A 115,343-nucleotide genomic window follows, 5' to 3' on the forward strand; every position below is an offset into this window, starting at 1 on the left:
ATAATCCATCGTATCTGTCCAGCGTACGGGGCTTATCATTTGCTTGTACAGCAATTCATAAATCGAGAATTCATCATGTGGTAAGGCTGTTACATTGGAAACAACCGGCCACCTTCCCTTGCGTAGCGGGAATTTCTTTAGTTCTACGGCAAGCTTATCTGCTGCAGGCTTCATCAGAGTACTGTGAAAAGGCCCGCTTACTGTTAAATAGTTAACCTTACTTTGTTCTAGACGTTTGATTTGCTCCACTATTCGAGCCATAGGTTCTGTATGTCCCGATAGCACGTACTGATTGTTTGAATTGTGACATGCAATAGATATAACATCACGATCCGTAGATATCTCTTGACATAAGCTCTCCAGAATAGAAGCAGAAACATTCGCAACAGCAACCATAGTCCCTACCCCGTTAGCTGTAGCCTGCTGCATGAGCATTCCTCGTTTTCTCACGATTTGAAGTCCATCTTGAAAAGAGAAAAAACCGCTGCACACCAATGCTGAGTATTCTCCTAAACTATGCCCAGCTAACAGTTGAGGTTCCAGTTCCAGTATTTCTCTGCTAGCATAATATGCAGCAAGGCTGGCAGTAAGTAAGGCTGGCTGGGCATTCATGGTCTGAAGAAGCTCTTGGGAATCTCCCTCAAAACAAAGTTTTGAGAGTTTTACACCTAAGGTATCATCCGCTTCTTCGAATAAACGCTTTACCACATTAAAATTATCCCATAGTTCTTTACTCATTCCTACATATTGCGAACCCTGCCCAGGAAAAATAAAAGATACTTTATTCATCTGAAAACCATTCATCTGAAAACCATTCATCTGAAAACCATTCATCTGAAAACCTCTTCTCCAGTGAGCTTTCTGAATATGTGTACTTTTAAAATTTAACTTCTGTTGCAAGTTATAACCTTTGTAGTATTAAAGCAGAAATTTATGATCGACATAATTAATGAAAAAAGGAATCATTTAAAAACAAATTAATCATATGTAATCACCGTGTACTAGCATTTAATCAGCTTGTATTAATAATTTATAAATCGTTATTCCAACCCATGTTCTACTCCTTTTACGAATTAAAATAACGATTTATTTCAACAAAGTCAATGAATAAGTCAACCTCCAAATGTTACATTTTTGTAAATAAAAGGTCGCAAAATGTAGAAGTTTGTTGATTGTCATTAGATAAAGTCGTTTTCTTGAAAGAATAGCTTTTTTCATTATTTTCACTACATAAAAATAAATAAAATTAAATTATGCAATTGTTAAATATTTTTAAAAGATTGATATAAATACATTCTTATTGTATTTTCACATTTATCCAAATTATGATAATACAATCTTTTTTTGAACCTTGCTCTTAAGCTCAGATTACTCTACATTTGAAAAAATAAATTAAAGACACGACATGAGTCAGATGCCCTTTATTCCATAAAGTTGCTGCTTAAATCATAAATACGATGTAACAATTAAATAACTCAAATATAATTTTAGAAATATGCGCACGAAAAAATCTACAGATTTTACCAACTGGTGAGTTTTGCAGTCTTCCACTGCCGCTCGCTTAGTCTTGAAAAAGTCTGTAGATGTGATAGATATTGCTATTCGCTTTACTAAAATCATTTCCCACTCAAGTTCTAGTTATAATCCTCCCAATAGCGATACTTCATTTCATTTTCACCTTTGGTGACGATGATCATGTTCTCCACATGCCCAGTTTCTTTATTTGTTCGGTAGATCATGGTACGGGTTTCTCCCTCATCGGGGACAGAGAACAGCACCTTGTCACTGATCATGCCGCTACCAATGCCGACAACGTGTTCTCCCCAGCCGGAGACTGCGCCCGAACCTGCTCCACTGACGCCAGTCCCGCGCGACAAAATAAGACCCATTCCATAACCGGTAACGGTCTGGGCCGTTTTACCTAGAGCGTGCTCTCCAGCTGATTGAGTATGCTTTTGGACCCAGTAATCGTATTTGTCCGTATTTTGCTCATAACTTATAATATTTCCTTTTTTATCTATAGATATATCCGTTTTGCTTCCGTCTTTACCTGTCAGTTCAGTGACGGCAACAAGGGAATCGGATGTGATCTTGGAGGTCGCTCCTGTATTGTAATCTGTACGGATAACCGAGTCCTCGTATTGCAGCCGCAGGACATTCATCTGGTCGTGGATCTTCTGCATGACCTGCTTGTCGCCGATGGTCTCTGCGTTTTTCAATAGTTCCTCATATTGATGATATTTATCCGCGTCTGCCTGCTCCCACTCGTCTATATTTTGGGGTGAATCCACGATATCTCCAGTATGATTTCCACCCTCTCCGCTGCCCGCCAGCGCTGCACTGGCGTTCATCGCTGCTGCCAAGGCTGACCAGAAGCCACGTGTGCTCCCACCATCCGCATTTCTAAACTTCAAAGCAATACTTTTTAGCTCAATTTCAATGGATTGAACCTTATTTAATATAGAAGAAAGCGTATATTTAGCTGTACGATAGTCATTATAAAAACGATTTCTCTCCATACCATCCCACTGGCTGTGAAGGTGGTTCATTGTGCTATCCAGACCGTTTAGCTGGTTATACAGTATGCCGTGGGCATTGGCAAATTGGGAGGCCACGTTATCCAGCTGCTCCGGTGTGACTTGGATTTTTGTCATGGTGATCACATCCCATCTTCGAAAATAGGAGATAGACAGTATAGTTTACAGTAATCCTTATTTCATATTGTAAGCTATAGAAGTCGGACATTCATGAGGATTTATACGTATTTGTGTATTCAGAAGCAGTTCCTTTGATATAATGAATCCATATGAGTTTATTTCGACAATATATTATTGAAAGTCAGGTGTAAGGACATGTCAGACAAAAAAATTATTTTTTTCGATATCGACGGTACATTACTGGACGATGACAAGAAAATGCCGTTAACCGCCAAAAAGGCTGTCTTTGCTTTGAAAGAGCAAGGACATGAGGTAGCCATCGCAACAGGACGTGCACCTTTTATGTTCAAGGATATCCGTGAGCAGCTAGAAATTGATTCCTACGTTAGCTTTAACGGGCAATATGTCGTGCTTCGCGGGGAAGTCGTCGCTACCAATCCGCTGAATCGTGAAGCCTTGCAAGCGATGACCGATCTGGCACTCACACATAATCATGCTCTCGTATATATGGATCATATGGACATGAAAGCCAATATTCCTAACGATGAGCTTGTAGAAAAATCGATCCAAACGCTTAAAGCCAAGATTTCAGTGGGATACGATCCGCTTTATTTCCAAGGGAGAGATATTTATCAGACGCTGTTGATGTGTACGGAAGAAGAAGAGCCTTTCTATGAAGCGGTATTCAAGGCATTTGACTTTGTACGCTGGCATCCAAGTTCGGTGGACGTTGTTCCTCACGCTGGCTCCAAGGCCAAAGGCATCCGCGAGATTACGTCCAGACTGGGCATTGCCGCTGAGAATCAATACGCTTTTGGCGATGGATTAAATGATGTGGAGATGCTAACAACTATACATAACAGTGTCGCGATGGGGAACGGTTGTGATGAAGCCAAAGCCGCCGCTAAAATGGTCACAAAGCGCGCTGATGAAGACGGTATTTGGTATGGACTGCAAAAGCTTGGTTTGTTAAGCTGACTGGATTGCTTGGAAGGCTGAGCATGTTTCGGGAAAAAACAAGTCGGTTTAATGACTTAGATATGAGAAAATAGGAGGTTGTCGTTGGTATGGAAACGGAAGGCTTACGCAGTGTCGAACAGCTAGCCCTGAAAAAGTACAAAATTTATAAACAAAGCCTGCTCCGGTATTTGGCGCGTTCCATGCTGGCGAGTATGTTTATCGGCTTCGGCGTTATTGTCGCCTTCAAGACGGGCAATTTTTTTTACATGGAGCATTCTCCATTCACTTATCCCATGGCGGCGCTCACGTTCGGGGCAGCCATCATTCTGATCGCGTACGGCGGCGGGGATTTGTTTACCGGCAACACCTTCTATTACACCTATGCTGCGCTCCGTAAAAAGCTGCGCTGGGGTCAGGTGCTGCGGCTATGGACTGCCAGCTATGGAGGCAACTTGTTAGGTGCGGGGGTTTTCGCACTCCTTATATACCTGACAGGGCTGTTTGACTCCTCCAGCGTGAACAGCTTTCTGCTGAGCGTGGTTGAACATAAAATGGAAGCGCCTGCAATGCAGCTATTCTTCCGCGCAATTTTGTGTAATTGGCTGGTCTGCCTCGCCTTTTTTGTGCCGATGTTTATGAAGGAAAATGGTGCAAAGATGTTCGCTATGATGCTGTTTGTATTCTGCTTTTTCATTTCGGGATATGAGCATAGTATAGCTAATATGTGTACTTTCGCCATTGCGCTCGTGCTGGATCATCCGGGTACGGTCTCTGTCGCTGGCGTCATCCATAATCTCGTTCCGGTTACGCTTGGGAATCTGGTGGGTGGCGTGCTGCTTATGGGGGTTATGTACTATTCGGTCAATCTCCCGTTTTTGGACGAGGAGGAACACTAAAAAAGAAGCCGTGGAACCTAAGTTCCATGGCTTCTTTGCATTAAATTCGAAAAATTGCGTATGCAGTGTCTGCAGATGCTTCTTTGCTGTTTATTCTGCTTGAGTAGGAAAATGAATAAATTCCTCCAACTCCTTGAACAGCTTTTTGGGATTGACGTTGTCAGGTACAACCAGAGTTAGCGGCTCATCCAGCTTGAGCACATACATGCCTAAAATGGATTTGGCATCTGCCATGCCGCTTTTGCCATGAATCCAGATGTCATACGTATAATTGGATACGATTTGATTGATCTTCTCAATATCCTTAACGTTTTTTACCTTGATGGGTGTCATCATTGCACAGCACTCCCCTGCGTTGAATTGGGGCTTACGAAACAAGCCTTAACATCACTATACCCTATTTATAAAGAACCTTGCACAAACTTATTTAGAAAATGACATGCGGCGCGGAGCTGACCTTCCAGTAGCTACCGACCTTTTCAAAATTCACGGTGATTTTCTCGTTCGCCTGCTTGGTTTCTGCCGGATAAGGCACGGTCAGTAGGTAGCTGCGCTTCACCGGAGTCATGGTTACCATTTTCGCCGTAGCCCGGCTGAACTCTAGCAAATTGCCGCCATCTGCGTTCAACTGAGCTAGTCTGCCGTTGACTTCAACGAAAAATTTGCCGACAAATTGCTCACTGGCCTGTTTCGTATAAGCCTGCATTAGATAGTTGATCAATTTGGTCTTCGTACCGATGTCCTCGGACAAATAGCGGTAGCTTTTACCGTTCAACTGGAACGCTTGGCCCAACGATTTGCCACCGCTGATGGCATACTGATAACGAGACTGCGCCTCCAGCACAAGCGGAATCGCACTCTCATGGTTCAGCTTGTCCAGCTGGGTTGGATTCACGCTAGTAGCTGTAGCTGCGGCTGGCGTCGAAGTAGACGGCTGCTGCGGCTTGGACGGCTTGGCAGTCGATGGTACAGACGGAGCTGCCGCTGGGGCTACCGACGCGGATGGGCGCGGTGCTGGTGCAGACGGAGCTGCTGGTGTGGCCGCTTGGACGGAACCTGCGGCTGGGGCAGTTGTTGCTGGAACTGACGGCGCTTGCGCAGGAGCTGGCGTCGCAACAGACGCTGATGCTGCTGGTGCAGGCATCTGGGTCGGTACAGTTGCTGACGGACTAGCAACGTTCGGTTGCGCCGCATTCGCGGGACTGGTCACAGCGGGTGCAGCAGCGGCGACCTGTGCCGCGCTCAAAAGTGTGGCCGCAACGCATAGTGCGGATAGTTTCGTATTTATTTTCATACTCAAATACACCTCCATAATCATATGTCTGCATAAACTGCACACGTTTCTATTATAAGAATTTCGGTGCTCGATTAGGTTGCTAAATTGTTTCTATTTGCCTTTTGTTGTTCATTCTGCACGAAGTTTGTCCGTATTTGCCGGGAGCGTAGGTTCTGACCGTTTCTTCTGCTTTGCCTCGATCTCTTCCAAGGATCGTGACATTTGCTTCACAGAACGGTCCAGCTGCTCCAATCTACGGTTAAGGGTGACGAGAATGTATTTTAACAGAATCAGGCTTAATGCTGCAGGGAATCCGACATTAGTTACGAGCTCGATCATGCTTTCAGTCGTTAAAGAACTCACAGATCCCGCCTCCTTTATCATACACATATATTACCTTTGTAGGAACTAGCGTTCCCATTTATATGGAAAACATACGTTCCCCTCTGCACCCATAACAAAAAGAGCCCCGATTAGCATGGAGCCCTTTCTGATTATATTCATTTAACTAGTATTCAACCCACTACCGAGCTGCATATCAAGGAGTGTATATGTTCGGCTGCTGGGGCTTGGACATCCCTTCTCCCAGATAAAATCCGGTGTGCGGGGGCTGATTATAGGCTACGTTCTGCCAGGCCACACTCAGGCGATACACCGGATCATGCATAAGCGTGTAGAATCGGTGTTCTGACTCGTAAGGTGTTGTGTAGATACGCAGCGCCGAATTATCACTTTTGCGCCAAATGACTTCCTCCCGCCAGTCACCGAACAGATCAGCCTGCAACGATGGTGTCCCTTTGGTTCCGTTATTTGAACTCGTCCCTGTGGCCGTAAGCAAGTTGGAAGTCATCGAGTTCGCATAGTTCCACTTGTCAATTTTACCAGCGCTTGAGGAGGTATGATCCAGCAGTTCACGGAGCAGATCTCCATCCCACCAGATACCAAAGTTAATGGAAGAAGGCGTCGTATTGGTAATGAGCTGCCCCTGGGCTGAACGTAACCCAATGCCTGGTGCCCATTGCTCATTCCCCTTCGTACGCGGATCAATGTCTGCCGACATGCCTCGTCCGGTATCCTTGCCTGTTTTTACGCCCCATAAAATGTTGCCATTGCGCGGATCGTACATAGCTGCTCCGTAGGTGGCATTTTTATCCTCGTTCACCTTAAACACTTCATATCCTGAACGGTCCGGGTCCAAATCCCCGACATGAAGCGCATCTCCATGTCCCATTCCCGTGTTAGCCAGCTTCGCTCCGTTATCGTCTACAACCAGTGAGCCATACACGATCTCATCCTTATCATCTCCATCCACATCTGCCACACTCAAACTGTGATTCCCCTGTCCAGCCGTCCCGGCATTGGTGGAGCTGTTGCTGTCAAAGGTCCAGCGGCGGCTTAAATTGCCGTTCCGCCAATCATATGCGACTAGAACAGTACGCGTGTAGTAACCACGTGCCATCACTATGCTGGGTCTCACGCCATCCAGATAAGCAACCCCGGCGAGAAAACGATCCACACGGTTACCATAGTTATCTCCCCAGCTGGACACCGTTCCGCGCGGTGGCACATAGTCAATCGTACTAAGAGCCTTGCCTGTATCACCTGAGAACACAGTTAGAAACTCGGGGCCTTTCAAAATATATCCACTCGTGTTGCGATGATCAGCCGAAGCGTCGCCAATCTTTACACCTGTACCATCTACCGTGCCGTCTGCTGTCTTGCATACAACCTCTGCTTTACCATCTCCATCAAAATCATAGACGAGAAATTGCGTATAGTGTGCACCAGCCCGAACGTTCCGTCCCAGATCGATTCGCCATTTGCGTGTTCCATCGAGCTCATATCCGTCCAAAAATACATTTCCCGTATACCCGGATTGCGAATTATCCTTAGAATTGGAAGGGTCCCATTTCAGCACAATCTCATACTCGCCATCCCCATCAAGATCCCCCACACTGGCATCATTGGCATTATACGTGTAGTTCATATGATCCGGGGTTGTACCTCCCGCAGGCTGCTGTATGGGAACGTCCAGATAGTTGCTGTTCCACGCCTTTACCGCTGGAGAAGCGGCCTGCTCTGCTCCGTTAACCACGGCACGAACGGTATACGAAGATGAGGTCGTACCTGCCTTGTCCAGGAAGTTGGTTCTCGATGTAATCGGCGCATCATTCACCTTGCTTGCCCCTCTGTACAGATTGAAACCAACCGAATCCGCTTCCGTACCCAATAAGCGCCAGCTCACCAGTACACCCTCTGGTACCTTCACTGCGACAGTTCCCCTGTTCAGCTTCTCCATTTGCCTTGTAGAGGCAGCTGAGATTGGGCTATCCATCGGAGTGACCACTCCACACAACATGACACCGAGACAGAGCAATACAGCATGCCGAAACCTTTTGTTCATCTGATCATTAGCTCCTTTCATGGTTTGTATTTTCAATAAATTTATTTTATCTGACTGATAAGTTATTGTTGTTTAAATCTTATGATAGCGCTTACATGAATGTAAAGGGACGAATTCGTCCTTTTTGTTCAAAAATCCGGGCTAATACTTTAAAAATCAGAGGTCCATGAATAATCGTTCTTCGTCAGCTATGCTTTGGATATCCTCTGAGCTAATACTGATATATTGATAGCCTTCTGCCTGCTGTTTTTTCAATGCCAGTTCCTTCATAAAACGTGGGCTACCCTCTCCGGCATCCTCGTCATACACAAGCAATAAACCGTCTGTTTTGCGGAAAAGGAGTTCATCCCGTGCCTTGAGTTGCCATATTCCCTGATACGGCTGGCGGCTAACTACTCCCACATAGTCAACTTCGGCACAAATCTGCTGAAAGTATTCCTTTTTATCCTCCTTCCATTTTTCCTCCATATTTTGATAAGCCATCATAATAGAGCATTTTAGGTCGGGGTATTGCTGTTTTAATGCAATGACGACCTCGCAAGCCCACAAGTCCACCCCGTATTGGCCGGGGGTAATCACCCATTCCAGCCCATCTTCGATCAGGGGAATCAGCCTGCTTGTAATCGCCTTTTTAATGTATGGAATGCCTTCGTGCTTTTGACTGAAAATATTCAGCTCATGGGCACGATAGCCAGAAACGAGCAAGTTTTTCATCATCTCATCGTCCTTCTGAAATTATCATAAAGATTATTGTAAAAACGAACCTCTGCCCTATGGGCTAAAGAAGGTTCGTCTTTTGGGAATTTAGTATTCAATCAAAATTACTTTATGATGCTTAATGAATTCCTATCACGCCCGCATATCACCCCTCGGAGTTTACACGCCGATCTTGAATTCTAACATTGCTACTCAACACACCAGCATCGCTACTTATTTTGAACGACGGGTAACTAGGATCTGCCTCAAGCCGCATTTTGCTATCGAACTGCTGCTCCTGCTGCCGATCTACCCAAAAAGAATAAGAATCGGACTGAACTGCTATATCGGTTGCATTCGGTGCATCGATCACCAAGATGACAAGTACGCCGTTGCATCCACAATCTTCTGTATCATAAAACAACTTGAACATGCCTGGCCGTCCTGAAAGGACCATCGCTAGCCTTTCAACCGACAAGGAATCCAACTCTAAATGTATACTCATGAAATGAACTCTCTCCTTTTTGGACATATTTGGACTCAACAATTTCAAAAAGTCTAAATATAAACTATATTTTCATTATAATCATCTCAAAACTTTAAGTACAAGGAGATCATTAATGATGGCATTTATAAAAGAGACCGTTTGTTTCTTCGCGGAGATTCTGCTGAATGCACATCTCTACTTGGTTCCTTTGTGCCCAACGATTCAAATCCACCCTTACATTTGTATTAATTTGTTTGGTATTTATCAAGTTTGAACCATTTTTGAAATTCACTCTGGCTAATTTTTTTAACAGATTTCACCTTTTTTCTGTCCATGGAGTATCTGTATAATTTCTTTTGATCAGATGGATACTCACTTATATAGTCTAAACTTTTTCCATCTTTATGCCATAAAATCAGGCCAGTGCTAATATAATCCGTTTCTCTAGGAAGATATATAAAGCCATCCTTCTTCGTATTATAAATGGCTAGGGAGCTGCTTGATGTATCACCGAACGCAAAGGCAATTTGATCTTCTTTCGGTGACCAGTTATAAGCAGTAATGGATTCTATATTTCTTTTGCCTTTAGCCTTCAAAAGATCATTTACAATGATAGATTTTCCGGTTGTAAGATTGATCAGTAACAACGTATTTCCCGCACTGCGCTGTGCTTGTATAGCCAACCATGTATTAGAAGGAGATACTACTGCACTCGATATATCACGCAGTTTATCATTATATCCATCTGTTTTAAGGGTGTAACTCTTTTCTCCTTTTTTGATCGTTATAGATGTAATGACACTTTTCTCAGAACTCGGAACATTTTCCAGCTCGACTTTTTTTGCCAATAACGTAATGTTTTTTTCCTTCCACATCACTTGATCTGGAGTCTCGTTCTTTTTAAACTTAGTTATGGACTGATATACAGATGGATTTACAGTATTAACTGAACTTTGAACATAGGTATTAGGCTGTAATGTACTATTAGCGTTAGTGATAGAAAAGCCACTAATACTTCCCACCAACACTATACTCGACAGGAAAGCAATAGCGTATTTTAATCTTAGATTTTTCATTTTAATGCTCCTTTGCAAAAAGTTTATTGTTCTTAGGAGTCGTTATTGAAAGAGAAAGGATAGGTGAATCTAAATATGAACAAACCTGCTCAATTTATTTCTATTCTTATACTTTCTATAAGTGTAAGTGTGTTTGCTGGTTGTGGAAAGCAGGAGACAACAGGAACCTCCACTAATGAAACAGTACCGGCAGCCTCAGAATCAGCAATTCAAGAAGGACCAGAGTTATCAACCGCACACCAAAGCTTGGACGAGATCAAATGGAATGAAATTAAAGATCCACTAATTGAGTATGGAATGATAACGAAACTCAAAGCGGCAATATCCGCCTTCGTATCAAACGATTTGGATCAATTCCATGCTGCCCTCAGTCCAAGGGTTGGAACAGCTCACGATTATCTCTTCGACTATCCGGTGAAGTTTACTGGTATTGCTGAAGCTCTACAAGAAAATGATCGGATATTGGTTCCCATTGTAGGCGAACGACTTAATAAAGAAGAAGGCTTCTCTCCCGATATACGGTATACCTTCTATTTTGAAAAGGATAAAGATGGTGTATGGAAAATTGTCTCAATTGACTGATTAGTTTCTCCTTCCAACCGAAAGAAAACGTTCCGATAAAATCAGAACGTCTTCTCTTCTTTAAAATTTATTTGAATAAGTTCTGCAGCAAGAAGCGTACACAAGAAAACCAGCTAATGTTTGTCATGAGGGTCCACTTGTACAGGGAAAATAAAACATTAGACTGACACACCTAACTTTGAAAAGCTTTTATATACCAAGCATCCATAGCAGAGTGTTCAGAACCTGGTAGAGGTTCATGTAAAAGTGTAAATCCAAACTTTTCATATAATAAACATGCAGTTTTTAATTCATGCATTGTTTCTAAATAGCATTTTTCATAATGTTTAGAGGCAAAAGACGAAGCTGTTTCCATAAGTTTCTTGGAAAGCCCTAAACCTTGAGCTTTTGGACTTAAGTATAGCTTTTGTAATTCGCAAACTTTATCATGTTCGTTAAACGGTGCTATACCAATTCCACCAACAATCTCTCCTTCCATTTCTACTACCCAATAGTTCGCATGTTTTAAATTATTATAGTATTGGTATAGGTCATTAAGTTGAGGGTCAAAATAAGCTGTTCCAGGAATCGCTAATCCAAGTGATTTTAATGAATCTTGTATAATTTCTTTTACTTTTGCATTGTCTTCTTTTTTCATTTCTCGAATAACCATATACGATCTCCTTCAATTAAATCTAAAATTCGGGAGCATACTGCCGGTAGTCCTTTCGGTCTGTGGTTCAGTATTTCAGTTCGTGATTCGCCGGACAAACGAACATACTTCGCTCGGCGTCAAAGGTGAATTTCCACTTTGGAAACAATCCTTGCTTGGGATGAAATCTCCGGTGAGCAATCACCGCAAAGGTCTTCCAGCTTTGAAGTCCTTTGCAAATTGACGTTGTTAAATAACCCGAATCAAGTGCTACGGCTTCGACCTTAAATTCAAAGCGTTTTTGCTGGCGGTCAAAAGCGACAAATAGGGCACGTATCCAAAGAAAATAAAGTATTAGACTGGTACGCTGAACCATTGCTTTCGGAAGAGCAACAAGGAACATAAGCCGCAGCTTCGCCGCACAGCTCGCCGATGTCACCGGTCGCGCCCAATTCGGTGCTCTGGGAGAATAACAAGAGCACGCGTTGCAGCTTCACGCATCCGGCCGATGTCATTACAATCTAATACTCTATTTTTCCGAGTTTAACACTTTATTTTCTTTCAACACAACTAACATACTGATAGAAAAACACGCCAAGGACATGGTCGTGTTTCTCTAAAAACTGAACGGTATGATCGTTTAATATGGTATATTTTTTGTGACTATGCACTGATGTTACCTGTTGGTAAATGGAATAATGTAACTAAACAGGAAATACAACTCTTGAAATATATGTTATCTACGCACCGCCTGAGCATCCATTTGGTACAGTTCATCAAACAAAAGAAATGGCCATGTCTACTGAGAGATAGATAAATCCAATTAATTAGACATTTGCACATAAGATGGGGATGAGGTGATTCAATTGTTTAGCTCAAATACGATAGACACTGCACGAATTTAGGGAGATCATGATCTTGCTGTCATGATCAACTAATTCAGCTGGCCTATCCCGGATTTCCACGAACGACGGTAGCCCATACGAAACATCGGTAGCCGTATCGAACTATCGGCTGACGTATCCCCCTATGTCAGAACAAGGAAGAAACCTTCTCTGAAAACATGTTTGTACCAAACTATGCCATGCATGAAGGACTTCCAGTTCTGCTAACGAGAAAACGGAACTCCCACCTGTTGTCTTACGTTTTTTGATGGAACACCAGAAAATGAACGCCTATCTTGTTGGTTCGAAATCAACCATTTCCCGTGAAGTAGAGGCGGAGTGGGACAGTTTTCTTGACGGGTTTTTTATTCCCCTAAAACCACCTAGTTCTCCCCCGGCTATCATCATCTTAAAACACCTATTAAAATAGGCCGCCCAAATTTTGGGTTGACCTAATAATACGAAATCATACTTGAGAGAAAACCGCCTTTTACTCATATCGAAATCAATCTTTAATAAGAAGCTCGCCTAGCCGCTGTTGCAACTGGTGGGCATAGAACGATAGTTCTGCTTCAGCGGCCAAATCCCGCAGCAATGCCTGGATCAAAAACGATCTAGGTGCCTTATTTTCCAACTCTTCCTCAAGCAACACGGTCACTTGCTGAAGTTCCTTCTTTCTGGCATTTGGGATATATAGATCAGGAATGATCGACAAGATCGCTTGAAACAAAACGGAAATCCTCGCTGAGCTTGTCGGGACAAGTGACTCTAAATCCACTTCCTCATACTCTTTCATGAACTCATAGGTTAGCAGAGGCTGAGGTGAACATTTACTCAAACCTTGAACCAAATCATCCATACGTTCCGCGATAAATCCTGCTATTTTTTCGACGGTGATTGGTTTGTAGGCAAATAGCAGATGAAAAGTATACTCCCGGATCATGCCGCTAAACATGGCAGTTACGTCCCATTTCCAATCCAATATGGCAGAGCCGTATTGGCGCATCAGCAGGTTTTGGTAATAGCTGAACATCTGAATCTGAATCTGATGAATGAGGGTAGAGATGTTGTCGTTGCTCGCCGAGGGAAATTCATTGTAATCTCGGGAAATATAGTAGCCGTGACGGCCAAAAAATTGGAATAAACCCATAATTTCGGCCAGATACGTTTCCCGACGCGGTAATGCCATTTCCCGAATTCGCTCCACCTCATCCATCATGTACTGCTGGCGTTGCTTCAATATACTGACGAACAACTCTTCCTTGGACTCAAAAAATTTATACAAGGAACCTTTGGCGATACTGCAATCGTCGGCGATATCCTGAATTGAGGTTGCTCTATAGCCTTTCTCCATAAAAAGGCGGATAGCAGATTGGACGATTTTTTCCTTTATTAAACTCATGCTTATGTCTCCTTATCACTTGTTACGGACAGATGTGATTTTTTCAAAGTTCCTTGATCAAGTATAGCCAATATCCAGCGAGCAAAAAAGAAGGCGTCGTGCCAAAATGAGGTGTCCGGTCCACTCCATGGTACTCAGTAAAAGCGTTCTCCCTTACATTAGAGCGATACATAGCATACAAATATGGAGTAAGACCAGCACATAAATAAGCCTCACAACAGTGTCAAGCCAATTTCGGATTATGAGCAACACGGTCATCAAGGCTGGAAAACCAAAAAGACCGCCCCATCGACTGACGAACCTGTCGGCTTGTCCATTCATGAAATGAACAGGGATCTCCAGAGGAACAGACCAGACCACTATCATGGCGGCAAGCCACGCAAGCACCGTGACAAAAACGGGCGTTTTAGGATGAAAGAGAATCTTAATCAATGCGTTGCCTCCTTTTGTTCTATCTTATTTGGGAGTAGTAAGCCAGAAAGTCCAGTGCCAGTCTACGAATTCACCCAACCGGCCGGATAGTACCATACTTAGCGCGGGAGCGAGAAGCATTGGAATCCCAAGTAAACTGATGATTGCCCCTCGCTTGTCAGGTGAAGCAAGGGGATATAGCATGGCCATTCCAATCGGGGAAACCATGTCTCCCCCTAAACCTTGAATGATCCGAAAAAAAATCAGTTGTCCAGAATTTTGCGCGAATGCAGATAATATGGAACCTAACATGAATAATCCAATAGAACAAAGAAACACCTTCCTAGCACCGCATTTGTCCGAAAGCCATCCTGCCAACGGAATGACCGCAGAAAGTGAAAGTGTATAGGCGTTTACCGACCATTGAGTGGTCTGGAGCGAAACACCAAATTCCTGAACCCAGGTCGCGAGGGCCAGGTTAAGAGCTGTGCTGTTCAAAATCACCATAAACGTCCCAATGACGATCGCAAGCGTTGGTAAAAAATATAGACGGAATATAAATGACACTTCCTTAGAAGATTCGTCAATAACTGCATGATGAGACATATACAAATACCTGCTTTCTATAGAAATGAACGAAGGTTGAGGACTAAGCTAAGCCTGCTTCAGTCTAGCCCGTCAAGATCCTATTCGACCAATTAGTTTTATTAAAAACTTTTTGGTTTTCAATTCATCATATCCTTGAGAGCCAGGTGTGTCAATCCTCGATATAAAAAGATTTATTCGGATTATGAACTATTAGTTCTTTACAAAACCAAATAGTCAAAATAAGATAAATGTCAGGGGTCGAAATATACAGCATTGATTTAGTCATGAAAAAACAGGGATTTATAAATGAACGGAAGGAAAAGAATATGCAAAAAAACAATCATGAGCACACCGCTGCACTCTATTTTGATGGCTTGACCAACTTCAGGGATTTCGGAGGCTATGCCACCACGGATGGGAAGAGAGTAAGAAAGGGAATCCTGTTCCGCTCCGACGAATTGTCAAAGTTATCGAGAGCCGACATGGCACGAATGGATCAAATCGGCCTTAAGCTGATTTGCGACTTAAGAACGGAAACGGAGCAGAAATCGAACAAGAGCCGCATGCTGAATCAGGGAGTCGAAGTAAAGAATTTGGCCATGCAGGATAAAAGTCAGGAATTTACCCGTCTCGAATTTATAAGGTATTTAATTAGACATGGCAAGGATATCGATTTTGAGCAAACGATGAAAGACATGTATGATCATATGGGAACTGGCTCTAAGTCTACGTTACAGAAACTTTTCACTCTGTTGTCCGAAAAAGAGAAGTTTCCTGTCCTGATTCATTGCACTGGGGGCAAGGATCGAACTGGATTCATCGTGGCGATTATTCAGCTGTTTCTGGGAATTCCCTACGAAAGCGTGCTTGAGGACTACTTGCATTCCAATATATGCATCGGGCCACGTATGAAAAAAGCCGAGAAAATGATCCGACTGATGAGCTTTTACCGAGTGCCTGCAGAGCGAATCAGGCCCATGCTGGAGGTGAAGCGTGATTATCTGGAGGACGTGCTACAGGGAATTATGAGCCGGCATGCGAACATTGAAGGATACTTGAAAAACGAATGCGGCGTTTCGCAGCAGCACCTGGAACGCTTCAAAGAGCTCGCTCTAGAGTAACGAAATTGAAGTTACCTTGTCCAATCTACTATGGGGTATTCTGGTATTTAACCGAGGACTGATCAAGGGAAACTATATGTACATTCACCGATGGAAGATAAAATTGACTCTATACTTAACTATAATGTTTATAATTGGTGACGCGAAACAACAAGAAAAGATTTAGTGAGGGGATTTTAAATGATATACGTGGCGTGAGAGCTGTAAGACGGAACATCTCCTGCAGAGGAAATGAGCCTTTGTCCGGGAATGCTCGAAGGCAAGCTTGATGAAAGAATTGTTTCTGGGAACACAGTCGGAGATGAGGAATTTGTCTCCCAACTGGCTTTCACTACAAAGAGTAGAGGTCTCAGACCAATATACACAACTAAGGTGTATGCCTGCCCACATATTGATAAGTACCTTTCGGGTAAGCAATCCACTCATTCTGCTGATTAAAAACGGGCGAGCCGCATGTTATACCTTGTTTACGAACAAATGTCCCGCCTTGAGGAAACAATTGATCCTGCGAATGAGGCTCTCCAAGCACATCTACCACAGTTCCATGATATTTTAGTACATATGCGACCGTATTAAATTCGCTTGGGTTATAGAAATGACCCTCTTGATTAAAATAGGAAACATTTGTAACATCCATAAAATCGTAAAAGATGCTGTTTATGATCAGATACGGTATTAATGGATTAACCGGATATAGCGCTATGCTGGACACGTTCATGCGGTTCGTATTTTTCATGAATTGGTGAACCTCCAGCTCATATCCTTCTATTTTATGAGAGAGGTCACATTCTCGGTTGTAAAACAATTGCAGCACGATGCGACCGTCTCCACCATCGACATATTGTGAAAAGAACAAAAAAAATGCCTCCTGTGGTTCCTGATGAACCTGAAATATAGTCGCTCTGCCAGGCGGTACCACTAAATACAACGTGAATGTCCAACTTTGTAACATCTTAATTACGTCAAAGTTGAGCTATAAGTAGAGCCAGTGACTGTATAGGTGAAAAACACGCTCGCTCTACCACCTTTTCCATCCTCTGCTGTCACAAACACCTGTGTGCTTCCTGCTGATTTGGGCTTTAACGTAAGCTGTTGACTTGCTACTTCTGCTTCTACTACGTATACATCTGAAGTGATCACATGATACGATAGCTCATCCTGATCAGCACTAAAAAATACATTTTTTAAATCCACTAGTGTATCTCCAGAACCTACAATGCCATATTGATCGGGAGGAACTGTGGCTGTGACAGGTACATGGTTAGGTGTGGGTGTGGACGTTGGTGTTGGATTCGTTGTAGAACTGCCACCGCCGCAATGCGTCAGTGGTTCATCTGGGCGAAATGAGCCATCCGGATAATCAGTGATCAGCCCTTGCTTCACAGCCTCCTGTACTGCCTGTAACGCCTCTGACGACATATTTTTGGATTGATCGGTAAAAGATACTGTATTCGCTTTATTCACAATTGCTGATGTGTCCCCTTTCTTTTCCACATGAACAAAACTGTGGTCCCCATGCTATACCTGCCAGCAACGTCTCGATTAGCACTTTCTACCATTCTTTATTTGTTCTTAATTCACCAGTTTCTCCCCGTACATGGTTCATTCTTTTGTTAGTGAAAAGATTTTATCATCCACTTCTGAACCGATTCTGAACAATCTTAAAATTTTATTTATTCATAGTTGGAACTTGGTAGAGAAAAAAAGAGCACTTAGCCAGATAGGGCTAAGCACTCTAAAATTTTTATAAACATGGATGTACAGGCCCTCTCAGGAAGTTGTAGGCTTCCATTGAAAGGTAGCTGCTGACTTAGATGGAAGGGTTGATTTGAAAACTTGATTTCCCTGCCGAACCTTAAATGTTTTTGTGTTCTCTCCCGTATTGGCGGCAATCAGGATCAGCGTACCGTCGGGGTTACGATAAGCGACCGTTTCAATACTTCCACTATAATGAGTAGAATCAATACGTACCGCACCAGGACGGACAAATTTGCTGGCATGTCCAATCGCATAATATTCTACATTTTTCGTAACGGCACCGCTTAACGGGTCGATGGTCACTACACCTCTACAGTTGGTACATCCGCCATTGGTCGGACCGCCGGACGGGTCAAGTGCAATATTCCAAAAGAGGACATTTTGCGACCAGTTTCGGGGTGCACCAATAATTAGCTTGGACATATCCCAGCTTAAATCATCTCCAAAGCCCGGACTCCATGCTCCTCCGCTGCATTCTGTCATATAAACAGGCTTATCCGGAAAAGCATTGTGCACGTCTGACATCGCTGTCGGCTCTCCTTTGTAGCAATGAAAGGCCGTTCCGTGCGTATAGCTTCGAGCCTGTTCGTCTCCCAGCACGGTCTTGGCATATTCACTCCCAGTATCCCAGTTATGGTCAAAGGCAATGATATGGGTAGACAAATCGTTTCGACTTAAAGCAGGGCCTAAATATTGCTTAATAAATTTCGCCTGCTCCACTGCTCCCATACTCATGCTGGGATACTTGGACGTGGTGAATTCCGGCTCATTTTGAATGGAAATCGCCTGAATGGGAATCCCCTCATTCGCATAGGCCTGTATATAACGAACAAAATAGTCAGCATACGCCTGATAGACACGCGCATCGGTATAGTCCAAATACCAACCGTTATATATCTGCTCACCATATTTCATCCAGGGCGGGGCCGTCCATGGAGTCCCCATAATCCGTAAATCCTGGTTTCTTCTCAGAATTTGCTTCAGCACATCGATCACATCCCGATCCTTGGCAATGGAGAAATGATTTAGCTCATAGTCCTTGCCTGTTGCCACATCATCGTAGGTATAGCTGCTAGGCTGTCCCTGTTCATCCACTGAATAATCTGATGCTCCAATGGTATGGCGAATATAGCTTAATTGAATACCCCCGGCTGTAAACAAGTCATTGAGCAACTGATCACGCTGATTGGCAGACATGCCATGATTCATCAGATATGCGGACGAACCGGAAACTGCTGCGCCAAACCCTTCCATCGTCTGGTAACGAATATCTGGTCTAATCTCAACCGTCAGTGTATCCGCATTCGCTGCAACTTCGTTACTGTTGTCTTTTCTCCATGGGATTGGGGCTTGCTGTGTCAGACGATTCGCCGGGTCTGGTGTGGTTAGCCACATACTGACATTCCTTTCGCCTGCCGTGTTCACACCATTCTGCATAGCCAGACTGATCAGAATAGCACCAATCAAGATGATAGCTGCAACTATAAGCAGGAAGAAGTCAGAACGTCGCTGTTTTGGGAGTTTCTTCATCTAATGTCCTCCTCTCTCCATAATCAGACTGTCCCCTATATTTCCTTCTATTTCAGCTTTCACTTGGGTTTCCCTTTGCATACCTACTGAATGTTACATATCTATAGCAAAAAGAGAGCCGGTGCTAGTGCCCGTGCTCTCTTGAAATTTAACCACTTTAAAAGGAATATAACGGGATTACTTTTTTGCCTTTTCTGTAGAGGCTGCCGGAATCGTAACACTTCCTGTCAGTCTTGTATCTTGAGAGGAGCTGCCTACATAAATCGGAACTTCACCAGATGGCATAACCCATGCTTTGGATTTTTCATCCCAATAAGAGAGAGCTTTCGGGTCGAGCTCAATGCGAACCTTCTTCTCTTGGCCCGGCTTTAACTCTACCTTGGCCCAACCTGCCAATTGACGTGATGGAGTCTCTACATTGGTCGGAAGCTTACCGCTGTATACCTGCACAACCTCAGCTCCGGCTGTTTTGCCAGTGTTTTTTAATTTAAGCGAAACCTCGACAGAACTTGTACGATCGGATTTCTTTCCACTCGCATGCTGTTTTACCTTCAAATCACTGTATCCGAAAGTTGTATAGGATAAACCGTGTCCAAAGGAAAATGCAGGTTGAATACCCAATTTTTCATATCCACGGTAGCCTACAAAAATACCGTCTGAATAGTCACCGACTCCATTGACACCCGGAAATTTCTCCGGTGAGGATACAGGTGTAGACTGCTCGTTAACCGGGAAGGTTACTGGCAGCTTGCCAGAAGGATTCACATCCCCAAACAAGACGCGCGCTATGGCATTCCCTTGCTCTTGACCAGCAAACCATGCCTGTACGATCGCTGGAACTTTGTCCTGCCAGGTGTCCATTTGCACAGCTCTGCCGCTCATTTGTACCACAATGGTTTTCGGGTTGGCAGCGGCAACCGCACGGATCAGCCGATCCTGATTGTTCGGCAGCTCCATATCGGAACGCTCCACATAGCCTTCACTCTCATACGTACGTGTGACCACAATCGCAACATCCGATTTTTTAGCCAGCTTTACAGCATTGTCAATCAGCTTGTCTGTCGTATCTGCCGGAGGCTCCCAGCCCAGACGAACCATACCACCAGAATCGCGACCATTCGTTGGATAATCGGCACGATATTCAATTCGTATCTTATGCTTTTCCCCCGCTTTGAGCGAGATGTTTTTCTTCGTTGTTCCCAGCTTCGTACCTTGATTATCTACAAATAGCTTGTCATCAAGATACAGCTTGCTTGACCCCAAACTGGTTAATGACAATGCATAGTCACCATCCTTGGGAGCTGCAATGGCCCCTGTCCAGCGTGCAGATATCAAACCATTTAGTGTTGTTGGGGTATTAGGAACTTTAGGGGACTTAGCATTGAAGCCCTGATAATTATAAAAGCCAAGATTCATATTGACTTGATCATCATTGCGCACAAGAATCGGATTGCCTTCCATCTTGTTATTCGTCCAGTATTCGCCTCGCAGTCCCTGCTCAGCATCGCCATAAGTCGCATATCCAACACTGACATTCTCTTTCTGATCGGATGTGGTCAGCAACGAAGACGGAACAGCTGATGGACCTGGCATAATGTCTCCCGCAGAAATAGGGTCCGTGCCCGGTGCATACTTGACGGTAACTCCTTTGCCTACACGATTACGAATGCCTTCCAGCGGACTCACCGTGTACGTCGGGTTTACCAACGAACTGCCTCCGCCTGCCACTGTGCCGCTATCTGCATCTGGACCAATCACAGCAATGGATTTGAGTTTATCTTGAGATAACGGTAATACGTTGTTTTTATTCTGAAGCAGTACCATACTTTCCTCAGCCAATTGACGGGCTGTTTTACCATGGTCACGGGCATCAATTTGATTATTTTGAGCCGGGTGATCAAACAAACCTTTACTGAACATTTGCACCAGAATGCGCTTAGCCTTATCATCAATCGTTTGTTCACTTACCTTGCCATTCTTGACAGCATCCAGCAGCTGGTCTCCCCATTTACCATAAGGTGTTCCGGGTGTTTCCAGGTCCAAACCGCTATTTGCCGATTCGACTGTACTCAGATTTGCGCCATAATCACTCATCACGAAGCCTTTGAATTGCATTTCCTTTTTCAAAAGGTCTGTCATGATGGTCTTGTTCTCACATGCCGATTCGCCATTGACCTTGTTAAAGGAGCACATAGCTCCGCCCAAGTCTGCCTTGGCAATAGCCTCCTGAAACGGGCGTATGTAAATTTCATGTAGCGCACGGTCACTGACTTTGACATTTGTCGTGAAACGCTCCGTCTCCTGATTATTCATAAGGTAATGTTTTGCAGTCGCCAAGACAGGGTGGCTTTGCACACCTTTGACATAAGCGGTCGCCATTTGCGATTGCAGTAGCGGGTCCTCGCCCATAGATTCAAAGTTCCTCGATCCCCATGGAATACGGGCAATATCCATCCCCGGTCCAAGCACCACATTATGAGTCGTATTAAAAGCCTCGTCTCCAATCAAATCTCCATACTGTTTGGCAGCCTGGGTATCCCACGTTGCAGCCAATGCAATAGGGGCCGGCAACGCAGTTGATTGCTTGTCCTGCACTTCAGGATTGGCGATCCGAACACCCGCAGGTCCATCTGCCATCTTTAACGCCGGAATGCCCAACCGTTCCATCGGATTATTATAAAATCCATAATAATTGTTGACCTTACCAGTCACCAGATCTATTTTTTCTTCCAGCGTCATTTCTTGTAACAGCAATGCTGCCCGTTTTTCAGCCGACAGGGATGTGTTCATCCAAGGCCGATCTGTCCGGCTTCCTGCCGCTCCTGCAATATGCATAGGTCCGATCACAACAGCCGCAATGACTGTCATCATCACCATACGGAACAACCATGTTGATTTTACTTTCACGTTTGTAATTCCTCCTTGATGTTTGGTCATGAGGTGAATACCTATTCAACGCTCACAGGCTTGCAAAGACTCTCGACCCTGCGAGCTCCAACAAGAATCCAGAGCCACGGGGTAAGCAAGCAAGTCAGCAAAAGCCGCAATGGCTCAAGTGACACGTTTACCACCCTACCGCACATTTTCGGAAATTTCATTGAAAGTTTTTGGAAGAAGAATACTAGGACCTTCATTCTTTCTCATATAAAGAGAGCGCTAACAATTCAGTTAACTGATTATAAGATTACACTTTTGTAACTTTTTAATGACTGTTTTTTAACTATTTATAATCCTAAAAAATGATTCATATGTCCCACGCTTTGACATGCATCTATGATCTTTTTTAGCGTGCGACCAAAGCCTCTATTTTAGGAAATTGGAAATACTTATGTATAAAAAAGAAAGGATAATAAAAAACAGAGACCTGAAAGGTCCCTGGAGGCAATGTGGATTCAATGTGATTATTCAAATGGATAACGGAGCCCCCACTGTGAACGAATTTGATCCATCAATTTCATAATTCCTAATGATTCATCCAAAGAAATAGTAGAACTTTCGAGTAAACCTTCGTTCAAGCAGCGCCCGACTTCTTCTGCTTCAAAGGCATAGCCTGTAGAGGAGCGGTCATCCTGAAATTTCTGTGCCTCTTCACCGTCCACAACTAAAGTAGCCGATGTACTATTCAAGAATGACGGAATATGGATATAGCCCTTGGTTCCATGGATATAAGCCTCATTCGTCAGCCCGAGACGAACCGCCCCGTTAAGCATAGCCGTGCGTCCTTTTCCATAATCCAGCATGATCGAAAATGTCTCATCAACGCCCGTTTCCCCGATATGGGCGGTACTCCATACATGCTCTGGCTCGGGGCCAAAGATCATCGAAGCAAAAGAAACGGGGTAAATTCCTGCATCTAATAATGCGCCTCCGCCCAGCTCGGGATTCAATAATCTTCCCTCTGGGTTCCAGTCTATACGAAAACCGAATTCCGCCTTCACCAACTTCACTTCACCAATACGTCCCTCATGTATCCACTCCCGCACTTGGCGAATCGGTGGCAAAAAACGTGTCCACATTGCTTCCATCAGGAATAGCTTATGATCACGCGCATAGCTGATTAGTTCCTCCAGCTCTTTGCTGTTGACGGTGAAGGGTTTCTCACACAAGACGGCTTTGCCCGCTCGAAGAGCCGCTAGAACGTTCTCTTTATGAAAAGGATGAGGGGTTCCAATGTAAATCGCATCGACTTCGGAATCTTGCACTAATTCCTCATAGCTACCGTATGCCTGTGCTATGTGATGCTTGGTTGCAAATTCGGTAGCGCTTTCAATATTGCGTGATCCAACGGCGTATCCTTCTCCATTCGTAACATGCTGCAAATCAGCAACAAACTGATCTGAGATCCATCCCGTACCGACAATTCCCCATTTTATCTTTTTGCTCATACTTGTATCCCTCCCAGTTGTATAGTTAACGTAGACTTACACGATCTTCTTCATTCTAGCAAACCCCTGCCCTAAACAAAAGAAATTCCTGTTCGGCAACAGTTTGTGTTACGGCTTCGCAGAAAGACGGCGAGGCGAACACGAAGTCAAGTTTGAGCAGGAATTTCTTCAGGATCGTCTTGGTTAGGCCATTTATTGAATGGTGTATTTGTAAAACTTTGTATCCACTTTCATAATTGGAAAGCCCATTGGCAATTCATCAGGAGCAATACTAACAAATCCATTCTTCTCATAAAATCGATGAGCTGCAACGAATTGCGGTGTTGTTCCAAGATAGATTCCTTCAACAGACCGTTTCTTGGCCCATTCTATGGCATGCTGTAGTAATTGATTCGAAACATTAAAGGCTTTGCCTCTATAGTTTTGTTTGACAAACATTTTTCTGAGCGCCATCTTATGGTTTCCGATATCTAGCAAGGCAACCGTCCCTACTACAATTCCTTCACGAAGAGCCACCCAGAAGTTTCCGTTGCCATGCTGATAGAAGTTTTCAATATCAAGCAGATCAGGCTGATCTTCTTTAGTGATGGCGATATGATATTCGTTTTGTTGAATATGTAAAATTAAATCGACAACTTGCGATTGATACTCAGTTGCGTACTCTTTTAAAAGGATGCTATTTACCATCGCTGTATTCTCCTATTATCGTCAATTGTGATGTCATAAGCTTCCCGCCAAAATACAGAGACAACCTTTTATGTATATCTCCTTATTCGTGCTTGATTCGTACCTTGTATTAAATAACTCAACCTCCGCAGCTAAACTGAGCTTCCACCTGTTTAGTCGATTGAAACCCATGTCTAAGTGCGAACGTTGAGTTAATTATGATTTTCTCTATTTTTCTCTATATTACAATATCTATCCTACGCTTGAAGCTGTGCAAGAATTTGCGGATCCTTGATCTTCTGATCCTCAGCCAGCAACGCTATTTTGGATATAATCTCGGCTGTTCTTGGATCCTCATCCAGAAATGGTAAGAAGATGCGCCCACGATGCTGCGAATGCACCGGAATAATGTGCAGTGCTCCCTTCGCTTGCTTGTAGACCCCACCGCTTCCGAGGTGGACCGCATACTCGCCAAGATTCCCATCTATACGCGCATAATTCCCATCTAAGCGTACATTGCTAATTTTCAGCAGACGAAGAGATTCCTGTACAATGACCTTACGCATTTCAACGGTCGTCAGACTAGCCTCTGGATCAACGCCGCCTACATGAGCAACACTGACAACCAGATCCACGTCCCGCATAACTTCAGAGAAAAGAACAGGTGGAACCTCCTCCAAAGGCACGCTCTTATATGTTGTCCGATCAAAGAACTGCACGGTCTCCAGTGTAGGAGCTTCAGTGTCCGCTGGTGAGAACCAATCGGCCATGGCATACAGGTTCGCAATCAGATTCTCGGCATAGAACACCTTTTGGAGTCCGTCCTCATAGCTGACCGTCCAGTGGCGACCTTTTAGTAGAGATACCGTTTTATTCGGCTGTACCTGATGTCCCGCATACCGACGGGAAACTGTCGCGTTAGCACGTTCATCAGCATTTAGCAGATACAACTCACGGAACACCTGTTTAAATGGCTGGCGTATCTGACGGTCGAATAGGTCCTTCTGGAATTCACTCCAACGATCACTTTCGTACAAATGAAGTGGATGTGCAATAATCAGCTTATCTTCTTCTCCAATAGTATGCTGTTCAGCAGAAGGAGCAGTCAACGCTAACGTATCCCCGTTAAAATATCCAAGGTGATCGCCAGCCTTGAAAACCAGTGTCCGCACCAGCGGAGCAAGTACAGGATTGCCTAGCAGTCCTCTCAATTCCTTTACCATAAAGGTCGTACCCGACTCCATAGAGCGCTCCAATTCTTTGCGAGCTCTGCGATATTGGTCTACCAGATCTCCTTTAAGCTCTTTCAACGACGTAACATACTCATCCTTCTTGAAACGAGCCGGAATGGATTTCAGCGTCTTCCCTTTGCTGACAATTTCAATATCTGCTGCTCCTTCATCATCAATGACGAGTTGTATCGTTGTAGCTTCATCCAAGGCATGGGGCTCAAAATAAGAGCGGAGATCATCCAGCTTGCGAGCTTCCATGTCCCAGACGAGACGGGTTAGGTCATCATAACCTGCGTTACGTGCCAAATTCCCGAGCGCAATCCGTGAAACCAGTGCCTCACTAGCCTTACGCTGTGCCCCGAATTTTTTGCTTTGTTCCAGAAACTTCTGGATAAAATCATAACGTTCGCGGACATCTGATTCAGGCGGCTCTGCAAGTGGAATCAGACTGTAGGTCAACAAATGGTCTTTATTTCGCTTGTCTTCCACTGATTTTTCCATTTCACTCCGTTTCAGCTTACCCAGCGTTGCATCCGCAAACAACTGGGAGCGACGATGATTGGCTCCAGCCGAAATATACTTGGCACAATCGTACAGCAGATCAAATCGTTCCTCGCCCAGCGTCTCATAGGCCTCATGAAACCAGTGAATATCGAAGGCACCGTCATTAAAATCCTGCGGAGCTATCGGTGAGTAATGAGCTACAATCGTTTCTTTCTCAGCCGAAAAGCCTTCATTGATATGCGCATGGAAGTACCATGCCGCACTGCGAAGTCCTTCCCATCCGAGATAACCTGCTACAATCTCAATCCATTGCGGGGCATACATTGCCGCCTCCAGCAGGCGTTTATCTGTAATTTTAGTGTGTTTCAGCTTTTCCTTGAGCAATGCAGCATCCTCGCCATCACTTGGATAACACGCCTTGAGTAAGTGGCTGAACGATTCCTTTTTGGTAATACGATCACCGTAGCCGTACACATAACCACGCACGAACGTTTCCTTGTCGAGACCCTCCAGAATACGGATAAAATAATCCATGCCTTCAATCCGGCTCAGACCCATCACCTTTGGTGTGGCCTCGGTAGGCAAGTCGCCTCGAACCAATTCAACCTCCAGCAGTCGATCAATAACCGTACGACGTATCTCCAAAAATTCTGGTTTGCTGGAAATCCATGTATTACGGGCATTGGTTAAGGTGCTCATATGGCTTCTGCTATCACTACTGGCCAACAGCTCCCGATACACTTCACCTACACCAATCAGCCCTTTTTCATAGGCTTTGAAGTAATCCTCCAGATCCAGCGGAGAATAAAAACGATTTTCCATTCCTGGCCATTCTGCGTAGTTCACAAAGGTATGGAAAAAGCGCTTAAAGGACTCACTATCATGAATTCGTCCCTTCTCCAATGCCACCCACGGACTGGACAATAGATGAAACATTCCCATATCCTCTGCAGGTCTATCCTTAGGCATACTCTGCATCAGTGAATTTAAGGCAAGGTCGATTACGTCAAATGTCTCGGCTCCGGCTGTGTCCATAAAATAGGCATTAATTAATGTGCTTACCTGATCGGTATAGGTCAGCTCTGCCATCCACTTTTGAACCTCGTTAATCCGCTCTAAAGGATACATTTGCTCGGCGAAGTCTTTACGCCATCCTTCCAACAGCTTGTGCTTGCTTTGTTCTGAGTAGCCAAAGTTAAATGAGAAATATCGATAGTAACGATCCAACGTTCGGTCCATAGGCTCCAATCGATCATAAAAAACAAGCTCCAGCAGATCACGCGCTTCTATGCCGCTTTCCTGCAAATAACGGTCCCATTCCTCGTAAAGAGGATATAAAGACAGCCTAGAATCTACTTCTTCATCGACCTGAATCATCCGTAGAGGGCGAAGGTTCGTCCCAATAAGCAATGTATCTTTGTAGCCTGAATAATACTCCGCAGTATATTCCACATCACGATGATGATGAACCAGTTCATCCAGTCCATTCAAGAACTGCTTGAGCTTCTCCAATGGGCTAACAAAAACATCGGCCATTCGGAAATCACCCAGATCAACTTTCTCTTCCAACCAAGCTTCCTTGACATTCGGATCGTACAGGCCAAACCCGTTTGTCCCTGTATAAGCATCCTCCTGTCCCAACTTGGACAGCAGTTGCTCCTCTTTGGCGGTGGGTTGCTGAATGATATCCGCCAAAGACCGCAGGCTTTCATACTGCTCGGCACGATCAGGATCTGCATATATCTTCGTCAAAATTTCCAGGCCACCCAATCGTTGCAGTTCCGCCTTAGCACGAAGCAAGCGTTCCAAAGAGCCAGCTAGCGGCTCTTCTGATTGTGAAAGCAACACACCGATGACACTTTGTCGCAACGAGCCTGTCTTGAGCTTTAATAAGGCTTCCATTTGCTGCATTTCTGGTTCCGACAGCGTCAGCTTACGCGCCTTAGCCACAGCGAACTCACGGATACTCATACTTTTGTCAGACAAGCTGGAAAAAATAAAGTCACGCTGTACCGCATCCTCAGGATTCTGCACAAAATGATTCAATATCTCGCCGCGCAGATTAGGGCTAATCTGATCCTTTAAGGCTATAATTTCCCCAATCCAGGAAGCGTCCATATCATAACCAGCGAGATACAGCATTTTTTGAATAGCTGCATCCGAGCGGTGATACAGATTTACATAATCCAGTACCTTGGAGGGCTCGGTAGACTCTCCCTTTTTCATATGTACAAACAGGTTATGAAGTCGTTCAAAATCCTTACGACGCTCCTCTTTGCTCTCCAACAAAGGAGTGCGCGCCACTTTAACGATTCGATCCGCGACCGTCCCGCCTTCTACCCATTCATAAAAATAATCAGTTGTATAGTTCGTGAGTATCCAATAGCGAAGCTCCGGATCCGTCTCATCCAGATATTCTCTAGCAATTCCGAGGCGCAGATCCTTGTTTTTAGTATTAGACAGTACATATTGTGCTACGATCTTCTGGTAAGCTGCTCCCTGCTCCATAAGTTGGCGAACCTGTCCATACAAGTCACGTTCCTCATGTACTGCTGTAGCCCACAAACTCATATACAGTTCATTAGCATTTGAGCTGGTCAGCCATTCCTGGCGCAATTCACTGCGAGTCAATGCTTCATATGCCTGCTCGATCAGTTGGCGAACGACCCGCTGATTCGCGGATTCCAAGCCCATGCCCGTCCAGACTGCAAGCGCCCGCACCACCGAACTGTAACGAATGAAGCCTTGGTCGATGATCACCTTTAACAGATAAATGAGAGCCTCTGGAGTTCCTTCATCCATTTGCTCCACAATGCTTTGGCGCAATCCCTCCTGAAGCTTGGCCGCTGCCAGCAGCTCGCCAATCATGTGATAATTCTCTTCTTGATGGCTCAGCAGCATGCCTTTAATCATATTGCGCGTGAGTAGCGCCGCCTGATTATCCCCATAAATAATAGCTTTTAGCGCCTCAAGCACCTGTGAATTGCCATTGTCTAGCTCGTAAGCAATCCAATCACCAATCGTCTCCTGAATTCGGTAATCCCTGCCTGGTTCATAGTCTTTTTTCGTTAAATAATCCATTATAGAGAATCCGATACAGTCCATTCGGATCAACTGCACCATTTTTTTATAAATTCGGGAAGTATGAGCGGTAATATCCGAAGTGCGAAACGGTCTGCGCTCATATCCGGTGCTGTATGGATATTCAGTCACATGTTCTGTTAGATGTGCGAACACATTGCCAGCTGTTTGTCCAATTAGAGCACGCAGTACCTCTGCCAGTGGCTTGAACAGCCGTTCTCCGCTTTCTACCGCCCGTTCTTTCAATATTCGCTGACATTCGATAAATGACTCCTCGACCTCTTGTATGTAATGAAGCTTACCCAGTTCCACAATATACTGAGCCAACTCCTGTTGTTGTTCACCCAGTTGCGCTGCGCGCTCTTTCAGTGTGGCGAAATATTCTTGCTCATTGTTCTCCTGATGCATATTTCGTCTCCTCCTCTACCATAGGCCTCCAGCCAACATTGTGAAGCGTATAAATACAATCTCATCCCCTGCATGAAGTGACAAAGGAGCATCCAGTTCAATCGCTTCCTCATCACATACAAAAACTCTGTATAATCCATCTTCAAAGGCCTGCATCGCCGTGTTCACGGCATCCTCAATATCAGGAACACCGTCATTATATATGGAACCAAATCCTACTTTGCCTATCTCGCCTTGTGCCTGAATTTCCTCTCCCGTGAGGAACGGAATCAGCGCGACACTCTCCTGCTTTTCCCGTAGTTTCTGAACATTCAGGGCAACGGTTGCAGTAATCAAATCTCGCAATGTTTCTGGAGTAGGGTTCAGCTCTATTTCGTGTCGTGCGAGTGCGGGCTTGCGCTTTCCCAAACTTTTTACAGTTACAAACAGCTTCATATCGTTTCCCTTCCTTGTTTATTCACACTTTTTACCCGTTGTCAGCTGAATTTCTCGACCCTCATACAAACATCATTAATAAAATGAAAGACGAATGTTTGTTCGTATAATTATTTTAATATGTTCCTTATCATTACTCTATCGCCCTTAATGACCAAAATTCACAACGTTGTAACACCCCAAATCTTAAAAAATAAGACTTTATACCCTGTTTTCGATGAAATTCATCCATATTAAGGATGAAAAAGAAAAAGACCTGCACAAGGGAGACCATCTGCTCTTTACAGACTTCACTCCATTATACAGGTCAAATATCATCAAAAATAATGTTTCAATACTTATTTATTTAAAATGCTGGAACAACGCTATCCTTGTAATTGTCCTCAAAAAATTTACGTACTTCCGGTCCGGTCATTCGTTTTGCCAGCTTTTGAATGGCATCAGAATCTGCATTATCCTTACGCGCTACCAAATTAATGGCAAAGTGCGTATCATCTTTTTCGGTAATCAGTGCGTCCTTCTTCGGTGTCAGACCGAGCGGCTTGGCATATGCGGGATACATGGCAGCCATGTCCACATCATCCAGCGACCGCGCCAGCATCAACAAATCCACTTCTCTAAACACAAACTTTTTCTTATTCTCAATAATATCAGCCTGTGTAGCATTATAGCCTACGCCTTCTTTAAGCTTGATCAAACCGTTTTGCTCCATCATTACCAAAGAACGTCCCGTATTGGCCGGGTCATTGGCGATGGCAATCGTCGCACCTTCGGGCAGGTCTTTAACGTTCTTGTATTTTTTGGAGTACGCGCCATAAATGGCGTTATAAATTGGTTTTACTGCTACCAAATCAGATTTGTTGCTTTCATTATATTGTTGCATAAACGGTGCATGCTGAAAGAAGTTAGCATCCACTTCACGGCTTGCCAATGCGTTGTTCGGTTGGATATTGTCTGACAGCACGACGATTTCCAGATTGACTCCGTCCTGTTTAAGCAGTGGCTTCACGATATCCAGCACATCTGTCATCGGTGGGATTAGCGTTGCTACTTTCAAGGTTACTTCTTTTTGGGAAGCTGCTTCTTTAGTTGTTGTTTCTTGTGTAGCCTGCTTTTGACCACCGCATCCGGCAACCAGCAGCATAACGACTGCAAATAGTGTAAGTAATTTCAAGTTCGTTTTCATGTTGTTTTTCCGACTCATTCGATGATGAACCTCCAAATTAGTTGTGATTGGGAAGATAAAATATGAGTTACAGTAGGAGCCGTAGCCGCTTCGCGAATGATTTGATCTTACGATCGCTGTTGAAATGGGATTCTCTCTGATTTCTAAAATAATTTATAGGTTTGAATCCCATTTCAAAGGCGAACGCTGACGCTTCTCCAGAGCAATTCTGCCCGCTCCGCTTTTGAGGCACTGTAAAGTCATTTCTCTTTCCCATAGTGAGTTGTGCAAGTGTAGTGAAATGATTGATTCGTAGCATCAAACTAATTCTCTACCATTTACCGCTTGTCGATCCGGCGGGATATGGTGCTTCCGGTGAACTGGATCGTTTGCACGAAAATAATCATGACGACGATGGTGAACGCCATCAAGCCTGTTTCGAACCGCTGGTAACCATAGCGAATGGCAAAATCGCCTACCCCGCCGCCGCCCACAATGCCCATCACCGTGGAGTAGGAGATGAAGCTTATGGTGGACGTGGTCAAACCCAGTACTAGCCCGGAACGGGCTTCCACGTACAGAAATTTAAAAATAAGCTGGAGGGTGGATGCTCCCATAGACGTAGCGGCTTCAATCACACCCTTGGGCACCTCAAGCAACGATTGTTCCACCAGCCTCGAATAATAGGCGATGGCTACCACTGACAAGGGAACCGTAGCTGCCATCGTGCCCAGCGCCGTGCCTACCACCAAACGTGTAAATGGAATCATAAACACCACGAGCAGCAAAAACGGAAACGAGCGGATAACATTGACCAGACTGTTCAGTATGGTGAAGAGCAGTCGATTTTCATATTTTTGCCCTTTACCACACAAATATAAAATCGTTCCTGCCGGAAGCCCTAACAGTACAGCTGCTGCGATAGAAATCCCCACCATGATAAACGTCTCTCCGATGGCTTTCCATATCTCAGACTGATATTGCGCAATGATGCTTAGCATTTCATTCATCAGCTTCACCTGCTTTCGCTGTTGAACCTACCGCAGCGTCAGCTACACGTTGCGTTGAAAGCAGCTGTCCATCCCGCATTTCTGATACATGGGTACAAATGTTGCGTACCACGTCCATATCATGCGTGACGATTACAATGGTAACTCCCAGTTCACGGTTGATCTCCCGTAACACGCCTAGAATATCCGCAGTCGTCTGCGGATCAAGGGCCGAGGTCGGCTCATCACAAAGCAGCACCGCAGGACGATTCGCCAGTGCTCTGGCAATCGCCACACGTTGCTTTTGGCCTCCGCTCAGTTGTGCCGGATACTGTTCTGCCTTATCCGCTAAACCGACGAATTGCAGGCATTCGCGCACGCGTTCCGCTCTCTCTTTTTTCGCGACACCTGCCAGTTCCAACGGCATTGCTACATTTCCACTTACCGTCCGATTATGAACAAGATGATAATGTTGGAAAATAATTCCTATGGATCGTCGAGCTTCACGGAGACGTTTTTCCGGCATGCGAGTCAGATCTTCCCCGTTCACAACCACGTTTCCCTCATCCGGTCTTTCCAATACATTCATCAACCGGAGCAACGTAGATTTGCCGGCACCGCTGGCACCTATGATACCGTGAATCTCCCCCTCCTCCACTTGAAGGGACACGGATTGAACCGCATGAAATGGGCCGCTTGAGGTGGTATAATGCTTGTTTACCTGATGCAGCGTAATCATGAAACTTGGCCTCCTGATGATCCATTACTGCGGGAAAATGTAATAAGCCCGCCAGCCCAGGCGGGTCTGTACGAGCCGTCAATTCCCATTGCATTAATATACCACAGAGCAGAAATCGGGCAAAGCCTTTTGCAACAATTAACGTACATCCCATACCCCTACATAAGGAAAGCAGGTACCAAGTCCCCAAGCCAGCATCAGCAGCACCACAAAATAAAAAATAAATATAATATCTACAGCCGAATAGCCGATCGCATAATAATACGTGCGCTTGGTTTCATTAGCAAAACCCTTCGCTTCCATGGCAATAGCAATGCGCTGTGCACGCCGGATACTTTGAGCGAGTAGCGGAATTGCGTACCTGCGGAGCGTGGCGTATATATTCCATTTGGACACATGCTGGTGTAAACCTCGAATACGGTGGGCATGTCTCAAAGCCTGAAATTCCTCCAGCATCATCGGCATCAACCGCATAGCTGCCAAAAAGCTGTATGCATACTTGGGAGGGAGCTTCCATTGCTGCATCAGTGAATAAAAAAGGCTCACCGGACGAGTCGTTAAACCAAACAGCAACCCTGCCGCGGCCATACTCAGTGCACGAAAGCCCAGATGCATGCCTCGGAAAAAGCTTTCCTGCGTAATATGGATTAGACCCCATGTCCACCAGGTCGTCACTCCTTTGCCAAACATCATCATGCCTGTTGAGGTTGAAATAAACACCAATATAAAGGGGGATCCGTACAGGAGCAGCCGCTTCCATGGATGGCCTGACCAGACAAGCAACAGCAGCATAGCACATGCAACATTAAACATAACGTTCGGATCATGGATGACTATAACGATCACAAACAGCAGGGAAAACATCACGAGCTTTAGGCCCGGGTTTACGCGATGCAGCCATGTTTCATGATGAGGAAAGGACAGGTTCATACTGTAGTTCCCCTTTCTGAATCCGCCATACATCGGTACAATATCGACGGACAATTTCGGGGTCATGCGTAACCATCACAATGGCCGTGCCTGCCGCTCTCAGCTGCTCCAACATATCCAGCATGACAAAGGTATTACGCGCATCCTGCCCAAAAGTCGGTTCGTCCAGCAGCAGCACTTCCGGCTCACGGATCATAGCCGTAGCAATACTCAACCGCCTTTTTTGACCCAACGAAAGCTGATACGGATGGCGTTCATCCAGCCGCTCCAGTCCGAACTGTAAAAGCATTCGATCCACTCGTTCCCTACACTGTTCAGCTGTAAACAGGCTCTTGGGTAACGAATATTCCAGTTCCCTTCGTACGGTGTTCGCTACAAATTGCAGCTCGGGATTTTGAAACGCGAACCCAATGCGTTCTGCCAGTTGCTCCGTATTGCCTGCCTCAGCTCCGCACACGCAATAACGACCCTGCGTGTGAAGTAAACGCATCATAGAGAGCAGAAGCGAGCTTTTGCCAGCCCCGTTTTCACCGACCACGCCAATCCAGTCGCCAGGCTTCACCTGTGCTTGCTCCACATAAATGACTGAGTTCAAACCCCGGAGTCCGCTAAAATGTTCTAGCTCCAGCAAATCCGTTGTAGGTGCTGAGGTGGACGGACTATCCGCATGCCCCCCATCTTTCTGCTGCGTCACAGACTCTCTCCAACGCGGCGAAGACGATTCATCCCATATCCCCGGATACCACACGCCATATTCGGACAATGCCTGCCGATGCACATGAAATACGTCTTCCGCCCTTCCGTCCGCAATCATTTCTCCTTGATCAGAAAGCACCACAATCCGATCCACATCCTGGACAATTTCATTGATTTTATGCTCTACGATCACCAGCGTCTGGTCTGCCGAAATGTTGCGAATGGTATCCCACACCTGTATAGTGCCCTCCTCGTCCAACAAAGCTGTCGGCTCATCCAGAAAAAGCACTTCCGGCTCCATAGCCAGCACAGATGCAATCGCCAGCCGCTGTTTCATTCCCTGTGACATGCTGGCAATGGGCAAGTGTATATCATCCGTCGATAGACCAACCTGCATTAGCAGCTCGCGAATACGGGATGGCATCTGCTCCCTTGGAACCTGTTTATTTTCCAACACAAAAGCCAATTCCTCGTCTACATACGACATACAAAACTGCGTGTCAGGATCTTGAAATACAATACCAGAGAGACTCGGGATCACGGCAGCATCGTATTTCATAGGCACTTCTATCGTGCGTGGAATCAGGCCGCTCAGCACCTGAAGCAGCGTTGATTTGCCGCATCCGCTTGGACCCAGCAGCAGTAGCTTTTCCCCTTTGCGGACAGATAAGGACATATTGTGGAAAAGCAGCTCTTGCTCACCGGGAAATTTCAAACGAAGACGGGTGATCGAAGCCACCACATCTTCGTTGGCCGCGCTCATCAATCCAGCCCCTTATAATCTTGTTCCGTTGCCGGTCTCAAACTTCGCGTAACTCCGGTTACCTCCAGCGCCTTAGCCAGATAGAAAGCGAATACCCCAGCAATCACAATACTGCCAATCATCCGAAACCCAATATACAAAACATAGTTCCAGGTCGATAGCTGATCAATATACCCATAGCTGAAGTCTAAAATCAAAGAAGTGACAGCCGCCCCTGCCGCAGCTAGTGAAGCGACCCACAGGTTTGCGTTCCGATACAGAAAAGCCGCAAAGAACAGCTCCGCTCCCAAGCCTTGCAGCAGACCATAGTACAAAGTGGACATGCCCCATTCGCTTCCCAAAAAAGCACTGACTGTTGCCGCGGCCACTTCTGCCAAAATCGCAACTCCCGGCTTGCGAATGATAAGATAAGCGAACGTGCCAGCCATAAACCACATCCCATACATCAGTTGCTCAGCGTGTAGACCGAATGGTTTCATTAAATCATAGGCAGGTCCCCATATTTTGTAGACTAGCCCGAACACTACGGAGATTACAATCGTGACCAAAATATCAGTCAGCTTCAACCCTTTCGACGCTTTTACATTCGTATTCATTGTTGATACGCTCCCCTTTTTCGTTAAAATAGGCCTTCTGGCCATAAAAAAAAGCCTGTCCGGAGCTGAATCTCCAGGCAAGCTTTATGCGCAGTCATAAAATGATCACCATACATTATCAGTTGTCGACATATCTCATATAGCACAGTAGTCTACTGCACTGAAACCAAGCCAAAGTCAGGTACAAAACAAGACACGCTTGTCCGTCTGCAACTTTTTACAGACCCGCAGCTCGTTAACTTGATATATGATATGAAACGAATCCATCGACTAGCCGCCGCAATAGGCGATAATCCTGTTTCTTGTATAGTGTTCTAGGTTTCTCTACGCTGGCATTACCCAGATCAGATTTCACGGTCGGCGGCAAGGGCCACCCTCTCAGCCTGACTATCTCAAGCTCCCGACAATGCTTTTTAATTCACTATAATATATACCACATCTATGGCTTTGACAATCCTATAATCCGAAGAAACGTTTGGCTGTTTCCGTCGTCGCGATTTCGATCTCCATCATGCTCCGGCCTGTGCACTCAGCAATCGTAGCGGCGATGTGAGCGAGATACATCGGCTCATTACGCCCTTCTTTGGGCTTCACAGGCAGATTACGCGGGGTCAGAAACGGAGCATCCGTTTCAATCATCAACCGGTCGAGCGGAATATCCCTCACCAACTCACGCAGATGCTTGCCGCGCCGCTCATCACAGATCCAGCCTGTGATACCGATATACAGTCCCATTTCCACATACGTATGCAATTCCTGAGCAGTGCCAGTAAAACAATGCACCACCGCTTTATCGACAAGCTCTTGATGCTCTCGTAACATAGCGACAAAATCCTCATGCGCATCTCGTTCATGCAGAAATAACGGCATATGTAGCTCACCCGCCAGTTGAATCTGCTCTCCAAACCATCGGCGCTGTACATCACGCGGAGAAAAATCACGGTTATAGTCCAACCCGCATTCTCCTATGGATACGACCTGCGGCTGAACCGCGAGTTGGCGGAGCTGTTGAATCGTATCTGTGCTGCAATTTTTGGCATCATGGGGATGCACGCCAGCTGTAGCATACAGCTGACCAGGATAACGCGCTGCATACTGAGCAGCCTCTCGACTACTGCGAACACTGGTTCCAGTAATAATCAACGGTGTAATCCCTACAGCCGCTGCTCTCTCGACCACCTGTTCCCGATCTGCATGAAACGAACGGTGCATCAAGTTCACACCAATATCAATCAACGGTGTACTCCTATCCATCTCAATCCCTCCTTCGCAAACTACAATCTCGGATCAATCGGCTCCGATTCCAGAGATAACGCGGCCAGGACGCATTCATGAATACGCTCCACCGTATCCTTGCGGACAAAACGTTCCACGCCCTCCATGCCAAGCGCTCCTTCCATCAAGGCATGACGCTCCTTTTTGTTCGTTCGACGCTGCTTCAGACGTTTTAAATTCTCAGGGACAAGATAATCCATACCGTAAATGATGTGCAAGTACTTCCGGCCTCTCACCTTGATTGCAGGCTGAATCATCTTGTCCCGATTTTTCATCAAAAAGCGTTCCGGCTTGATCACAATGCCCTCATGACCATCCTCTGTCATCTCATTCCACCAGCGAATGACCTCTTCCTCGCTTGTTTCATCCGTGATGACACGATACTCTGTCTCCATAAATATAGAGGACAGTCCTGCCAGCTCCCGGTTGTGCTCCATATGCCAAATATGAGATTGGTCAAAAAACGTCTGTCCGCTGTGGGCCAGTGTATGAAACGGTGCAATACGAATTTCATCCAGACCGTCCACATCCCAGCAATATTTTTGAAAAGCCTCTTGGAACGTTACGGCATTGCCATATTTCCGTTCCATTTCCTCCAGCCAGTCTCCAACCTCTCGGCCTGCAACCTTCGCCTGCTTCAGCTTGTCTACCAGCTTACTGCGATCCAGCAGAGCTGCTTCACCCACATGCGCATACTGTGCAGCAATCAGTTCCCGAGCCTTGAGATTCCACGGTACAATCTCTGCATCCAGCAACACAAAATCCGTCTGGTTCTGTTCAAAATATCCGGCATCCACTAGATCCGCATTCAGCTTCTCCAGCACCTGCTTCCCAAAGCCTGACTCAAAGAAGGGTCGTCCGCTTCGGGTGTAGATCGTGCCCAATGTCGGGTAGCCTACATATTCAACAGCAGCCAGTTCGTTTTTGAATAATAGCAAAATCGCCCGACTACCCATATGCTTTTTCTCCGCTACCATCGTTTGTACGCCTTGACTGCGATAATAAGCTAGCGCTTCACGCGGATGCTCCAGATAACCTTCCTCTTCGGAAACCTTGGGGGCAGGACTCATAGTGGGCGGAATGTACACCAGTTCCTCCATCGGTACCGTCACATGTGACACGGTATCTATAGCGGTTTTGACCGATTCTCCTTGAACGCGCACTTCGCCATACGATTCCGTCAGCACACTGTAACCAGCGATGAGCTTACGTAAATTCGGCGGGGAAAACCGTTTTCTCTGCCACCGGACAAGTGGGCTATCGGGATCATTCGCATAATTCTCATGAGCCGGAACGCTGACAAATTCCTTTTCCGGATAACGATAAGCGGTCAGCATACCACCAAATACCACACCTTGATCAATATTCACCGTCTGATTGACAAGGGTAGGCTGCGGTCTCGGATCATGTCCCCATACTACTATTTCTCCCGATTCATGGTCTACGAACCAATCTTTGCGGATTGGTTTTCCGTCTGCATCCTGACCTTCCGTATCTCCATAACGACAGTAATCAGAGATACGCGCCGACTGTTTGCCAATAAAATGATCCTTAATCCCCGCATGAGTCACAACCACGTGTCGCAACCCATTTCTGCCGAAAATAAGATGAGAGGGCGCATGTAGCAGAAAATCCCTCAGCTCACTTCTAAGCTGTTCCGCTGCTGCCTTGCCCACTTGTTGTTCATATTGAACCAGTTCCCCTGCGAATCGTTCATCTCCATGATTGAGAGTTACTTTTCTACCATCGAGATAACGACCGATTTTCCAGCCATGATTGCTGTCAATCATGTAGGCTAGTCCGGCATCCACGTGCTTTTTCCAGAACTGCACTGCTAATAACGATTCTGGGCCACGGCTTATCACATCCCCGACAGATACCAGTCTTCTGCCTTCTGGATGATGGTATAGTCCGTCCGTATCTTCCATATATCCAAGCCGCTCTAGTACCTCCAGCATCTCCCGGTAGCACCCGTGGATGTCACCAATGATATCAATGCCTGCACCTATATCATGAAACAGCGGCTGAGCACGGCGGGCGAAGTTAAGCTTTTCTACATCCTTGAGGACATAACAAGCGTTAAAACCTTCTTCCCGGATACCGCGCAGGTTCCGCTTTAACAGCTGTGCCTGCTGCTTGACCCGTTGGCGGCCACGCGGATGCGCCCTGCCTGCATCACGTTCCAGCAGCACAGATTCGGGTACATCCAGCACCAGAGCCATCACAGGTACATGCGCCTTGGCTGCCAGCTGTACATATTTCTGGCGATCCTCAGCATACAGGTGGGTGGCATCCACAACCGTCAGCTTATTGAGACGACAGCGCATAGCCAGAATGGTGTCCATCGCCTCAAACGCCTTGGCTGACATCTGCTGATACTCATAAAACAGCACGTCCGATTCCAGCCTTGGAAGTCCGCGCCAGTCAATAAATTCCGTATCTCCGACCAGCTGGCGAAAATGATCCGAGGATACCACTTCCGTTTCCAGTAGAACCCCTTCGCTCACCAGCCTCTCCAGTAAAGTGGTTTTACCACTATTCGAGGCCCCTACCAATACAACCAGTCCAGCATGCGGTAAATCAATCGTTCGTTCGGATGAAATGCTCATGAATTCTTCGGCTCCTTTCTGCGCGTAAATACAGCCATTTGGGTCGGTTGTCCAAAGCCTTCGACCTCTTCTCCGATCCCTTCCAGCGCTAATGAATAAGGAGCTTCCTCAATCCATTGCTCGCATCGTTCACGAAACTCACTTCTGCTCCATTCAAATCGGTGATCGCCATGCCGTAGCTCTTGCTGATCCATACGATACACTTCATTATATTCGCGATTGGGAGTCGTCACGATCAGCATACCTGGCTGATATTCTGTCACAATCGTATTCATCACCCGGTTCAGACGATGCTCATCCACGTGCTCAATGACTTCACACAGGATCATCACATCTTTCCCTCGCAATTGTTCATCATAATAAAAGAGAGAGCCCATCATAGGTGTAGGGCGAATGGCGTCGGCATGCCTTTCCAGCTTGGCAAAACGCTCCACAGCCCTCACCTGTGCATAAGCAGACGGCTCCACAGCCCAAATCTCTTCAATGCCCTTCATTCGGGCCAAGCGAGCCGAAAGCTTCCCTTCCCCTGAACCAAAATCTACGATTTTCTGTCTTCGGGGCAGCTTGCGAATCACATCCATAATGGCTTGATACCGCAGCTCATTTAGCCGCATTACAGGCTGTTGCTTTCCTTCCTCCAGTGACTGATCTTGCTGCTGATCCTGTTCGTGATTATGGTTTTGTTCTTGGACCGCATGTTTTTCAGTCTGTGTAGCAGCAGAATCAGATTGCTCAAATTGCTCAATCAGATTGGTAAAATGAAGTGTACGTCGAATGATGAGCTCGCGTAGCGGATGCGCTGACAACCAGCCTTCACCGTAACGTCTCAGCTTGTCAAACTCTTCTTCGCTAATATAGTAGTGCTTATAATTATCCAACACTGGAATCAACAGCAATAACTGACGCAGCGCATATTGCACCGTCTGATGACCACTTAGCGTGACATATCTGACGGTGCTTCGATTTTTCAGCTGAAAAGAATAATCCGCTTCCCCTCGTTCTATGGTCACTTGATAGCCCAGCGGCGCAAATAGCCCCTCCACCACAGCATCTGGCAAATCCGACGCAACAGGCCCAAACGATAACTCCAATGCAAAAGGATGCGTCACCCATGCTGTATAGTCTTCCTTGGGTTTGCCGTTCAAGGCCGTGCCAAGCGCACCGCGAATATAGGTACAGAACAAGCTACTGGTTACAAACTCCCGGTCATTAATATATTGTGTAATATCATAGCTATCCGGACTGTTTTTGACCAAATCTATCGAATCTGGCGAAGCCTGAATGACGATTTCTGCCTCTTCCTCGGTAAACACGGTGTACACCATGCGTACACGTGCACCCTTTTCCGTGCGATCATACGTATTATAGGGATTTTTGGCAAGCAAATGCGAAATCATCCCAGCATTGTTTCCGGTTGCTTTTAGCGTGATGTGCATACTCTACTTCTCCCTCCCAACTTATGTTTTCCATACTTCATTCACCGCAGCGCGGAACATATCATCCAACTGCTGATCTCGTCCGCCCTCCATATGCTGAAGCAAAGGCGCCTTCTGTTCAAAGTAAGCAATTTGCTGCTCGATAAAATCATTCACCACCGAAAGCTGTGGCTCCACATTCAGCTCCTCGCCCGCTTTTTTACGTTCCAGCAAATGTTCGATCACCTGGTAAAGTTCGGTATCAGCCGGAATGAATTCCTCCAGCAAGTCTACGAATTCCATCGGAGGCATGCTGTTGTATCGTTCAATCCAGCCACAGGCCAGCAGCGGGCGCAGCACGTAAAAATACTTTTTAATCTTCACCTGTTCACCTTGCAAATAATCCCGATAATTTCCCCGCGCCATATTCAGATAATGGTACATACAGGACTTCGGAGAGAAGGTTAACGGCGAGATCGCACGAATCTGATCAGCCACTGAATACTGCTCCAGATAGGGAATCGGAGATTGCAGCCATTCCAGCAAAGGCGGATTGGATTTGCGAAACAAATTGAGCGCCTTTTTCAAATCCCAGCCGTTTATATCCAGCAAATCGCTGATTGGCCGTTCAATCACATCCCGCTTATCAAAAATAGATAAATACCATTCTATGGGTCTTACATAGATAAATCGTACATCATAGTCACTGTCCTGTGAAGGAAACCCCCATGCCCGACTGCCTGATTCACAGGCGTATACAATGCGCACCTGTTCCTCCTGCTCCAACGCCCGCAGCTCACGCAAAATCGTTTCGCGCATTTCCGGTTGAATGAAACCCTGCCCATGCTTCACATCTGTCATGTTGTTCCCTCCCTTATCATTAAAGTAATTCCCGAATCTGTTCTCTAATCGACTCCTCCGTTTCAGCTACCGATAAGCGGCGAAGACGCTCTGTCGTTTCCTCACCCCACATCTCAGAAGGCCATTCCTTGAGTACATGAAGCGCTGCATGACGATTGGAGGTCACCGGACTCCAGAGTCCGGCAGCAACTAGCTCTTGCCCCATTCCTTCGTAAGAAGACAATTGCTGAAGCAAAATACCCAGACACTGATGCGCTTCATACTCCGGTCCAAAGCCTGGCACATCAGCAGGACCAGAGGCAATCTTTTCCAGAGGCAAGCGCTTTTCTGCAAAAGCCACCAGCTTACGAGCCCGTTGTTCATCCTCTGTCCTGATGAGTTCAAAGTACAGATTAGGCTTGACTGGGTATTGGCTTAATTGATCAAATAGCACGGGCCATACATCTAGTGCTAGCATTCGAGCTACACGAATGGCGTAGTGGAGATGCGGTGAATTTGCATGCTGTAGCTCCTGTTCTACCGGCTTTACCCACTGTGGATCGTCCATCATCTGCTGGCATATCGACGCGTAACGTTTACGCAATTCCGGCGTCCATTCATGCTCATAACGTGCCTCCCATGAATCGTCTTCTTCACCCAGAAAATCCGCAATATCCATGATGATCGTAAAATGCTTCACAGTCGTACACATGGCCTTAGCATGGCGAAGGTAGTTGCCTATGACCATAGCGGCATGCTCATAATCATCTATACTTTCCGCAGGTCCGCCTGCTGCCAGCAAAGCTGATAGAATATCACCCGCCCCGTCAAACAAATCCTGATCAATGTGCGGTACAGCGATGGCTGTATGCAGTTCGCCTTTATGAGCGCACTCATAAGCAAGATACTCATACATGACATTGTTGCGGAATCCTTCCCGTAATAACCAATCACGTATTTCCTGCCGTGTCGGCTCCAGCCGTTCTACTACGTGAATACGTCCCCAGCCATGTACCTGTGACGCTAACCTATACAACTGCTCGTTGGCCTGCTCCGAAATATTACGGATAGCTACAGCCGCATATAGCGTGAATTCATCATGCTTGGCTAGTGTTAAAATAAGCTCGTGGTGCTGATCCGTCTCCAGCAATCCAAGCAATGCAATGCCAAACTTCACCACATTACGATGTGCTCCGTGTTCAGCCAGCCAACGTGCTTCTTCATACAATCGATCCGGCTGAATTGCTGGATGCTCCCGCACCGCATCTAGCAGCGGATCAATCAGGCTGAGTGCATTTTCCTCCATCAAGCGTACATACGTCTCACGTCTCGTCTTCATCCCTGGCTTGCGGCATTGTCTGGACAACAACTGCGCCAGATCCTTAATTTTGTCAGTCTCTCCATCTCCGCCAGCGCCGTGATGCCCAAACGCTCCATCCAGCCCTCCTGCCACCCAACGCATCTTGTGACCTGCCCAGTATTCTTCATCATCTGGCAAATGATCATCCGTAAGCCTGCCCTGAGGGTCCAGTCCCTGCTTAATCGTTTCATAAATCGAAAGCTTACCTACCCATGGATATAACACTTCATTTTTGAATCGTCCAAACATGTTGCATCACCCTTCTGTTATGTATTGCTTCTTACTTATCGTGCTACCTTATATTCCTATAATCCTTTATTTTGGAAGTCATGAACATGGTGAAAGTATTACAAAGATGAATAAATTACCTTTTTCCTGCATCCCTACCCTGTTAGAATAAAGGGATACTTATTTTCGGAGAACGGCTACAGAAACGGGGAATGCATCATGGCGAGAGAGAGTTTTGATAAAGAAATTCAATTCCTGCGTATGCTCACACTAACAAGCGGCGCTTATAATCGGCAGCAATTTGCAGACAGACTTGGCATTTCGGTACATACCTTTGATAAAACGATCCGGCGCCTCAAGGAGATTGTCCAATCCGTACAACAGCAGTTGCCTGCGGAACAGGGACATGATTTTAATGAGATGCTGCGCTTTAATTATTACGAATCCGCTGATCCATTGCTGTTATTTCTATTTCGGGCCAAATCGCTCAAGGAATCGGAAAGCGTCCGCTTATCCCTTCTGCTGACAGCGCTACAGTCACAGCCTATGACCACCATGGAACTGTTGGATGCTTGCTGCAATGGCCTGCCTTCCGACAGTTCACTGCCAGATGAGAAAACAATCCGTTCTGATCTGAAATATCTGGTCGAAGTCGGCGTGGTTCGTAAGGAGCCTGGCGGCAGACCTTATCGCTATGCTGTCCGCAATGATCTGGTGACAGAACTGACGGACGAGGAATTACTGGACTTATATGATTTTGTGGACATTATGGCCAACACCCAGCTCCCCTCTGTGCAGGGATATCTGTTACGAGATCATCTTAAAAAAGCTATGCGCCGTCAGCTCGGAGATCGTGAGATGGCAGAGCCTTTTTTATATAAATACCATTATTATTCACGCATTCTGGACGAAGCCCATATTCATCCGCTTCTGCATGCCATTCGGCAACGTCGCTGTGTAAGCTTTTTATATTTTTCGGCGTCCAAACGAAGCATGTACGGGTCACAGAACACAAACCCACGGTTTGAAAAAGAGACCGAAGGCCGTGAACATACCATTCTACCCCTGCAAGTCATCTATGATCATCAATACGGACGTTGGTATGTGCTTGGTCATGTAGGCGGCAAAGGAATCATGAAGTTTCGTATGGAGGGCATGACTCAATTGGTGGAGGGCAAGCCTGTCCCAGAGCAGCTTTATGCCGACCTGTTAGCCGTGCTGGAAGAAAAAATGCGGTACAGCTGGCTTGTTGATACGGGTCGTCCCGTGAAGGTACGGGTACGTTTTTTTAATCCTGAGGGTGCAAAGCGCAACTTTATCCGGGAACGTGTACTGTCACAGGGACAATGGGGTGCGATTACGGAGGAAGAAAGTGAATCCTTTATCTATGAAATCACAGTGAATGGAATCACTGAGATCAAACCATGGATTCGCAGCTTCGGATCAAGCTGTGAGGTATTGGAACCCCAGCGGCTGCGTAAGGAATTCAGACAGGAATGGAAGGAGCTGCAAGCCTATTATGAGCCTGTTCGAGAAAATATTTAACTATCAGATCGTCTCACGACTGGATGAATCGGGCGCTTTTGCTACCACATCGCAGGAAAGAGTCTGGCTTAAGTCCATGCTTGCAGACTCGGCAGCGACAGAGGCTTTTACCCCCTCTACACTTGATAAGCTTCGGCAATTACTTGCAGACGACGAGCCTCTGGAGGCTGATGGCAGCCTGCGCGAAAAAGCAGGGGTTCCTGCTGCTTCGGTTTATCATCCACTCCTGCGTGAATTGCGTTCCATTCTGCGATCCCGTTCAGGCATCTGTATGACCTACAAACTGCGCAACGGACGCCTGCATGAGCGAATGTCCGGATTCCCATACAAGCTGGAGTTTTCCATGGTCAAAAAAGAATGGAGTCTGCTGTGGTATAATCGTCGCCACCGCGCATTTATGTCCACTAAACTGTCCAACATCGTAACCGTTACGGAGGATGAGATCCTACCTGAAGAAGCCGAGACGTTTACCCAACGAATACTCGGTATACTGGAGTCACGCAAAGAACAGGGCATCATCGAAATTATTCCTGTATATAACGGTGAAATGTCTCGTATTTTATATGCTTTTTCCTGTTTTGAAAAGGAGGTCGAATATGATCAGGAAGCAGATACCTATCGTATTACGCTCACTTTCCAGGCAGACGAATGTGAATATGTGTTATCCAAAATCCGCTTCCTCGGCAAACGTGTCAAGGTCGTTCAAGGCTCTCGATTAATATCGCGAATGAAGGAAACAACAGCCAAGGCCCTCGCACGATACGAAGAGGAATAGCTGCTGAAGACATATAGGATGAATCCACGTAAAGGCCCTCCCTCCGTCTGCTAATGAGACGAAAGGAGGGCCTGTTAAACGAGTTATGGCAAGGCTTGTCCGCGTGCACTGACATACAATTGATACCATTCCTCACGGGTCATCAGCTCGCTCTGGCGTTCTGCATCCTGACATGCTTTGATTCGTTCAGGATTGGCGCTGCCAATGACAGGCTGAATCCGTGCCGGATGCTTCATCAGCCAGCCCAGGACGATCGCTTCACGTGTCGTCCCCTTTTCAGAAACCAGCTTCTGCACCAGTTCTGCCGTCTTACGGATGTGCTCAGGCTCTCCTTCCAGAGAACCTCCGCTAAAACGTCCCTGCGCCAGCGGTCCCCAAGCCTGGAGCTGAATATCCTCAGTTTGGCAATATTCCAGCAAACCCTCGCCAAAATGTACATTCGTCCCTGCCTGCTGGTTCACGTGTATGGTCTGATCTATAAAATGCAGATGTGCCAGGCTCATCTCCAGCTGATTAACAATCAGCGGCTCCGATAGGCTACGTTCCAGAAAACGAATTTGGCTTACATTCATATTGGAAACGCCAAAATGCCGGACTTTGCCGGATGTCTTAAGCTCACTGAACGCCTTCGCTACTTCTTCCGGCTCTACCAGCGGATCGGGACGGTGCAGCAGCAGGATGTCTAAATACTCAGTACCCAGACGCTTCAAGATACCATCTACGGACTCCATAATATGATCATATGAGAAATCAAAACGGCCTGGGAGCGTGCCATCCGGCAAAAAAATGCCGCATTTGGACTGAATTACGATTTGTTCACGCAATCCGGGCTGTCCCTTTAAAATCCGACCGAAAATTTCTTCCGCTTTTCCCATACGATAGATATCCGCATGATCAAACATCGTAATCCCGATGGATTGTGCAGCTTCTACAGCTCTCTCCGCTTCAACGACATGCTCCTGTGTATACGGTGCATGGCTCCATTCTCCACCAAAAGGCATGCAACCAAGCACCAGCCGACTATCGGAGATTCCACGTTTTTGTAAAGGCATAATTTTCATGCTGCTCCTCCTTGAACCCTCAAAGTATTCCTTGCTTCATCTACATTCGAATAGTGCGTGAAACCGCTATCACACACCTATTTTACCACTTACTTACGGTCGTGTATCACTTTGGCCCCGATTCGCATCTTTTTATCCGAATATCCCCATGCTCAGATAACGCTCTCCGGTATCCGGGGCAATGCAAAGCACCCGTTTACCTGCTCCCAAACGCCGGGCTTTCTGAATGGCCGTCCATATTGTAGCCCCGCTGGAGGGCCCGACAAGAATTCCCTCCTGTGCAGCAATCGCCCGTGTCATCGCAATCGCATCCTCATCGGAAACCTGTACGATTTCGTCATACACTTCCGTATTCAGCACGGTGGGAACAAAGCCCGGACTCGTTCCCACCAGCTTATGCGGACCGGGTTTTCCCCCAGACAGTACGGGCGAACCTTTGGGCTCGACCACAACAATCCGCAGATCCGGCAAATGCTGGCGCAGCACTTCACCTGTACCCGTAATGGTACCACCCGTTCCCGAAGAAGCGACGAACACATCCAACCGCCCCTCCGTCTGCTCCAAAATTTCAAGTGCCGTGGTTGTACGATGGATATCGGGATTTGCTTCATTTTCAAACTGATGCGGGATAAAACTCCCTTCAATTTCTGCCCCCAGTTCGAGAGCTTTACGAATCGCTCCTGGCATCCGTTCTTCCGCTGGTGTCAGTACGACCTCAGCCCCATAGGCTTTTAAAATATTGATCCGTTCCTTCGTCATATTCGAAGGCATTACCAAAATCGCACGGTAACCTCGAGCTGCCGCATTCATCGCAAGACCAATCCCCGTGTTGCCACTGGTTGGCTCAATAATGGTGCCCCCCGGCTTGAGATGTCCCGCCTTTTCCGCCTCGGCAATCAGATTGCCCGCCGCCCGATCTTTAACACTGCCGCTTGGATTAAAATACTCCAGCTTCACATATACTTCCGCATCCTGCGGTCCTGTAAGCCGTTGCAGCCGCACACAAGGCGTATCCCCGATTAAGTCCGTAATCCTATGTACCACTTTAAGTGTCATTGTTATATCCTCCCCGGATTATTCCTTACAACGTCATTCCCTATCTTCATATCATACTACCAAAATAACATAATTGGCTCCTTCCAACCTGTCACTTTTGTAAATTACACAAACCTTATCAACTTAGTATGTAAAATTCTTGCAAAATGGGTCGCCAGATGTTGCCTGGAATGATATACTCGCATTACTATTTTTTCAGGAGGATACAAGAAACTTATGAGTACTCAAGAAAATATGACAGCTAATCGCTTCCCCCCCTCCTTGCTATGGTTAACCCTTGGTGCCTTCGCCATCGGCATGACCGAATTCGTCATTATGGGACTTCTCCCCAATGTAGCCCATGATCTTCAAGTTACGATTCCGCAAGCCGGGCAATTAATCACCAGTTACGCGCTTGGTGTGGCCATTGGCGCACCTGTGCTTACTGTATTAACCCATAAGGTTCCGCAAAAAAAGCTGTTGTGTCTGCTGATGTCTATATTCATTTTAGGCAATCTTTTTTCCGTCATTGCTCCTAACTACGAACTGCTGATTGCGGCCCGTATGGCTACTGCGTTATCGCACGGAACCTTCTTGGGAGCAGGTTCCCTGATCGCTGCCCGGCTGGTTCGTGCTGATAAGCGGGCAGGAGCCATCTCTATGGTGCTGACCGGATTGACCGTGGCGAATATTATTGGCGTGCCCTTTGGCACCTTTATCGGGCAGCAGCTCGGCTGGCGCGCTTCCTTTGGAGCCATTGTTGTGATCGGCTTGATTTCTCTCTTCGGTATTATTCGTTACATTCCGGTGATTCAGCAGGACAAGCCTTCCAGTCTCAAGCAAGAAGTCAAAAGCCTGTTTAATCCAAAAGTGCTGCTGATGCTGCTCACAGGTGCAGTCGGCTGTGGTAGCCTGTTCACTGTCTTTACGTACATTACGCCTTTGCTTACGGACATTAGCGGCTTTGCCGAACACAGCATTACCTGGATTCTTGTCCTGTTCGGCCTAGGCGTCACAATTGGGAACATCGTTGGCGGCAAGCTCGCAGATTGGAAGTTGCTTCCCTCCTTGATTGCAAACTATGCTGTACTGGCCATTATTCTGGCCATTCTGACGTTTACACTTCAAAGCCAAGTACTGGCCGTTATCACTGTATTCATCTGGGGGATTGCTGCATTCGGCATCATGCCAGGTATTCAGGTTCGCATCATGAATCTGGCCTATGAGGCTCCTTTGCTAGCCTCTACCTCCAGCCATTCCGCATTGAATCTGGGTAACGCAGGTGGTGCTTTTATCGGGGGAGTCGTGATTAACCAAATGGGGCTGTCCGCCATTCCATGGGTTGCATCACTCATTACTGTCGGCGGTCTGCTACTGATGCTGGTCAGCTACATGATGGATCGCAAGACGGCTCATACTGAAACAGCAACACAATCATAGAATCATTCAGTTGTTGGACAGTGCACAGCTACCAACCGGACCGCAGCAATAAATAACGGCATATCTCTAAAAATAGCAAATTGGACGTAAATGAATGGTTCATTTTTCATAGATTGAGAGAATATTGTCCAATCTCTCCTTCTAAATTCCTCATAGTATGACAGTGCAATACCAATTTATGAGGAAAGAAGTGTTTATGATGAGCCTTTTTTTTAGAAACAACACGAGTAATACCATTTATGCTGCCTACGCCTATCCTAGTTCCGACTGTCATCCAACCAATTATTCTAAAAGGGGTTGGTATCGGATAGAACCTGGTGATACGAGAGAAGTATGGAGCGGTTCTGTAGGGGGAACCACATTCTACTATTATGCTGAAGATCACTCCAATAGGTGGCGTGGTACGTACCGCACACGGCTTCCGAGAAATACTAGCCATGATTTTCATTGGTGTTGGAACGATAGCAGAGGATCATCCAGACGAGTGGGGATGCGCCGACTTGCCATTGATTCATCTGTAGACAATTACACTGTTGAGTTCAGCAGAACCAACCAAAGCTTACTGTCAACAAAGACAACTCGTAGAGCGTTACCTTCCAAATCGGAGGACTCCGGCATTAACAGAATTCCGAGAAGACCGACTCGATTTAAAAAAGGAACCCCAGTTCCAGTAAAGTCCAAACGATAAGCCGAAGAATTCGCCAATAAAAGACGCAACCTGGTTGCAAACACTACAAAGCCCCTTTAATAAAACACAATGAACCATAACCCGCAGATGGACATTTTGGAAAAAAGTGATTCCCTTGCGGGTTATTTTTGTTTTCATCTGGGCTCATATACGCGTGTTACAACCACAGTATTTTGTCTCGGCGTTCAGCTTAACCAACCATCGAAAAAATCCCTATATCCCTGCTTCATCACCTGACTTGAAAACTGTTCCATGGCGTATGCCTGGTTTTCTGTAGAAACCCGGCGAGGTGAAGCCGCAGCCATATTGACCAGTTCGAACCAGTTCTTCTCATTCCCCGAAAATGAATGTGTAGAGCTGATGTGCCCATAGCAAGGATGCTCCGGCTTGACGACGATTTTCCCCATGGCCAGCGCTTCGGTCAGCGGCATCGCGAACGTGTCGAATTTGGAGCAGCTCCAATACACCTTCGCCGTGTTCATCAGTGCAAACACCTCGTCTTGCGTTAGCGCAAATTGAAGTTTTACATTGTCCGGGATGTCGTACTTCTTCATGCTTTCCTTGTAGCGTTCACCGCCAAATACCATATAGACATCCTTATCAGGATTATGCCGCGCATACTCCAGTACCAGATCCGGACGCCGATTCTCTTCATCTCTACCAATCCACATCACCCGGTTCTCCACCACTTGTGAGGGATCAAAATGCTTTTCCACCAACCGCTCATTAAATCCGATCGGGATGACTGTCACATCGGTTACGCCAAACTTCGAGGTCATCTCCTGCTTGAGAAAGGCAGTCTGTACGATAGCCTTGTCCACGATCTGATAAAAAGGCTTCATCATCTCATAGCCTGTCAGTGCCGGGTCTGGAAAACTATGTGGAAAGAGCACGCTGTTTTTAAAAAACATATTCAAATAGGTAAAGCCAGATACCGTATAAATAACGTGCTCAATCTGCTGCTCGTGCAGTTGATCCAGTACGATGTCATAATTGACCAGGTCACCCTTTTCGTGCTCATAGCCCGGAAGCCAGTCATGGCTGCTTACATGGCGCTCCGGTGATACAAATACGATATCCACCCCCAGTTCCAATCCGATCTGCTTCAGACGTTCTGCAAAAATACGAGGACCCTGCGCTTCAGCAAATTGTATTTTTCTCATGACCAAACCGACTTTTTTCATGGATTTATTTCCCTACCTTCTTTGGCTAACTATATAGAATCTATGCCTTAAGCCCACTAAAGCCACTGCTTACATGGTTGGACTTGTCCCCAATCCATCATCGCTGTACATTGGTTTAAACAAGCTAACGTTTCATCCAACTGGGACTCTAATTGCTCTTTTGACCATTTGTTGCTATTTCTATGCAGCTCCTTTTTAATCCTTTGCAAATCACTTGTGATTAGTAATAGCATCCAAAGCGAAAATACCACAGCAAACATACCATATTCCTGTATAAATGCCGTTCGATCTACCTGTATCCCCAACAGCTCCAGCTGTTCCAGATAGGTGTCTAGCATACGAATACGCAATTCAGACGTCATATGTCGGGGGAATAACGGATGGGACATGTCGATCAGGTGATATACATCCCACAGCGGTGTGTTTAGATGAGCATGCTCCCAATCCAATACCTTTAACCGTTCCCCACTCAGCGCATAGTTTCCCGGATGAAGATCACCATGAGACAGTACAAGCTGGTGTGAAAAAGATAGATGCTCCAGTTGTACATAAATACGCTGCATGTGTTGCTTGGAAAAACCGAGTGAGCTGCAAAGCTCTAATATATCTGGCTTGCGTATGTGCAGTTCAGAAACCATCTCCTGAATGAGCGGCTTCGGTCCCCGCAATGGCATTCCTGCAAAATAGTCCAGTGGCAAAGCATGCCACCTTGCAACAAGTCCTACAGCTTGCAATAGGGTTTCGTCTGCGTGAACATGATGTAACGGACCAAGGTCCTCAAATACCATCCATTCTCCTCCGTCATCTGCGTCTGCATCAGACCAAGCTAGCAATTGGGGATAGATGGGTGGTAATGCGGGAAGCACATGCTCGTACACCCATCTCTCGTGCCCCTTCTGATCGTCATTGGTTAGTGGTTTAAATATATAACTTTCAGAGGAGGACACGTAAAAACGTTCCACATGCCGGCCATTCGTACCTGTATATAAAATTTCACGATCGCGCACCAGCGTATCATTCAAAGTACCGTCTACATTCACATATTGATGAAATAGATTCATAGCCACCCAACTCTTTTTGTATAAAATGTAATAGCACGATCATATCATAGTCCTCGTTCCGAACGAAGCCCAGATCATCTTGGGGTAACTCACTGCACCCAAAAAGGGGCTTGCCCAGCAGATCACGCGACCTGTTGGCAGCCCCTTATCACATCCATACTCCTATCCTTACTCTATTCTATACCGATTAATATTGAGTATTGCCGGACTCGCTCGTGTTGCTAGATTTAAAGCCTTTGAACAATTGTTTTACATTATGATAACGAGTATTCGTAATTTTAGCTTTGCTGTTAGGACCGTCGGATCTCAGGATCGAATCCTTCACGTTGGAAATATCCGAGTTATCCAAAGTCATATTCACTCTAAAAGTAGAGCCCCCAAGTTGGCGAACCAGCTTACCGATATCATCGGCTCTAAAGTTTTTAATGTTAATTGTGCCTTCGGCATTGATTTGGAACACTTTATCATATGCATGGTATGCTCCACCGCCTGTAATATTCACTGTGCCTGGTTCTTTAAGCGTCAATGCATCTTCACCGACATCCTCCCACGTTACGTTGGAAATGGTGCCATTGCCATATACATGCACACCATCCGCAGCAGGCGCGGCGATGATCACGTTTTTCAGCGTTGCATTATTTTCAAGCTTGAAGATAGGCTTTTGAGCCTCCTTTTGGCTTCCATCTCCCAAGGTATCGGGGTCAGCCACTACGGTCTTGCCTTTACCATCGTATACTTCTCCTGCTTTTACAAGTATGGTCTTATGAACGACCTCTGGAGCTGCATGAGCAGAATAATTGCCGACAAATAATGCGATCAACATACCGGATAAAGCAATACTCATTCCCTTTTTCAATACTTTAGCTGTGTTTGTTTTCATTTCAATTCATCCCTCTCCTAGATCGTTTTTTATTCTTATTTCCAATTCTTCGTTGACTAGAGCGTAAGCGCGTAGACCTTATCACCACCTTCGTACAATGAACCCATTGACCGACACATGTCCGTAAAGTGATATTTAACTATTTGCATATGTATACTTGGTTTTTGGTTCAAAGTAGCTTCTTTTTTATAAATTAAATCAATCACAAATTGTAAATAGAGCGATTACATTTACAATTTGCATAATTCTATTATATTCCTACTTCCAATAATTTCAATACGTTTTCCGGCAAAATATGTCCTTTTTTTCAATTAAGTACACAAAATTGCCTCTTTTATACTTGTACAAGTTTGTTATTCTTCAATTTACGCATTAAATAATACTTGAATACCTAGTTTCGTTTGCCTCTTTTATCGTATACCTCATTGCTGATGTGCTCTATACTATTGAATGACACGGTTGATGAACGTATAATGTATTTAGTGCTTTGAAGCGTTACATCTCAACATTACTGGTGAGAAAAGAGTGGTTATCGTGCAAAACAATAGTGAGATTCCATTAAAAGAACAAAATATTGTGCTCATCGGCTTTATGGGCGTAGGCAAAACAACGATCGGTTCCCATCTAGCGCGCAAACTGTATCGCGATTTTGTCGATATTGATCAGGAGATTGAACAAGAGTACAACATGCCTACAACAGAAATTTTCAAAACTTACGGAGAGAAGCGTTTCCGCGAGATTGAAAAAGAACATATTTTGAAGTTGTGCAGCAATACACGCCTCAAAATCATTTCTGTTGGCGGTGGTGCGTTTTTACAGGAAGAGGTGAAGCAGGCTTGTTTGGCTTCCTCCATTGTGTTCTTCTTGGATTTAAATTGGGATTCCTGGAAAGATCGGCTCAAGATGCTGATTGACACCCGCCCTAATCTGCAAAACAAGACGCTGGAGGAAATTGAAAATCTTTTCCGTTCCAGACAGGACATTTACGCGGTGAATCACTCCAAGATCGATACCGATCAGTTGGATGCGGAAGAAGTCGCAGACTATATTATTCAAACACTGAATCTGGGTTGGGAATTGTATGAACCTACTCGGGGATTGAATTAAGCATTACAAAAAGGAGGACCCCAGCATGCTTATCGCATGGGTCCTCCTTTTGTGTTCACTATGAATTCCTTGCTCGCTAGTGGGTAGTAATTGCATCTTTTAAGAGTGGCTATGCAGCACCTGCAATATTTCTCTCAGTTCAGTGACAGGAATTTGTCCCGGTGCAGAAGCCTTCTTGGCAGCACCAAAAGTCAACGCTGAACCAAATAGCTCTCCGGTCAGACGGCTCACGACACCTTTTCCCGCCATCGACATCGTGATAATCGGCCGATCCGCATACTCTTCTGCCATGGTGCGTGTAGCGTCCAACAAGGTTAATACGTCGGCTGTATTGGTTGGCATCACCGCTATTTTAGGCAGATCGCCGCCCAATTCCTGTGCCTTACGCAACCGGGACACAATTTCCTCCTTCGGCGGCGTCTTTTGAAAATCGTGGTTAGAAATAATCACATACACGTTATGCTTATGTGCCGCTTCTATCAGCATCTTCACATCAGCTTCCTCATTAAAAAGCTCTACATCAATCATATCTACTTGTCCCGTTTCGGCTATTGTACGATTCAATTCTACATAGCTTGCCGCACTGATTTCCTTTTCTCCACCTTCTCGGGCGCTACGGAACGTAAATACGAGTGGAATATTGGCTAAAATAGACCGAATCTCATGTAAGGCAGCCTTTACCTTTTCCAGCTCCTCCACATGCTCGAAAAAATCGACTCTCCACTCTACGATATCCAGGTCGAGTGTACGTAAATGGGCAGCCTCTTCCTTCAACTGCTCCAACGTTTCTCCCACCATGGGGACACATATTTTAGGCGCTCCTTCACCGATCCGTACATCTTTTACCTTTACGATTTTTTCCATATCTATCTCACTCCCCAATTACAGTTTCAAGTCGAACATTCACAATAATTCATAGTATAACGCATTCTGAATAAGCATGCAGATGATTAGGTTCAGTCGCTAGTTATTTCGTATCCAGTACAATTTGAGGAGACAATTCTCGTTTTGCAGGAAAAACGGCACTGTAACGAAAGTTAACAAACACCGCCAGTGCGATCCCGAGCACATTCACGATAATAGCCAGCATAAACACACTGGAAATTTGAGAATGCTTCAAAAGAAAGCCTGTAAATACGGGAATAAGCGTATAGGACAGCGAAGTTGCGGTATAAATAAACCCGGTAATCTGTCCTTTTCGTTGACTAAAAAATTCACTCATTACGGTTAACGTCAGCTGAAGTACACCCGATATGGAAAACCCGATGACACTCGCACAGATAATGGCGGCAGCCCCTGATTTGAAAAGAAGAAGCGCTCCAAAAGCCAACAAGGAAATACAGGGATAAATAAGGATGATATGAACAGGTTTAACCCATTTTCCCAACGCAATGACCAATACAAACACGGAAACCAGCGAACCCATATTGTAATAAACTAATAGTCTGAGAGACTCTGATTCTGCCATGCCGATAAACTGTTGTCCAAACGTAGGCAGCCATAACTGCACAATATACAGCAAAGTAGGCCCCGTAAATCCAAGCAGAATAAGACATACACCTTCCTGCCAAAACCGCGGTTTACTCGCATCATCTGCCTTTAAATTTCCTGTCTGCTCGGCACTAGATACAGTAGTACCGCCACTTTGCTCCTTGGTGGGCTGTACCCGCATGTCTGGAAACTTCATTCTGAACAAGTAGACCGCATTTAATGCAAATATCAATGCTGGTATAAAGAAAGAGAACCCGTAAAAAATATCGTGATTCATAAAAAAGATAATCATTAGCGGTAAAAATGCCGCCCCAATGGATATAAAACCTCTCACCAACACTGTAGCCGAACCAGAGGATTGGGGGAAAGCTTCGATCAGAGCCGGATAAGTACCTGAATCAAGAAAAGAATTCGCTACACCTGCCAGCACAGCCAGTACCATCGCCATCTCAAAGGTGGGACTCAGCGGTATACCAACCAAAAATACGGCCATCAGCAGCCCTGCGGCCACAATGAACGGTTTGCGACCATAGCGGTCGGAGAGCACGCCGGATATGTACAGCGTAAATAGTCTGCCAAACCCCATCGCGGAAACCAAAAGGCTAATGCCCGCCTGATCTGTATGCAAATGCTCTGTTAAAAAGGACATGTGCGACGCCAGCATAATATTAAACATGCCAAACAAAAGATAGTTCACATACAGACCTGTCGCCACTGGAATAGAAGAACGTTTCATCATGAATTCACCTGCTTTTGTAAGTAAGTCTTGTAGTATCAAAACGTGAATCATTTCACATTGCTTGTGTCGATGATGAAGTATAGAACACAATTTAAAATTTATCAAGTTTAAAAATTGCGAGACTCCGGCTTAGACACGCTGATGCGTTTTCAGATAAAACTCCTTGCCATAACTTAGGGCAAAGTTCCGAAACTCTACTACTGCCGGGGATAAGTATCTATTTTTAATGCTGGCTAGGTAGATAAAACGCTCGTATTCTGGATTTACAATAGGCAATGTTTTGACGTTAAAATAATCTAACGATGAAATGCGGGGCATAACTCCGATCCCGTAATTGATAGACACCAGTCCTGCCATTGCCGTATCTTCTTCAATCTCGCAAATAATCTGTGGCGTAACGCCTGCCTTGGCGAACAAATTTTCAATAATGGGCCGAACCCCACTCTTTTTGTTGAAGAAGATCACCGGGTAATCCGCTGTATCTTTGAGGTCAATTTGGTCCAGAGAAGCCAGCGGATGATCAGGAGAAACAATGACCACCAATTCCTGCTGAGCCAGCGGAATAAACTCTACATCTGGTTCATTTTCCACGTGAGAGCAGAACGCCACGTCATAGTGTTCCTGCTTCAGACCTTGAATAATATCGTTCGTATTCCCTTGGTGAAACGAAAAGGAAATGTCTTTACGGGCATCTTGAGCTGAAAAAGCTTGGATTATCGCTGGAATGAAGTGTGAACCTAACGTGTAAATGAACGCCAAATCTATATTCCCATGGCTTGGACTCACTAATTCCCGTAAGTTATGCTCCCCCTTTTCCAATTCATCCATCGCGTGCTCCACATATTTCAGAAAAAATCGCCCGTATTTGTTTAGTCGAATATTTCTTCCCTGCTTTTCAAACAGATGAACACCCAAATCCTTTTCTAATTCTGAAATCGCATGACTTAAACTGGGTTGAGTGATACATAGCCGCGCAGCTGCCTGGGTAAAATGCTCCATCTCTGCAAGTACACGAAAATATTGTAAGTGCTTCAGATTCATAAGAATGTACGCTCCCTCTTTAATTCATATTTTAAATTATAGATTCAAACTATGAAAAACGATAAAAATATGCATTGGATTTATAATAACACCCCTTATATAATTAAAACATAGACATTATGTGAATATTTTCACTTGTTTGTGGGCGTACTTTAATAGACCTGGACGATGCCTATCTAGGCCATTGATCTAAAATTTAAGTTGGGAGTTACACTTATGAAAAATCCTTATATCAGAATGGCAACAGGGCTTTATATCAACTATTTTCTTCTGGGTATGATTAATGTTATTCTCTCGTCGAATATGAGTTTTCTGACCGTGCAATTGAACACGGATAAAGCAGCCATCGGCTATCTGGTGTCAGCGATTGGAATCGGTAAACTACTCGCTCTCGGAGTAGCCGGAAAAATGTCAGATAAATACGGAAGGAAACCACTCATTGTTATTGCATCATTTGCTTATTTAATCTTCCTAATCGGTATTCCGCTTGCACCTAACTACACGTTGGCATTCGTGTTTGCCATTATCGCAGGGCTCTGCAACTCAATGATGGATGCGGGGACTTATCCCGCACTCATTGAAGGGTTCGGAAAAAAAGCCGGGTCTGCAACCGTCCTGGTCAAAGCATCCATCTCGATCGGTGCCATTGTTATTCCATTCATGATTGCATTTTTTATTAATCACGATATGTTCTATGGATATTCCTTCTTTATTCCAGCAGGAATTTATCTGCTGAACGGGATTTTCTTGTCGATGACCGCTTTCCCCAACCACAAAGCAGAGGAACAAAAGGCTCCAGCCGAGGCTGGTCAATCAACGGATTCGTTCCACAGCGAGCCTAAGTTTTGGCAAGAAGGTCTGTCTCTGATTATTATCGGTTTTACTTCAACTGTATTGTTCATGATCGTGCAGCTATGGCTTCCTACCTTTGGAGAAGAGGCTCTTGGCATGGACAAAGCCAGCGCCATTAAGCTGCTTAGCTACTATAGTATAGGTTCACTAGTTTCCGTTATTTTGTTGGCTGTGGTACTTGGTAGATTCATTAAGCCTATTACCGTCATGATTGTGTATCCGCTTATTGCCCTGCTTTCTTTGCTGGCTTTAATTGTATGGCACAATCCTGTCGCTACCTTGATCAGTTCATTCTTAATCGGCTTGTCTACTGCGGGTATCTTCCAAATTGCCCTTACAGTCATGACAGAATTTTTCCGCAAGAACAAAGGAACTACGACTTCTCTCGTAAACATAGCAGCCAGCCTATCGTTCATCCTGATGCCTTTAGCTACCGGGAGCATGTCCAAAAGTCTGGGAATTACCTCGGTATTCATTCTAGATATTGCGATTGCCGTAGTCAGTATTTTGCTGGCCGTGTTTGTTGCTTATCGATATAAAAAAGTGTTTCATTAAACTACACAGATAACTTGGAGGCTTATTATGAAAAACGCTGGACGTATTGACGGAAGAACGCAATTAATCGGACTGCTAGCTACACCGATCGGACACTCTTTGTCCCCGGCTATGCATAATCTTGCGTTTGAGAAACTGGGGCTAAACAACGCATATATGGCCTTTGAAGTAGGCAATGAACAACTTGAAGAAGTAGTACGTGGGATGCGCGCTCTAAACATACGCGGCTACAACGTGTCCATGCCCAACAAAACAGCCATCTTACAGTACCTTGACGAGCTGGACGACAGCGCTAAATTTACAGGTGCCGTCAACACTGTCGTGAATACGGATGGTAAGCTGAAAGGCTACAGTACAGATGGATCTGGTTATGTTCGCAACTTGCAGGAGCACGGCATTGATCTGAAAGGTAAGAAAATGACACTCGTCGGCTCAGGCGGTGCTGCAACACCGATTGCTATTGAAGCCGCTCGAGCTGGCCTTGCTGAAATTTCAATTTTCGCTCGTAATGACCAGTTCTTTGCCCGGGCGGAAGAGAATGTTCGTATTATTAATGAAGAGATGAAACATGCTCAACTCAAGGCGAACATCTATGCATTAGAGGATCAGGAGAAGCTGCGTGAAGAGATTCTTACAAGTCATATTTTCGCTAATGGTACAGGTGTGGGTATGAAACCGCTGGAAGGCAAAAGTGTCATTGAGGATGTGTCCATGCTTCGTTCCGACCTGATCGTGACCGATGTAGTGTACAGCCCAGCTAAATCCAAACTGATGGAACAAGCTGAGTCCGTAGGTGCAACCGCCATTAACGGTCTGGGCATGATGCTGTGGCAGGGCGCACTTGCCTTCGAATTATGGACAGGGCAAGAAATGCCTGTCGTTTATATTAAAGAACAGCTTTTTGCTGATCAACTGTAAGACTTAGAGGTACTAACAAGCACATCAAGCCATAAGTTCCTTCTATTATATATGCATATATGTACTTTAAAGACGATGCTCGGCGAATGAACACTTCTGCCGAGCATCGTCTTTTTTATGGGTACACACCATTCTTCCTTCTCTTTTCATTAATCCTTATATGGGTCAAACTCATTGGCCCCAGCCATACATACCCCGATTGGCTTCAGCACATGCATAACTTCAACAGTCTCGGAATGAGCGTCCAGCACCTCACGCAGTTTGCGGTAGACAAACGGGCTTTCGTCTGTACCTGCTCCGCGCAGCTCGACACCGTAGTTTCGAACAGCCTCCTTCATCTGTAGGTCCGTAATCTGCCCACCGCTACGCGTACGGGTTTTCCAATTCATTTTACCGGCCGCCTGGGTACGACTCATAATACGACCTGCGCCATGGACTGTACTATAGTAGGAATCCCGATTTTCTACCGAATCTTTCCCACGCACAATCACCGAGATATCCCCCATGCTTCCTCCAATAAAGCCCATTTGACCAGGGGCCGAGGGGGTTGCGCCTTTGCGGACCACAATGGTGTCGCGTCCATCATGCTGTTCTTTCCACGCGTAATTATGGTGATTATGCACCGTAAAGTCCGCTTCGGTCCCCATTATACCAAGCACTTGTTCTATCACATGGTCACGTCCTGCATAAGCATAACGTCCGGCAAGGCGCATTGCACGATAGTACATATCCCCCAGCTCACTGTTCATATCCAGTAGTACAGGCGGCTGATCCATATGTTCTCCCGGCGCCTTTCCGAGAAACTCCCGTCCTGCGGCCAAATTTAGAAACCCGCTTGCTGTTTTGTGCCCAAAGCCCCGGCTGCCGAAATGATTGGCAATCCAGACCTGTCCTGTCGCTTCCTCTACAAATACATCAACAAAATGATTGCCACTCCCTACTGTACCCAGCTGTTCTCTCGCCAAGAACTTCAGTTTGTCATGCTCTTGCTTCCCAATCGCTGCATATACCGCCCAATCCGGGTCATCAAACAGCTCATGGTCCACCTGAACCTCATTCACACGACCTATGCCAAATGAAATCTGACGTGCAATCTCATCCATCACGCTTGAAATACGCGGCATAATGTCTGCGGCAGACAGCTTGGTTCTTACCGCCTTATTTCCGCAGCCGATATCATACCCTACACCTGAAGGTGAAATTTGTCCGTCATACACCATCACACCGCCAATTGGCTGACTGTAGCCTTTATGATGATCTGCCATCAGTAGCGCCTGAATCACATTACCATTTTCGGCACATGTGCGGGCTTGAGATAGTGCCCCCGAATCAGGTGTTCCCCATACGCGTACTCCATTGATTTCTTGATAAGCCATCGTTTTATCCCTCCATATTTTGCAAGAAAATTTCTATATGTAAAAGTGAGCATTCTATTTTTAAACTTTGGATCTCTTAATAGCATTATGTACGGTTTACCCGCTTCCGAACAGGGCGTAAGTATTACAAGCACAACATCAGACGTCTCTATAAGAAAGTCCCTAAGAAAATGAAAAAGGATATCCATGCAGCCAAACAGACTGTAGGATATCCTTTTATGATCATTTAGAAACCATTAATCAATTTTACTGATATTTTTTGATGATTCCGAATTGATCCACAATAAAAGGTTTGGCATCATTTTTGTTTTGATCAATTTCGTACGTTACGGCTGTAAGTTTATTTTCGTCGACAGTGATGCCAACAAAATTCTGCACCTGTCCTCGTACAGGTCTACGATTGTCACTCGGATCTGGGCCATATACTGCCGCATGATTCTCTTCAGCTAATTCAAAGAGGTTATAGTACTTATCTCCAAGCTTTTCACTCGGGTTCTTGTAGTAAACTTTAGGGCCAGCAGTTGCTGGGATGACATAGATACTTCCATCCGGATTCACACTATATTCAATCGTCTTTTCATTTAATCTATCTTTTAATTTGGTTGGCGTTGTTGCTTTACCCTCTTGGTTGATTGGTTTCGTCCGAGCATAAATATGATCATGCCCCTGCACGACAAAGTCGATATCAAGTTTGTCCATGAGTGGAACGATTTGGTTACGAACTCCATTGTTATCCATGATGTCAGCATCTGTTGCATGGTTAGAGGTAGTGTAGGGACCTTTGTGAATATTAACAATGATCCACTGTGCACCCGCCTTTTTGGCTGCCGCAGCATCTTTCTTTAACCATTCAACTTGATCCTCAGAAAAATTGGCATATTTCTCTGAGTCCTCATTGGAGTTCAGTACGATAAAGTGAGCATTGCTGTAATCAAAGGAGTAGTACGCTCCTGTTTTAGTAGCAGAACCCGCTGGTTGCTTAATATTAAAGTGATCATAAAAAGCGTAGTTCTCATCCTCGTGATTACCTGCTGAAGGAACAATGGTTGTATTCAAAAGACTTTTTTGTGAATGTCCCAACAACCAGTTCCACTGCTCTTCTTTGGTACCGGTATCTACGATATCTCCGTTGTGAACTACAAACTGAGCATTATTTACGGTTTGAAGTGCTTTTTCGAGCGTCTGTGAAGACAATATGGCTTCATCTTCGCTTTTCGCTTGTGTATCAGCTAAATCAATGAAGGTAAATTCACCGTTCTTAGAAGCCGTTTGAAACGTACCTGTTTCGCTCCATATCCCGCGCGCTGCATCACCCACACGATAATAATAAGCTGTGTCCGCTTGAAGACCTGTAGCTACAGCTTTATGGATAAGCTCTTCTGGAGAATTGGTCGATGGAGAGGAAGTGCCTTCAAATGTAAGAGCATTCGTAAAATCAGCTTCAGAAGCCGTTTTCTTGGTTACTTGAACAGTGCTCTTCGTGAAAAGTTTTGAAGTATACCAGGTAAATCCTTTGGAGGCTTTGGTGTCTCCATAAAATGTAGCTGTAACTTTACTAATACCTTGATCTGTGTTCACTGGTGACTCAGCATGAACAGGTGAGGCTGACAGGCCCGTAATCAAACCTAGCGCAAGAGCAACAGACATAGATGTTGCGGACCACTTTTGAAACTTCTTAAACATGTGTACACTCCTCTGTGCAGTTAATATGTAAAAGTTATAAATATGATCATAACAATCAATTATTAATACGTTATTTGCTGAGATGTAGTGCTTTGTAAAAATGAGGTTAGGTATATAAACCAAAAAAGGCCTACCGGATGTTTGCAAAATTTGCGAAACCGGTAGGCCTTATTCATGTTCTAGGTACCTTGACACATAAAACTAGACTGCCCCCATGTAAGAAACAGTCGCGGAGTCTTGGAAAGCTAGTAAGGGTTTTGTTAAATCACTAGCCAACTAATGTGCAGAGGTATTTTTCAAATCCGCTTCATAACGAAGACCAAATTGTTGTCTTGCCTCCTCCATCACTTCAGCGACTGTCAGCGAACACTCCAAAGAGTTAATGGAACTGTTGCGTTCCCCACTCTTGATCAGATCAATAAATTCCTGAATTTCATAATACATGGGCTCACGCGTCTGAGCCTTGGTCAAATCCTCAATCGTGCCGTCCCGATAATGAATTTTCACCTCATAGGGCTGGCTGATTTTGTCGATCACCATCGTCCCATACTCACCCTGTATTTCGGCAGGTAAATAGGAATCTGTAATTTTGGAATGCATGACGATTGCATCCATATCCGGATACTTCATCACGATACTACCCTCGCCGTCAACACCAGAGGATAACAGTACACCCACCGCCCGGACCTCATCCGGTTTGCCGAACAATGCCACCATTGGATACAAACAATACACTCCCAGATCCATCAATGAACCATTCGAAAAAGCCGGATTAAAGGCATTCAGCACCTTGCCCTGCTTAAAAGCATCAAAACGTGAAGAGTATTGACAGTAGCTTGCAAAATAACGCCGAACCCGGCCTATTTTATACATATGATCCTTTATAATTTTAAAGTTAGGCATAAGCGTGGATTTAACGGCCTCCATCAACAGAACATCGTTGTTGCGCGCGGCTTCGATCATGCTCTGCACCTCTGCTGCATTAGAAGCTAATGGCTTCTCACACAGCACATGCTTTCCATGGTTCATACATAAGATCGCTTGCTCTGCATGTAAGGAATTGGGACTGGCAATATATACGGCATCCACCTGATCGCTTGCAGCCATTTGCGCCAGATCTGTAAAAACTTCCGGCTGGCTGCTATATTTGTCAGCAAAGGCTTTGCCTTTCTCCTCTGTTCGTGAGTACACCGCAGTCAGGGAAAATTCGTCTGTCTCTATCGCAGCTTGAATAAATCTTTCCGTTATCCAGTTCGTTCCAACGATACCAAAACGCATCACAGTATCCCATCCTTTCCCGTGAGTCATTACAATTAATATATGTTCCTATTCTCGCATTCCAGCCAAGACTTGTCCACTATACCGCTTGTGATCTCCCATGCTTCCACATATTAAAAAAGACTGTGGTCTATCAGCTTAATTTATACTGATTGTACCACAGTCCTTATATGCTTTTTGGGGTTACATCACTACTTTGTGGAGATCACTTTACCTACTTCTGTCAAAATGGCGTCCATGGAAGCAGGGTCGTGTACATCGTACTCATCAATGTTGAGACGCAGTACAGGACAGGCATCAAATTCATTGATCCAATTGGAATATCTGCGATGCATTTGCTCCCAATAGGATCGCTCGGTCTGAATCTCCATTTCGCGGCCGCGTTCTTCGATCCGACTCAGTATGGAGGGCAAGCTGCCTTCCAGATAGATCAGCACATCAGGGTGCGGAAAGAACGGGGTCATGACCATCGCCTCAAATAGGCTAGTATATGTTTCATAATCGGTAGGGTTCATTGTTCCCTGATCGGCATGCATTTTCGCAAAAATGCCTGTGTCCTCATAAATGGAACGATCCTGCACAAAACCTCCACCAGACAAGAAAATGTTCTTTTGCTCCTTGAAGCGTTCCGCGAGAAAATAGATCTGTAGATGAAAGCTCCATCTTTCGAAATCGTGATAAAACTTCTCCAGATACGGATTATGATCAACTTGCTCTAACGAGGTTTTAAAACCAAGACGACTGGCCAAAGCGCCCGTTAACGTTGATTTACCTACACCCACCGTACCCGCTACCGTAATCAGGGCATTTGCAGGAATGTTGTAATTATTCACTATATAAGCTCCTTTACATCGGAAACAATTTGTTCAAATTGTGCCTGGTTTTCTACAAAATCAATTTCATTCCCGTTTACGGTCAATATACGAGGGGCAGGTGACTGTTCGGCGAGAAACTGAATGCCTTTATCATAATCCGTAATCAATTGCTCCAGATAGGCAGGGTCCATCTCCTGTTCAAAGGAGCGTCCGCGCTTACGAATTCTACCCAGCAAGGTATCCAAATCTGCTCTAATATAAACGATAATGTCAGGCTTGGGCATGTCATCTGTGAGCAAATGATAGATTTGGCGATATTTTTCGAGCTTCACACCCTTAAGCGTACGTTCAGCAAAAATCAGATTTTTATAGATATGGTAATCTGAAATTACAGGCTGGGCTTTCTCGATGTATTGCAGACCAGTATCCTCTAGCTGCTTATACCGATTGCAGAGAAAGAACATTTCCAACTGAAAGCTCCACTCATCTATATTTTGATAGAATTTATCGAGAAACGGGTTTTCCTCGACAATCTCTTTGATCATCGGCAATTGTAGCTCGGTTGAAAGCATCGAAGCCAACGTTGTCTTACCTGCTCCAATCGGCCCTTCAACGGCTATAAATGGGGCTTGTTTCATGCGGTTCTGCTCCTCCTTGTACTCCAGGTCCATCCTATGGACAACTATCCTATTGTATCACAAGGAAGTATGCTAGAGGCATAGCAAATCTATGGATAAAACAAAAAAACAGAGCAGCTACGCTTGGCTTCATAGCGTCCCTGTTCTGCTTAATATTTTTGCCTGTCTCTCATTTGAACCAACCTTTTTCATTAAAACGTGTAATCGCCTCAATTCGGTTGCTGACACCCAGCTTATCGAGAATGACTGAAATATAATTTCGCACCGTCCCTGTTGTTAAAAACAGTTCACCAGCAATCTCTTTGGTGTTCTTTCCGTCAGCAATAAGCGCCAACACGGTCTTTTCACGCTCCGTTAGCGGGTTGACCTCGGCATAAGCATCATCAACCAGTTCTGGAGCGTAAATACGTCGGCCTGCCATAATACTGCGAATGGAGGATGCCAGTTCTTCGCTGGGACTGTCCTTGAGTAAATAACCGTGTGTACCCGCCTTAATCGCTCGTTCAAAATACCCGGGGCGAGCAAACGTTGTTAAAATAAGCACCTTGCAATTCAAGCCTCTGAGTTCCTCTGCCGCATCCAATCCGCTTTTTATCGGCATTTCGATGTCCATAATGCATATGTCTGGCTGATGTAGCTTCACCAGTTCTATAGCTTCTTCCCCGTTGCTTGCTTTTCCGACTACTTTCATGTCTTCTTCCAAGTCCAACAGGGAGGCTAGAGCACCCAGCAACATACGCTGGTCTTCTGCAATAACGATTCGAATCATGGCCCCACCTCCTCATTCGGCTTTTCAGTGATGTTGGGCACCTTAATGACCAGGGTCGTTCCCTGATCGGAACGCAGCTCCATACATCCGTTCACGAATTCGAGCCTTTCCTTCATGCCTTGCAGACCATGTCCCCGAAAGACTGCATTTTCTCCCATAATACCAACTCCATTATCCTGAATCCGCAGGGTCAATTCCTTACGAGACGGCTCAATGGTGATGGAGCAAGCGGTAGCTCCACTGTGCTTCACTACATTGGTTACGGCTTCCTTCATACACATGCTCAGCACATTTTCATTCATTAATGACGTATGCTCCAGCTTCGGGTCGCCCTCCAAGGTCAGTTCGATGTGAGCAGCCTTTAAAATTTGCCGAATACGTAGCAGTTCATCCTCTAGTCTCATGCCGCGCATTTGAGTAACCATTTCCCGTACTTCTTTTAACGCACTTCTTGCCGTGAGACGAACATCGTTAATTTCGACATGAGCCCGTTCCGGGTACTGGTCCAGTAGCTTGCCCGCCAAATCACTCTTCAGCCCAATGAGTGACAGCTTCTGACCCAAGGTATCGTGCAGGTCACGCGCAATTCTTTGCCGTTCCTCCAGCTTGATCAATTCCGATATTTTCTTATTGGCATCCTCTAATTGGACCTGAAGCCGATCACTCTTGTTGCGATTAAAATTTGTAATCGGAAGGAGGATCACACCGATCAGATTGAGCAAGATAAAAGGAATCTGCTTAATAAAAACAGGATTCTGAGAAACAAACCCATAATTGATTAATCCAATCGTAATAACCATTAAAATTATATACAGCGTCGTAAATGCAGCCTTACTTTTAATATTACCGATCAGATAAGCGATAAATATGGAAAAATACATATAGCTAAATAGCAGCGTCATCGTAATCGATATAGCAATCTGCACACTGGTCCAGAAGTATATGAGCCAGCCTTGAGAGACAAAAGCCAGTACATAACAAGCAAAAAACACCAAAATAATCGCGGTACCCAGAATAATATGACTTGTAGATGAAGAGCTAAAATAGTAAAAGGGCAGGATGTAAAAGACGACCCACACATAAGGGCTAAGTCCCGTATTTCTTTGGAAAATCTGATACCACTTTTGCATCCTGCCACCCTTTTCTACTTTAGATATCCCTATCTTAACATACCAATTTCCGTACAACGTCTATTTTCTATCCGTGCCTACAACAGGTGTGGGGATGGGTTTTGAAGCGCCAACACGTTTGCTAAGCAGCGGCTTTACTTGTTTAAAGGTCAGAAAGGTTTTGGTACTTTCATCCCACAGTCGGAATTTCAAAGATTGCAGACTGCTACTCACTGTGATCGTGGTCGCCTTTTGCAGCAACGGTGTGGCTTCATGAGCTTTCTCCAAATTGTAATTTGGTACTTTCGGGCTCAGGTGATGAACGTGATGAAAACCAATATTGCCCGTAATCCATTGCAATACTTTAGGGAGCTTGTAGTAAGAGCTGCCTTCTACAGCCGCATTAATATAACTCCACTCTTCATCATGCTCAAAATACGAATCCTCAAACTGGTGTTGCACATAGAACAGCCAGATTCCCAACATACCAGAGACAAAAAAGATAGGCGTCTGTACCAGAAGGAATGCCTGCCAGCCAATAGCCCAGCACAACAGTGCATACAATGCAACGATGGATATATTCGTCACATAAGTGTTTATTTTTTCCTTACGTTTGGCTGTCTTGACATTAAACCGATAGGAAATCAAAAAAGTATAGATCGGACCTAGCCCGAACATAACCCAAGGATTTCGATATATACGATAGGCCAGCCGTGTCCATGTGGAAGCCGCTGTGTACTCTTCTACCGTGAGCACCCACATATCACCTGTGCCTCTTTTATCCAGATTACTGCTGGTTGCATGGTGGATCGCGTGACTATTTTTCCATTGGTGATAAGGGCAGAGCGTAATAATCCCTGTAATCGTTCCCACAATATCGTTCAGCTTGCGACTTTTGAAAAAAGATTGATGACCACAATCATGAAAGATAATAAACGTCCGTACCACAAAGCCTGCCGCAATAATGGTAATTGGAAGCGTAAGCCAGTAAGAAACCGCTAGGCTAAGATAAGCGGCATACCACAATAGGATTAGCGGTCCCAAGGTATTAATCAGTTGCAGAACGCTGGATTTCGTGTTTATTTTCTCGTAGGGAGCCATATTTTTTTTCAATTGAGCTAACGGGAGTTGTGTCATACCCATTATGATCCTCCTTTAAAATGCAGCCCATACCTTGATCCTGTCAGGCGTACATGTTGATCTAAGCTCAGTATAAGGAGAACGCTGGATCTGCTGTAGTCATAAACGTCAGTTCGGGCATATGACATTTGTCATATAGACTACTAACCAAACCTGTTTGCCAAATGTTCGCGGGTTTCCTTTCTGCTGTTTTTTTGTTAAAATGTAAGATATATAACGCTGTATGTGACTGGCGAAGTCAGTGGAATCAACCACGAGGGAGCATACAAACAAAGCGTACCGTTCGCCTGGGAGAAGTATTTGCAGAGGATTCGTCTGTCTTGACGACCTTGTGCAAATACTTTTTTTCGTTTTTTAAGACCATGACACCCTGTTGATTCTATTATGCGATAAATTCAGAGGAGGCTCGGACTATGGCTATTATTATGAAATCCAAAGAAGCAGCTGAGCAAGTGTATGCAACGATCCGTTCCCAAGTAGAGCAAATGAAACAGCAAGGACACCGTCCCCATCTGGCAACCCTGTTAGTAGAAGGTGATCCGGCATCTGCATACTATGCACGGACCAAGCAAAAAATAGCAGAGAAGCTGGGCATCTCATTTCATCTCCATACTTTTAATCGTCATGTAAGCGAAGCCGAGCTTCTGCACCTGATCGGCACCCTAAATGATGCATCCCATGTACATGGCATTATGCTGGAACTCCCGCTTCCTCAACATCTTTCCGCCTCCGTTATTAAACAATCCATCGCCCCCTACAAGGATATTGATGGAATTACACCTGATAACAAGCTGGCTACCGTTACGGGTGACGCAGGGCTGTACCCCGCTACACCTCAAGCCTGTATTGAACTGTTGAAGCATTACGGCCACTCCTTGGCAGGCAAAAATGTCACGCTCGTGGGCATTGGGCAGACGGTGGGACTTCCCCTTTTCCACATGCTGCAAAGAGAAAATGCCACCGTCACCGCCTGTCATGCAGGTACACGTGATATTGCAGAGCATCTGAGCCATGCAGATATTGCCTTCGTCGCAGTTGGATGCCCTGATGTGATTACGCAGGATATGGTGCATCCAGGTTTGATTCTCGTGGATGCAGGAATTAATGAGACGCTGGAGGGAAAAATCGTGGGTGACGCTGCTCCGGACGTTGTAGAAAAGGTACATGCCATTTCTCCCGTTCCCGGCGGTGTGGGTACCTTAACGACTGCCATTTTGTACAAAAACTTGCTCAAAGCGATACGTCTGCAACATTACTCCAGAGAGGTGGTTTATTCATGACTGAACTGTCGTGGAATCAGTCCATCGCACATTTTCTGAAAGAAGCTGCAAGTGCAGCGCCTACCCCCGGCGGAGGAAGTGTATCCGCGCTGGCTGCGGCACTAGGCGCAGCTATGACCTCCATGACCGCCAACCTTTCACAAGGAGAAAAATTCGCGCAATTCCGTGAACAAATGACGCAAGTCATTAGCAGCATGGAGAGATTGTCTACACATTGTGAGGAACTGATGGCCGCAGACATCCAATCTTTTGAACAGTACATGACCGCGTTGCGTTTGCCCAAAGAAACAGACGAAGAAAAGCGCTATCGTACCCATTCCTTACAAACAGCGGTGATTGCTGCCATTGAGGTCCCTATGCGCCTGCTGGAAGTATGCCGGGACGGACTATCACAAGCCTACAACATTGTTGAAATATCCAATAAAAATGTGATTTCTGATCTGGGCATCGGCGCGATTTTGTTTGAAGCAGCCGCTCAATCGGCCCTGCTTACCATTGATATTAACCTTGCCTCGCTCAAGGACTTGGATGTCAAACAATCCTACGAAGCCAAAACAGCCGTACTCCTCCGTGAAATCGGACAAATTAAAGAGCAAACCTTATTGACTGTGCGCAGTCGAATTGCTAATTAATCAGCTCATAACCGTGCACAAGCTGTAATATTTTGCCTATTCGCTAATTATAAATAACCTCCAAACCCATCTCTAATCGTTGGGTTTGGAGGTTATTTTATTACGATTCATTATTTATGGAAAACTTTTCTATCCTTTCTTCGTCTATGGATAAGGGATATTCTTTAAGAACATTTTTTCTCTTATACACATTGATCAAGAAATGAGGAAAATCGTATGAAAAGACGTACTCTATTACTCAGTATAATCACGTTATTGCTGCTCAGTCCCAGTGTATGGGCGGCCGGAGATGATTCCACATCCCATATTCGCTCCTATGATTCCGGAAGTCTGATTCAATCCGATGGAAGCTTGTGGCTGTGGGGCTATAATCAATCCGTACCGACTCGTATAGAGGGCAAGCCGAACGTTGTAAAAACATTCTCTAATATTATCAACGAAGGCGATCTAGTATTTACCTTGCAAGACCACTCTGCATGGTATGTGCCTAGAAACAATATTTCTGAATCCGTGAAATTTGTTCCTCTGGAAGGACTACAGAACCTCGCAACTGTAAGTAGTTTGGGTGATCATATGCTCGCTCTTAGCAACGAAGGGAATGTATTTTCAGCTGATCAACTCGGAGATAAAAATATCTTTAGTCGTTTTCAACCCCTGTCTGGCATCGGCGAGGTTGCCCATATAGATAGTTACTATGAGGAAAGACCGGATTATGAGGAACGCTGGATATTCCTAAGAAAAGACGGAAGTGTATGGAAAAACACAAAAGCATTGCAGGGCTTCGAACCTATTTCATCATTAAAGGATATTACGGCAATTGCTAAAAACATAGCTTTAAAAAAAGATGGTACCGTGTGGACGTGGCCCAAAGAATTTGATAAAAATGTAGCTCCGTCCGAAACTCTATCCGTATCACAAATTCATGCCTTATCAGGCATCAAGACAATCAAGGCCAATAGGTATTCCAATCTCGCGATTGATCAGCAAGGTCGGCTATGGTTCTGGGGGGCTACCGTTACAGGTGCCTTAGACAATACAACCTACCACAATGCTAATACTCCTATACTGCTAACAGGAGTAAAGGATGTTAAAGACGCCTTTTTCGTTGAACGCTCCATCCTTGCTCTAACCACATCTGGTAATGTATATGTTGCATCTCTAGATGGCGAAAAGTTATCCTCCAATGTCTCCTTTACATTACTTGCCAAAAATATTCAAAGCATCAAAGCAGGCCCACGGCACATCATCATGCAAAAAACAAACGGCGACCTGTGGGGGTGGGGCGTTAACAAACACGCGCAACTCGGTATAGGCGACTATGAATTTCTTTATAGTACGCCAGTTCCTGTGCAAAAGCCGATTCTCGTCCGTCTCAATGGTACACCTGTCCCTCTAAGTAACGGTGTGATTACCCGCAACGGCCAGGCATTTATTCCCCTCCGCTCCGTATTTGACAAACTAGGGGCAGAGGTCACATATGATTACAACAGCAAAATAGCGAAAATGAATCAGTCCAAGGCAGGAGACCATCCCGTCTCTCTAGAAATAAATTTCAAAACCAGCCAAACAAAAGTGAACGGTAAATCTGTAGAACTCACCAATCCGCCCTTCATGGTGAACGGTATTGGTTATCTTCCATTGAGGCTCATCAGCGAAACACTGGGAGCCAAGGTAGATTGGATACAAAAAGAAGATACTATCGTAATTACGACGAAGTAGTAAATAAAAGACCAGTCCGAACATGATTCATGTTGGACTGGTCTTTTGTTTCTATATACTGCGTATAGTATGCAGGAAGTCTTACTCGTTTTGTTTGACGCTTTGTTTTCTATCTCTGTAAGCTCTACATATCTGCTAATAAGTCAGGCAGAACTTTATAATTTCTAGCAAGCCAGTTCATTTCTTTAGCGAATCGGATAGGCACAGAATGTTCGTCCATATTGACGTTGATCCACCAAACACTTTCCATATACCACAGCCATTGTAATGATCTTGTTAAACTGCCCTCTATCATCGTACGCTCTTCCCTGTACCCCGCCATAAATGCTGAAACAAGGGGAAGTTTTAACTGCTTATCCCAAGCAAAAGACATGACTGCTCGGGCAATATCCAACTGTGGATAGTCATAATCTAGTCGATCAAAATCCAGAATTGCACTGAGCATATCATTGTTAAACAGGACATTGTCCGCCCAAAGGTCACGATGGGCCCAACCGGGCGTAAGTGCATCTATCATCTCGATATTAACCATTTCTGTTGCTTTACGCTGAGTTTCGATATCAGCCAAAAGCTCTTTTTTATCAGCTTCCTTCGCTTGTTTCCATACTGAATCCCAATGTGCTAAACGTTCCTTACGGCTGGAAAGCACAAGTTTCGGGGTATTTTTGCTCCTAAGCGTACCGTCGTTTAACAAGCAGTGCATTTTTCCAGTTGCCTTGCCTAGCTCATATAATTGGTAAACATTAGCCTTCCCTGGTGCAACCAGTGTACCTGGACAAAATTCCATCACTAGGAAGCGTTCTCTCCGTTCAGATTCCATAAAAATCTGCCCCTCATGATTTAATAACCGTGGACAGGCCAGACCAAGCCCGTGCAATCTTTTTTGTTGAGAAAACGCCCTAAAAAGATCATCAAAATTATAATATTTATATCTTTGTTTATTATATTGTTTTAATAAAAAAGTCCCATTGTTCGTGGCGATTTTCCATTTTAGATTTAACCACCCTCGTTGGATGGGCACAGATTCAATTATATTTAAACCGAAAAATCGATGAAATGTTTCCATTAGATCAGCCTGAATGATTTCATTTGTTGAGAATGTTTCCAATAGACTCCCTCCTTTCTAATTTGCGTATATTACTCCTTGAAAGATCACATATTTGCTTATTATACTTTGTGTTGTCATTTTTCGTTATTCAGTAATTCAACAAAAAAAGCACCTCACCGCGGTCTGTTGTCCGTGTAGTGAAGTGCTTATTCCATGTGAATCTCACACCTATTTTTTAGCTTTATTCTCTTTCTCTCTTTCAACCAGCATATCCACAACCATATCAATCTGTCCGGTAATAGCGATCGGATCGTAGCGATAGTACGTATCAAAATCATTAAAGAACACTTTATTCTTCTTCACCGCAGGCAGATTCCCCCACACAGCGGACGATTTCAGTTGCTTAAGCGCGGTTCCCTTTTTGTCTGGATCATACGTAGTCAGGAACATGTAATCTGCGTCATACTGCGGCAGTACCTCCATTGAAAGCTGTATGGTTTGTTCCTTGGAATTAGCTGTCTTTTTCGGCATGTTCAGTTTGAGCGCATTGTATACGGCTTGTCCGCCTCGTCCCGCATTGTCGCCAAAGATCCAAAGTGCGTTCTTGTCCGTCAGCTCATACAAACCGAAAGTTGCCTTTTCGTCAATAACACCCTTCAGACGAGCACGGCCTTCAGCAGCCTTTTTATCAAATGCAGCAATAAATTGCTCAGCCTTCTCCTTTTCCCCAGTGATATCGCCGAACATTTTGACCGTATCATAGATATTAGTCGTCGTACCGTACGGAATGTACAGGGTAGGTGCAATTTTAGACAAAGCCTCATAATTGGTATCCTTCATAACCACGATCAGATCGGGTTTGAGTTCCAGCGTCTTTTCCAAATTGGTCGGATCCCCCACCTCTTTGGTTCCTTTTTCCTTTAGCAAATCGGTCAAAAAAGGATTTTGAAACGCAGTTGGCTCCACACCCACCACGTTAGCACCCACGGACAGCAACTCTCCGCCGTAAAAATCCGTTACAATACGCTGCGGCTTAGCGGGAATTTGAATATCCCCTTTAACCGTTTTAAAGCTTCTTGTCTCTCCAGTAGAAGCCGACTCTTGCTTATCTCCTGAAGTTGAAGCGGGATTATTTCCAGTGTTATTTCCGCCGCATGCGCTGATAAATACAGCCAATACAAGCATCAAAGTAGCCAGCATAAAAATCGATTTGTTCCTCAACCTATTAGCCCCCTATGTAATATGGAATAGCCTTATCTCAACATGATAATGATTATCAATATCGTAAGAAATATATCAAGTGCCATCCTTGCTGTCAACTAAAAAGCGAACTTTGTATTATTTCACTTTTAAAATAAAAAAACCTGCCAAAATATTGGCCAGGTCTTTTCGTGAAGCCGTCTCAAAAACCTACACATTGGGGCTAGGTTGCTGGAGGCTGCTTGCTGGTGATCGCTGTTTTGTTTTATATTCTTCTCCCCAATCCTTCATCAAGTTAATAATCGGGATCAGTGTTTCTCCAAATTCGGTGAGAGAGTATTCGACCTTAGGTGGAACCTGTTGGTAGACTTCACGATGAACGACACCATCCTCTTCCAGCTCGCGCAATTGAAGTGTCAGCATACGCTGGGTAATTCCCGGACAGATCCGTCGAAAATCACTAAATCGCTTAGTCCCATACATGAGATGGTATAAAATAATCCCTTTCCACTTGCCCCCAATCACATCCAACGTGTACTCAACAGGACACGCCTGATCATTCCCAGCGGTACACTCACCAAAGCCGCCTTTCCGATTGCGCATTGGCCCTTCTCCTCCTTGGTATCATTTTATATACTACAGCACATTAATGTGCGTACTTCCAAAACGATTATATATATTCTAATATTAGTCATGCACTTGATAAGCGTCAATTTCAATCACATCCATAAGGAGTGGAATCACGATGGAAACCCTAACAACCACTAAAGATCAAATTTTAGCTGCATACAAGTTCAGACATGCTACAAAGGAATTTGATAGTCATAAGAAAATTAGCGATTCCGATTTTGAGTTTATTCTTGAAACCGGTCGTTTATCCCCAAGCTCGTTTGGCTTTGAACCCTGGAAATTTGTTGTCGTCCAAAGTAAAGAGATGCGTGAGAAACTGCTGCCCTATTCTTGGGGGGCTACAAAACAGCTACCAACAGCAAGCCATTTCGTACTTATTCTCTCCAGATTGCCTAAAGATATGGTAGCTTCATCCGATTATATCAAGAATATGATGGAAAACGTGCAGCACTTACCTGTTGAAGTGATGCAAGGCAAAGAAAAGGTATATGATGCCTTCCTAAAATCAGATTTTGCGCTTGAGGAAAATGAAAGAGCTATGTTCGAGTGGGCATGCCGACAAACCTATATCGCTCTGGGCAATATGATGACTGCCGCAGCTCAAATCGGCATTGATTCCTGCCCGATCGAGGGTTTTAATAAACAAGAAATTGAACGCATCCTTTCCGAAGAAGGCATTATGGATGCCGAGCATTTCGGTATTTCTTGCATGGTGGCTTTTGGATACCGCCTGAACGAGCCGCGCGACAAAACTCGGCGACCTGTAGATCAGATTGTGGAGTGGGTATAAAACGCGGAATATCCTTCTTTAAAGCAAAGGGCGCTCCACAGCCATTTCAATGGCTATGGGGCGCCCTTTTTTCATAAAACTCAGGTACTACAAGTTTTATCACTTTATACGCTTACTGATAGTTCACTTCTTCCACGAAATAGATGTCCTTCAAACGAGCTTTCACGCGCTGAATTTCATCTGCTGTTAAAGGAGCCGTTGGACATAGCTTGAAGTTCCTTCCGGTGACATAGCTTACGTCCGTGTGACCATCCAGGTTGTAATCCATCTTCGGAACCGGTTTTTGGGTATAATCGGTAAAGTCAATAATAGACCATTCCGCATCTCCATCCTCTTTGGATAAAATAATCCGCTGCGACGCATTTTCAGTCCACAAATAGCGCAGATTTGCTGGTGAATTATTGGAATCCATAGCCGTCTTAATCCCTGAGCCTCTAAACATGAGCGTAAACTCGGTATGATCATTATTGGATCCTGCTACCGATTCATAAACCTGTTTCAGCCCGTCCACACCCACAATCTCGACCTTGCGATCAAGCGGGAAATGATTCACAAAGTTCTCCCATATTGGACCCATGTTATGGGTGTTGGCAAGTGCGTTAATGTCCAAAATAATGGACAAGTAGTTTACCGTATTTATACGTTGATAAGGGTTATCCAAATATTGCTGTACTATATACAGTTGTGGTGCCGCATCCGTCTCCGTCACATAGGGGTCACCCGGATGAAGAGTCCAGCGTGAGGAATCTTTGGTATAGCGTGATCCAATCGGATCAATCGTAACCGAGTTCATGAATACGGTACCGCTATTATCAGTAATTCCTTGTGCGGGAACAATCGGATTGTCTTTATTAGACCAGTAAGGCATCAAAGGTGAGCCCTCACCATACATGCCGTTGACATTATATTGTGTAGCCGACCATCCCATCGCGGATGTAATTCGATAGTGATCTTTTAACCATTGAGTCTGTTCAGGATTCACCGTAAAGCTGGTCAATGATTTCGGCAGATACTTCCGATATGGGTCTGTATCCATGCTTTCAAACACGGATGGTGATCCCATCGAACCAGATTGGTGTAGCTCATTGAATGCATTGTAACGGTACATGTACAGCCACTCATCCATCTTTACTTCCCAAACAGGAAACTTCTGCTGGTTCGGATACCCGGCCAGTATCCCGACTTCATCTCCATACTGATCGACGTAATCCAGAACCTGTTTAAGCTGCGGTCGGTTCGATTCCACAAAAACAAATCCGTTTTCCATCGCCCACGTCACTTTGATGTTGGGACCAAAGTGATCCATCAGCAATTGACGAGATTGCTTGATTTGGTCTACGGTAGTCACGCTTCCCTGCAGCATGATGGAGACAGCAAAATATTGCTTCTTGCGTTCTCCGGGTTCTACCCTTAATTCCGCATCAGATGTGAAGTGAATCCCCTGGGATGGTGACTCAACCACAATTTTTAATGGAATAGCTGAGTTCACTGCTGGAATCAAATGCAGATTGGCAATCTTTCCATCCTCGTCAAATATTCCTCTGGAATCCTCTACCCGAAGTATCAAGTCGGACGGCAGCATTTCAGGAGCTATAACCTCTCCTTTAGCATTATGAAATACGTAGGACATTTTCCAAGCAGCGGGATCTAAAGCAGCCGCCTCTGAAATAGTATACGTAGACAAGTATACGGACCTGATTACGTTCGGTGACTCTGCCGGCGGAGTCTTCCCTTTCACGATCAGCTTGGTCTGAGCTGTAAGGACCTGATAAGGTTTGGCAATAGTGACCTTCATCTCTACAGGAATGAAGCTGTCCGCAGCCGGAATATTTTCAGGATGTGCGATTTTCCCTTGTATATCAAACACGCCTAACTCATCACTAAATGTGTACGTAACACTTGTGACGCTGGCAGCAGGAATGTTTACTGGACGCCCTTCATGGTAGAGCTGAAAGGATAGCTGATACGAAGGGTACGTTTCCGGCTGATTTACCAGCTCCTCCGCCTTGATTACGACTTCATCTACCAGAAAATCCGAAGAACGATCCGATGGATCTACTGGAATTACTGGTGGTTTGGGATTAGGCACCGGTGGTGTGACTGGCGAGTCCGGTCTCGGCTTCGGTGGTATCACCGGCGGTTCCGGCTTCGGTTTCGGCGGTGTCACTGGCGGTTCCGGTTTCGGCTCTATTGGTGTCACCGGGGAGACTGGTGAATCAGGTCTTGGGCGATGCCTTTTAGGCTCCTCAATTTCCGAATTCACAGGTTGTTGCCTAATTTCCGGTGTCAAATCGACCGCAATCTTCTGCGATTCTCGTTGGCTGGTCGCCTGAGGCATCGTTGCAGCTCCATTTCCTAATGACTCCAGCAAACGTTTGGCACGTTCTCTCAGACCGTCACCGCCTAGCCATATCCGATAAGCAACCAGCGTGGCATCCTGCCGTCTTACAGACTCTTTAGGATGGAAATAGTGATTCGTATCCCCCTCGATCAGCTCCAACCGTTCCATTAGCCATACACTCGTTTGTGCATAGTCTGATATATCTGATTGATCCACAAAACTGGATATTCCAACAGATCGGGTATCATCAGTAACACCAAAATACCGGGCATACCAAACGGCCATATCCTGACGGGTCATATTGTGCTTGGCACCAAATAATTGATCGCTAATCCCTTTGGTAATGCTCTCTTCCTGCAAGGCCTGTACATAAGGTAAGGCCCATGGTGACACATCCCGAAAAGAAGTTACGCCTCTGTTATTCGATGTTCGCTTTAAGGTTTTAGCAAAAATGCTTGCCCATTCCTGACGCGAGATAAAATGTAAAGGTCGAAAGCTCCCATCCTGATAACCTGTAACATAACCTTGAGCAGCCATGGCCTCAATCGCATCAGCTGCATAGGAATGTTCGATATCGTTAAAGGCTCTGTTCGCAAAAACAGGCGCACTATGTATACAGAACAACCAGACAGCCAGTAAACCAGCCATGTAATGCCTAATTTGTTTCAACCTTTTTTCACAGTTCATTATTTGAGATCATTACACCTCCTTTACGAGATGGCACTGGGCCACTTTCACCTGTACCTTCATATCAACTTTGAAAATAAATCTCTTTTGTTTTCAAACGGTTTTTCATTACTGTTAACACCAAACTGTATATACTTGGTTTATCGGAATAATCTCCCTAGGATTGAATAAAGCCAGCAAAAAAAGTGGTTTGAGCAATCTGCTGTCCTGCTCATTCAGCATGTTTTTTTAAGCCGTAATTCCCTATCACTAAACAATGGTTTTCATTGGTAATTAAATATTTATCACCTTTGGGTTATCATTTTATTCATGTATACAAACAAAAAAAAGAGATGACACCTGTATCCGCATTCGTCTGAATACAAAATGTTATCTCATTTTTTGTGTAAGATGCACTTATTAAATTCTGTCTTCTCTTTCTAATCCTTTTTCAACTCAGAGCCCTTATAAATATAAAAGTAGCCCTTTAAAGATCCGTTTTGTGGATAAGCAGCAGGATCTTTGTCTTTTATTTGAGCTACCCACTCTCGGTTTATAAGCGTAGAGGGGCCTTCCTCAACTAGTGCTTCAGCAGACATTCCAGTGATTGGTTTTGCTGCGCTGGACCAGAATGCAACTAAGTATACATCGTCAGCATTAAAATGATAGCGTTCTTCACTTGGAGTTCCCTCATAAAACAGCTCAGCCAACGAAGCTGCCTCAGATCCTCTCATAAAAATTCGAATCTCATCGGTTCCGTTCCATGTATGAGGAATTCCGTCTTTTCGATTAATGTATTCTACAGTTTCTGGCTCCTTGTCGGTATTAAAATCAACAACTGCATATTTATAAACCTCATCCGTTACACTCTTGGTTGCAAATTCAGTTGTTTTCTCTGTTCGGTAGCCACTGAACTTTCCATACACATTCGGGGTTTTGCTAATCGCAGCAAAGGCCTTTTCCTGATCCATAAATCCAGCTCTACCGGCTACCGGTGTCAGCCTGTAGGTCTTGATTTCAGTCCCCTTGTACTGATCCCAAGAGTATTCGTAATAATATTTTGCATAAGATATTCCACTGTTCCACCCTACGGATACCAGCATGATAATACCTATCATGAATACTACTGGCCATTTTTTCAACATCATACCCACAACCTCTTTTCTTCAAGTACACTCAAATCATCATTAGAATTATAGCTTTTCAATAATTCTACTAACAGTTAAATATTAGAAGTAAGTGTGGATAAATTATGTCTTTTCTATTTTTCTGTCTTCTGCGGATCAGTTGCTGCTTTGAGACGTTTTTCCATTTCCGTAGACACCATAATGTTCAACAACCCCATGAGATTATTGGTCTCGTTTCTTGCTTTTTGATAGGCGGCAGCAAAGGCCTTTTCATTCGCCGCAGGGTTTTTAATATCACTCAGTTTCTTCCACTCTGGTTTAACTTGTTGATCATACATATTGTACAAACTGATGTCTGTGGGCGTCTGTGCAACAGGCATCATAGACTCAAATTTCGAAGCGACCTTAAAGAAGCCCAGCGTATTTTGGACTGATGGAGTAGAGTAATCATGCGTCTTCATCGCTTCTTCTAAAATAAGAAGTCCCTCGCGTGACAGGTAGAGCATTTTGATGAGCCCTCTTTCTGTATTAGAAGTTTCCTCCCATTTCTTGTAGGTCTCTCCCGGAGCAACTCCCTCTGTAAAATAAGTATAAGCCTCATGAATAAACTCATCCGTATTCGGGTGAATTGGCTTTTCTGTATATAAATTGACAACAGAGTCGCTGTAATTTGCGATGTTGATATGTTTTCCGGTTGGATCGGAAACCCGCCGAATGGGATGGTTTGGCACCCGTACCAGCCCATAACGATCCGCAAAGGAAAGGAGCTGCTCTTGTGTTGTATTTAGTCCTATTTGGCCTGCTTGCTGGTCGGGTTTCGTTGCTTCTTTAGCCATGTCTGCATACGTTTTTGTGTTGGTCTCAGCTTTTGTCGCTTTGTTCATTGTACTGCTCGCAGTAGCTTCCGCACTCGCTTGTCCTGCAACATCATGATCCACTTTGGGTGTCTGTGTAGCTGTGGCAACTGTAGACGTAGTCGCTCCAGTCGTAGCCTCACCTTCATTTTGTTTTTTAGAGTCACCGCATGCTGCCTGCATAGCAGATAAACTCATGACAGCAGTCATCAAAATAATGTACTTTTTCACCTTCATCTGATGTTTTCCTCATTTCTTGGTGTATCAATCTGTCATCCATACCTACCATAGACTAAGCTTCACATGTATCCTCGTAGGCCAATGGTATCTTCAATAATATGGAATTCATCTTATCAGAAATAAAAATGAGGGAATACTGGACCATCCTCCTGATTACGCTTGGTTTATTTTATAGTAATACGTTGTTTTCTGAACTAAAGACGTGATTATCACGCTGAAAATGGGCAAATTTCCTGTTGACTTTTAGAATACTGCGATCCTCGGTACTACTCCTGCACGCTTATAATTTCTAACCCGAAAGCGAAAAACGAAGCTCATGACCTAGGAACTTCACACTCATCCGAATGGTCCTTGTTTTATCTTGCAACATTCCGCCTACTCCTTTTTTTCTAATTATTTGAAGTCCCACGGTCTGACCTTTAGAATAGATAATACACTTGGCGTTATTTAAGGAAGGGTGCACTTATCTATGTTCAAGAAAATGGATATCTACCGAATTCTCACTTTAATATTTGCTGTAATTGCTATGGTTTCGTCCCTTTTATCCCTCGCATACCCGGATACTTATAAGCACGCATACACCATCGCACAATTTTTTATAGGACTTGTGTTTTTATTGTCCGGCATTTCAGAATTTAAGGCTCATCGTAAGAGTATGGCAATAATGAACTTCTCCGTTTCCCTTCTCACTTTCTTTGTATTTATATTCACCCTTGTAGTGCGAACAGGTTAGCCACACACTTTTTCACCTCACTTACAGCCTTTCCATTGCTCTATTCCTCTTCATATAAAAAGAAAAGCCGAGCGCAACTCAGGTAATCTGAATTACGCTCGGCAAATACTACATCTTGAGCAGCCTATTCGTTTTTTTCTAACTCTTCAATTCTCTGCCGCTTTCCTATACCAAAGATAAAATATCCAACAACGACGATCGCCATGAATGTTGCCCCGACAATCAACGATAAGCGTGTGTCCGGGTTAAACCACATTCCAACAATTACGAGCAACAGAAAAATAATCGTAATGTAATTACTGATCGGGAAAAAACGAGACTTAAAGTTATGACCTTCCATTTCGTTTTTCCACTTTTTCCGGAATTTAAATTGACTGATGGCTAATGCAAACCACGGTACCATACCTGGGAGAACGCTGGCGCTGTAAATATACAGAAATAGTTTGGAATCAGGCATTAAGTAGTTAAATAACACCCCTACCAGCAGCAAAGAAATGGTCGTTATTATACTATTTCTAGGGACGCCGCTTGCCGAAACTTTCCCAAAGAACTTAGGAGCTTGTCCATTCTTAGCCAATGTATATAACATTCTGCCCGCACTATAAATACCACTGTTGCAACCTGACATCGCAGCTGTGAGTACAACAAAGTTAATGATACCCGCAGCTGCCACAATTCCTACCTTGGCAAAAGTCAGAACAAACGGGCTGCCAATCTCGCCAATTTGGTTCCAAGGATAAATCGTAACAATGACAAAGATTGCCCCTACGTAAAAAATCAGAATACGCCAGATGATGTTTTTAATGGCTTTTCGCAGGGTCATTTTCGGATTTTCTGCTTCACCCGCTGTAATGCCCACCATCTCAATCCCCTGATAAGCCGCCGTTACAATACAGAGTGCAAATAGGAACCCTTTTAGCCCTCCTGCAAAAAAACCACCATGGCTGACTAGATTGGATAGACCTATCGGCTGTCCGCCGTTACCGAGGCCAAAAAAGATAATCCCCGTACCAACCACTAGCATGAAGATAATAGCGATAATCTTAATCATCGCAAACCAGAATTCAAATTCTCCATAAAATTTCACAGCCGCCAAATTGGCCAGCGCAATAATAATTACACCTACCAAAGCCGGCAACCATTGCGGGATATCCGGGAACCAGTAGCCCACATATACCCCAATCGCAGTGACCTCCGCCATCCCTACAGTAACCCATAAGAACCAATAGCTCCAAGCGGTCAAGAAACCGGCCAAAGGGCTGATGTATTTATGAGCAAAGGTAGCAAATGAGCCCGTCACCGGTTCAAGAATCAGCATTTCCCCCATGATCCGCATGACAAAAAACATAATAATCCCAGCTAAGAGATAAGCCAACAGCACCGAAGGACCTGCCCATTTTATCGTACTTGCCGATCCCATAAACAAGCCGACGCCAATCGTGCCTCCAAGCGCAATCAACTCAACGTGCCGTGGCTTCAGCCCTCTTGTTAATTGTTTCGATTCCAAAAGAACGCTCCCCTTCGTATATGTTCGTCATCAAATGCTAATGATCCGGAAAACTGCCCCCAAACATTATTAATTTTCAGACTGACGTGGTTGATCGAACGACTACACAGTAGTTCCACGATTCGTAAATATACAAAGTCAACCACGTCCTATTTACCGTCTAAAACCTTACTGTTTCTAAGACCGAGTCCGTAGCATTAGATGCATTGTATGACAAAAAACGTCTAAATACAACTGCTAATTAGCAGACATTTTTAGACATGAAATGGAAAGGAAGGAGATTCATTTTTCTGAACATTGGTCAATTCAATGTAATGCATTAGAGCGTTAAACATGCGTATTTTTTCAATGATAAATATCACGATATTAAGCTTATTTAAAACCTGTATCCCTACAGTGCAAAACATGAACTCCGAATGAAAGAGCAACATTTCAAACATTACCTTGTGCTATAACTATGCATGAATTCCAAACAAGGAGATGAAGACATGAGTAAGTTAAAAGGTCAAATCGCTTTAGTAACAGGTGCAAGTCGAGGAATCGGTCGTGGCATTGCATTACGTCTGGCTCGGGAGGGGGCCATTGTCGCAGTGCACTACGGAAGAAGGCATAAAGAAGCAGATGAGGTGGTTCATCAAATTGAGCAACTTGGAGGGGCTGCATTTACGATCGGTGCTAACTTCAGTGCCCTGAACGGCGTTTATGATTTATATGCGAAATTGGATAAAGCGCTTCGGGAACGTACAGGCGATAATCGGTTTAATATTCTCTTCAATAACGCTGGAATGGGTCAAATTGTCCCCCTAGAAGAGACAACAGAAGAATCTTTTGACGAAGTCATGAACATGAATGTCAAAGCACCTCTTTTTGTTACCCAGCAAGCTTTGCCGCGTCTAAAAAATGGAGGCCGCATTATCAATATAGAGATGAATAGCGGAACATTACAAGATCCCAACGGGCAGAAATTTGCCGCTGGCCTTTCGACCTTTAAACGCTGGGGCGAGCCTGAGGATGTTGCAGATATGGCTGCCTTTCTTGCCTCATCGGATAGCCGTTGGATCACTGGTCAATTGATTGATGCAAGTGGTGGATCTCATCTGTAAATGAACAGGTTCAAAATAAAAGCAAAATGCGTTGGTGAGAGAAAGTCGTTCTTCTCCACCAACGCATGAAATAGATTATCAGCCAGTTGTTCAACATGACTACTACAGATCAGGTACCACAGAAGGTTCGGTAAGGACAAGTGGTTTCCTCAGGCAATGTAGAGTAATCCTCCTGTTCAGAAGAATAAGCATAAGGGTCCGAAAGAACTTCAAGAAGTTTCTCCATCACACGGTAATCTTCTCGTTCCACCGCAGCTTTCAGTGCTTCTTCTACCCGATGGTTGCGCGGGATGATTGCAGGATTGCTGCTGCGCATCAGCTGATGCGAGGAGGCTTCGGATTCCTGTTGTCTGTCCAGCCTCGCCTGCCACTGCTTGTTCCACTGGGTAAAATCCGCAGTGCTGAACAAATCCGCATCCTCCAGCTTGTTTAAAGTTAGAGCACGGAAGGTATTGGTGTAGTCCGCGCGATGCTTCTGCATGATTTTAAGAAGATCCTCAATCAGGGATTCATCCTCTAGCTCCTCGTTAAAGATCCCCAACTTGGCCCGCATTCCCGTAAGCCAATGATGGCGAAACATGTTTGCAAAATCTGAAATTGCATCCTCGGCCAGTTGGACAGCCTGCTCTCTGTTGTCATGTAGCAGCGGCAAGAGGGTCTCTGCAAATCTCGCGAGATTCCACGCAGCAATATGCGGCTGATTGACATAAGCATAGCGGCCCTGCATGTCGATGGAACTGAACACCGTCTCAGGATTATAGGTATCCATAAAGGCGCAAGGACCATAATCAATGGTTTCTCCGCTAAGGGTCATATTGTCGGTGTTCATCACACCATGAATAAAACCCACTAGCTGCCATTGGGCGATCAGCTTCGCCTGACGCTTAATCACTTCCTGAAGCAGTGAAAGGTAACGGTTTTCCTCAGCTTTAACTTCTGGATAGTGTCGTTCCAATGTGTAATCAGCCAGAGTACGCAGATCTTGGGACGTGCCCCATGCTGAGACATATTGAAAGGTGCCGACACGAAGATGACTGGCAGCCACACGAGTCAGAATGGCGCCGGGCTGCTCAGTTTCCCGGATGATCGCCTCACCTGTAGTTACCACCGCCAAGCTGCGGGTGGTAGCGATACCTAGCGCATGCATCGCTTCGCTGATGATGTATTCGCGGAGCATCGGCCCAAGTGCCGCTCGGCCATCACCACGACGAGAGTACGGCGTTCTGCCTGAGCCCTTGAGCTGAATATCAACCCGTTTACCCAAGAGAGTGATCTGCTCGCCGAGCAGTAGAGCACGACCGTCTCCTAGCATGTTAAAATGCCCGAATTGATGTCCTGCGTAAGCTTGAGCAAGAGGCGTAGCACCTTCGGGAACCTGATTGCCGGCCAACATTGCTACGGCGTCATCTCTTTGCAGCGCATTTTCGTTCAAACCCAGTGAGACTGCCAACGGATGATTTAAAATGATCAGCTTTGGTGAGCGAACAGGATTTGGATTGAGCTTCGTAAACATGGATTCCGGCAGACGAGAATAACTGTTGTCGAAGTTCCACCCTATTTTATCTGCTATTTCTTTTTTCTCCGTCATAGTGTCTCCTTTTCTGCTGTGGTATCTTGGATTTTTCCATTTTAGTTTTTACTTCTATCCATTTATTATCCACATTTCACCATGCTGTTGTACCTTTCAGCCTACTTTTTTATTGTAACCGATGATCAAACATGAATTGTATTTGGATACCGAACGGGTCTTCAATAATACCATAGGCTTGGCTAAACACATTACTAGATAAAGGAACAATAATTTTCACTCGGTCATCTGTTATTAGACTATGATAAAAATGTTCAATTTCTTCTCTGTCAGCACTTTGAATACATAATGAAATGTTATTCCCTACGGTATATTCCTCATTGGGATTCATTGGTTCTTCTGCTATCATAACCCTTGTTCTTCCGATCAATAAGACAGAATGAGAAATATAATCTTTATTTTCATCAGTAAGCTGTATTGAGCTGTCACGTTTGGCCATGTCCTGATAAGTAACAAGAAATCGTTCCTCTGCGTTAAAATGTTTTTTGTAAAAAGCTATGGCTTCCTTTGCTTTTCCGTTCATGGATAAGAAAATAGCTACTTCCAGTGTTGTACTCATGGGTTCAATCTCCTTTTTTATCATGCTTTTAGGTAGATATCTTATAGATTTGATATATCCCCTTGAACCTATTATCATTTGTAAAGGTATCAAAACATGACACCTTTTATAAGGAGATTTATGTATGAAGAAACCCGAAAGATTAAATGACATGATTAGATACTTAAACAGTCGTGAGTACTTTAATTTAAATGATCTCATGGATAAATACCACATTTCAAAAAGTACAGCCCTACGTGATATTAGTTCATTAGAACAATTAGGTATGCCTATTTATTCGGAACATGGTCGACATGGACGATATGGTATCTTAAAAAATAGACTGTTATCCCCTATTATTTTTACGATGGATGAAGTGTATGCTCTGTACTTTGCCATGCTGACCTTAGAAGCTTATCAATCTACACCGTTTCATTTAAGTGTTAATAAACTCAATGAAAAGTTTGAACACTGTCTTTCTAAAATACAAATAAACCAGATTCATAAAATGAAAAAGGTTCTACAATTGGAAGTATATCAGCATAATCATGTTAGTCTCTATTTAGACAAAATTCTAACCGGTATTCTTAATGAGACGTACTGTAAGATTCAATATTCAAAAAATAACCAGAACAAAAGTTACCATGTTCAATTTTTCAAGATTTCCGCTAAGTTTGGCCAATGGTACGCTACTGGAATAGAGCTAAATACGAACAAATATAGGGTTTTCAGATGTGATCGAATCACCTTGGTAGAAGAAGAGGACATCAATTCTCACTTTTCTATAGATGAACTCCTTATTCGTTCATTAGAAATGTATCAATCTGAGAAGAGCATTGATTTTGAAGTAGAAATTGTAGAACAAGCTAAGGATATCTTTTATAAAGAACATTATCCCTCTATGAAAATACAGCAGGGTCATAAAACAGTCATCAAAGGATTCTATAATCCTGGAGAAGAAGAGTTTATTGCTAATTACTTTATGAGATATGGTCATTATGTACGATCCGTGAAGCCTGAATCTTTAAAACAGATTATTAAAGAAAGAGTTGAGCACCTCTTAAACCATTATCAAAAATTATAAGATCATCGAAGGTTTGTTCAAAATGCTCTCTACATTTAGCAGGGAAAAGAAGCCTCAAGCTCCTTTTCCCTGCTAACGATGACATTGGTATTATGGCTTCCGTTTGGCGATAACAGCATAAGATACCGTTCTTGTGGTTCCAGTTGGATTCCATGCAGTAAAGAACCATCTGTCTTCCGCCGCAGAATAGTTATCGAGCAGAAACCCTTGCTGATTTCCCGAGAAAATCCATGAACCGCTAATCAGATTGTAGTCGTTACCGTTAATCGTAGTGCTTCTAAAGCTATTAGGAGAAATAGTGACCGGAGCGAAAGTGAAGCGTGCAAACCCATCTCCAAGTTGAGTTACACGAATGGCTTTTTTAACATTCATAACCACATGGCTTCTTTTTTTCAGTTTTTTCCCCAATTTTGCTTCCGCTTTTCTAATTTTCACTAAAGTTGCCTTTCGCAAAGAAATCATCTCCTTCATTGTTATACTTATAGTTAATGAAGGACTAAATGCTTTTGAATGGACAAAATCCCCGGTAAATTGGCTGGATTTTCTGGAGGTACTGAAACAAAGAGCCCTTCCTTAAAATAAAGGAGGGCTTGATACCGCTACTTCTTATGTCCTATACCGATTTTGTTAAGCCGATATGGGTGATCATGGTGTCATAGGGCTCTAACTCTATGGTTTGTTTGCCATATTCCGTTTCAATCGTCGTTTTTTGCAGTTGATCGCTATTGTTAATAACAACCAACATTTTACTTTCTGGATAATAAGCACACTCTGTATATAAGTTATCTGTAATATACTTCGTTTCATTGAGCTCATTGCCCGCAAAGCGGATTATATTCAGTAGCAATCTTGTATTTTCCCAGCTGAATTCGAAAGAAGGAAGGTAAATTCCCTTTCCTTTACCAAAGGCATGAGTGGATAGTGCTATCATTCCATTCGTTTCACCCGCTATCGCAGCTGCCCCATCCGTAAGATAAATCCTATTCTTCGGCGTTATACTTGCCCCTTCAGGCACCAAACCATGCTCATCCCTAACCTCATATGTCCATCTTCCATGAGCTACTCTGGAGCCTGTATCCTCATCCAGACCGAGGACATGTGCCATTCTGAAAAAGCTGTCATGACCTTCAACCGCTGAAGGCTGATTGATGCCAATAAAGGTGCCGCCCTCATAAACCCATTGGGTCAGTAAGTCTACACATTTGTTGTCATCCCAGTACTTTCCGCCACTCCATGCTGTACCAGCAGAGCCCGCATTAATCACTACATCACAATCCTGTAGTATTCCCTGACGGATATCGTCAAAATCAATGAACTGCACTTCAATCGGCAATCCGGATAAAGCCTCATTGATATGAATCAAATCATGCATATATGTTTCGTGAAAATGACCAGACAAGGTCCACGATCTCAATTTTCCCCAGCTGTGCAGAATAGCTACCTTCGTCTTCATGTGATAGGGTTTGCCTTCATGATGCAGTTCTTTGATTTCTCTGAACTCGTTGGCAATCTTTTCGATGTAATCGCAAAAATCTGGGTAAGGCTCTACAAGATGCAAATATCCACCCAGCCCAATCCGGTCAATAGGCTCCCTCAACAGGGCGCGCCGGATATTAATCCAATACTTTTTGGCATCCAGCGTGGGGTCGCCCCCCTCCATAAAGGTAGGAAGCCCGCCTAAGCCAACCGGAAATAAGTATGGATGCAGCCGAATCTCATGCGTATTCACTTTCACACCTGAACACAGCCTCGCCTCATAACCTGAGAACACACATTTGATCAATCCGTCAAAACCAAACTCTTGGAAACGGTCATTGTAAGGCTCCATGCCAACCCAACTGTCATCATAAAACACGTAGGCCAGCTTGTCGTGCCTATGCACAATGTCAATTAATTTCTTGCCAAATTCGATTACAAAATCATTGATAAATGCCATCCAGTCCAGCTTGCGCTGCTCAGCCGGGATATGTGTGACGCGATACTTTCCACCATTCACAAAATCCTCGGCAGTCATCGAATACCCATATCTCTTGGCAAATAGATCAAGCGCTCTTGAACTTACCGTAAAATCGTATGAACCCCAGTCCGAGAACAGATGGCGATTGCGCTCATTGCTGCCCCAAATCCAGGCGAAGTTATAAAATAAGGAGGTAAACCGGACAACCGTGGTTTCCTTATGATGAAGACACCAATCTTCCATCCAATCCAGAAGATACTGTTGCGTTTCTGTATAGATAGGATCAATCTGCATCAAATGCTCTTTGTCCCAATGATTCGTAGTGTGATTGTACATGGAAATCTCTTCCCAGATCCGGTAGGCCATGAAGCTTACTGTGTATTTATGCCAAGGAGCAATTCCGGTAATGACCACATTTCCGGATTCCCTTTCATAATTCCATTGTTCTCTTGGAACTTCTTCCCCGGTCGTTCTGTCAAAAACCTGCCAGTAGTTAAGCGCCTCTTTAGAATCATTCACTTTGAATTGTTCTGCAAAAAAATCCTCCATCAGATAGATGGATACATAATCCTGTACAGCTACCTTCGGATTCGTAATTAAAAAACACTGTTGCAGCTTATCCAGATTGCGGGACGCCCACTCGTTATGATCTCTGATGATACAGATTGTAGAATAAATGCCGTATCCAGCGTTTATAATCTCATCGGACAACTGCGTGCCGTCACTGTCACGGATGACATCAGCGCCCCATCGTTCAGCTAATTTTAGGGTCAGCGCCTCATAACCAGATTCTCCTGGTAGCGTAAAGGCCCCCGTTGTTTGTTTAGACAACTTCGATCCCTCCTAATTCAACATATCGGATAGAAAAGCCAACGCTAAGCCTTGTCCCCAGCCCTGAATCCAGTCTTTTGGAATATTGCGATACCCTTCACGATCTTTCATAACCGCCGTGCCGCCCGATACACCCAATACCCGTCCGTCTTCGCTAATATGGTTCAAGATGCCCTCCAATGCCTTTTGCACGTATTTGGTATGCAGTGGATTGCCGTTATTGATCATGGCCGCCGCAATACCGCAAGATGCAGATACTTCTTCATAGGACTCCTCGTCATCCAGTACCGTCCGCCACAAGCCATTCTCTGTTTGAACACCCTTCAATGCAGCCAGTTGATCCCGAAGGGAACATTCCACGTCCATACACGGCGGATACAAATACCAGTCTTTCAAATGAATTTTGACTTGCGACATGGTATATGCTCCCCAAGCATTCGCTCTTCCCCAGAAAAATCCGGACATGTGATCCTGTTTGACATTATTGTAGCCATGGTACCAGAAGCCGCTACTAGGGTCTTGCAGGTATTTGATATGCCAGTAATATTGATTTAAGGCATCCTGGATCATTTTCTCGTCCTTTAATTTGGTTCCTACACGCAGCAGAAAGAATGCCGCCATAAACAACGTGTCTGCCCATGCCTGTTCTGGAAAATCATTGGCAACGGATACCGTATGCTGCAGAACATGGTCTCCGAACCTGAGAGCATTGTTTTGGATGTAATCCACCTTGCTCATCACAATATCCCAATATTTCTGGTCCCCTGTTTCTTCATACAATGTGATCAGCATATGGCCCATGGCACATGTGTTTACCGTCCAGTGCGGCAGACCCAGCTCGATGTATTCATCTGCCCACTGGGCAAGCATATTTAGATACTCTTTATTCCCTGTTTTCGTATAGGCTCTGGATACACCATAATAAGCCACACCGCAGGGCCAATCCCACGTTAAATCCATCGCCATGGTTTTTCTGACGACTTTATCGATGACTTTTAATATCTCTTCCTTGTCATAAGTTAATTGAAGCATCGTTATTCCCCTCTCATTAGCGCACACGCCCCCAAAGGCGCTTGAGAGCTGTTCGTCACTATTTTGGAAACGCTTTACTTATTCCATTGTACGCAGTAAAATAGTCTCAATCTAAGCACATTCGCAACAAAACTGCGCAATTTCAATCATTTATATGTATACCTGCTGGCTAAACTTGACATAGCGTTCACCTATAATCTACTCAAATCCAAGTTATGGGAGTATCGAATATGCCCAGAAAAAAGAAGCCCATTATAGAATACCGACATTACAGCTTGCCTATAAACTTCCCTGTCTTGCTGTTAAGCGGTGAACGTTGGAAGATTTCAGATATTAAAAGTGAGCATCTCCATTTTCATAACCATTTGGAGATTGGTATTTGCTATTCGGATGGCGGTTTCATGGAGATCAAAGGAGAATCTGTCCCCTTCAAAGCCGGGGATGTAACTTTCATTCCCAGGTATCTTCCTCATACCACGTACAGTTCGCCAAATACAGCCAGCCTTTGGTCTTATATCTTTTTTTCGCCAGAGGATCTTTTTCAACATACTTTTAAAAGCGCCTACAGTAACTTTGAGCCCAATTTGTGGGTCGTAAAGGGAATAAACTGCATATTGAACAAGGAGCAGCATCCCAAGATGTATACACTTGCGACTTCGATCGTAGAGGAATTACAACAACAGAATCCTTACTATCAGGAAAGCGCCTACGGCTTATTGCTATCCCTTTATATAGAACTTCTCAGAATTCACTCCAGGAATGAATCATTGAAAGATGCAGAAACAGTACATAGCCGGAAAAGCGATTTTGCCATTTCTCCGGCTTTGGAATACATCACTAAAAATTATATGACACCTGTTAACATTGATTTTTTGGCTGACCTATGCCATTTAAGTACAACTCATTTTCGCCGAAAATTTCATGAGATTATGGGAACGTCGCCTCTTGATTTCCTAAACAGCACCCGAATCGAAGAAGCCTGCAAGCAGTTAAAAAGCACAGATGACTCCATTCTTTCCATCTCTGAGCAAGTCGGTTATCGTTCCATTTCCAGCTTCAATCGATGCTTCTCCAAGCTTATGGGAGAGCCGCCTAAAGAATGGCGTAAAGGAGCGCAATCCGAAGCACAATCAGCGAAAGCGTCTATACTGGAGTTTACGGGGTGGGTTTAATTTTACCAAACTGAATCAAGCAGCTCGTCCACTTCCTGAATTCGGGTCACCGATGGTGTTTGTATAAGATTTCCTCTCACCATAACCATAGCTACATTCGACAAAGCTTTTATATTGTCCAAAGGGTTGTGCTCCAGCACGATTAAATCTGCCTGTTTTCCGATATCAATGCTCCCTGTAAGATGATCAATGCCTAGGATCTCCGCATTAGACTTTGTTACCCGTTCGATGACCTGACCCGCATTCAGTTTCGTTTGTCTCATATAGTGGTCTAGTTCCCGCCACATATCATAGTGAGTGACGTAAGACATTGCGGCATCCGTTCCAATTCCAATTTTGATCTCATGTTCTACAGCCTGACGCAGCCCCTTCAGCATGGAGTCGTACACAAGCCGCGAATTTCCCTTAACCGTTTCATTCACCTTCGTTAGGCTCGTATCCAATTTCGCAATGGGATACCCAGCCTGCAAAGTAGGAATCAATGCAGTATAGCCCGATATAAAAAACAGGGAAAAGACATGATAATGGAAGCCCGTTTGCCCTGTTTTCCACTCCACTTTTCCCCGATTTCTTTCAAGTCTTCATTCATGTTTTCAGTGAGAACAACCCTGACACGAAGTGTCCCCATTATTGAAAGTTATTTTTTTCATAATGTACTACGCCGTAGTTCATAAAAATACTGCACAATCGGATGCTTTAACTTCATCTTCTGAGACATGTTTAAAATTCGCTTTTTTCCTACTCGTCTGTCCACTAAAGCTAGAATATTCAATAAGATATCATTACTCTCTAAGCTGTCCTCTATAGAAGTAGTTAAAAATTTATTAGCTACAACATTAAAATTAGACTTGCTTAATAAGGCCTGTGCTGACAAAAGCTCCTTTGCATGCTCTGATATTTTTCTACCTCTTGCTATTACTTGTAGACGATCCTCCGGAACATTCCCATTAGTATCTTTTCTGATCGCTTCAATTTCTTCATTCCTGATAGGAACTTGGATATCTGGATCATTTTTGATTTCCAACTCCGACTGATACCATTTGATTGGACTAGTGATATCATTCATATTGAGTATGTTCTTCTTATCTACAGCAATATAACAAACTCCAGATTTATCAGGCAAATAACGGTAACTGGTTGCCCGGTATTCGACCCTTCCGTCTAACGCAGGAGAGAGGAAGCTCTCTAGTTGTTGCTTCAATTTACTCCAGGACATATATCCTCCTATGTTTTCAATGCCTGCTAACAGCCCGTCCCTAACTTGGCAATTTAATTTCCTCGTTCCTCTACCTCATCATGATCCTTGCTTCCAAACTCATCAAGCAATGTACGCACTTCACTTGTTGATTTGGCGTTCATTAAGCTGTTTCTGAGTTCACTTGCCCCTCGGAATCCACGGACATATATTTTGAAGAAGCGGGCGAGAGGGCTGAACGAACGTGGCTCCTGCGCTGAATATTGATCATGGAGATCTAGATGAAGCCGCAGCAGTTCAAGCAATTCCTCACTGCTGTGTTCCTTCGGCTCCTTCTCAAACGCAAATGGATTCTGGAAAATACCACGCCCAATCATAATGCCATCCACTCCATATTGCTCAGCGAGCTCCAAGCCGGTCTGACGGTCCGGAATATCTCCGTTAATGGTCAGCAGTGTATCTGGTGCCACCTCATCACGAAGTTTCTTAATTTCCGGAATCAGTTCCCAGTGAGCGTCTACTTTGCTCATTTCCTCTCTTGTCCGCAGATGAATGGACAAATTCACAATGTCTTGTTTCAAAATATGGGGTAACCAGTCGCGCCATTCGTCTACGGCAGTGAAACCGAGCCTTGTTTTTACACTCACGGGCAATCCCCCGGCTTTCGCGGCTTGGATAATATCCGCTGCGATTTCGGGACGGCAGATCAGGCCGCTTCCCTTCCCATTCTCGGCTACATTCGCTACAGGACAACCCATATTAATATCGATGCCTTTGAAGCCTTCTTTCGCCATACCGATGCTCATTTCACGGAAATATTCCGGCTTATCACCCCAGATATGGGCCACCATGGGCTGTTCATCCTCTGTAAAAGTCAAACGCCCGCGTACACTTTTGTTCCCCTCCGGGTGACAATAACTCTCTGTATTCGCAAACTCCGTAAAAAACACATCCGGTCTGGCTGCTTCACTTACGACATGGCGAAACACAACATCCGTCACATCTTCCATCGGTGCCAGTATAAAAAAAGGTCGTGGCAAATCACGCCAAAAATTATTCGTCATTTCAAAAACTCCTCTATAAATACCAGGACAAATCTTTGGTCCCAAAATGGTAAAGCTAACTTGTTCATATCCTTGCTTCTTCTTCACATATAACATGTTTAAGCAACGTAGTTCAAACAGCAGTATATGTTAAGCATAGACATCTAAATGAGTATATCATACTCAATAGAGGAGCATACTCCCCAAAAGACTCGCAAAAAAAGGAAGAGCGCCGCCCCTCCTGCCATCTTCTATAACGTACTGCGCCGCAGTTCATAGAAATACTGCACGGCATAACTTCCCCAGCCTACGCCGTTCCCAAGCGATTTTAAAAAAGAGCCGAGGAATAATATCCTTGACCCTTTTCGTCAATTTCTACACATGAATACCCAAAATTTTCAGCTGTTCATTGATTTTGGCTTCAAGTTCTGCGATTTCTTGTTTATCTTGCTCTATTTCTTCAAGTGATGCCACGTGAGCATATTTATCAACATCTACACGATTTCGGTACGTTTCGATAATCTTATTGATGTTTTTATCAGTAAGTTTGTTTTGATTTTTACCTTTTTCAAACGCCAGTACACCTCAACTATTAGTCTTTTCTGACCAACAGCGCAACACTCTCCACGTGCACTGATCTGTCTACATCAATACAGCCGTTTGGAAACTGGCTTGAAGAGATTAGCCTTATCTAACATTTTATATTTCCGTTCCCTATCCGGCCCTATAAGTCTGTAGCTTATAGAAGCTCGACCGAAGTATCAGGTATTTATTTTTGCCATGCCTTTAATGTTACATGCATTCTTTTCTGAAATGATTGGATTATTTCTTTTTACCTTTAAGAATACATATCCATTTTGTCAATTCATTGTCATTAGGGACATATTCATATAATAGATTCGAACAAAAAAAGAAGGGAACGCCCCTCCTTGCTATAATTGTCCTTGCGCACTAACAGCGCCAAACTCTCCATATGGAACGATATATTCGGCTTTAGCTCATGTTTTCTCTATCTTTACTTCCCCGAATTAGTAATACTGCTCAATGTATTGATAAGCTTTATCAAAGACTTCTTTGTCTTTAATTTTGTATTTGACCCAGACAACACTCCGAAGAGCTTTCTTCACTTCCTGTTTTCCTGCAGTTGTACCCTGCCAACCATCGAATCGTACAATCTTAACGATATCATCTATATCCCCAACAATTCGTTCAACGATAATTGGTGTCTTTGAATTCCTCAACCCATCAAAAAGCTCTGTTAATGCCGCCTTGCCTTTATCCACTTCTTCCTCGGGGACTACTTCTTGTTCAGATTCTGCAGCTTCCCGCGCAAGCTCTAATAGCAGTTTTAGAAACTCAATACTGGTTATTAGTCCTTGTTCATGTTTCTCGCGGAGATTCTCAAGTTTTTCTCCTAATTTAACGAATTTGATATCATTACTATGTTTTCGAATTCTTGCGACCAAGTCAATTTCAACTTTGATCGTTGTCTTTCTCAGATTTTTTTGTTTTTCAATGAATTCATCGATTAAATCTGCATCCATCGTAAGAATTTCCATATCATCATGTACTTCTCCGACTTGCAGATTCTCGTGAACTAGTTCCAATGTTTTTGCCCCAAGAGAAGCCCAAATCAACCCGCCTCTTCCATCAGTAGGTTTCACGGATTCGAATACTCTTGTGAGCCATTGATAATCGAATTTCATTGAATTCAGAAACGGATCTGGAGATAGCGCATCCCACGCTCTATTGAGCACTTTATAATCGGCTCCAAATTCGTCCTTAATTTTATTGTTTGGCAAACATTCTTGTGCAGCAATTAAACCTTCCCAACCATCTATTGTACGGTCTACTCCCATGAAATAACTCAAGCATTTACGTATTAGTGCAGGAATCTGCTTTTTCACTTCTTCAATATTCGAAATGACCTTTTTCATGCTTGATTCATCAAAGTCCAAAGCTGTTGCTACATTATCAAAGATACCTATGTAGTCAACAATCAAGCCATGAGTCTTACCTTCATCATAGGTTCTGTTAGTACGACAGATGGCCTGCAGCAAATTATGATCTTTCATTGGCTTATCAAGGTACATAGCCTGCAATATAGGTGCATCAAAGCCAGTAAGCAGCTTTGACGTTACAATAACAAGCTTTAATGGGTCGTTAGGTTCTCTAAACCTGTCTAAAACCTTTCCTTCTGCATCCCTATCACGTTTATACGCTTTATATTTATCCTCTTTGTCATTATTGGTGTCCATCACGATGGTAGTTGCTTCCGGACCTAGCAACTTATCAAGTTCTTCTTTATACATAAGACAGCACGCTCTGTCATAACAAACAACCTGACCTTTGTATCCATTCGGTTCAATTTTCTCCTGGTAATGCTTCGCTATATGCTCACATATCTTTCTGATACGCTTGCGATCATACATAATAGCTTTCATGTTGACCCTTCGAGACAGCTCTGCTTTATCTTCACTAGATAAATTCTCTGTTAATGCTTCGAATTCAGCATCGAGCTTTTCTCTATCCACATGCAGGTCCACTGGTACCGGTTCGAAATTCAATGGTAGCGTCGCATTGTCACGAATTGAATCCGAGAAGGAATACTTGCTCATATATCCACTCTTATCCTCAATTGCACCAAATGTATTGAAAGTATTTTTATCAATACGATTAATCGGTGTGCCTGTAAGGCCAAAGAAAAACGCATTCGGAAGAGCAAGACGCATCTTACTACCTAGATCTCCTTCCTGAGTTCTATGAGCTTCATCCACCATAAGTATGATATTGTCTCTTGGGTTAAGTTCCTTTTTAACATCACCAAATTTAAAGATTGTTGTAATTGCAATCTTTCTCTGGTCCCCTAAGAAGAAGGATTCTAAGTCGTCCTTTGAGCCAAGGCTGACAAGATTAGGGATATCAGATGCATTAAACGTTGCAGTTATCTGCGTCTCTAAATCTATTCGGTCGTCAACTATAACTATTGTCGGATTGTTTAGTTCAGGTATCATTCTAAGTTTTTGTGCTGTAAAAACCATCAGTAACGATTTACCTGAGCCCTGAAAGTGCCAGATAAGACCTTGTTTTGGATATCCGGCCTTTACGCGTTCCACAATTAGATTCGCGCCCTCATATTGTTGATAACGACATATGACTTTATATTTACGATACTTTTTATCGGTTGCAAATAATGTGAAAAACTGAAAAATGTCCATGATATTTTCAGGTGTAATCATATCTTCAACACTGATTTTCACATCGGCAAGACTTCCTTCACTTTTATGATCCGGAGTATGCCATGGGCCCCACATTCCGACCGGCATGCAAACTGAACCATATCTGTAACATTTGCCTTCTGTAGCAAAATTGAATATGTTAGTTACAAACATGCCTGGTATGCTTCTTTCATATGCAGCTATATCTCCAGCAGCATCCAACCATGTAATAGAATTACGAACAGGCGTTTTCAACTCACCAATCGCCACAGGGAATCCATTAATCAATAGAACAATATCTAGTCTCTTACCGTTCTCTTTTTGAGGATATACCCATTGATTGGTGACAACATATTCGTTCAACACTAGGTCTTCTTTAGTCATTGTTCCAAAGAATCGAATGGGAATCATTCGTCCATCTTTGCCGAATGGGTAGGAATTCTCTTCAAAAACCATCTTCTTGAACATTTCATTCTGCGTTACTAGGTTGTGCGGCTGAACCGTCAATATTAACGTACGCAGTTTATAGATAACTTCATCTGTGCGGGATGGTTCTTCAGCAATTTCAGGATTAAGTCGAATGAGTGCCTCTTTAACCATAGTTTCAACCATAACATCCGAGTATTCACGTTGCAATTCTTCGGCGGGGATAAATTTCCAACCATTGTTTTTGAGCGATGTAAGAACCATTTGCTCAATCGTATTGTCTTCATTAAACATCAGGTGGCCCTCCAATCTTTAATAAACTTAAAACTACTTATCCAAAGCTCTTCGACATTAAGGCTTTCAAAGTTAATTCCAGATTAACAATATTTTGTTCTAAATTAAGCTTTGATTTATCTGTCTGTTTGATAAAGTTTCCAAATTTGTTCTGCAGTACGATTGGCGGCACCACAATTGGAATCGCCTCCATATTCTCACGATTAAGCTTTTTCTGATCTATACCAGTGACCCAGTGGCTTATATCGAGATACTTAATAAAGTATTGCAGGAAAACCATATTCAAATCATCTTTACATTGTAGAACGTGGGCGTGATTATTAACCCAGATCTTACCCGAAACAATAAAAGCAATGTCATAATTCCGAAATTCCAATGCTTTCCCATCTTCAGATATTAAAAGGTAAGTTCCATCAAGCCGATAATCGTTCACGTGATCGACTATACCTGTAGCTCCATAGTACGGATAAGGACCTTGCATTAATTTTCTATCACCTTCTTTAACTGGTTTTCGGCTCCTATTAAAGTTGACCGTTAATTCCCCAAGAGGACGCATTCCCCATTTTTTTGATTCTTCATTTGGGTTTCCAAACATCTCAATAAATTGCGATTTGACAAGCTCATCTGTAAGATAAAGTAATTTCTTGTAAGCTTCTTTTGTATTATTGGCAGCCCATAATAGATCAGCAAGTTTTTCTTGTTGAGCAATTTGAGGCAGCATAAACTCGTATTCCAATAAAACTTTAGGAGACAATCTTTTTGACATTGTTCCGTCAGAAAATTTCTCAGCATATCCCCAGAACTCATCGGTATTTAAGACGAACGGAATAATGCGTCTTAACAACTTATCCTCAACACGCAATACTATAGAGTCACCAGAAGTAATCCCATCAAACTTTACAATAGATGCTCTTTTTAAATAGACATTACGTCGAGCAATTAAAATATCTCCTGACTTGAAAACTTTCATAGCGGATTTTAAAAGAGTTGTATTACCATATTTCTTAATCTCAATTTCACCCGATACATAATGCTCAAGACCAACAAATTTGTCATATTCACAATTCGCCGGATTATCTACACGTTTAGATATTACCTTTACTACATCACCAAGTTTATATTTTATCAAGACTCATCACCACCATTCTCAACAAGCATGTATTTCAAAGTCTCATAAGATTCTCTAAAAGTATCACTGCTAGCAAGCCATCCATCCAGTGCTTCTTCCACAGAATATAACGTCTCCTCATCTTCAACACTCTTAGACCCACTTACATAAAGCGGGATACTCAGTTTACTGTCATATCCGATAATCTGTTCTACTGTGGCAATTGCTGAAAAACCATCTCGAACTTTAAAATCGATGTATGTTTGTGCTATCTTCTGTATATGATTTTTTTCCAAATAACTCTCTGCATTTTTTCGAGTTACTTCATTTTTTGCATCAATAAACAATACATGTCCTTTACGAGAATGTGCTTTTCTCGTTCGGCATATAATAATACATGCCTCCATCGGTGAATTGTAAAATAGATTTTTACCGACCCCAATTACACATTCGACCAAATCACTTCTTACAAGCTTTTCACGCATTTCTCTTTCTTCATCCCTAAACAAAATACCATGTGGAAATAAAATGGCACATCTGCCCGTATTCGGATTAAGGCTCTTCAAAATATGTTGAAAAAATGCATAATCAGCCCTTCCTTGAGGTGGTGTACCGAGAAAATTCCGGCCATACTTATCAGCTGAAAATACTTCTCGATCCCATTGTTTAATTGAATATGGTGGATTCGCTAACACTAAATCAAACTGCATTAACTCACCATGCTCCACAAAAGCAGGTTTCTTTAAAGTATCGTCATTTACTATATGAAAGTCCTTTACACCGTGTAAGAACAAATTCATCCTTCCGATTGCAGATGTAAGAGCATTAATCTCTTGCCCATATGCTTTTACATTTCTCCATTCAAGTCCTTGTTGCTTCAAATAAGCAATGGCTGAAATAAGCATGCCTGCGCTACCACATGTAGGATCATAAATACTTTCACTCGACTGTGGTTTTAGCATCTCTGTCATAAGATGAACGACTGTGCGATTTGTATAAAACTCCTGTGCAGTGTGCCCACTATCGTCAGCAAACTTCTTAATTAAATATTCATAACCTTGTCCGAGTTCGTCCTCAGGGCAATTTTTCATACTGAGTGTTTTTGAGGAGAAATGCTCAATAAGATCTTTAAGTAATTTATCAGGTAATCTGTTTTTATTGGTCCAAGCCCCATCCCCAAAAACACCTTGTAATTTTTCAGGATTTGCTTTTTCAATAGCCCGAAAAGCATTGACTATCGCAACACCAACATTTTCTGATACTGATCTGACATCCGTCCAGTGAAAACCTTTCGGAACAATGAATCTATGATTTTCTTCCCATTCGATTGCATCCTCATCCCCGTCAAATTCCTCAAGGATTTCTGCACATTCTTCATCATACACATCACAAATTCTTTTAAAAAACATAAGTGGGAAAATGTATTGTTTATATGAACCAGCATCAATATGAGTCCTTAAGAGTACTGCTGAATTCCATAAGTATGATTTCAATTCATCAAGTGTAATTCTACTACTCACTAATGTATCCTCCTTCAATCAGTAAGGACTTCAAGTTTTCTTCTGCTTCAATTACTTCATCTAATGCTGCCAAAAATGTCTTCTTAACTTCCTGAGGACAAATCGTTTCTATCGGTGCTTTTTCAATGTAGCTGTTCACAGAGAGCGTGTATTCTTTGAATTTTATATCTTCAATTGACACAACCTTAGATTTTTCAATTACTGATTCATAGTTTTTGAAAAGATTGTAAACTTCCTCAACATCTTTTTCTGTCATTATATTTTGAGCTCTTTGCGCAGTATAAATTTTTGATGCATCAATCAGACAAATTTTCCCTTTATGTTCTTTTACTTTATTATTGTTTAGTATTAGAATACATGCCGATACCCCTGTACTGTAAAACAAGCCGCTTACCAAAGTAATAACGCATTCTAACTTGTCAGATTCTATTAATTGCTTACGGATTTCTCCCTCTCTACCTCCGTGGAATAGGACTCCCTGTGGAAGAATGACCGCACAGCGTCCATTCTTTTTATCCATAGATTTCACCATATGCTGAAGCCAAGCAAAATCAGCACTGGAATCTAAAGGACTCCCCCATAAATTTCGACCGTAAGTATCTAAGGCAAATTGATCTGCACCCCAAGCTTTTAACGAGAACGGTGGATTCGCGATTACACAATCAAATGTTTGTAATTCTCCTCCATGTAGGAAAAGAGGTGATTTTAATGTATCACCTTGTTTAACCTTAAAATCCCTTGCTCCGTGTAAGAAGAGGTTCATTCTTGCAATTGAGGAAGTTGCTAAGTTCTTTTCTTGACCATAAATCCTCCCATATGTACTTTTATCATCTCGTACATTCCGAATTGCTTCGATCAACATACCACCAGTACCACAAGCAGGATCATAAACCGTCTCGCCTGGCTTCGGATCTAGTATTTTGACCATTAATTTCACAACTGATCGAGGTGTATAGAATTCACCTGCATTTTTCTTTGAAAGATCAGCAAACTTTTTAATTAAATATTCATAACTATCTCCCATCACATCAGATGAATAGTTTTCATTGCCTACTTTAATTTCTGACATGTGTTCAATGAGATTCTTTAAGCGTTCATCTGACAGTTTGTTTTTATCAGTCCAGTTTGCGTCATCAAAACTAGAAAAAACGCCATAGAGTGTATCTGGGTTGGCACGTTCAATGCCATTCATCGCATTGACTATTGCTACTCCGACGTTCTCACTAACTTCGCGAACGTCCTGCCAATGGCACCCATCAGGAATAATGAAACGATGGTTTTCTGGAAAACTGGCGAATTCTTCATCACCACCAGATTCCTCTAATGCGGCTTGTGTTTCTTCATCATAAACATCTGATAATCGTTTAAAAAAGAGAATTGGCGTTACATAGCTTTTATACTCATCCTGATTAATTGGACCACGCAGAATATTGCAGGCTTCAAAAAGGTGAGAAAACAGCTTTTGACTTGTTGTTTCTTCAGGCTGTGAAGTACTGTTTTTTAGCGCTTCATTAGCAGCATCCATTGCTGATTGGATCATTTCTTCTCTACCTCCAGTTTTTATGTTGGCTCCGGCAGACTCTTCTTTAATGCTGACGCTCACTGAAGACTGTATCTTTTCCATCTTTGCTGGATATAAGTTTTCAAACTCAAGCAGTATCCTTAGAAGCCGCTCATCAAGAAATGTCAGTGCATGTTTTCTGATATGTGTCGGCACTCCGTAGTAGGCTTCTGCCATACCTCCAGTAATTGCAGCTAACGTATCACTGTCTCCACCAATAGAGACAGCGTTCCGGATTGCGTCTTCAAAATTAGAAGATTCGAAGAATGCAACAAATGCTTGCGGAACTGTTTCTTGGCAAGTCTCATTAAATTGGTACGTTTCCCGGATTCCATCAAGCGAGAAATTCATGGGGTAGTAGTGCTTATCAATGTAATCGCGAATTTCTAAAATATTCTTCCCGCTACGAGCCAGAAAGACTGCAACCGCAGTAGCTTCAGCGCCTTTTATCCCCTCAGGATGGTTATGTGTTACAGCTGTCACCTCGTGCGAAAGCAATTTGGCTTCTTCTATAGAATTAGCAACATAACCGCATGCACTTACTCTCATTGCAGCACCGTTACTAAAACTGTTGTATGGTTCAGGAGAATCACTGTACATCCATTTGTAGAATCTCTCTCCATACCCCCTACTCGGATAGGGTCTTCCAAGAACTTGCATGGATTTAACAGCTTGGTCACCCAAGTCACTAAAATCACGTTTACAGATCATAAGTGCTTCACATATCGCTAATGACATTATCGATTCATCAGTGAAAAAACACTTGTATGTTAAAAAATCAAAATCTTTCGAGCGATGATTATCCCATTCAAATCTGGAACCGACAATATCGCCAATGATAGCCCCGATCATGCAATTCCTCCCTGGTGCCGGGCCGATACTTTTAGTGAAGCCTCAGCATGCATACAAACTTTTCAAATAAATCCCTATTACAACACAGTTATTTATGTCAACATTTTATTGTTTCACATTCATAATAGTTTTTTGAAGACGCTCCATAACTTCATTCCACCTACCCTCAGCAAGACGAATATTTTCTACATATCTGGAACGTTCCTGCTCATATTCTTCTGTGATCACCTTTTGTTCATCAACCCTGAGCAACGGGATTTCTAGCGTCTTCAAGTCTTTATAGCTAATATTAATGACGACTGTTCCTTGCTGTTTTCCTGCTAAAACTTTGTTTCCCAAGGGGCTATCCAAGAAAACTTTTAAGTACGTCCCTAAAAGCACTTTTTCATTCGGTCTTATTACAATAATGTTTGATGACGCGATACAAGGATACTTCTGTTCTTGGAAAACCGCTATTCTGATCGCTGTTCCCCGTGCTGGCAATAGTAAATCCCCATCTCTTAGTAAATAATTGGAAACTTTACGTTCTTCCTCTTCGATATGATCAAGGCCCTCATAATCAATGTCAAAATCATTAAGGTTCGATATATTTACGACGCCAATGCTACCATTAGCATCTTTCTTGTTAATCGCCTTTCCACGAAAGACCTCAGCAACATTACCTAATTCTTCCCTTTTAATGCTTGAGTTCTGATAACGCTGCCAATCCTCATCCACCATCGCAAAGATATGATCAACATTCCAATAACCCATTTCCATTAACTCTTCCAACATAACAAACGTATCTTCAATGAGTACCAGTTCATTGACTCCGTTTTTTTTGATGTTGCTTGTAGCAGCACCATACCTTTTAATCATCACATCTTCTGTTCGGCCAGTTGAGATCGTAAACATATAGGTCTTAATAGCGGTAGATGCAAATATCCCCGTTGGTAACTCCGCTATCTCTTCCAATTTATACATGCCTTGTATAAATTCTCTTAAGTCCTTTACCGAGCCAGCCGCAAAGGTTATTCTCGCTGGAAGTACAATCACTAATACTCCTGAACTATTCAAGTGTAAGAGCAAGTTCTCTACAGCTATCATTTCATATTCCCTACAAATGAAATCACCATTATCTTCTCCGCGTTCTCTCGCCCCAAATACAGGTACCGCCAGAATTAAATCAAACTTCCTTGCTGAAAACTCGTATACATAAATACTAGTCTGTTCGACAATTACATTGACATGCTCCTTAAACATTTCATCGAGAAGAACTTTACTCACTGTATTCATGGTAGTTATGTAGAACTCGCAATCAGAATGTCGGCTTACCAATTCAGTAAGGTAAGGTACAAATTTTTCAGCTTCAGGAATCAACACCGTCTTAGTGTTTGGTTTAAAGTGTTTTTCATATTCGGTAATCAACACTTTCGGTATATAAAACATCTCTTTATGATCTGCAGATGCAAGAGCCATTTCCCAATCAATTTCTTCATCATCCATAGCCATAAAAGCACCAAAAAACGACTTTGAATCCGGATATGGATTTTTCATACCGTAACTATTCGATATTGAAAGCATCATCTCATACGCTTTCTGCTCAGTAAGTTTATCGGAATTTAATACAAACTCCTCTTTTGTCTTTTTCAAAAGGAACAAAGCAACAGGCAACTCTGAGTGAGCAGTATATCCCCTCAATGCATTATAACGATTCCAAATATGGTTCATCCGTTTGTCGTTACGCATCTTTATAACCCCCTTGCAAAACACTCACTATTCATCGTACGCAAAATATAGCACCGCAGATAATTCACGTCAACCTTTATTTTATTTTGGTATTAAAATACCAAAATAAAATATGTTATTATTTATATTGTCCATTTCTTAATACGCCCAATCAAAAATCGAGAAAACCTGAAGTCAGACTTCCTTTCGAACCAATTATGACTGAATTAATATTAATACATAGTTTAGAAACCTTCACACGACAGCCATATGTGGGTATTCCAGTGTTGTGTGTACTACAACTTATTATTTCCGGAAGTGAGGTTGCAATTCGAAATGGAGAAATCCTATTTAATTGCTATCAACTAAAGGTGAAATCATTGTCAAACAGCCAAAAACAAAAAAATCCATTCGAAAAGTTGCTCTCCCCAGTTCTATGCTTAACGAGCTAAAAGAATATACGACTACAGAATGCAAGAACGAAATGACATCGGGGATGCATGGCGCGGCGACAAATGGTTTTTTATGTTTTCACATCCAGATGAGCAACCTTTCCATCATGAACGGCCCTATCTTTGGTTTCGACAGTTCGTTAAGAAAAACGGGTTTAGGTATTTCCGATTTCATGATCTTTGACTCATCTCAGCTACAATTTTGATTAACCAAGGCGTTCATGCCAATATCTTTTCAGAGCGGCTTAGACACGGGAGCATTACTACAACAATGAACATTTATAACCACGCTCTTCGGACTGCCGACCAAGCTGCTGCTGTTGATAAATTCGAATCATTCTTTACATCTAAAGCCGCAAAAGAACCGAAAACGCCCAGGAGTTTCCTAGCGCCTTCGGTTCTTTTGGGCTGATTTCCAATTGATTTTTACATTAGTTTTACATCAACCTTGTTTTTTGACGTCCGTACCATAAGCATTATTAACCTGTAGTATACCGAATATCCCACTAGTAATAAGGGTTTCACTTAACTGTTTTATCCTTCACCAGCAACACCACGGCCTCCACATGTACTGTATGCGGGAACATATCCACAGGCTGCACTTCCACTGTACTATACCCGCCATCCTCCAGTATCCTTAAATCCCGCGCCAGTGTGCTTGGATTACAGGATACATACACCACGCGCTCTGGCTTCATCTCCAGAATGGTGTCGAGTAGGCGTGGATCGCAGCCCTTGCGGGGTGGATCGACGACGATGACGTCGGCGGTGATACCTTGCTCTTTCCATGCAGGAATGACATCTTCGGATGCGCCTACCTCAAACTTCACATTACGCATTTCGTTCAATAGCGCATTACTCCGTGCATCGTCGATGGCTTCTTTGACGATCTCCACCCCATACACCTGATCCGCATGCTGAGCGAGAAACAAAGAGATCGTGCCAATGCCACAATACGCATCAATTACCGTTTCTTTGCCTGTGAGCCCGGCATATTCGACGGTTTTGCCATACAGCACTTCCGTTTGTACGGGATTCACCTGATAAAAGGATCTTGGGGAAATCGCAAACTGTACGTTTCCAATGTAGTCGTAGATCACGTCACGACCCCACAGTACACGAGTCTCGTCGCCAAAAATAACGTTCGTTCGCTTCGTGTTCACGTTCTGGCATATGCTTGCCACGTGTGGGATGTGCTCACGAATACTGCCGATCCACGCATCTGCGTGCGGAATATCTCGCCCATTTGTGACGAGGACCAGCATCATTTCACCTGTGCGAAAAGCGGTCTTCACAACGACATGGCGTAACAGCCCGCGTCCGGTTTCTTCATTATATGCACTGATGCCCAGCATTCGGCCAATCTCTTTCACACGTGCGACAACTTCGTCATTGCGCTCGTCTTGAATGAGACAAGTGTTCATATCCACGATGCGATGGCTGCCGCGTGCGTAGAAGCCGCCGACAAGCCCACCTTCGGTGACACCAATCGGCACCTGGGCTTTGTTGCGATACCGCCAAGGCTCACTCATACCGAGTGTAGGATGCACGACTACGCCTTGTACACGCGACATGTGGTCTGCACTTCCATCCGCAGAGTCAGCCAAAACCTCTGCAATATGCTCACTGGACTCCGTAGCCACACTCAGCTTTCCGATACGTTCCAGCACATCCACCACATGCTGTCGCTTCCAGCCTAGCTGCGCTTCGTAGCTCATATGCTGGATCTGACAACCGCCACATTGATCGTAGATAGCGCACGGAGCTGCAATCCGGTCAGGGCTAGATTGCGCGATATCCAGAAGCTTGGCATAGCCATATTGCTTTTTTGTTTTCAGCACCTTGACCCGTACTTTTTCACCCGGTAACGCGCCCGGAACGAACAGCGTAAAACCCTCGACACGCCCTACACCCTCGCCATCATGGTTCATGCCGATGATGTCTATCACGGCCTCATCATTCTTTTGCACAGGCAGATCGCTACGCTCTGCATTAGACCTGCTACGATTGGAAGCTTCCTGATTCCGTCTATCGTTACTCCGTTCATCATCGGAAAACGGACGAGATTTCCGTTCATCCCCCCGCATTTTTCGATCCGAATTATCCATATTTCCACTTTTGCTTTCGGTTCCAGCCCGAAGCATTCTATTCCCAGCTCCAACTCGTGACTGTTCCAGCTCTCTCTCTTTTTTCACCTGCATGGTCTTTTTGTGCTGATTCCCTTGAACTGGAGTTGTTGTTGCTGTATTCCGGCGGCTTTTTCCACGTCCGCTACGGTTATTCGTCATGATGGTCACTTCTTTCTGTTCTTCTTTTCATGCTTATCTTCATTCAGCCATATCATTCAAATCGTCATCTAGACGATGTTTAAACATCAACTCGAAAATGCCGTTACTCCCCACGGAGAACGGCAAGGACCGATATGTTCCCTACAAAAAACAACTATCTACTCTGCGTTCCGTATATCGCACTGCTCAACCAACCGGAAATAAAATCACTTCCGCTCATTTCCTTACCGAAACACATTCAAATGATGCGGCAGATTTCGGAAGGTCGCTGGCAGTGTGCCTCCTAATTCGCCATCCAGGTTAAGCTGGACATAGCCAGGTGAGGTCACTTCCATGTAATCTGTTCTGAAGTAAACGATTTTCTTGTCCTGCAAATGCTCCCCGCGCAGCGCAAGTGTAACCAAGCGGATCATTTCCGCCAAATTGCATTTCCGCACAGCGATGACATCTAGCAGTCCATCATCTATTGTCGCCCCAGGAGCAAGCTTTTCAAACCCGCCGACCGAATTTGTATTTGCGATCAGGAAAAGCATAAATTCGTCGTGAATCACTTCTTGACCCGATGCCTTGATGATCAGCTCCTGTGGTGCAAGGCTGACCATCTTCTCCATGCCTTTGAAATAGTAGGCCAATTGGCCAATCATCGTTTTGAGCTTGCTTGGAACTTCATATGTAAGCTCGGTTAAAGTTCCACCGCCTGCGATGTTGATAAAGTAGCGGTCATTGGCTTTTCCGATATCCAACGGCTTCGGATTTTGACGAATAACGAGGTCACAATAATCCTCCCAATGCCTGGGAATGCCCAGTGCTCTGGCAAAATCATTCGTCGTTCCTAGAGGAAACACACCCAGAGGCGGGCGGTTTTCCCTTTCAGCCATCCCGTTAATGACCTCATACAATGTACCATCGCCACCAGCGGCAATAATCATATCATAGCCACGCTCAACGGCCTCTGTTGCGGCACGCGTTGCGTCCCCTTCCCCTGTAGTTGCATGGCAAGAGGCCTCAATACCACCTTCATCTAGGCGCTGCAAGACATCCGCAAGGCGACGCTTCATTTCCTCACGCCCAGAGGTCGGGTTGTAGATTAATCTAGCTCTTTTCATTCCGTTACGCCACCCGTATATTTAATGATATTTATATTCACATCGCAGTTCATCACATTCAGTCTGTACAAAATATCATCATACTGGAAAAAGACCTCTTTTACAATAAAAGAAGCCATTCACTATCCAAATAAGGGAATTTCAGGTTGGAAGCACTATCGCCAAATTCAGGTTAATTATTATCGGTCCTTGCTTGCGTCTTCATGCTCTGTAACAGCTCACGAATTTGTCTGTCCATCCAGCTTGTGAGCAAAGGATGCGGCAATATAGGGTCTCCTGAATAACGGTAATCCAGCCCCTGTAAGCGTTTAGGAATCATATGACTTGTAAAATATCCCGAACTCAAAAACAGCGGTGCCACAATAACATCATGCCCCCGCTCCTGATTCCAGTACGCCGCCTTGTCATGCACACCCTCAGGATTTAGCAAAGCGTGGTCCGTAATGATGCCACTCACGTTTTGCACCGTACGAGCCAACGAGGAAATCCCTTGCTCCCAGCGCTGAAGAAAGCCGTTGTGCGCGCTACCGTGTCCTACGAGTAAAATGACCTCTCGCGCAGGATCGACCGACAACGGGCGAACCTTGTCCCACACCATGCGGGCAACATCTTCGCCGTCATCCAATGGACTGCCAAAATGCACACGTGCCTTCAATCGAAACGGCTCCAAATCTGTTTCTTTGTCTGGCGCAGCTTTGACTCCCAGCGCATAGCTAATTTCATCTACATGCGTACTACCTGACGACACGAACAAAGGAATAACCAGTAAATCTGTTACCCCCAAGGCTTCCAGACGATCGATTCCATTTTGAATCAATCTTCCTTTAACCGTTTCCAAAAATGAAACCTCTATCGGCATTTCTTCCAGCAATTGAAGCTTTGCAACTGCCTGATCCACCTGTTCCACCCAATATGGCTCTCTAGAGCCATGGCTGATGACTAGTATCCCAGGGCTCCGCATTAGCGACCCAGACGTTCCAGCGTCATTTTATACCCGTCATTCCCATAGTTCAGACAACGCTTAACACGTGAAATGGTGGCTGTACTGGCGCCTGTCTCAGCTTCAATCTGATTATATGTGCTGCCTTTGCCAAGCATACGGGCAACTTCCAGACGTTGGGAGAGGGATTGAATTTCATTAATTGTGCACAGATCATCAAAAAATACATAACACTCTTCCAAATTTTTAAGAGTTAAAATAGCTTCAAACAATTGATCAATACTTTTATCATTAAGCTTTTTAAGCTGCATAGATTATCATCTCCCAAAGGTTACAATCTCTCCTCATTGTACTCGACAAATAGTCAGTTTTTCAAGCATTAACGGTTTCACGCATTACAGAACAACATTACATGACTACAGAAACATACTGTGCGAATGCCCAAATCCGCTTTTATACCTAATTTCGGGACACGCGCCTAAACCCACTGTGCGTTTGTAACATACAGTAGAGTATCAATCTGCAAAGGAATGTGATCTCATGCCTGGACATTACTATCATCGGAGGGCGCAAACGCGTTCCATTTCCGATCCGTATAGTTCAACTCCTTATCCTGGACTTGATCCATACAGCGAGGTTCCGCAAGTCGATTCCTCCGCCGTGGTGCCTTATGAGGCACCAGCGAGTATAACAGATTCCGCCGTGGTCACGCCAGACCCCGCCCCAGCCAAAGGAGGGCTGCTTGGCGGTCTTGGTAATCTCAACGATATTAAAGGTATTATTGACCGTATGGGCGGTATTGACGGGATTGTTGCTACGGTCGGCAAGGTACAAAAGATCATGTCTAGCGTGCAGCAATTTGCTCCGATGGCAAAACTGATTATGGGCTCGCTCCCAGCATTCAACAAAAACGCAAGCAAAAAAACGACAACACCAATTACTGAGGAACTGGATGAATATACACCACCACGCCGACGCCGGAAAAAGACACAGCGCAAAAGTACCACTACCCCACGCAGACGTCCGCGCAAACGCACAAGAAAGTAGGCTATTTTATTTAAACCAACCTCGGCGCATAAACCACACCACCATCGCAACACTCAATAAGAACATAAAGAACAATACGCCAAAATATCCATATTTCCAGCCCAACTCGGGCATATTCGAAAAATTCATACCATAAATTCCTGCAATCAGCGTCAAGGGCATAAAAACAGTTGTAATTACAGTCAGCGTCTTCATAATTGAATTCATGCGATTGGAATTAAGCGATATGTAACTGTCTCTCAGGTCGGCTGTCATCTCGCGGTCGGCCTCCAGCATGTCCGTCAGCTTCAATAAATGATCATAGATATCAGTAAAATAAGCCATATGATCCCCCTGACCCTGCACATGCTGTGAATTCAAAACTCGGTACATCAGATCACGCATCGGTACGATCGTGCGCCGCAGCTTGAGCAACCTGCCACGCAGGTCAAATACCTGCTTCATTAATTCCTCTACCGATTCGTGTGCACCCAAACCTTCAAGCTCGGCTAATTCATCCTCAATGATGAAAAGGCTCGGAAAATAGTTGTCAACCAGCTTGTCCATCACCGTATAAGCTGCAGCCAGCGGTCCGCGAGACCATATTTTGCGTTCGTTCGCATGCTCGACAATCCGCTCCCAGGCCTGATCCAGCTCCTCTAGTTCATGATGGTGATATGTAACCAAAAAACGGCTGCTAATAAACATATCTACCTCTTCCGCCTCTAATGTATCTACATCAAGCGCATGTACCACCAGAAACTGTACATTCTCGTAATAATCCAACTTGGGACGTTGCAGAACATGCATACAATCCTCTACAGCCAGCGGGTGAAAATGAAAATAACTCGTCAGCAGCTCCGACTCGCAATCTGTAGGCTCGTTAAAGTCAGCCCAGATCCATATGTAATCTTCCATGACAATCTGCTCCAATGGTTGTCCCACCGTCACCTGATGATCATGACTTATAGCCAATGTACGTATCACCGTACGTCCCCCTCGCATATACTGCCGTCTTATGTGTTATTTATATTTTATATAAGCCATTCCACATTATACAAATCTCAAGTTCTAGGTTTCATATGCTCTAATGAAGAAAAGGATATCTCCGGGCCAGCACGCTCCCGAAGATATCCTTAAAATAATTCATTCGTTACCCCTTAAATCTTTTTTCATTTCTTATACAGTTGTGGGATGCCCGGTTCCACCATTCAAATCGAATGATGCTTACTCGCTATATCCCCCTCGGCGCAGCAAGCAGAGCGCTGCGCCAATTCCCTCTGCCTATCCCCACCTATTTAAAAGTGGGGCAGGCTTTTGCCAAGAAAGGAGCAGATTCAGCGGGCAGTAGCGGAGCGGTACATTTGAATCTGGAGAAGCGAAGCGCTCGCCTTTGCCCTTGAATTTTCACCATATAGGTCTTATATAATCGAAAAAATTCGAGGGCAACAGCGATCGAAAGATCAAATGGAACGCGGAGCGGTCTCCTATGTCTTCACCTGCACTCCCGGCAAACCCTGCCCCATTTATAGTACTTTTTCTAAGAAACTTATAGTCCGCTCGTTTTTCGGATTACCAAATACCTCTTGCGGTGTTCCTTCTTCCACAATATAGCCACCATCCATAAATACGACACGGTCGCTTACTTCTCGTGCAAAGCCCATCTCATGCGTAACGATCATCATCGTCATGCCTTCGCGAGCCAGATCTTTCATTACGCCGAGCACTTCGCCCACCATTTCAGGATCAAGCGCCGAGGTTGGCTCATCGAACAGCATAATGTCTGGGTTCATTGCCAGCGCACGTGCAATCGCCACACGTTGCTTCTGACCGCCTGAAAGCTGTCCTGGCAATGCATCTGCCTTATCGGCCAAACCTACGCGATCCAGCAGTTTCATAGCTGTCTCACGGGCCTCTGTCTTCGTCTGTTTCCCCAGTTCAGTCGGTGCGAACATAATGTTCTTGAGCACCGTCATATGCGGGAACAGATTAAAATGCTGAAACACCATACCTATATTTTCACGGACCTTGTTAATGTCCACGTTTTTGTCACCCAATTTGTAGTCATCGACGATGACCTCACCAGCTGTAATTTCCTCCAGCATATTCATACAACGCAAAAACGTACTTTTCCCTGAACCAGAAGGGCCAATGACGCATACAACTTCGCCTTCCCGTACTTGCATGTCAATGCCTTTTAGCACCTGGTTACTGCCATAGCTTTTTTTCAGGTTTTTAACGATAATTTTACCCACGGCGAACTCTCCCTTCAAGACGGTTGGAAATTTTGGTCAGGACTGTAATGACGATAAGATACATCACCGCAACGACCAGCCAAATATCAAAGGATTGGAACGTCCGCGCAATAATGATTTTGCCCGATTGGGTCAATTCAACCAGACCGATAACTGACAAAATTGACGTATCCTTCAACGTAATAACCAACTGATTGATAAACGACGGGATCATGATTTTCACTGCTTGTGGCAAAATGATCTTCAGCATGGCTGTCCGGTATGGCAAACCAAGCGAACGAGCTGCTTCCATTTGTCCTGGATCAATGGACTGAATACCCCCGCGGATAATTTCGGTCACATAAGCACCAGCGTTTAGAGATAACGTCAACACCGCCGCGACAAAAAGCGGCATTTTAAAATCGAGTGCCTGTGGGATACCGAAGTAAATAAAGAATGCAAGTACGATCAGTGGAATACCACGGAATACATCAACGAAAACAGTTGCAATACCGCGGAACACCTTGTTATGGCTAACTTTCATAAAGCCAAACACTAGTCCCAGCAAAAAGGCTACGAGCAAGGATACCAGGGTGTACAACAGCGTATTTCCCATCCCTTTAATCAAAGCAGGCAGCGAAGCGGAAATGAGCTCCCAGCGGCTACGTTCTACAGGGGCCACACCTTTGCCGGATTCACCAAGGTATTTCGACATGATCTTGTCATATTCCCCGCTGTTGCGAAGATTCACAAGCCCTGCATTAAATTTCTCCAGCAGCTCCGCATTTTTGCCTTGGTTGACAGCAAAACCGTAAGAACCGCCTTTTTCCTTATCAGTCACCAGCTTAAGACCATTATTCTGAGTCACACCGTATGCCAGTACCGGATAATCATCAAAGCAGGCAACCGAGTTACCTGTTTTAACTTCATCATACATCTGAGAAGAATCGTCGAACGGAACTGTAGTAAAGCCATATTTCGCCTTAATGGATTCCGCGAACGTGTAGCCTTCTGTTCCTGTTTTGACAGCGACACGCTGTCCTTTCAAGTCCTCATAGCGTTTAATCGTATCATTATCCTTACGGACCGCCATGACAACACCTGAGTCAAAATAGGGTTCAGAAAAATCAAATTTTTGCTTGCGTTCATCGGTAATACTCATCCCGGCAATGACACCATCTACTTGATTCGTTTCAAGTGCCTGCACTGCCGCGTTAAAGCCAAGTGGCTTAATGGTATACTCAAAATTCTGATCCTTAGCAATAGCTGCCAGTAAATCCATGTCGATTCCCACAAATTTCCCATTTACATCTTCAAACTCAAAAGGCGCGAACGTTGTATCCGTGCCGATATCATACTTTGTTTTATTTTCTGCGTGAGCCACTACACCGAAATTACCGGCCAGGGCAACCACAGAAAACAAACAAATCATGAGTGCTATTAGTT

At 44.3% G+C, this 115,343-nt stretch carries 98 protein-coding genes, 4 pseudogenes and 1 riboswitch (2 of these 103 running past the window's edge); of the genes and pseudogenes, 23 read left to right on the forward strand and 79 right to left on the reverse strand.

Annotation, left to right across the window (positions count from 1 at the left end):
- Positions 1-834, reverse strand: partial view of an ACP S-malonyltransferase gene (fabD, locus tag ACXHJ2_RS18515; RefSeq protein ID WP_238791090.1) — the 5' portion only. 423 nt of this gene lie to the left of the window's left edge; only the first 834 of its 1,257 coding nucleotides appear in the window; the start codon lies at positions 832-834; its stop codon lies beyond the left edge, outside the window.
- 800 nt (positions 835-1,634) lie between these two features.
- Positions 1,635-2,654: a WXG100 family type VII secretion target gene (locus ACXHJ2_RS18520; protein WP_165082677.1), complete on the reverse strand. Its 1,020-nt coding sequence runs from the start codon at positions 2,652-2,654 to the stop codon at positions 1,635-1,637.
- Between the two features lie 198 nt (positions 2,655-2,852).
- On the opposite strand from ACXHJ2_RS18520, the gene ACXHJ2_RS18525 reads away from it, so the two are divergent.
- Positions 2,853-3,635 (forward strand): Cof-type HAD-IIB family hydrolase, encoded by a 783-nt coding sequence (locus tag ACXHJ2_RS18525; protein ID WP_165082679.1) that lies wholly within the window; start codon positions 2,853-2,855, stop codon positions 3,633-3,635.
- A gap of 89 nt (positions 3,636-3,724) precedes the next feature.
- Positions 3,725-4,513 carry a formate/nitrite transporter family protein gene (locus ACXHJ2_RS18530; protein ID WP_165082681.1) on the forward strand — a complete coding sequence of 263 codons (789 nt, stop codon included), beginning with the start codon at positions 3,725-3,727 and terminating at the stop codon, positions 4,511-4,513.
- A 90-nt stretch (positions 4,514-4,603) separates the two neighbouring features.
- On the opposite strand, the gene ACXHJ2_RS18535 is transcribed toward ACXHJ2_RS18530, so the two are convergent.
- From ACXHJ2_RS18535 to ACXHJ2_RS18565, 7 genes are all read right to left on the reverse strand, one after another.
- Positions 4,604-4,849 (reverse strand): HPr family phosphocarrier protein, encoded by a 246-nt coding sequence (locus ACXHJ2_RS18535; protein WP_165082683.1) that lies wholly within the window; start codon positions 4,847-4,849, stop codon positions 4,604-4,606.
- A 91-nt stretch (positions 4,850-4,940) separates the two neighbouring features.
- Positions 4,941-5,807: a DL-endopeptidase inhibitor IseA family protein gene (locus ACXHJ2_RS18540; RefSeq protein ID WP_165082685.1), complete on the reverse strand. Its 867-nt coding sequence runs from the start codon at positions 5,805-5,807 to the stop codon at positions 4,941-4,943.
- 111 nt (positions 5,808-5,918) lie between these two features.
- The gene (locus ACXHJ2_RS18545; RefSeq protein ID WP_013369600.1) at positions 5,919-6,152 is read right to left on the reverse strand and encodes a hypothetical protein; all 234 of its coding nucleotides are present in this window, start codon (positions 6,150-6,152) and stop codon (positions 5,919-5,921) included.
- 175 nt (positions 6,153-6,327) lie between these two features.
- Positions 6,328-8,193 (reverse strand): rhamnogalacturonan lyase, encoded by a 1,866-nt coding sequence (locus tag ACXHJ2_RS18550; RefSeq protein ID WP_446724840.1) that lies wholly within the window; start codon positions 8,191-8,193, stop codon positions 6,328-6,330.
- A gap of 156 nt (positions 8,194-8,349) precedes the next feature.
- Positions 8,350-8,910: an SLOG family protein gene (locus tag ACXHJ2_RS18555; protein ID WP_025679708.1), complete on the reverse strand. Its 561-nt coding sequence runs from the start codon at positions 8,908-8,910 to the stop codon at positions 8,350-8,352.
- 145 nt (positions 8,911-9,055) lie between these two features.
- Positions 9,056-9,394 carry an iron-sulfur cluster biosynthesis family protein gene (locus ACXHJ2_RS18560; RefSeq protein WP_025679706.1) on the reverse strand — a complete coding sequence of 113 codons (339 nt, stop codon included), beginning with the start codon at positions 9,392-9,394 and terminating at the stop codon, positions 9,056-9,058.
- Positions 9,395-9,621: 227 nt separating this feature from the next.
- Entirely contained in the window at positions 9,622-10,452 is an 831-nt protein-coding gene (locus ACXHJ2_RS18565; RefSeq protein ID WP_165082687.1) for a hypothetical protein, read from the reverse strand.
- Between the two features lie 75 nt (positions 10,453-10,527).
- Here ACXHJ2_RS18565 and ACXHJ2_RS18570 point away from each other — a divergent pair, with 75 nt between their 5' ends.
- Positions 10,528-11,034: a hypothetical protein gene (locus ACXHJ2_RS18570; RefSeq protein ID WP_165082689.1), complete on the forward strand. Its 507-nt coding sequence runs from the start codon at positions 10,528-10,530 to the stop codon at positions 11,032-11,034.
- Positions 11,035-11,206: 172 nt separating this feature from the next.
- Here the strand turns inward: ACXHJ2_RS18570 and ACXHJ2_RS18575 are convergent, their stop codons facing one another.
- Together ACXHJ2_RS18575 and ACXHJ2_RS18580 are read right to left on the reverse strand one after the other, a co-directional pair.
- On the reverse strand, positions 11,207-11,686 hold the full coding sequence (locus ACXHJ2_RS18575) for a GNAT family N-acetyltransferase (RefSeq protein WP_165082691.1): 480 nt from the start codon (positions 11,684-11,686) through the stop codon (positions 11,207-11,209).
- Positions 11,687-11,756: 70 nt separating this feature from the next.
- A pseudogene (locus ACXHJ2_RS18580) lies at positions 11,757-11,978 on the reverse strand (IS5/IS1182 family transposase); the annotation flags it as partial.
- Positions 11,979-12,323: 345 nt separating this feature from the next.
- On the opposite strand from ACXHJ2_RS18580, the pseudogene ACXHJ2_RS18585 reads away from it, so the two are divergent.
- A pseudogene (locus ACXHJ2_RS18585) lies at positions 12,324-12,478 on the forward strand (cupin domain-containing protein); the annotation flags it as partial.
- Between the two features lie 576 nt (positions 12,479-13,054).
- Here the strand turns inward: ACXHJ2_RS18585 and ACXHJ2_RS18590 are convergent.
- The 3 genes from ACXHJ2_RS18590 to ACXHJ2_RS18600 all read right to left on the reverse strand — a co-directional run bounded on the left by ACXHJ2_RS18590 (position 13,055) and on the right by ACXHJ2_RS18600 (position 14,968).
- The gene (locus ACXHJ2_RS18590) at positions 13,055-13,951 is read right to left on the reverse strand and encodes a TetR/AcrR family transcriptional regulator (protein WP_165082695.1); all 897 of its coding nucleotides are present in this window, start codon (positions 13,949-13,951) and stop codon (positions 13,055-13,057) included.
- Between the two features lie 153 nt (positions 13,952-14,104).
- Positions 14,105-14,383: a DUF1648 domain-containing protein gene (locus ACXHJ2_RS18595; protein WP_165082697.1), complete on the reverse strand. Its 279-nt coding sequence runs from the start codon at positions 14,381-14,383 to the stop codon at positions 14,105-14,107.
- A 24-nt stretch (positions 14,384-14,407) separates the two neighbouring features.
- Positions 14,408-14,968 carry an MFS transporter gene (locus ACXHJ2_RS18600; protein ID WP_165082699.1) on the reverse strand — a complete coding sequence of 187 codons (561 nt, stop codon included), beginning with the start codon at positions 14,966-14,968 and terminating at the stop codon, positions 14,408-14,410.
- Between the two features lie 308 nt (positions 14,969-15,276).
- Between ACXHJ2_RS18600 and ACXHJ2_RS18605 the strand changes: the two genes are divergently transcribed.
- Positions 15,277-16,071, forward strand: a complete 795-nt coding sequence (locus tag ACXHJ2_RS18605) for a tyrosine-protein phosphatase (protein ID WP_058829602.1) — start codon at positions 15,277-15,279, stop codon at positions 16,069-16,071.
- Between the two features lie 367 nt (positions 16,072-16,438).
- On the opposite strand, the gene ACXHJ2_RS18610 is transcribed toward ACXHJ2_RS18605, so the two are convergent.
- From ACXHJ2_RS18610 to ACXHJ2_RS18700, 19 genes are all read right to left on the reverse strand, one after another.
- Positions 16,439-16,927 carry a hypothetical protein gene (locus ACXHJ2_RS18610; protein WP_013369594.1) on the reverse strand — a complete coding sequence of 163 codons (489 nt, stop codon included), beginning with the start codon at positions 16,925-16,927 and terminating at the stop codon, positions 16,439-16,441.
- A gap of 101 nt (positions 16,928-17,028) precedes the next feature.
- Positions 17,029-17,535, reverse strand: a complete 507-nt coding sequence (locus tag ACXHJ2_RS18615; RefSeq protein WP_025677424.1) for an S-layer homology domain-containing protein — start codon at positions 17,533-17,535, stop codon at positions 17,029-17,031.
- A gap of 306 nt (positions 17,536-17,841) precedes the next feature.
- Positions 17,842-19,359, reverse strand: coding sequence for a glycoside hydrolase family 30 protein (locus ACXHJ2_RS18620; RefSeq protein ID WP_025677423.1), 1,518 nt, complete (start codon positions 19,357-19,359; stop codon positions 17,842-17,844).
- A gap of 177 nt (positions 19,360-19,536) precedes the next feature.
- On the reverse strand, positions 19,537-22,266 hold the full coding sequence (locus ACXHJ2_RS18625) for a beta-glucosidase (RefSeq protein WP_165082701.1): 2,730 nt from the start codon (positions 22,264-22,266) through the stop codon (positions 19,537-19,539).
- A gap of 494 nt (positions 22,267-22,760) precedes the next feature.
- On the reverse strand, positions 22,761-23,744 hold the full coding sequence (locus tag ACXHJ2_RS18630; protein WP_165082703.1) for a Gfo/Idh/MocA family protein: 984 nt from the start codon (positions 23,742-23,744) through the stop codon (positions 22,761-22,763).
- A 192-nt stretch (positions 23,745-23,936) separates the two neighbouring features.
- Positions 23,937-24,431 carry a GNAT family N-acetyltransferase gene (locus tag ACXHJ2_RS18635; protein WP_165082705.1) on the reverse strand — a complete coding sequence of 165 codons (495 nt, stop codon included), beginning with the start codon at positions 24,429-24,431 and terminating at the stop codon, positions 23,937-23,939.
- A 236-nt stretch (positions 24,432-24,667) separates the two neighbouring features.
- A complete protein-coding gene (locus ACXHJ2_RS18640) occupies positions 24,668-29,635 on the reverse strand; it encodes a DUF4132 domain-containing protein (protein WP_165082707.1) in 4,968 nt (1,655 codons plus the stop codon).
- 15 nt (positions 29,636-29,650) lie between these two features.
- Entirely contained in the window at positions 29,651-30,070 is a 420-nt protein-coding gene (locus ACXHJ2_RS18645) for a hypothetical protein (protein WP_025677418.1), read from the reverse strand.
- A 346-nt stretch (positions 30,071-30,416) separates the two neighbouring features.
- On the reverse strand, positions 30,417-31,274 hold the full coding sequence (locus tag ACXHJ2_RS18650) for a MetQ/NlpA family ABC transporter substrate-binding protein (protein ID WP_064962525.1): 858 nt from the start codon (positions 31,272-31,274) through the stop codon (positions 30,417-30,419).
- A 299-nt stretch (positions 31,275-31,573) separates the two neighbouring features.
- Positions 31,574-32,245, reverse strand: a complete 672-nt coding sequence (locus tag ACXHJ2_RS18655) for a methionine ABC transporter permease (RefSeq protein ID WP_165082709.1) — start codon at positions 32,243-32,245, stop codon at positions 31,574-31,576.
- Complete coding sequence (locus ACXHJ2_RS18660; RefSeq protein ID WP_165082711.1) at positions 32,238-32,963, reverse strand: methionine ABC transporter ATP-binding protein; 726 nt, start codon at positions 32,961-32,963, stop codon at positions 32,238-32,240. The genes ACXHJ2_RS18655 and ACXHJ2_RS18660 overlap by 8 nt, the downstream gene beginning before the upstream one ends.
- A gap of 138 nt (positions 32,964-33,101) precedes the next feature.
- Positions 33,102-33,893 carry an energy-coupling factor transporter transmembrane component T family protein gene (locus ACXHJ2_RS18665; protein ID WP_165082712.1) on the reverse strand — a complete coding sequence of 264 codons (792 nt, stop codon included), beginning with the start codon at positions 33,891-33,893 and terminating at the stop codon, positions 33,102-33,104.
- Positions 33,868-35,352: an ABC transporter ATP-binding protein gene (locus ACXHJ2_RS18670; RefSeq protein ID WP_165082714.1), complete on the reverse strand. Its 1,485-nt coding sequence runs from the start codon at positions 35,350-35,352 to the stop codon at positions 33,868-33,870. Before ACXHJ2_RS18670 ends, ACXHJ2_RS18665 begins: the two co-directional genes overlap by 26 nt.
- Positions 35,352-35,948: an ECF transporter S component gene (locus ACXHJ2_RS18675; RefSeq protein ID WP_040102053.1), complete on the reverse strand. Its 597-nt coding sequence runs from the start codon at positions 35,946-35,948 to the stop codon at positions 35,352-35,354. The genes ACXHJ2_RS18670 and ACXHJ2_RS18675 overlap by 1 nt, the downstream gene beginning before the upstream one ends.
- 456 nt (positions 35,949-36,404) lie before the next feature.
- Positions 36,405-37,202, reverse strand: coding sequence for a TatD family hydrolase (locus tag ACXHJ2_RS18680; protein ID WP_165082716.1), 798 nt, complete (start codon positions 37,200-37,202; stop codon positions 36,405-36,407).
- Between the two features lie 20 nt (positions 37,203-37,222).
- Entirely contained in the window at positions 37,223-39,832 is a 2,610-nt protein-coding gene (locus tag ACXHJ2_RS18685; protein ID WP_165082717.1) for a polynucleotide kinase-phosphatase, read from the reverse strand.
- Complete coding sequence (locus ACXHJ2_RS18690) at positions 39,829-41,268, reverse strand: 3' terminal RNA ribose 2'-O-methyltransferase Hen1 (protein WP_165082719.1); 1,440 nt, start codon at positions 41,266-41,268, stop codon at positions 39,829-39,831. The genes ACXHJ2_RS18685 and ACXHJ2_RS18690 overlap by 4 nt, the downstream gene beginning before the upstream one ends.
- 21 nt (positions 41,269-41,289) lie before the next feature.
- Positions 41,290-42,108, reverse strand: a complete 819-nt coding sequence (locus ACXHJ2_RS18695; RefSeq protein ID WP_165082721.1) for a nucleotidyltransferase domain-containing protein — start codon at positions 42,106-42,108, stop codon at positions 41,290-41,292.
- Positions 42,109-42,127: 19 nt separating this feature from the next.
- Positions 42,128-43,696 (reverse strand): limonene hydroxylase, encoded by a 1,569-nt coding sequence (locus tag ACXHJ2_RS18700; RefSeq protein WP_165082723.1) that lies wholly within the window; start codon positions 43,694-43,696, stop codon positions 42,128-42,130.
- Positions 43,697-43,894: 198 nt separating this feature from the next.
- Between ACXHJ2_RS18700 and ACXHJ2_RS18705 the strand changes: the two genes are divergently transcribed.
- Positions 43,895-45,220, forward strand: a complete 1,326-nt coding sequence (locus ACXHJ2_RS18705; protein ID WP_025677403.1) for a helix-turn-helix transcriptional regulator — start codon at positions 43,895-43,897, stop codon at positions 45,218-45,220.
- Positions 45,195-45,995, forward strand: a complete 801-nt coding sequence (locus ACXHJ2_RS18710) for a WYL domain-containing protein (RefSeq protein WP_165082725.1) — start codon at positions 45,195-45,197, stop codon at positions 45,993-45,995. Before ACXHJ2_RS18705 ends, ACXHJ2_RS18710 begins: the two co-directional genes overlap by 26 nt.
- A gap of 83 nt (positions 45,996-46,078) precedes the next feature.
- On the opposite strand, the gene ACXHJ2_RS18715 is transcribed toward ACXHJ2_RS18710, so the two are convergent.
- Together ACXHJ2_RS18715 and cysK are read right to left on the reverse strand one after the other, a co-directional pair.
- Positions 46,079-47,056, reverse strand: coding sequence for an aldo/keto reductase (locus ACXHJ2_RS18715; protein ID WP_165082727.1), 978 nt, complete (start codon positions 47,054-47,056; stop codon positions 46,079-46,081).
- Positions 47,057-47,188: 132 nt separating this feature from the next.
- Complete coding sequence (gene cysK, locus ACXHJ2_RS18720; protein WP_165082729.1) at positions 47,189-48,112, reverse strand: cysteine synthase A; 924 nt, start codon at positions 48,110-48,112, stop codon at positions 47,189-47,191.
- Positions 48,113-48,328: 216 nt separating this feature from the next.
- Here cysK and ACXHJ2_RS18725 point away from each other — a divergent pair, with 216 nt between their 5' ends.
- From ACXHJ2_RS18725 to ACXHJ2_RS18735, 3 genes and pseudogenes are all read left to right on the forward strand, one after another.
- Complete coding sequence (locus ACXHJ2_RS18725; protein ID WP_058828982.1) at positions 48,329-49,531, forward strand: MFS transporter; 1,203 nt, start codon at positions 48,329-48,331, stop codon at positions 49,529-49,531.
- Between the two features lie 199 nt (positions 49,532-49,730).
- Positions 49,731-49,880, forward strand: a pseudogene (locus ACXHJ2_RS18730) (DUF1036 domain-containing protein); the annotation flags it as partial.
- Between the two features lie 22 nt (positions 49,881-49,902).
- The gene (locus ACXHJ2_RS18735; RefSeq protein ID WP_225683814.1) at positions 49,903-50,052 is read left to right on the forward strand and encodes a hypothetical protein; all 150 of its coding nucleotides are present in this window, start codon (positions 49,903-49,905) and stop codon (positions 50,050-50,052) included.
- Positions 50,053-50,056: 4 nt separating this feature from the next.
- Here ACXHJ2_RS18735 and ACXHJ2_RS18740 read toward each other — a convergent pair whose 3' ends face one another.
- The 4 genes from ACXHJ2_RS18740 to ACXHJ2_RS18755 all read right to left on the reverse strand — a co-directional run bounded on the left by ACXHJ2_RS18740 (position 50,057) and on the right by ACXHJ2_RS18755 (position 53,344).
- Positions 50,057-50,263: a hypothetical protein gene (locus ACXHJ2_RS18740; protein WP_230493826.1), complete on the reverse strand. Its 207-nt coding sequence runs from the start codon at positions 50,261-50,263 to the stop codon at positions 50,057-50,059.
- A gap of 141 nt (positions 50,264-50,404) precedes the next feature.
- Complete coding sequence (locus ACXHJ2_RS18745) at positions 50,405-51,403, reverse strand: glycosyltransferase (RefSeq protein ID WP_165082731.1); 999 nt, start codon at positions 51,401-51,403, stop codon at positions 50,405-50,407.
- A 56-nt stretch (positions 51,404-51,459) separates the two neighbouring features.
- The gene (locus tag ACXHJ2_RS18750; RefSeq protein WP_165082733.1) at positions 51,460-52,464 is read right to left on the reverse strand and encodes an aminoglycoside phosphotransferase family protein; all 1,005 of its coding nucleotides are present in this window, start codon (positions 52,462-52,464) and stop codon (positions 51,460-51,462) included.
- A 187-nt stretch (positions 52,465-52,651) separates the two neighbouring features.
- Entirely contained in the window at positions 52,652-53,344 is a 693-nt protein-coding gene (locus tag ACXHJ2_RS18755; RefSeq protein WP_153794755.1) for a pectate lyase, read from the reverse strand.
- A 534-nt stretch (positions 53,345-53,878) separates the two neighbouring features.
- On the opposite strand from ACXHJ2_RS18755, the gene ACXHJ2_RS18760 reads away from it, so the two are divergent.
- Positions 53,879-54,451 (forward strand): shikimate kinase, encoded by a 573-nt coding sequence (locus tag ACXHJ2_RS18760; protein WP_025677396.1) that lies wholly within the window; start codon positions 53,879-53,881, stop codon positions 54,449-54,451.
- Between the two features lie 99 nt (positions 54,452-54,550).
- Here ACXHJ2_RS18760 and aroD read toward each other — a convergent pair whose 3' ends face one another.
- The 3 genes from aroD to ACXHJ2_RS18775 form a co-directional block, all read right to left on the reverse strand.
- Positions 54,551-55,315, reverse strand: a complete 765-nt coding sequence (gene aroD, locus ACXHJ2_RS18765) for a type I 3-dehydroquinate dehydratase (RefSeq protein WP_165082735.1) — start codon at positions 55,313-55,315, stop codon at positions 54,551-54,553.
- A gap of 103 nt (positions 55,316-55,418) precedes the next feature.
- On the reverse strand, positions 55,419-56,681 hold the full coding sequence (locus tag ACXHJ2_RS18770; protein ID WP_165082737.1) for an MFS transporter: 1,263 nt from the start codon (positions 56,679-56,681) through the stop codon (positions 55,419-55,421).
- A 129-nt stretch (positions 56,682-56,810) separates the two neighbouring features.
- Entirely contained in the window at positions 56,811-57,722 is a 912-nt protein-coding gene (locus tag ACXHJ2_RS18775) for a LysR family transcriptional regulator (protein ID WP_165082739.1), read from the reverse strand.
- Positions 57,723-57,938: 216 nt separating this feature from the next.
- Here ACXHJ2_RS18775 and ACXHJ2_RS18780 point away from each other — a divergent pair, with 216 nt between their 5' ends.
- Complete coding sequence (locus ACXHJ2_RS18780; protein WP_165082741.1) at positions 57,939-59,129, forward strand: MFS transporter; 1,191 nt, start codon at positions 57,939-57,941, stop codon at positions 59,127-59,129.
- 27 nt (positions 59,130-59,156) lie between these two features.
- On the forward strand, positions 59,157-60,047 hold the full coding sequence (aroE, locus tag ACXHJ2_RS18785; RefSeq protein ID WP_165082743.1) for a shikimate dehydrogenase: 891 nt from the start codon (positions 59,157-59,159) through the stop codon (positions 60,045-60,047).
- A 149-nt stretch (positions 60,048-60,196) separates the two neighbouring features.
- Here aroE and ACXHJ2_RS18790 read toward each other — a convergent pair whose 3' ends face one another.
- The 8 genes from ACXHJ2_RS18790 to desA all read right to left on the reverse strand — a co-directional run bounded on the left by ACXHJ2_RS18790 (position 60,197) and on the right by desA (position 68,858).
- Complete coding sequence (locus tag ACXHJ2_RS18790; RefSeq protein WP_165082745.1) at positions 60,197-61,423, reverse strand: RtcB family protein; 1,227 nt, start codon at positions 61,421-61,423, stop codon at positions 60,197-60,199.
- A 246-nt stretch (positions 61,424-61,669) separates the two neighbouring features.
- Complete coding sequence (locus ACXHJ2_RS18795) at positions 61,670-63,106, reverse strand: purple acid phosphatase family protein (RefSeq protein WP_165082747.1); 1,437 nt, start codon at positions 63,104-63,106, stop codon at positions 61,670-61,672.
- A gap of 276 nt (positions 63,107-63,382) precedes the next feature.
- Positions 63,383-64,384 carry a Gfo/Idh/MocA family protein gene (locus ACXHJ2_RS18800; protein ID WP_165082846.1) on the reverse strand — a complete coding sequence of 334 codons (1,002 nt, stop codon included), beginning with the start codon at positions 64,382-64,384 and terminating at the stop codon, positions 63,383-63,385.
- Between the two features lie 191 nt (positions 64,385-64,575).
- Complete coding sequence (locus ACXHJ2_RS18805) at positions 64,576-65,217, reverse strand: deoxynucleoside kinase (protein ID WP_017426248.1); 642 nt, start codon at positions 65,215-65,217, stop codon at positions 64,576-64,578.
- A complete protein-coding gene (locus ACXHJ2_RS18810; protein ID WP_040102071.1) occupies positions 65,217-65,837 on the reverse strand; it encodes a deoxynucleoside kinase in 621 nt (206 codons plus the stop codon). Before ACXHJ2_RS18810 ends, ACXHJ2_RS18805 begins: the two co-directional genes overlap by 1 nt.
- 169 nt (positions 65,838-66,006) lie before the next feature.
- On the reverse strand, positions 66,007-66,606 hold the full coding sequence (locus tag ACXHJ2_RS18815; protein ID WP_058828976.1) for a response regulator transcription factor: 600 nt from the start codon (positions 66,604-66,606) through the stop codon (positions 66,007-66,009).
- The gene (locus tag ACXHJ2_RS18820; RefSeq protein ID WP_040102072.1) at positions 66,603-67,736 is read right to left on the reverse strand and encodes a sensor histidine kinase; all 1,134 of its coding nucleotides are present in this window, start codon (positions 67,734-67,736) and stop codon (positions 66,603-66,605) included. Before ACXHJ2_RS18820 ends, ACXHJ2_RS18815 begins: the two co-directional genes overlap by 4 nt.
- A 60-nt stretch (positions 67,737-67,796) precedes the next feature.
- Positions 67,797-68,858 carry a Delta(5) desaturase DesA gene (gene desA / locus ACXHJ2_RS18825; RefSeq protein WP_040102073.1) on the reverse strand — a complete coding sequence of 354 codons (1,062 nt, stop codon included), beginning with the start codon at positions 68,856-68,858 and terminating at the stop codon, positions 67,797-67,799.
- A 212-nt stretch (positions 68,859-69,070) separates the two neighbouring features.
- A riboswitch (ZMP/ZTP riboswitch) is annotated at positions 69,071-69,155 on the forward strand.
- Positions 69,156-69,268: 113 nt separating this feature from the next.
- Between desA and ACXHJ2_RS18830 the strand changes: the two genes are divergently transcribed.
- The 3 genes from ACXHJ2_RS18830 (at position 69,269) to ACXHJ2_RS18840 (ending at position 72,486) form a co-directional block, all read left to right on the forward strand.
- Positions 69,269-70,135, forward strand: coding sequence for a bifunctional 5,10-methylenetetrahydrofolate dehydrogenase/5,10-methenyltetrahydrofolate cyclohydrolase (locus ACXHJ2_RS18830; protein ID WP_058828973.1), 867 nt, complete (start codon positions 69,269-69,271; stop codon positions 70,133-70,135).
- The gene (locus ACXHJ2_RS18835) at positions 70,132-70,767 is read left to right on the forward strand and encodes a cyclodeaminase/cyclohydrolase family protein (RefSeq protein WP_058710718.1); all 636 of its coding nucleotides are present in this window, start codon (positions 70,132-70,134) and stop codon (positions 70,765-70,767) included. Before ACXHJ2_RS18830 ends, ACXHJ2_RS18835 begins: the two co-directional genes overlap by 4 nt.
- A gap of 216 nt (positions 70,768-70,983) precedes the next feature.
- Positions 70,984-72,486 carry a stalk domain-containing protein gene (locus tag ACXHJ2_RS18840; protein WP_165082749.1) on the forward strand — a complete coding sequence of 501 codons (1,503 nt, stop codon included), beginning with the start codon at positions 70,984-70,986 and terminating at the stop codon, positions 72,484-72,486.
- 124 nt (positions 72,487-72,610) lie between these two features.
- Here the strand turns inward: ACXHJ2_RS18840 and ACXHJ2_RS18845 are convergent, their stop codons facing one another.
- From ACXHJ2_RS18845 to ACXHJ2_RS18855, 3 genes are all read right to left on the reverse strand, one after another.
- Complete coding sequence (locus ACXHJ2_RS18845; protein WP_165082751.1) at positions 72,611-73,594, reverse strand: phosphotransferase; 984 nt, start codon at positions 73,592-73,594, stop codon at positions 72,611-72,613.
- A gap of 168 nt (positions 73,595-73,762) precedes the next feature.
- The gene (locus ACXHJ2_RS18850) at positions 73,763-74,755 is read right to left on the reverse strand and encodes an ABC transporter substrate-binding protein (protein WP_185156533.1); all 993 of its coding nucleotides are present in this window, start codon (positions 74,753-74,755) and stop codon (positions 73,763-73,765) included.
- A gap of 189 nt (positions 74,756-74,944) precedes the next feature.
- Positions 74,945-75,337, reverse strand: a complete 393-nt coding sequence (locus ACXHJ2_RS18855) for a winged helix-turn-helix transcriptional regulator (RefSeq protein WP_013369546.1) — start codon at positions 75,335-75,337, stop codon at positions 74,945-74,947.
- A 142-nt stretch (positions 75,338-75,479) separates the two neighbouring features.
- On the opposite strand from ACXHJ2_RS18855, the gene ACXHJ2_RS18860 reads away from it, so the two are divergent.
- Positions 75,480-76,154, forward strand: coding sequence for an NAD(P)H-dependent oxidoreductase (locus tag ACXHJ2_RS18860; protein WP_165082753.1), 675 nt, complete (start codon positions 75,480-75,482; stop codon positions 76,152-76,154).
- Positions 76,155-76,266: 112 nt separating this feature from the next.
- Here ACXHJ2_RS18860 and ACXHJ2_RS18865 read toward each other — a convergent pair whose 3' ends face one another.
- The 3 genes from ACXHJ2_RS18865 to ACXHJ2_RS18875 form a co-directional block, all read right to left on the reverse strand.
- Entirely contained in the window at positions 76,267-79,182 is a 2,916-nt protein-coding gene (locus tag ACXHJ2_RS18865; protein WP_165082755.1) for an S-layer homology domain-containing protein, read from the reverse strand.
- A 419-nt stretch (positions 79,183-79,601) separates the two neighbouring features.
- On the reverse strand, positions 79,602-80,309 hold the full coding sequence (locus ACXHJ2_RS18870) for a hypothetical protein (protein ID WP_165082757.1): 708 nt from the start codon (positions 80,307-80,309) through the stop codon (positions 79,602-79,604).
- Between the two features lie 113 nt (positions 80,310-80,422).
- The gene (locus tag ACXHJ2_RS18875; RefSeq protein ID WP_165082759.1) at positions 80,423-81,379 is read right to left on the reverse strand and encodes a hypothetical protein; all 957 of its coding nucleotides are present in this window, start codon (positions 81,377-81,379) and stop codon (positions 80,423-80,425) included.
- 529 nt (positions 81,380-81,908) lie between these two features.
- Between ACXHJ2_RS18875 and ACXHJ2_RS18880 the strand changes: the two genes are divergently transcribed.
- Entirely contained in the window at positions 81,909-82,115 is a 207-nt protein-coding gene (locus ACXHJ2_RS18880; protein ID WP_228392916.1) for a DUF3953 domain-containing protein, read from the forward strand.
- A 124-nt stretch (positions 82,116-82,239) separates the two neighbouring features.
- Here the strand turns inward: ACXHJ2_RS18880 and ACXHJ2_RS18885 are convergent, their stop codons facing one another.
- Positions 82,240-83,622 (reverse strand): amino acid permease, encoded by a 1,383-nt coding sequence (locus ACXHJ2_RS18885; RefSeq protein ID WP_058710725.1) that lies wholly within the window; start codon positions 83,620-83,622, stop codon positions 82,240-82,242.
- A gap of 488 nt (positions 83,623-84,110) precedes the next feature.
- Between ACXHJ2_RS18885 and ACXHJ2_RS18890 the strand changes: the two genes are divergently transcribed.
- Positions 84,111-84,725 (forward strand): SDR family NAD(P)-dependent oxidoreductase, encoded by a 615-nt coding sequence (locus ACXHJ2_RS18890; RefSeq protein ID WP_165082761.1) that lies wholly within the window; start codon positions 84,111-84,113, stop codon positions 84,723-84,725.
- A 109-nt stretch (positions 84,726-84,834) separates the two neighbouring features.
- Here the strand turns inward: ACXHJ2_RS18890 and ACXHJ2_RS18895 are convergent, their stop codons facing one another.
- Together ACXHJ2_RS18895 and ACXHJ2_RS18900 are read right to left on the reverse strand one after the other, a co-directional pair.
- On the reverse strand, positions 84,835-86,313 hold the full coding sequence (locus tag ACXHJ2_RS18895; RefSeq protein ID WP_165082763.1) for a protein adenylyltransferase SelO: 1,479 nt from the start codon (positions 86,311-86,313) through the stop codon (positions 84,835-84,837).
- Between the two features lie 109 nt (positions 86,314-86,422).
- Positions 86,423-86,872, reverse strand: coding sequence for a VOC family protein (locus tag ACXHJ2_RS18900; RefSeq protein WP_165082765.1), 450 nt, complete (start codon positions 86,870-86,872; stop codon positions 86,423-86,425).
- A gap of 124 nt (positions 86,873-86,996) precedes the next feature.
- Here ACXHJ2_RS18900 and ACXHJ2_RS18905 point away from each other — a divergent pair, with 124 nt between their 5' ends.
- Positions 86,997-87,935 carry a helix-turn-helix transcriptional regulator gene (locus ACXHJ2_RS18905; RefSeq protein WP_165082766.1) on the forward strand — a complete coding sequence of 313 codons (939 nt, stop codon included), beginning with the start codon at positions 86,997-86,999 and terminating at the stop codon, positions 87,933-87,935.
- Positions 87,936-88,025: 90 nt separating this feature from the next.
- Here the strand turns inward: ACXHJ2_RS18905 and ACXHJ2_RS18910 are convergent, their stop codons facing one another.
- From ACXHJ2_RS18910 to ACXHJ2_RS18920, 3 genes are all read right to left on the reverse strand, one after another.
- Entirely contained in the window at positions 88,026-88,307 is a 282-nt protein-coding gene (locus ACXHJ2_RS18910; protein ID WP_457874281.1) for a hypothetical protein, read from the reverse strand.
- A 241-nt stretch (positions 88,308-88,548) separates the two neighbouring features.
- Positions 88,549-90,723, reverse strand: a complete 2,175-nt coding sequence (gene gnpA, locus ACXHJ2_RS18915; protein ID WP_165082768.1) for a 1,3-beta-galactosyl-N-acetylhexosamine phosphorylase — start codon at positions 90,721-90,723, stop codon at positions 88,549-88,551.
- Between the two features lie 12 nt (positions 90,724-90,735).
- Positions 90,736-91,755 carry a glycoside hydrolase family 88/105 protein gene (locus ACXHJ2_RS18920; protein WP_165082770.1) on the reverse strand — a complete coding sequence of 340 codons (1,020 nt, stop codon included), beginning with the start codon at positions 91,753-91,755 and terminating at the stop codon, positions 90,736-90,738.
- A gap of 230 nt (positions 91,756-91,985) precedes the next feature.
- Between ACXHJ2_RS18920 and ACXHJ2_RS18925 the strand changes: the two genes are divergently transcribed.
- Positions 91,986-92,927, forward strand: coding sequence for an AraC family transcriptional regulator (locus ACXHJ2_RS18925; protein WP_165082772.1), 942 nt, complete (start codon positions 91,986-91,988; stop codon positions 92,925-92,927).
- Between the two features lie 2 nt (positions 92,928-92,929).
- Here the strand turns inward: ACXHJ2_RS18925 and ACXHJ2_RS18930 are convergent, their stop codons facing one another.
- The 14 genes and pseudogenes from ACXHJ2_RS18930 to ACXHJ2_RS18995 form a co-directional block, all read right to left on the reverse strand.
- Positions 92,930-93,484, reverse strand: coding sequence for an amidohydrolase family protein (locus tag ACXHJ2_RS18930; protein WP_165082774.1), 555 nt, complete (start codon positions 93,482-93,484; stop codon positions 92,930-92,932).
- Between the two features lie 89 nt (positions 93,485-93,573).
- Positions 93,574-94,143, reverse strand: a complete 570-nt coding sequence (locus tag ACXHJ2_RS18935) for an SF0329 family protein (protein WP_165082776.1) — start codon at positions 94,141-94,143, stop codon at positions 93,574-93,576.
- Between the two features lie 53 nt (positions 94,144-94,196).
- On the reverse strand, positions 94,197-95,186 hold the full coding sequence (locus ACXHJ2_RS18940) for a tRNA dihydrouridine synthase (protein ID WP_137077890.1): 990 nt from the start codon (positions 95,184-95,186) through the stop codon (positions 94,197-94,199).
- A 354-nt stretch (positions 95,187-95,540) separates the two neighbouring features.
- Positions 95,541-95,738 (reverse strand): annotated as a pseudogene (locus ACXHJ2_RS18945) (N-6 DNA methylase); the annotation flags it as partial.
- A 455-nt stretch (positions 95,739-96,193) separates the two neighbouring features.
- Entirely contained in the window at positions 96,194-99,103 is a 2,910-nt protein-coding gene (locus ACXHJ2_RS18950) for a type I restriction endonuclease subunit R (RefSeq protein WP_165082778.1), read from the reverse strand.
- A 37-nt stretch (positions 99,104-99,140) separates the two neighbouring features.
- Positions 99,141-100,232 carry a restriction endonuclease subunit S gene (locus ACXHJ2_RS18955; protein WP_165082780.1) on the reverse strand — a complete coding sequence of 364 codons (1,092 nt, stop codon included), beginning with the start codon at positions 100,230-100,232 and terminating at the stop codon, positions 99,141-99,143.
- Positions 100,229-101,731, reverse strand: a complete 1,503-nt coding sequence (locus tag ACXHJ2_RS18960) for a type I restriction-modification system subunit M (protein WP_165082782.1) — start codon at positions 101,729-101,731, stop codon at positions 100,229-100,231. Before ACXHJ2_RS18960 ends, ACXHJ2_RS18955 begins: the two co-directional genes overlap by 4 nt.
- Positions 101,724-104,144 (reverse strand): N-6 DNA methylase, encoded by a 2,421-nt coding sequence (locus tag ACXHJ2_RS18965; protein ID WP_165082783.1) that lies wholly within the window; start codon positions 104,142-104,144, stop codon positions 101,724-101,726. The genes ACXHJ2_RS18960 and ACXHJ2_RS18965 overlap by 8 nt, the downstream gene beginning before the upstream one ends.
- A 105-nt stretch (positions 104,145-104,249) precedes the next feature.
- A complete protein-coding gene (locus ACXHJ2_RS18970) occupies positions 104,250-105,872 on the reverse strand; it encodes a restriction endonuclease subunit S (RefSeq protein ID WP_165082785.1) in 1,623 nt (540 codons plus the stop codon).
- Positions 105,873-106,824: 952 nt separating this feature from the next.
- Positions 106,825-108,591 (reverse strand): 23S rRNA (uracil(1939)-C(5))-methyltransferase RlmD, encoded by a 1,767-nt coding sequence (gene rlmD / locus ACXHJ2_RS18975; RefSeq protein ID WP_165082788.1) that lies wholly within the window; start codon positions 108,589-108,591, stop codon positions 106,825-106,827.
- 224 nt (positions 108,592-108,815) lie between these two features.
- A complete protein-coding gene (locus tag ACXHJ2_RS18980) occupies positions 108,816-109,697 on the reverse strand; it encodes a diacylglycerol kinase (RefSeq protein WP_025677329.1) in 882 nt (293 codons plus the stop codon).
- Positions 109,694-109,816 carry a hypothetical protein gene (locus ACXHJ2_RS18985; protein WP_016819811.1) on the reverse strand — a complete coding sequence of 41 codons (123 nt, stop codon included), beginning with the start codon at positions 109,814-109,816 and terminating at the stop codon, positions 109,694-109,696. The genes ACXHJ2_RS18980 and ACXHJ2_RS18985 overlap by 4 nt, the downstream gene beginning before the upstream one ends.
- 53 nt (positions 109,817-109,869) lie before the next feature.
- Positions 109,870-110,658, reverse strand: a complete 789-nt coding sequence (locus tag ACXHJ2_RS18990) for a sirohydrochlorin chelatase (RefSeq protein WP_165082790.1) — start codon at positions 110,656-110,658, stop codon at positions 109,870-109,872.
- Positions 110,658-110,948 (reverse strand): YerC/YecD family TrpR-related protein, encoded by a 291-nt coding sequence (locus ACXHJ2_RS18995; protein WP_007428885.1) that lies wholly within the window; start codon positions 110,946-110,948, stop codon positions 110,658-110,660. The genes ACXHJ2_RS18990 and ACXHJ2_RS18995 overlap by 1 nt, the downstream gene beginning before the upstream one ends.
- A gap of 229 nt (positions 110,949-111,177) precedes the next feature.
- Here ACXHJ2_RS18995 and ACXHJ2_RS19000 point away from each other — a divergent pair, with 229 nt between their 5' ends.
- A complete protein-coding gene (locus tag ACXHJ2_RS19000; protein ID WP_013369521.1) occupies positions 111,178-111,684 on the forward strand; it encodes a hypothetical protein in 507 nt (168 codons plus the stop codon).
- 6 nt (positions 111,685-111,690) lie between these two features.
- Here the strand turns inward: ACXHJ2_RS19000 and corA are convergent, their stop codons facing one another.
- Complete coding sequence (gene corA / locus ACXHJ2_RS19005) at positions 111,691-112,650, reverse strand: magnesium/cobalt transporter CorA (RefSeq protein ID WP_165082792.1); 960 nt, start codon at positions 112,648-112,650, stop codon at positions 111,691-111,693.
- A gap of 233 nt (positions 112,651-112,883) precedes the next feature.
- Here corA and ACXHJ2_RS19010 point away from each other — a divergent pair, with 233 nt between their 5' ends.
- Complete coding sequence (locus ACXHJ2_RS19010; RefSeq protein ID WP_128574126.1) at positions 112,884-113,066, forward strand: hypothetical protein; 183 nt, start codon at positions 112,884-112,886, stop codon at positions 113,064-113,066.
- Positions 113,067-113,189: 123 nt separating this feature from the next.
- Here the strand turns inward: ACXHJ2_RS19010 and ACXHJ2_RS19015 are convergent, their stop codons facing one another.
- Both ACXHJ2_RS19015 and ACXHJ2_RS19020 read right to left on the reverse strand, forming a co-directional pair.
- Positions 113,190-113,918, reverse strand: a complete 729-nt coding sequence (locus ACXHJ2_RS19015; RefSeq protein ID WP_013369518.1) for an amino acid ABC transporter ATP-binding protein — start codon at positions 113,916-113,918, stop codon at positions 113,190-113,192.
- Positions 113,911-115,343: the 3' portion of an amino acid ABC transporter substrate-binding protein/permease gene (locus ACXHJ2_RS19020; protein WP_013369517.1), read on the reverse strand. Its footprint extends 16 nt past the window's final position; 1,433 of the gene's 1,449 nt are visible here — the last part of the coding sequence; its start codon lies beyond the right edge, outside the window; its stop codon occupies positions 113,911-113,913. The genes ACXHJ2_RS19015 and ACXHJ2_RS19020 overlap by 8 nt, the downstream gene beginning before the upstream one ends.

The sequence above is a fragment of the Paenibacillus sp. ALE3 genome, from assembly GCF_054113405.1.

What these genes read in the sequence shown, in the direction of transcription:
- ACXHJ2_RS19000 (WP_013369521.1), top strand. Translation starts at nt 111,178, where the DNA reads ATGCCTGGACATTACTATCATCGGAGGGCGCAAACGCGTTCCATTTCC.
- ACXHJ2_RS18695 (WP_165082721.1), bottom strand. Translation starts at nt 42,108, where the DNA reads ATGACAGATGTGAAGCATGGGCAGGGTTTCATTCAACCGGAAATGCGC.
- aroD (WP_165082735.1), bottom strand. Translation starts at nt 55,315, where the DNA reads ATGGAAAAAATCGTAAAGGTAAAAGATGTACGGATCGGTGAAGGAGCG.
- ACXHJ2_RS18700 (WP_165082723.1), bottom strand. Translation starts at nt 43,696, where the DNA reads ATGTTTGGACGATTCAAAAATGAAGTGTTATATCCATGGGTAGGTAAG.
- ACXHJ2_RS18675 (WP_040102053.1), bottom strand. Translation starts at nt 35,948, where the DNA reads ATGAATACGAATGTAAAAGCGTCGAAAGGGTTGAAGCTGACTGATATT.
- ACXHJ2_RS18535 (WP_165082683.1), bottom strand. Translation starts at nt 4,849, where the DNA reads ATGATGACACCCATCAAGGTAAAAAACGTTAAGGATATTGAGAAGATC.
- ACXHJ2_RS18755 (WP_153794755.1), bottom strand. Translation starts at nt 53,344, where the DNA reads ATGAAAACAAACACAGCTAAAGTATTGAAAAAGGGAATGAGTATTGCT.
- ACXHJ2_RS18685 (WP_165082717.1), bottom strand. Translation starts at nt 39,832, where the DNA reads ATGAGCATTTCATCCGAACGAACGATTGATTTACCGCATGCTGGACTG.
- ACXHJ2_RS18810 (WP_040102071.1), bottom strand. Translation starts at nt 65,837, where the DNA reads ATGAAACAAGCCCCATTTATAGCCGTTGAAGGGCCGATTGGAGCAGGT.
- ACXHJ2_RS18780 (WP_165082741.1), top strand. Translation starts at nt 57,939, where the DNA reads ATGAAAAATCCTTATATCAGAATGGCAACAGGGCTTTATATCAACTAT.
- ACXHJ2_RS18665 (WP_165082712.1), bottom strand. Translation starts at nt 33,893, where the DNA reads ATGAACCTGTCCTTTCCTCATCATGAAACATGGCTGCATCGCGTAAAC.
- ACXHJ2_RS18575 (WP_165082691.1), bottom strand. Translation starts at nt 11,686, where the DNA reads ATGGTTATTCGAGAAATGAAAAAAGAAGACAATGCAAAAGTAAAAGAA.
- ACXHJ2_RS18865 (WP_165082755.1), bottom strand. Translation starts at nt 79,182, where the DNA reads ATGAACTGTGAAAAAAGGTTGAAACAAATTAGGCATTACATGGCTGGT.
- ACXHJ2_RS18905 (WP_165082766.1), top strand. Translation starts at nt 86,997, where the DNA reads ATGAAGAAACCCGAAAGATTAAATGACATGATTAGATACTTAAACAGT.
- ACXHJ2_RS18890 (WP_165082761.1), top strand. Translation starts at nt 84,111, where the DNA reads ATGAGTAAGTTAAAAGGTCAAATCGCTTTAGTAACAGGTGCAAGTCGA.
- ACXHJ2_RS18650 (WP_064962525.1), bottom strand. Translation starts at nt 31,274, where the DNA reads ATGAGTCGGAAAAACAACATGAAAACGAACTTGAAATTACTTACACTA.
- ACXHJ2_RS18540 (WP_165082685.1), bottom strand. Translation starts at nt 5,807, where the DNA reads ATGAAAATAAATACGAAACTATCCGCACTATGCGTTGCGGCCACACTT.
- ACXHJ2_RS18715 (WP_165082727.1), bottom strand. Translation starts at nt 47,056, where the DNA reads ATGAAAATTATGCCTTTACAAAAACGTGGAATCTCCGATAGTCGGCTG.
- ACXHJ2_RS18965 (WP_165082783.1), bottom strand. Translation starts at nt 104,144, where the DNA reads ATGATCGGGGCTATCATTGGCGATATTGTCGGTTCCAGATTTGAATGG.
- ACXHJ2_RS18995 (WP_007428885.1), bottom strand. Translation starts at nt 110,948, where the DNA reads ATGCAGCTTAAAAAGCTTAATGATAAAAGTATTGATCAATTGTTTGAA.
- ACXHJ2_RS18790 (WP_165082745.1), bottom strand. Translation starts at nt 61,423, where the DNA reads ATGGCTTATCAAGAAATCAATGGAGTACGCGTATGGGGAACACCTGAT.
- ACXHJ2_RS18690 (WP_165082719.1), bottom strand. Translation starts at nt 41,268, where the DNA reads ATGCACATCACGCTAAAAGCAACCGGAAACAATGCTGGGATGATTTCG.
- ACXHJ2_RS18705 (WP_025677403.1), top strand. Translation starts at nt 43,895, where the DNA reads ATGGCGAGAGAGAGTTTTGATAAAGAAATTCAATTCCTGCGTATGCTC.
- ACXHJ2_RS18820 (WP_040102072.1), bottom strand. Translation starts at nt 67,736, where the DNA reads ATGCAAAAGTGGTATCAGATTTTCCAAAGAAATACGGGACTTAGCCCT.
- ACXHJ2_RS18640 (WP_165082707.1), bottom strand. Translation starts at nt 29,635, where the DNA reads ATGCATCAGGAGAACAATGAGCAAGAATATTTCGCCACACTGAAAGAG.
- ACXHJ2_RS18530 (WP_165082681.1), top strand. Translation starts at nt 3,725, where the DNA reads ATGGAAACGGAAGGCTTACGCAGTGTCGAACAGCTAGCCCTGAAAAAG.
- ACXHJ2_RS18565 (WP_165082687.1), bottom strand. Translation starts at nt 10,452, where the DNA reads ATGAAAAATCTAAGATTAAAATACGCTATTGCTTTCCTGTCGAGTATA.
- ACXHJ2_RS18985 (WP_016819811.1), bottom strand. Translation starts at nt 109,816, where the DNA reads ATGGCTTCTTTTATTGTAAAAGAGGTCTTTTTCCAGTATGATGATATT.
- ACXHJ2_RS18660 (WP_165082711.1), bottom strand. Translation starts at nt 32,963, where the DNA reads ATGATTACGCTGCATCAGGTAAACAAGCATTATACCACCTCAAGCGGC.
- ACXHJ2_RS18725 (WP_058828982.1), top strand. Translation starts at nt 48,329, where the DNA reads ATGAGTACTCAAGAAAATATGACAGCTAATCGCTTCCCCCCCTCCTTG.
- ACXHJ2_RS18560 (WP_025679706.1), bottom strand. Translation starts at nt 9,394, where the DNA reads ATGAGTATACATTTAGAGTTGGATTCCTTGTCGGTTGAAAGGCTAGCG.
- ACXHJ2_RS18620 (WP_025677423.1), bottom strand. Translation starts at nt 19,359, where the DNA reads ATGAAGAAACTCCCAAAACAGCGACGTTCTGACTTCTTCCTGCTTATA.
- ACXHJ2_RS18830 (WP_058828973.1), top strand. Translation starts at nt 69,269, where the DNA reads ATGGCTATTATTATGAAATCCAAAGAAGCAGCTGAGCAAGTGTATGCA.
- ACXHJ2_RS18645 (WP_025677418.1), bottom strand. Translation starts at nt 30,070, where the DNA reads ATGAAGCTGTTTGTAACTGTAAAAAGTTTGGGAAAGCGCAAGCCCGCA.
- ACXHJ2_RS18770 (WP_165082737.1), bottom strand. Translation starts at nt 56,681, where the DNA reads ATGATGAAACGTTCTTCTATTCCAGTGGCGACAGGTCTGTATGTGAAC.
- ACXHJ2_RS18940 (WP_137077890.1), bottom strand. Translation starts at nt 95,186, where the DNA reads ATGACGAATAATTTTTGGCGTGATTTGCCACGACCTTTTTTTATACTG.
- ACXHJ2_RS18815 (WP_058828976.1), bottom strand. Translation starts at nt 66,606, where the DNA reads ATGATTCGAATCGTTATTGCAGAAGACCAGCGTATGTTGCTGGGTGCT.
- ACXHJ2_RS18670 (WP_165082714.1), bottom strand. Translation starts at nt 35,352, where the DNA reads ATGAGCGCGGCCAACGAAGATGTGGTGGCTTCGATCACCCGTCTTCGT.
- ACXHJ2_RS18895 (WP_165082763.1), bottom strand. Translation starts at nt 86,313, where the DNA reads ATGACGGAGAAAAAAGAAATAGCAGATAAAATAGGGTGGAACTTCGAC.
- ACXHJ2_RS18520 (WP_165082677.1), bottom strand. Translation starts at nt 2,654, where the DNA reads ATGACAAAAATCCAAGTCACACCGGAGCAGCTGGATAACGTGGCCTCC.
- ACXHJ2_RS18635 (WP_165082705.1), bottom strand. Translation starts at nt 24,431, where the DNA reads ATGGTAAATAGCATCCTTTTAAAAGAGTACGCAACTGAGTATCAATCG.
- ACXHJ2_RS18950 (WP_165082778.1), bottom strand. Translation starts at nt 99,103, where the DNA reads ATGTTTAATGAAGACAATACGATTGAGCAAATGGTTCTTACATCGCTC.
- ACXHJ2_RS18835 (WP_058710718.1), top strand. Translation starts at nt 70,132, where the DNA reads ATGACTGAACTGTCGTGGAATCAGTCCATCGCACATTTTCTGAAAGAA.
- ACXHJ2_RS18605 (WP_058829602.1), top strand. Translation starts at nt 15,277, where the DNA reads ATGCAAAAAAACAATCATGAGCACACCGCTGCACTCTATTTTGATGGC.
- desA (WP_040102073.1), bottom strand. Translation starts at nt 68,858, where the DNA reads ATGGGTATGACACAACTCCCGTTAGCTCAATTGAAAAAAAATATGGCT.
- ACXHJ2_RS18570 (WP_165082689.1), top strand. Translation starts at nt 10,528, where the DNA reads ATGAACAAACCTGCTCAATTTATTTCTATTCTTATACTTTCTATAAGT.
- ACXHJ2_RS18900 (WP_165082765.1), bottom strand. Translation starts at nt 86,872, where the DNA reads ATGAGTACAACACTGGAAGTAGCTATTTTCTTATCCATGAACGGAAAA.
- ACXHJ2_RS18925 (WP_165082772.1), top strand. Translation starts at nt 91,986, where the DNA reads ATGCCCAGAAAAAAGAAGCCCATTATAGAATACCGACATTACAGCTTG.
- ACXHJ2_RS19010 (WP_128574126.1), top strand. Translation starts at nt 112,884, where the DNA reads ATGATGCTTACTCGCTATATCCCCCTCGGCGCAGCAAGCAGAGCGCTG.
- cysK (WP_165082729.1), bottom strand. Translation starts at nt 48,112, where the DNA reads ATGACACTTAAAGTGGTACATAGGATTACGGACTTAATCGGGGATACG.
- ACXHJ2_RS18630 (WP_165082703.1), bottom strand. Translation starts at nt 23,744, where the DNA reads ATGAGCAAAAAGATAAAATGGGGAATTGTCGGTACGGGATGGATCTCA.
- ACXHJ2_RS18800 (WP_165082846.1), bottom strand. Translation starts at nt 64,384, where the DNA reads ATGCGTTTTGGTATCGTTGGAACGAACTGGATAACGGAAAGATTTATT.
- ACXHJ2_RS18795 (WP_165082747.1), bottom strand. Translation starts at nt 63,106, where the DNA reads ATGTTTAAGAAGTTTCAAAAGTGGTCCGCAACATCTATGTCTGTTGCT.
- ACXHJ2_RS18750 (WP_165082733.1), bottom strand. Translation starts at nt 52,464, where the DNA reads ATGAATCTATTTCATCAATATGTGAATGTAGACGGTACTTTGAATGAT.
- ACXHJ2_RS18880 (WP_228392916.1), top strand. Translation starts at nt 81,909, where the DNA reads ATGGTTTCGTCCCTTTTATCCCTCGCATACCCGGATACTTATAAGCAC.
- ACXHJ2_RS18775 (WP_165082739.1), bottom strand. Translation starts at nt 57,722, where the DNA reads ATGAATCTGAAGCACTTACAATATTTTCGTGTACTTGCAGAGATGGAG.
- ACXHJ2_RS18910 (WP_457874281.1), bottom strand. Translation starts at nt 88,307, where the DNA reads ATGAATGTTAAAAAAGCCATTCGTGTAACTCAACTTGGAGATGGGTTT.
- ACXHJ2_RS18590 (WP_165082695.1), bottom strand. Translation starts at nt 13,951, where the DNA reads ATGAGTTTAATAAAGGAAAAAATCGTCCAATCTGCTATCCGCCTTTTT.
- ACXHJ2_RS18600 (WP_165082699.1), bottom strand. Translation starts at nt 14,968, where the DNA reads ATGTCTCATCATGCAGTTATTGACGAATCTTCTAAGGAAGTGTCATTT.
- ACXHJ2_RS18655 (WP_165082709.1), bottom strand. Translation starts at nt 32,245, where the DNA reads ATGAATGAAATGCTAAGCATCATTGCGCAATATCAGTCTGAGATATGG.
- ACXHJ2_RS18990 (WP_165082790.1), bottom strand. Translation starts at nt 110,658, where the DNA reads ATGCGGAGCCCTGGGATACTAGTCATCAGCCATGGCTCTAGAGAGCCA.
- ACXHJ2_RS18970 (WP_165082785.1), bottom strand. Translation starts at nt 105,872, where the DNA reads ATGCGTAACGACAAACGGATGAACCATATTTGGAATCGTTATAATGCA.
- ACXHJ2_RS18840 (WP_165082749.1), top strand. Translation starts at nt 70,984, where the DNA reads ATGAAAAGACGTACTCTATTACTCAGTATAATCACGTTATTGCTGCTC.
- ACXHJ2_RS18860 (WP_165082753.1), top strand. Translation starts at nt 75,480, where the DNA reads ATGGAAACCCTAACAACCACTAAAGATCAAATTTTAGCTGCATACAAG.
- ACXHJ2_RS18555 (WP_025679708.1), bottom strand. Translation starts at nt 8,910, where the DNA reads ATGATGAAAAACTTGCTCGTTTCTGGCTATCGTGCCCATGAGCTGAAT.
- ACXHJ2_RS18550 (WP_446724840.1), bottom strand. Translation starts at nt 8,193, where the DNA reads ATGAACAAAAGGTTTCGGCATGCTGTATTGCTCTGTCTCGGTGTCATG.
- ACXHJ2_RS18920 (WP_165082770.1), bottom strand. Translation starts at nt 91,755, where the DNA reads ATGCTTCAATTAACTTATGACAAGGAAGAGATATTAAAAGTCATCGAT.
- rlmD (WP_165082788.1), bottom strand. Translation starts at nt 108,591, where the DNA reads ATGACGAATAACCGTAGCGGACGTGGAAAAAGCCGCCGGAATACAGCA.
- ACXHJ2_RS18525 (WP_165082679.1), top strand. Translation starts at nt 2,853, where the DNA reads ATGTCAGACAAAAAAATTATTTTTTTCGATATCGACGGTACATTACTG.
- ACXHJ2_RS18980 (WP_025677329.1), bottom strand. Translation starts at nt 109,697, where the DNA reads ATGAAAAGAGCTAGATTAATCTACAACCCGACCTCTGGGCGTGAGGAA.
- ACXHJ2_RS18680 (WP_165082716.1), bottom strand. Translation starts at nt 37,202, where the DNA reads ATGGATAGGAGTACACCGTTGATTGATATTGGTGTGAACTTGATGCAC.
- ACXHJ2_RS18735 (WP_225683814.1), top strand. Translation starts at nt 49,903, where the DNA reads ATGCTGAAGATCACTCCAATAGGTGGCGTGGTACGTACCGCACACGGC.
- aroE (WP_165082743.1), top strand. Translation starts at nt 59,157, where the DNA reads ATGAAAAACGCTGGACGTATTGACGGAAGAACGCAATTAATCGGACTG.
- ACXHJ2_RS18935 (WP_165082776.1), bottom strand. Translation starts at nt 94,143, where the DNA reads ATGTCCTGGAGTAAATTGAAGCAACAACTAGAGAGCTTCCTCTCTCCT.
- ACXHJ2_RS18870 (WP_165082757.1), bottom strand. Translation starts at nt 80,309, where the DNA reads ATGATGTTGAAAAAATGGCCAGTAGTATTCATGATAGGTATTATCATG.
- ACXHJ2_RS18875 (WP_165082759.1), bottom strand. Translation starts at nt 81,379, where the DNA reads ATGAAGGTGAAAAAGTACATTATTTTGATGACTGCTGTCATGAGTTTA.
- ACXHJ2_RS18745 (WP_165082731.1), bottom strand. Translation starts at nt 51,403, where the DNA reads ATGAAAAAAGTCGGTTTGGTCATGAGAAAAATACAATTTGCTGAAGCG.
- ACXHJ2_RS18855 (WP_013369546.1), bottom strand. Translation starts at nt 75,337, where the DNA reads ATGCGCAATCGGAAAGGCGGCTTTGGTGAGTGTACCGCTGGGAATGAT.
- ACXHJ2_RS18710 (WP_165082725.1), top strand. Translation starts at nt 45,195, where the DNA reads ATGAGCCTGTTCGAGAAAATATTTAACTATCAGATCGTCTCACGACTG.